The 113,494-nt window shown below is 71.0% G+C and carries 109 protein-coding genes and 3 tRNA genes (2 of these 112 cut by a window edge); 66 read left to right on the forward strand and 46 right to left on the reverse strand.

The genetic code is table 11. From position 1 onward, the window contains the following. The 3 genes in view from NOCA_RS04650 to NOCA_RS28405 are tightly spaced (each overlapping or abutting the next) and all read left to right on the forward strand, a layout consistent with a single transcriptional unit that may run on beyond the window. Positions 1–1,041, forward strand: the 3' end of a protein-coding gene (locus NOCA_RS04650; RefSeq protein ID WP_011754117.1) for a GcvT family protein. It extends 1,407 nt beyond the left edge of the window; the window shows 1,041 of its 2,448 coding nt (coding positions 1,408–2,448); the start codon falls outside the window, past its left edge; its stop codon occupies positions 1,039–1,041. Then, positions 1,038–1,892, forward strand: a complete 855-nt coding sequence (purU, locus tag NOCA_RS04655) for a formyltetrahydrofolate deformylase (RefSeq protein WP_011754118.1) — start codon at positions 1,038–1,040, stop codon at positions 1,890–1,892. Before NOCA_RS04650 ends, purU begins: the two co-directional genes overlap by 4 nt. Beyond that, positions 1,889–2,017 carry a hypothetical protein gene (locus NOCA_RS28405; RefSeq protein ID WP_274378274.1) on the forward strand — a complete coding sequence of 43 codons (129 nt, stop codon included), beginning with the start codon at positions 1,889–1,891 and terminating at the stop codon, positions 2,015–2,017. The genes purU and NOCA_RS28405 overlap by 4 nt, the downstream gene beginning before the upstream one ends. A gap of 274 nt (positions 2,018–2,291) precedes the next feature. Here the strand turns inward: NOCA_RS28405 and NOCA_RS04660 are convergent, their stop codons facing one another. Continuing rightward, complete coding sequence (locus NOCA_RS04660; protein WP_011754119.1) at positions 2,292–3,161, reverse strand: LysR family transcriptional regulator; 870 nt, start codon at positions 3,159–3,161, stop codon at positions 2,292–2,294. 83 nt (positions 3,162–3,244) lie between these two features. On the opposite strand from NOCA_RS04660, the gene gabT reads away from it, so the two are divergent. Both gabT and NOCA_RS04670 read left to right on the forward strand, forming a co-directional pair. Continuing rightward, positions 3,245–4,603, forward strand: a complete 1,359-nt coding sequence (gabT, locus tag NOCA_RS04665; protein WP_011754120.1) for a 4-aminobutyrate--2-oxoglutarate transaminase — start codon at positions 3,245–3,247, stop codon at positions 4,601–4,603. After that, on the forward strand, positions 4,492–5,979 hold the full coding sequence (locus tag NOCA_RS04670; RefSeq protein ID WP_083768063.1) for an NAD-dependent succinate-semialdehyde dehydrogenase: 1,488 nt from the start codon (positions 4,492–4,494) through the stop codon (positions 5,977–5,979). Before gabT ends, NOCA_RS04670 begins: the two co-directional genes overlap by 112 nt. A 454-nt stretch (positions 5,980–6,433) precedes the next feature. Here the strand turns inward: NOCA_RS04670 and NOCA_RS04675 are convergent, their stop codons facing one another. From NOCA_RS04675 to NOCA_RS04705, 8 genes are all read right to left on the reverse strand, one after another. Next, the gene (locus NOCA_RS04675) at positions 6,434–7,792 is read right to left on the reverse strand and encodes an NAD(P)/FAD-dependent oxidoreductase (RefSeq protein WP_011754122.1); all 1,359 of its coding nucleotides are present in this window, start codon (positions 7,790–7,792) and stop codon (positions 6,434–6,436) included. A gap of 5 nt (positions 7,793–7,797) precedes the next feature. Further along, positions 7,798–8,076, reverse strand: coding sequence for a TraR/DksA family transcriptional regulator (locus NOCA_RS04680; RefSeq protein WP_011754123.1), 279 nt, complete (start codon positions 8,074–8,076; stop codon positions 7,798–7,800). A 43-nt stretch (positions 8,077–8,119) separates the two neighbouring features. Beyond that, a complete protein-coding gene (locus tag NOCA_RS04685; protein WP_011754124.1) occupies positions 8,120–8,575 on the reverse strand; it encodes a hypothetical protein in 456 nt (151 codons plus the stop codon). A 103-nt stretch (positions 8,576–8,678) separates the two neighbouring features. Further along, positions 8,679–9,023, reverse strand: coding sequence for a TraR/DksA family transcriptional regulator (locus NOCA_RS04690; protein ID WP_041546190.1), 345 nt, complete (start codon positions 9,021–9,023; stop codon positions 8,679–8,681). A gap of 88 nt (positions 9,024–9,111) precedes the next feature. Further along, complete coding sequence (locus tag NOCA_RS27400; RefSeq protein ID WP_158305626.1) at positions 9,112–9,264, reverse strand: hypothetical protein; 153 nt, start codon at positions 9,262–9,264, stop codon at positions 9,112–9,114. Positions 9,265–9,338: 74 nt separating this feature from the next. Continuing rightward, a complete protein-coding gene (locus NOCA_RS04695; protein ID WP_011754126.1) occupies positions 9,339–10,280 on the reverse strand; it encodes a metallophosphoesterase in 942 nt (313 codons plus the stop codon). A gap of 9 nt (positions 10,281–10,289) precedes the next feature. Continuing rightward, positions 10,290–10,454 carry a nitroreductase/quinone reductase family protein gene (locus tag NOCA_RS26970; RefSeq protein ID WP_140403816.1) on the reverse strand — a complete coding sequence of 55 codons (165 nt, stop codon included), beginning with the start codon at positions 10,452–10,454 and terminating at the stop codon, positions 10,290–10,292. A 164-nt stretch (positions 10,455–10,618) separates the two neighbouring features. Beyond that, positions 10,619–12,073, reverse strand: a complete 1,455-nt coding sequence (locus tag NOCA_RS04705) for an FAD-dependent monooxygenase (RefSeq protein ID WP_011754128.1) — start codon at positions 12,071–12,073, stop codon at positions 10,619–10,621. A 110-nt stretch (positions 12,074–12,183) separates the two neighbouring features. On the opposite strand from NOCA_RS04705, the gene mptB reads away from it, so the two are divergent. Beyond that, positions 12,184–13,752, forward strand: a complete 1,569-nt coding sequence (mptB, locus tag NOCA_RS25470) for a polyprenol phosphomannose-dependent alpha 1,6 mannosyltransferase MptB (RefSeq protein WP_011754129.1) — start codon at positions 12,184–12,186, stop codon at positions 13,750–13,752. On the opposite strand, the gene fahA is transcribed toward mptB, so the two are convergent. Next, positions 13,674–14,849 (reverse strand): fumarylacetoacetase, encoded by a 1,176-nt coding sequence (gene fahA, locus NOCA_RS04715; RefSeq protein ID WP_011754130.1) that lies wholly within the window; start codon positions 14,847–14,849, stop codon positions 13,674–13,676. The two genes, mptB and fahA, sit on opposite strands and share 79 nt — an antisense overlap. After that, the gene (locus NOCA_RS04720; protein ID WP_041546192.1) at positions 14,846–15,718 is read right to left on the reverse strand and encodes a hypothetical protein; all 873 of its coding nucleotides are present in this window, start codon (positions 15,716–15,718) and stop codon (positions 14,846–14,848) included. Before NOCA_RS04720 ends, fahA begins: the two co-directional genes overlap by 4 nt. 79 nt (positions 15,719–15,797) lie before the next feature. Here NOCA_RS04720 and NOCA_RS04725 point away from each other — a divergent pair, with 79 nt between their 5' ends. Continuing rightward, the gene (locus NOCA_RS04725) at positions 15,798–17,012 is read left to right on the forward strand and encodes a homogentisate 1,2-dioxygenase (protein ID WP_011754132.1); all 1,215 of its coding nucleotides are present in this window, start codon (positions 15,798–15,800) and stop codon (positions 17,010–17,012) included. 16 nt (positions 17,013–17,028) lie between these two features. Beyond that, positions 17,029–17,895 carry an aldo/keto reductase gene (locus NOCA_RS04730; RefSeq protein ID WP_011754133.1) on the forward strand — a complete coding sequence of 289 codons (867 nt, stop codon included), beginning with the start codon at positions 17,029–17,031 and terminating at the stop codon, positions 17,893–17,895. 38 nt (positions 17,896–17,933) lie between these two features. Here the strand turns inward: NOCA_RS04730 and NOCA_RS04735 are convergent, their stop codons facing one another. Further along, positions 17,934–19,046 (reverse strand): glycosyltransferase, encoded by a 1,113-nt coding sequence (locus NOCA_RS04735; RefSeq protein WP_011754134.1) that lies wholly within the window; start codon positions 19,044–19,046, stop codon positions 17,934–17,936. 84 nt (positions 19,047–19,130) lie between these two features. Between NOCA_RS04735 and NOCA_RS04740 the strand changes: the two genes are divergently transcribed. Further along, a complete protein-coding gene (locus NOCA_RS04740; RefSeq protein WP_041546194.1) occupies positions 19,131–19,433 on the forward strand; it encodes a DUF1905 domain-containing protein in 303 nt (100 codons plus the stop codon). 10 nt (positions 19,434–19,443) lie between these two features. Here NOCA_RS04740 and NOCA_RS04745 read toward each other — a convergent pair whose 3' ends face one another. Further along, positions 19,444–20,292: a hypothetical protein gene (locus NOCA_RS04745; RefSeq protein ID WP_011754136.1), complete on the reverse strand. Its 849-nt coding sequence runs from the start codon at positions 20,290–20,292 to the stop codon at positions 19,444–19,446. Between the two features lie 168 nt (positions 20,293–20,460). Between NOCA_RS04745 and NOCA_RS04750 the strand changes: the two genes are divergently transcribed. From NOCA_RS04750 to NOCA_RS04770, 5 genes are all read left to right on the forward strand, one after another. Next, positions 20,461–22,842, forward strand: a complete 2,382-nt coding sequence (locus NOCA_RS04750) for an FdhF/YdeP family oxidoreductase (RefSeq protein ID WP_011754137.1) — start codon at positions 20,461–20,463, stop codon at positions 22,840–22,842. Between the two features lie 59 nt (positions 22,843–22,901). Continuing rightward, positions 22,902–23,957 carry a pirin family protein gene (locus NOCA_RS04755; RefSeq protein ID WP_011754138.1) on the forward strand — a complete coding sequence of 352 codons (1,056 nt, stop codon included), beginning with the start codon at positions 22,902–22,904 and terminating at the stop codon, positions 23,955–23,957. A 102-nt stretch (positions 23,958–24,059) separates the two neighbouring features. Further along, positions 24,060–24,653: a DNA-3-methyladenine glycosylase I gene (locus NOCA_RS04760; RefSeq protein ID WP_011754139.1), complete on the forward strand. Its 594-nt coding sequence runs from the start codon at positions 24,060–24,062 to the stop codon at positions 24,651–24,653. Between the two features lie 171 nt (positions 24,654–24,824). Beyond that, the gene (locus tag NOCA_RS04765) at positions 24,825–26,012 is read left to right on the forward strand and encodes an ROK family protein (RefSeq protein WP_238383417.1); all 1,188 of its coding nucleotides are present in this window, start codon (positions 24,825–24,827) and stop codon (positions 26,010–26,012) included. Positions 26,013–26,029: 17 nt separating this feature from the next. Continuing rightward, the gene (locus NOCA_RS04770; RefSeq protein WP_011754141.1) at positions 26,030–27,430 is read left to right on the forward strand and encodes an amidase; all 1,401 of its coding nucleotides are present in this window, start codon (positions 26,030–26,032) and stop codon (positions 27,428–27,430) included. Here NOCA_RS04770 and NOCA_RS04775 read toward each other — a convergent pair. Beyond that, a complete protein-coding gene (locus NOCA_RS04775; protein WP_011754142.1) occupies positions 27,420–28,250 on the reverse strand; it encodes a thioesterase family protein in 831 nt (276 codons plus the stop codon). The two genes, NOCA_RS04770 and NOCA_RS04775, sit on opposite strands and share 11 nt — an antisense overlap. A gap of 30 nt (positions 28,251–28,280) precedes the next feature. On the opposite strand from NOCA_RS04775, the gene NOCA_RS04780 reads away from it, so the two are divergent. From NOCA_RS04780 to rpmG, 3 genes are all read left to right on the forward strand, one after another. Then, positions 28,281–28,353: transfer RNA gene (locus tag NOCA_RS04780), tRNA-Thr, on the forward strand. Between the two features lie 55 nt (positions 28,354–28,408). After that, a tRNA-Met gene (locus NOCA_RS04785) sits at positions 28,409–28,482 on the forward strand. A 46-nt stretch (positions 28,483–28,528) separates the two neighbouring features. Continuing rightward, positions 28,529–28,699 (forward strand): 50S ribosomal protein L33, encoded by a 171-nt coding sequence (rpmG, locus tag NOCA_RS04790; protein ID WP_011754143.1) that lies wholly within the window; start codon positions 28,529–28,531, stop codon positions 28,697–28,699. A 67-nt stretch (positions 28,700–28,766) separates the two neighbouring features. Here the strand turns inward: rpmG and NOCA_RS04795 are convergent, their stop codons facing one another. Continuing rightward, complete coding sequence (locus NOCA_RS04795) at positions 28,767–29,735, reverse strand: hypothetical protein (RefSeq protein ID WP_011754144.1); 969 nt, start codon at positions 29,733–29,735, stop codon at positions 28,767–28,769. Positions 29,736–29,767: 32 nt separating this feature from the next. On the opposite strand from NOCA_RS04795, the gene NOCA_RS04800 reads away from it, so the two are divergent. The 3 genes from NOCA_RS04800 to NOCA_RS04810 are packed head-to-tail and all read left to right on the forward strand — an operon-like array spanning position 29,768 to position 31,564. Next, a complete protein-coding gene (locus NOCA_RS04800; protein ID WP_011754145.1) occupies positions 29,768–30,169 on the forward strand; it encodes an FAS1-like dehydratase domain-containing protein in 402 nt (133 codons plus the stop codon). After that, positions 30,166–30,549 carry a MaoC/PaaZ C-terminal domain-containing protein gene (locus NOCA_RS04805; RefSeq protein ID WP_011754146.1) on the forward strand — a complete coding sequence of 128 codons (384 nt, stop codon included), beginning with the start codon at positions 30,166–30,168 and terminating at the stop codon, positions 30,547–30,549. The genes NOCA_RS04800 and NOCA_RS04805 overlap by 4 nt, the downstream gene beginning before the upstream one ends. Continuing rightward, positions 30,542–31,564 carry a UDP-N-acetylmuramate dehydrogenase gene (locus NOCA_RS04810; protein WP_011754147.1) on the forward strand — a complete coding sequence of 341 codons (1,023 nt, stop codon included), beginning with the start codon at positions 30,542–30,544 and terminating at the stop codon, positions 31,562–31,564. The genes NOCA_RS04805 and NOCA_RS04810 overlap by 8 nt, the downstream gene beginning before the upstream one ends. A gap of 20 nt (positions 31,565–31,584) precedes the next feature. Here NOCA_RS04810 and NOCA_RS04815 read toward each other — a convergent pair whose 3' ends face one another. The 4 genes from NOCA_RS04815 to NOCA_RS27405 form a co-directional block, all read right to left on the reverse strand. Further along, positions 31,585–32,007 (reverse strand): DUF4190 domain-containing protein, encoded by a 423-nt coding sequence (locus tag NOCA_RS04815; protein ID WP_011754148.1) that lies wholly within the window; start codon positions 32,005–32,007, stop codon positions 31,585–31,587. Then, on the reverse strand, positions 32,004–33,035 hold the full coding sequence (locus tag NOCA_RS04820) for an adenosine deaminase (RefSeq protein ID WP_011754149.1): 1,032 nt from the start codon (positions 33,033–33,035) through the stop codon (positions 32,004–32,006). The genes NOCA_RS04815 and NOCA_RS04820 overlap by 4 nt, the downstream gene beginning before the upstream one ends. 15 nt (positions 33,036–33,050) lie before the next feature. Then, on the reverse strand, positions 33,051–34,325 hold the full coding sequence (locus tag NOCA_RS04825) for an aminotransferase class I/II-fold pyridoxal phosphate-dependent enzyme (protein ID WP_238383418.1): 1,275 nt from the start codon (positions 34,323–34,325) through the stop codon (positions 33,051–33,053). 120 nt (positions 34,326–34,445) lie between these two features. Continuing rightward, complete coding sequence (locus NOCA_RS27405; RefSeq protein ID WP_158305627.1) at positions 34,446–34,610, reverse strand: hypothetical protein; 165 nt, start codon at positions 34,608–34,610, stop codon at positions 34,446–34,448. 60 nt (positions 34,611–34,670) lie between these two features. Between NOCA_RS27405 and NOCA_RS04835 the strand changes: the two genes are divergently transcribed. Continuing rightward, a complete protein-coding gene (locus tag NOCA_RS04835; RefSeq protein ID WP_011754151.1) occupies positions 34,671–35,183 on the forward strand; it encodes a PucR family transcriptional regulator in 513 nt (170 codons plus the stop codon). A 26-nt stretch (positions 35,184–35,209) separates the two neighbouring features. Here the strand turns inward: NOCA_RS04835 and NOCA_RS04840 are convergent, their stop codons facing one another. The 5 genes from NOCA_RS04840 to NOCA_RS04860 all read right to left on the reverse strand — a co-directional run bounded on the left by NOCA_RS04840 (position 35,210) and on the right by NOCA_RS04860 (position 41,210). Continuing rightward, entirely contained in the window at positions 35,210–36,544 is a 1,335-nt protein-coding gene (locus NOCA_RS04840; RefSeq protein ID WP_011754152.1) for an amidohydrolase family protein, read from the reverse strand. Continuing rightward, positions 36,541–38,067 carry a sugar ABC transporter ATP-binding protein gene (locus NOCA_RS04845; RefSeq protein WP_011754153.1) on the reverse strand — a complete coding sequence of 509 codons (1,527 nt, stop codon included), beginning with the start codon at positions 38,065–38,067 and terminating at the stop codon, positions 36,541–36,543. The genes NOCA_RS04840 and NOCA_RS04845 overlap by 4 nt, the downstream gene beginning before the upstream one ends. 1 nt (position 38,068) lies before the next feature. Next, a complete protein-coding gene (locus NOCA_RS04850) occupies positions 38,069–39,232 on the reverse strand; it encodes a substrate-binding domain-containing protein (RefSeq protein WP_011754154.1) in 1,164 nt (387 codons plus the stop codon). 50 nt (positions 39,233–39,282) lie between these two features. Beyond that, positions 39,283–40,314, reverse strand: coding sequence for an ABC transporter permease (locus tag NOCA_RS04855; protein ID WP_011754155.1), 1,032 nt, complete (start codon positions 40,312–40,314; stop codon positions 39,283–39,285). A gap of 158 nt (positions 40,315–40,472) precedes the next feature. Further along, positions 40,473–41,210 carry an IclR family transcriptional regulator gene (locus NOCA_RS04860; RefSeq protein WP_041546203.1) on the reverse strand — a complete coding sequence of 246 codons (738 nt, stop codon included), beginning with the start codon at positions 41,208–41,210 and terminating at the stop codon, positions 40,473–40,475. A gap of 258 nt (positions 41,211–41,468) precedes the next feature. Between NOCA_RS04860 and NOCA_RS27905 the strand changes: the two genes are divergently transcribed. Genes NOCA_RS27905 through NOCA_RS04885 form a run of 5 tightly spaced genes read left to right on the forward strand, consistent with a single transcriptional unit; the run spans position 41,469 to position 45,070 of the window. Continuing rightward, positions 41,469–41,663: a ferredoxin gene (locus NOCA_RS27905; RefSeq protein ID WP_041546205.1), complete on the forward strand. Its 195-nt coding sequence runs from the start codon at positions 41,469–41,471 to the stop codon at positions 41,661–41,663. A 51-nt stretch (positions 41,664–41,714) separates the two neighbouring features. Beyond that, positions 41,715–42,989, forward strand: coding sequence for an aromatic ring-hydroxylating oxygenase subunit alpha (locus tag NOCA_RS04870; protein WP_011754157.1), 1,275 nt, complete (start codon positions 41,715–41,717; stop codon positions 42,987–42,989). After that, positions 42,986–43,492, forward strand: coding sequence for an aromatic-ring-hydroxylating dioxygenase subunit beta (locus NOCA_RS04875; protein WP_011754158.1), 507 nt, complete (start codon positions 42,986–42,988; stop codon positions 43,490–43,492). The genes NOCA_RS04870 and NOCA_RS04875 overlap by 4 nt, the downstream gene beginning before the upstream one ends. Further along, complete coding sequence (locus tag NOCA_RS27410) at positions 43,492–43,797, forward strand: hypothetical protein (protein ID WP_011754159.1); 306 nt, start codon at positions 43,492–43,494, stop codon at positions 43,795–43,797. The genes NOCA_RS04875 and NOCA_RS27410 overlap by 1 nt, the downstream gene beginning before the upstream one ends. A 34-nt stretch (positions 43,798–43,831) precedes the next feature. Beyond that, positions 43,832–45,070, forward strand: a complete 1,239-nt coding sequence (locus NOCA_RS04885; protein WP_049774225.1) for an NAD(P)/FAD-dependent oxidoreductase — start codon at positions 43,832–43,834, stop codon at positions 45,068–45,070. Positions 45,071–45,088: 18 nt separating this feature from the next. On the opposite strand, the gene NOCA_RS04890 is transcribed toward NOCA_RS04885, so the two are convergent. Next, positions 45,089–45,880 (reverse strand): IclR family transcriptional regulator, encoded by a 792-nt coding sequence (locus NOCA_RS04890; RefSeq protein ID WP_011754161.1) that lies wholly within the window; start codon positions 45,878–45,880, stop codon positions 45,089–45,091. Between the two features lie 95 nt (positions 45,881–45,975). Further along, positions 45,976–46,905 (reverse strand): VOC family protein, encoded by a 930-nt coding sequence (locus NOCA_RS04895; RefSeq protein WP_011754162.1) that lies wholly within the window; start codon positions 46,903–46,905, stop codon positions 45,976–45,978. 226 nt (positions 46,906–47,131) lie between these two features. On the opposite strand from NOCA_RS04895, the gene NOCA_RS04900 reads away from it, so the two are divergent. The 4 genes from NOCA_RS04900 (at position 47,132) to NOCA_RS04915 (ending at position 51,481) form a co-directional block, all read left to right on the forward strand. Then, positions 47,132–47,941: an SDR family oxidoreductase gene (locus NOCA_RS04900; RefSeq protein WP_011754163.1), complete on the forward strand. Its 810-nt coding sequence runs from the start codon at positions 47,132–47,134 to the stop codon at positions 47,939–47,941. A gap of 71 nt (positions 47,942–48,012) precedes the next feature. Beyond that, positions 48,013–49,035 (forward strand): dihydrodipicolinate synthase family protein, encoded by a 1,023-nt coding sequence (locus tag NOCA_RS04905; protein ID WP_011754164.1) that lies wholly within the window; start codon positions 48,013–48,015, stop codon positions 49,033–49,035. Then, positions 49,032–50,051 carry an ornithine cyclodeaminase gene (locus NOCA_RS04910; RefSeq protein WP_011754165.1) on the forward strand — a complete coding sequence of 340 codons (1,020 nt, stop codon included), beginning with the start codon at positions 49,032–49,034 and terminating at the stop codon, positions 50,049–50,051. The genes NOCA_RS04905 and NOCA_RS04910 overlap by 4 nt, the downstream gene beginning before the upstream one ends. Continuing rightward, complete coding sequence (locus tag NOCA_RS04915; protein WP_011754166.1) at positions 50,048–51,481, forward strand: NAD-dependent succinate-semialdehyde dehydrogenase; 1,434 nt, start codon at positions 50,048–50,050, stop codon at positions 51,479–51,481. The genes NOCA_RS04910 and NOCA_RS04915 overlap by 4 nt, the downstream gene beginning before the upstream one ends. Before the next feature lie 112 nt (positions 51,482–51,593). Here NOCA_RS04915 and NOCA_RS04920 read toward each other — a convergent pair whose 3' ends face one another. Next, on the reverse strand, positions 51,594–52,496 hold the full coding sequence (locus NOCA_RS04920; RefSeq protein ID WP_011754167.1) for a LysR family transcriptional regulator: 903 nt from the start codon (positions 52,494–52,496) through the stop codon (positions 51,594–51,596). A gap of 221 nt (positions 52,497–52,717) precedes the next feature. Between NOCA_RS04920 and NOCA_RS04925 the strand changes: the two genes are divergently transcribed. The 23 genes from NOCA_RS04925 (at position 52,718) to NOCA_RS05035 (ending at position 79,211) form a co-directional block, all read left to right on the forward strand. After that, positions 52,718–52,790: transfer RNA gene (locus tag NOCA_RS04925), tRNA-Trp, on the forward strand. Between the two features lie 48 nt (positions 52,791–52,838). After that, on the forward strand, positions 52,839–53,084 hold the full coding sequence (gene secE / locus NOCA_RS04930; RefSeq protein WP_011754168.1) for a preprotein translocase subunit SecE: 246 nt from the start codon (positions 52,839–52,841) through the stop codon (positions 53,082–53,084). A gap of 53 nt (positions 53,085–53,137) precedes the next feature. Continuing rightward, entirely contained in the window at positions 53,138–54,076 is a 939-nt protein-coding gene (nusG, locus tag NOCA_RS04935; protein WP_158305628.1) for a transcription termination/antitermination protein NusG, read from the forward strand. Between the two features lie 124 nt (positions 54,077–54,200). Next, positions 54,201–54,629 (forward strand): 50S ribosomal protein L11, encoded by a 429-nt coding sequence (rplK, locus tag NOCA_RS04940; RefSeq protein WP_011754170.1) that lies wholly within the window; start codon positions 54,201–54,203, stop codon positions 54,627–54,629. 81 nt (positions 54,630–54,710) lie between these two features. Then, positions 54,711–55,433: a 50S ribosomal protein L1 gene (gene rplA, locus NOCA_RS04945; protein ID WP_041546211.1), complete on the forward strand. Its 723-nt coding sequence runs from the start codon at positions 54,711–54,713 to the stop codon at positions 55,431–55,433. Positions 55,434–55,873: 440 nt separating this feature from the next. Continuing rightward, the gene (gene rplJ, locus NOCA_RS04950; protein WP_011754172.1) at positions 55,874–56,560 is read left to right on the forward strand and encodes a 50S ribosomal protein L10; all 687 of its coding nucleotides are present in this window, start codon (positions 55,874–55,876) and stop codon (positions 56,558–56,560) included. A gap of 77 nt (positions 56,561–56,637) precedes the next feature. Continuing rightward, a complete protein-coding gene (rplL, locus tag NOCA_RS04955) occupies positions 56,638–57,033 on the forward strand; it encodes a 50S ribosomal protein L7/L12 (protein WP_011754173.1) in 396 nt (131 codons plus the stop codon). Positions 57,034–57,285: 252 nt separating this feature from the next. Then, on the forward strand, positions 57,286–58,239 hold the full coding sequence (locus NOCA_RS04960; protein ID WP_041546213.1) for an ABC transporter ATP-binding protein: 954 nt from the start codon (positions 57,286–57,288) through the stop codon (positions 58,237–58,239). 7 nt (positions 58,240–58,246) lie between these two features. Beyond that, positions 58,247–59,032: an MlaE family ABC transporter permease gene (locus tag NOCA_RS04965; RefSeq protein WP_011754175.1), complete on the forward strand. Its 786-nt coding sequence runs from the start codon at positions 58,247–58,249 to the stop codon at positions 59,030–59,032. 6 nt (positions 59,033–59,038) lie between these two features. Beyond that, positions 59,039–59,866 carry an MlaE family ABC transporter permease gene (locus NOCA_RS04970; RefSeq protein ID WP_011754176.1) on the forward strand — a complete coding sequence of 276 codons (828 nt, stop codon included), beginning with the start codon at positions 59,039–59,041 and terminating at the stop codon, positions 59,864–59,866. A 4-nt stretch (positions 59,867–59,870) separates the two neighbouring features. Next, the gene (locus NOCA_RS04975) at positions 59,871–61,148 is read left to right on the forward strand and encodes an MCE family protein (RefSeq protein ID WP_011754177.1); all 1,278 of its coding nucleotides are present in this window, start codon (positions 59,871–59,873) and stop codon (positions 61,146–61,148) included. Further along, positions 61,145–62,191, forward strand: coding sequence for an MCE family protein (locus NOCA_RS04980; RefSeq protein ID WP_011754178.1), 1,047 nt, complete (start codon positions 61,145–61,147; stop codon positions 62,189–62,191). Before NOCA_RS04975 ends, NOCA_RS04980 begins: the two co-directional genes overlap by 4 nt. Positions 62,192–62,382: 191 nt before the next feature. After that, positions 62,383–63,348 carry an MCE family protein gene (locus NOCA_RS04985; RefSeq protein ID WP_011754179.1) on the forward strand — a complete coding sequence of 322 codons (966 nt, stop codon included), beginning with the start codon at positions 62,383–62,385 and terminating at the stop codon, positions 63,346–63,348. Between the two features lies 1 nt (position 63,349). Next, complete coding sequence (locus NOCA_RS04990) at positions 63,350–64,489, forward strand: MCE family protein (RefSeq protein WP_011754180.1); 1,140 nt, start codon at positions 63,350–63,352, stop codon at positions 64,487–64,489. Next, complete coding sequence (locus NOCA_RS04995; protein ID WP_011754181.1) at positions 64,486–65,904, forward strand: MCE family protein; 1,419 nt, start codon at positions 64,486–64,488, stop codon at positions 65,902–65,904. The genes NOCA_RS04990 and NOCA_RS04995 overlap by 4 nt, the downstream gene beginning before the upstream one ends. Then, positions 65,901–67,175, forward strand: a complete 1,275-nt coding sequence (locus NOCA_RS05000; protein ID WP_011754182.1) for an MCE family protein — start codon at positions 65,901–65,903, stop codon at positions 67,173–67,175. The genes NOCA_RS04995 and NOCA_RS05000 overlap by 4 nt, the downstream gene beginning before the upstream one ends. Next, positions 67,172–67,753 carry a hypothetical protein gene (locus NOCA_RS05005; RefSeq protein WP_011754183.1) on the forward strand — a complete coding sequence of 194 codons (582 nt, stop codon included), beginning with the start codon at positions 67,172–67,174 and terminating at the stop codon, positions 67,751–67,753. The genes NOCA_RS05000 and NOCA_RS05005 overlap by 4 nt, the downstream gene beginning before the upstream one ends. Continuing rightward, positions 67,750–68,562, forward strand: coding sequence for a J domain-containing protein (locus NOCA_RS05010; protein ID WP_011754184.1), 813 nt, complete (start codon positions 67,750–67,752; stop codon positions 68,560–68,562). The genes NOCA_RS05005 and NOCA_RS05010 overlap by 4 nt, the downstream gene beginning before the upstream one ends. Positions 68,563–68,784: 222 nt before the next feature. After that, the gene (rpoB, locus tag NOCA_RS05015; RefSeq protein WP_011754185.1) at positions 68,785–72,285 is read left to right on the forward strand and encodes a DNA-directed RNA polymerase subunit beta; all 3,501 of its coding nucleotides are present in this window, start codon (positions 68,785–68,787) and stop codon (positions 72,283–72,285) included. 119 nt (positions 72,286–72,404) lie between these two features. Continuing rightward, entirely contained in the window at positions 72,405–76,277 is a 3,873-nt protein-coding gene (locus tag NOCA_RS05020; protein WP_011754186.1) for a DNA-directed RNA polymerase subunit beta', read from the forward strand. Between the two features lie 220 nt (positions 76,278–76,497). After that, on the forward strand, positions 76,498–77,001 hold the full coding sequence (locus NOCA_RS25475; RefSeq protein ID WP_011754187.1) for a DUF4232 domain-containing protein: 504 nt from the start codon (positions 76,498–76,500) through the stop codon (positions 76,999–77,001). 55 nt (positions 77,002–77,056) lie between these two features. Next, the gene (locus NOCA_RS05030; protein WP_011754188.1) at positions 77,057–78,304 is read left to right on the forward strand and encodes a geranylgeranyl reductase family protein; all 1,248 of its coding nucleotides are present in this window, start codon (positions 77,057–77,059) and stop codon (positions 78,302–78,304) included. 7 nt (positions 78,305–78,311) lie between these two features. Beyond that, positions 78,312–79,211: an NUDIX hydrolase gene (locus NOCA_RS05035; protein WP_011754189.1), complete on the forward strand. Its 900-nt coding sequence runs from the start codon at positions 78,312–78,314 to the stop codon at positions 79,209–79,211. Here NOCA_RS05035 and NOCA_RS05040 read toward each other — a convergent pair. The 8 genes from NOCA_RS05040 to NOCA_RS05070 form a co-directional block, all read right to left on the reverse strand. Continuing rightward, the gene (locus NOCA_RS05040; RefSeq protein ID WP_011754190.1) at positions 79,174–80,214 is read right to left on the reverse strand and encodes a hypothetical protein; all 1,041 of its coding nucleotides are present in this window, start codon (positions 80,212–80,214) and stop codon (positions 79,174–79,176) included. The genes NOCA_RS05035 and NOCA_RS05040 overlap by 38 nt on opposite strands. After that, complete coding sequence (locus tag NOCA_RS05045) at positions 80,211–81,653, reverse strand: substrate-binding domain-containing protein (protein WP_011754191.1); 1,443 nt, start codon at positions 81,651–81,653, stop codon at positions 80,211–80,213. The genes NOCA_RS05040 and NOCA_RS05045 overlap by 4 nt, the downstream gene beginning before the upstream one ends. Next, positions 81,650–82,813, reverse strand: coding sequence for a hypothetical protein (locus NOCA_RS27415; protein ID WP_011754192.1), 1,164 nt, complete (start codon positions 82,811–82,813; stop codon positions 81,650–81,652). Before NOCA_RS27415 ends, NOCA_RS05045 begins: the two co-directional genes overlap by 4 nt. 1 nt (position 82,814) lies before the next feature. Beyond that, the gene (locus NOCA_RS05050) at positions 82,815–83,792 is read right to left on the reverse strand and encodes a hypothetical protein (protein WP_041546216.1); all 978 of its coding nucleotides are present in this window, start codon (positions 83,790–83,792) and stop codon (positions 82,815–82,817) included. Next, entirely contained in the window at positions 83,792–85,453 is a 1,662-nt protein-coding gene (locus NOCA_RS05055; protein ID WP_011754194.1) for a hypothetical protein, read from the reverse strand. Before NOCA_RS05055 ends, NOCA_RS05050 begins: the two co-directional genes overlap by 1 nt. Positions 85,454–85,457: 4 nt before the next feature. Beyond that, positions 85,458–87,596, reverse strand: coding sequence for a glycosyltransferase (locus NOCA_RS05060; RefSeq protein ID WP_049774228.1), 2,139 nt, complete (start codon positions 87,594–87,596; stop codon positions 85,458–85,460). Then, positions 87,593–87,886, reverse strand: coding sequence for a hypothetical protein (locus NOCA_RS05065; protein WP_011754196.1), 294 nt, complete (start codon positions 87,884–87,886; stop codon positions 87,593–87,595). Before NOCA_RS05065 ends, NOCA_RS05060 begins: the two co-directional genes overlap by 4 nt. A gap of 229 nt (positions 87,887–88,115) precedes the next feature. Further along, positions 88,116–89,321, reverse strand: coding sequence for a glycoside hydrolase family 5 protein (locus tag NOCA_RS05070; RefSeq protein ID WP_140403813.1), 1,206 nt, complete (start codon positions 89,319–89,321; stop codon positions 88,116–88,118). A 42-nt stretch (positions 89,322–89,363) separates the two neighbouring features. Here NOCA_RS05070 and NOCA_RS05075 point away from each other — a divergent pair, with 42 nt between their 5' ends. From NOCA_RS05075 to NOCA_RS05100, 6 genes are all read left to right on the forward strand, one after another. Continuing rightward, positions 89,364–90,620 carry a hydroxyacid-oxoacid transhydrogenase gene (locus tag NOCA_RS05075; protein ID WP_011754198.1) on the forward strand — a complete coding sequence of 419 codons (1,257 nt, stop codon included), beginning with the start codon at positions 89,364–89,366 and terminating at the stop codon, positions 90,618–90,620. Between the two features lies 1 nt (position 90,621). Then, positions 90,622–93,342 carry an FAD-binding and (Fe-S)-binding domain-containing protein gene (locus tag NOCA_RS05080; protein WP_011754199.1) on the forward strand — a complete coding sequence of 907 codons (2,721 nt, stop codon included), beginning with the start codon at positions 90,622–90,624 and terminating at the stop codon, positions 93,340–93,342. A 79-nt stretch (positions 93,343–93,421) separates the two neighbouring features. Next, the gene (locus NOCA_RS05085; RefSeq protein ID WP_011754200.1) at positions 93,422–94,645 is read left to right on the forward strand and encodes a class I SAM-dependent methyltransferase; all 1,224 of its coding nucleotides are present in this window, start codon (positions 93,422–93,424) and stop codon (positions 94,643–94,645) included. After that, a complete protein-coding gene (locus tag NOCA_RS05090) occupies positions 94,645–95,619 on the forward strand; it encodes a hypothetical protein (RefSeq protein ID WP_011754201.1) in 975 nt (324 codons plus the stop codon). The genes NOCA_RS05085 and NOCA_RS05090 overlap by 1 nt, the downstream gene beginning before the upstream one ends. Beyond that, positions 95,603–96,607, forward strand: a complete 1,005-nt coding sequence (locus NOCA_RS05095; RefSeq protein WP_011754202.1) for a DNA topoisomerase IB — start codon at positions 95,603–95,605, stop codon at positions 96,605–96,607. The genes NOCA_RS05090 and NOCA_RS05095 overlap by 17 nt, the downstream gene beginning before the upstream one ends. A 161-nt stretch (positions 96,608–96,768) precedes the next feature. After that, complete coding sequence (locus NOCA_RS05100) at positions 96,769–97,284, forward strand: O-acetyl-ADP-ribose deacetylase (protein WP_086000426.1); 516 nt, start codon at positions 96,769–96,771, stop codon at positions 97,282–97,284. A gap of 16 nt (positions 97,285–97,300) precedes the next feature. Here NOCA_RS05100 and serC read toward each other — a convergent pair whose 3' ends face one another. Next, entirely contained in the window at positions 97,301–98,425 is a 1,125-nt protein-coding gene (serC, locus tag NOCA_RS05105; protein WP_011754204.1) for a phosphoserine transaminase, read from the reverse strand. Between the two features lie 96 nt (positions 98,426–98,521). On the opposite strand from serC, the gene NOCA_RS28160 reads away from it, so the two are divergent. Genes NOCA_RS28160 through NOCA_RS05120 form a run of 3 tightly spaced genes read left to right on the forward strand, consistent with a single transcriptional unit; the run spans position 98,522 to position 99,841 of the window. Next, on the forward strand, positions 98,522–98,737 hold the full coding sequence (locus tag NOCA_RS28160; protein WP_041546222.1) for a hypothetical protein: 216 nt from the start codon (positions 98,522–98,524) through the stop codon (positions 98,735–98,737). Then, positions 98,730–99,224: a GNAT family N-acetyltransferase gene (locus NOCA_RS05115; RefSeq protein ID WP_011754205.1), complete on the forward strand. Its 495-nt coding sequence runs from the start codon at positions 98,730–98,732 to the stop codon at positions 99,222–99,224. The genes NOCA_RS28160 and NOCA_RS05115 overlap by 8 nt, the downstream gene beginning before the upstream one ends. A gap of 59 nt (positions 99,225–99,283) precedes the next feature. Next, entirely contained in the window at positions 99,284–99,841 is a 558-nt protein-coding gene (locus NOCA_RS05120) for a hypothetical protein (protein ID WP_011754206.1), read from the forward strand. Positions 99,842–99,915: 74 nt separating this feature from the next. On the opposite strand, the gene NOCA_RS05125 is transcribed toward NOCA_RS05120, so the two are convergent. Then, positions 99,916–101,022, reverse strand: a complete 1,107-nt coding sequence (locus NOCA_RS05125; protein WP_011754207.1) for a citrate synthase 2 — start codon at positions 101,020–101,022, stop codon at positions 99,916–99,918. Positions 101,023–101,095: 73 nt separating this feature from the next. Here NOCA_RS05125 and pdxH point away from each other — a divergent pair, with 73 nt between their 5' ends. The 4 genes from pdxH (at position 101,096) to NOCA_RS05145 (ending at position 106,128) form a co-directional block, all read left to right on the forward strand. Further along, the gene (pdxH, locus tag NOCA_RS05130; RefSeq protein WP_011754208.1) at positions 101,096–101,737 is read left to right on the forward strand and encodes a pyridoxamine 5'-phosphate oxidase; all 642 of its coding nucleotides are present in this window, start codon (positions 101,096–101,098) and stop codon (positions 101,735–101,737) included. A 112-nt stretch (positions 101,738–101,849) separates the two neighbouring features. Beyond that, positions 101,850–102,437, forward strand: a complete 588-nt coding sequence (locus tag NOCA_RS05135) for a TetR/AcrR family transcriptional regulator (RefSeq protein WP_041546225.1) — start codon at positions 101,850–101,852, stop codon at positions 102,435–102,437. Next, positions 102,437–104,173: an ABC transporter ATP-binding protein gene (locus NOCA_RS05140; protein ID WP_011754210.1), complete on the forward strand. Its 1,737-nt coding sequence runs from the start codon at positions 102,437–102,439 to the stop codon at positions 104,171–104,173. The genes NOCA_RS05135 and NOCA_RS05140 overlap by 1 nt, the downstream gene beginning before the upstream one ends. Continuing rightward, a complete protein-coding gene (locus NOCA_RS05145; RefSeq protein WP_011754211.1) occupies positions 104,170–106,128 on the forward strand; it encodes an ABC transporter ATP-binding protein in 1,959 nt (652 codons plus the stop codon). The genes NOCA_RS05140 and NOCA_RS05145 overlap by 4 nt, the downstream gene beginning before the upstream one ends. A gap of 396 nt (positions 106,129–106,524) precedes the next feature. Here the strand turns inward: NOCA_RS05145 and NOCA_RS05150 are convergent, their stop codons facing one another. From NOCA_RS05150 to NOCA_RS05190, 9 genes are all read right to left on the reverse strand, one after another. After that, a complete protein-coding gene (locus NOCA_RS05150) occupies positions 106,525–106,797 on the reverse strand; it encodes a hypothetical protein (RefSeq protein ID WP_140403811.1) in 273 nt (90 codons plus the stop codon). Positions 106,798–106,817: 20 nt separating this feature from the next. Continuing rightward, a complete protein-coding gene (gene flhA, locus NOCA_RS05155) occupies positions 106,818–108,863 on the reverse strand; it encodes a flagellar biosynthesis protein FlhA (RefSeq protein ID WP_011754213.1) in 2,046 nt (681 codons plus the stop codon). Positions 108,864–108,945: 82 nt separating this feature from the next. After that, positions 108,946–110,091 (reverse strand): EscU/YscU/HrcU family type III secretion system export apparatus switch protein, encoded by a 1,146-nt coding sequence (locus tag NOCA_RS05160; RefSeq protein WP_011754214.1) that lies wholly within the window; start codon positions 110,089–110,091, stop codon positions 108,946–108,948. 7 nt (positions 110,092–110,098) lie between these two features. Continuing rightward, the gene (locus NOCA_RS05165) at positions 110,099–110,860 is read right to left on the reverse strand and encodes a flagellar biosynthetic protein FliR (RefSeq protein WP_011754215.1); all 762 of its coding nucleotides are present in this window, start codon (positions 110,858–110,860) and stop codon (positions 110,099–110,101) included. Positions 110,861–110,868: 8 nt separating this feature from the next. Further along, the gene (gene fliQ / locus NOCA_RS05170; RefSeq protein ID WP_011754216.1) at positions 110,869–111,138 is read right to left on the reverse strand and encodes a flagellar biosynthesis protein FliQ; all 270 of its coding nucleotides are present in this window, start codon (positions 111,136–111,138) and stop codon (positions 110,869–110,871) included. Positions 111,139–111,147: 9 nt separating this feature from the next. Then, positions 111,148–111,948 carry a flagellar type III secretion system pore protein FliP gene (gene fliP / locus NOCA_RS05175; RefSeq protein WP_011754217.1) on the reverse strand — a complete coding sequence of 267 codons (801 nt, stop codon included), beginning with the start codon at positions 111,946–111,948 and terminating at the stop codon, positions 111,148–111,150. Further along, complete coding sequence (locus NOCA_RS05180; protein ID WP_011754218.1) at positions 111,945–112,358, reverse strand: flagellar biosynthetic protein FliO; 414 nt, start codon at positions 112,356–112,358, stop codon at positions 111,945–111,947. The genes fliP and NOCA_RS05180 overlap by 4 nt, the downstream gene beginning before the upstream one ends. A gap of 1 nt (position 112,359) precedes the next feature. Then, a complete protein-coding gene (gene fliN / locus NOCA_RS05185; RefSeq protein WP_011754219.1) occupies positions 112,360–113,100 on the reverse strand; it encodes a flagellar motor switch protein FliN in 741 nt (246 codons plus the stop codon). Beyond that, positions 113,097–113,494: the 3' end of a flagellar motor switch protein FliM gene (locus NOCA_RS05190; protein WP_238383420.1), read on the reverse strand. Its footprint extends 562 nt past the window's final position; only the last 398 of its 960 coding nucleotides appear in the window; its start codon lies off the right edge, out of view — the gene reads right to left on this strand; its stop codon occupies positions 113,097–113,099. Before NOCA_RS05190 ends, fliN begins: the two co-directional genes overlap by 4 nt.

A 113,494-nucleotide genomic window follows, 5' to 3' on the forward strand; every position in this document is an offset into this window, starting at 1 on the left:
GAGCACTCGGCGGCCGAGCACAACGCCATTCGCGAAGCCGTCGGAATGATCGACACCTCGTCCTTCGGCAAGCTCCTGGTTCAAGGACGCGACGCTGTGAGTGTGCTGAACCGACTCTCGGTGAACCAGGTCGACGTGCCGATCGGACGCATCGTCTACACCCAGTGGCTCAACGACAACGCGGGCATCGAAGCCGACGTGACCATCACCCGGGTCGGCGAAACTGAGTTTCTCGTCCTGTCCGGCCCAGCAACCATCAACCGAGACCTCGCTCATCTCCGACGGCACATCGGTGACCAGTTCTGCACCGTCGCCGATGTCACAGGGACCATGGCCATGCTTGCCGTCATGGGCCCGAATGCCCGTGACCTCCTCGGCCCGCTCACCGATGCAGACTTGTCGACCGAGGCGTTCCCCTTTGGGACGTCTCGGCAGATCGACCTCGGCTTGACCCACGTCAGGGCTACTCGCGTGACTTACGTGGGCGAACTGGGATGGGAACTCCTGATCCCGTCCGAGAGTGCAAGGCACATCTGGGACACGATCATGGACGCCGGCGAGCCGCACGGTCTCCGCAACGTCGGTTATCACGCGATGAACTCGTTGCGGCTAGAGAAGGCCTATCGAAGCTGGGGGCATGACATCTCCGCAGGCGACAACCCGATCCAGGCGGGCCTCTCATTCACTGTCAAGTGGGACAAGTCGTCGGGATTCGTCGGCCGCGAAGCGCTGGAGAAGGTGAAGAGTGAGGGCGTCGCACGGCGTCTCGTGCAGTTCGTCCTGGAGGATCCGGAACCGCTCCTCTTCCACGACGAACCCATCTATCGCTTCGGCGAGTTGGTCGGACGCGTCGCATCCACCCAGTACGGCCACACCCTCGGCGGGGCTGTTGCGCTTGGCTGGGTCGAAGCGTCTGAGGTTGTACCGCGCACCTGGTTCGAGTCCGAGCCGTACGAGATCGAGGTAGGCGGCCGGCGCGTCCCCGCTCGAGCTTCCTTGAGTCCCATGTATGACCCGAAGTCCGAAAGGCCCAAGCAGTGACGAACGACCTCATCCTTACCCTGTCCTGCAAGGACCGGCCCGGCATTGTCGCGGCCGTGGCCGGGTTCCTCGCGGATCGGGGCTTCTCCATCCGGGACAGCCAGCAATTCGGAGATGAAGACTCGGAGCTGTTCTTCATCCGTGTCCACGCTGCCAGCGAGATGCCGGTTGAGTTCGACACGCTGCGAGCCGAGTTCGACACGACGATCGGCAGCGTCCTAGAGGCGTCCTGGGCATTGCATGATCCGTCCGTCAAGCACCGATTACTTCTTATGGTGTCCCGCCAGGGTCACTGCCTCAACGATCTGCTGCATCGCGTGCGAACCGGATCGCTAGCGGCAGACGTCGTCGCTATTGTCTCTAATCACGAGGACTTCCGAGAACTCGTCGAGTGGCATGGCATCCCGTTCCACCATGTCCCCGTCACCGCGGAGTCCAAGGACTGGGCCGAGGACGAGTTGAGGAAACTCGTCGCGGCGTACGACGCCGACTCGGTCATCCTGGCTCGGTACATGCAGATCCTCTCGGACAGTCTTTGCCGAGACTTGGCAGGTCGCGCTATCAACATCCACCACAGCCTGCTCCCCAGCTTCAAGGGCGCTCGGCCGTATTACCAGGCGCACGCGCGCGGAGTGAAGGTCATCGGCGCCACGGCACACTACGTGACTGCAGATCTAGACGAGGGCCCGATCATCGAACAGGACTTCATTCGCGTCGACCACTCGAAGTCTGCGGCAGACCTCACGGCAATCGGTCGCGATCTCGAAGCCCTTGCCCTCGCCCGTGCTGTCACCGCTCACACGGAGCACCGCGTACTGATGAACGGGTCCCGAACGGTGGTGTTCCGATGACGATCACCGGGGCATCGATGAGCACCGCGAACTCGTCCGACGCTGGCGCGCACTCTGAAGCCGATGATGAAGTAAGCCGCGACGGCATCACTATCGGCAGCCATATCGTTCTTGGCGTCAACTGACTCGCTCTACGGCCGACGGGGTTCACCGTCAACTGGATTCGTCACTGGCGAAGCAGACAGACGATTGGAGCTGCGGTTGCTCGATCCGACACCGGACTGACCGTGCCGAAGCCCGATCGTCGCTTCCCGGGACCGTGCGAGCAGCTGAGCATCTCGTCGTCCCGTGCGGCGGGGGCTGAGCGTCTGCAGAAAGATCTCCGGGGAAGAGCGGACCGCCTGTCGGCGGTGGGGCGCTTCGTCGTACCACCGGACTAACACGTCGAGGGCTCTTTGCTCAGTAAGCGGTCTGCACCCAAAGGCCGAGGCGTCGAGCGAGGTCGGCAATCGTGGCGGCGGCTACTCCGCGCGGGTCCCACGCAGCCGTCAGCCGGATCTCCAATACGCCTGCGCTGAGCTCGATGGAGAGCGGGCTCAGGTCGAATCGAGAGTCGTCGGTCACGACCGCCACCCCGCGGCCGGACGCGGCCAGAGCCTGGGCGATCGTTCCGTTTGCCGCCTCGACAACCGCGCTATACGAGCCGCCAAGCGCGAAGACTGCGGAGTCCAGCGCTTCCCGAGCCGTAAACGTGGATGGCAGGACCACGAGCGGGCGTTGAAGCAGTTCGTCGAGCGCGACGCGAGTACGATTGGCCCACGGGTCGGTTGCCCGCACGTAGGCCCAGACAGGCAACACTGCTAGCTCGTGCATCGCATAGGGCGGATCTAGCCGTTGAGTTCCAATGGCTAGATCCGCCCCGTCGTGCAGCATCTCCGCCGGGGAGAGGCCGTCGGCACTGCGGACGTCGACGACCGGATCATCTTTAGACATGGTGGCGACGAAAGGCGACACCACGTCGGTGAGCGTCACCGTCGGCGCCGCGATGGTCACGCGCTCCAGGCTGCCCCGTGCATGGAACGTTGCTCGCGCCTCGAGGGCATGGGCTGAGGCGAGCAACTCGCGAGCGGCGGGTAGCAGGGCCTGACCGGTACGACTGAGCACCAGCCGTCCGGCGCTTCGGTCGAACAGCGCTACCCCCAGATCCTGCTCGAGCTGGCGGAGCTGACGGGACAGGGCTGGCTGCGTCACGTGCACCCGCACAGCGGCTGCGCTGACGCTTCCGGCGTCGGCAGTCGCGACGAAATATCGAAGGTGGCGCAACTGCACTTAGCCTCCTATGTCGACAGGGCATGGGAATGGACTGAAATAGGTATTGGACAGCATAACTTCCTAGTCGCGAAACTGACTGCATGACTGCTGTATCCGACGAGAAGCCCAGCAAGTTGTCCGCCGTTCACCAGCAGCGCCTGCTGCGCACCGAGCTTCCCGGGCCGGCGTCGCGCCGGCTGATGGCGCGCAAGTCCGCCGCTGTCGCGCAAGGCGTCGGCACGACGATGCCGGTCTTTGCGGCCAACGCCGACGGCGGCGTCGTGGTCGACGTCGACGGGAACCAGTTCATCGACCTCGGCTCGGGCATCGCTGTCACGTCGGTTGGCGCCAGTGCCTCACGCGTGGTCGCCGCCGTGCAGGAGCAGGTTGCCGCTTTTACCCACACCTGCTTCATGGTTACCCCCTACGCGGGCTACGTCAGCGTCGCCGAGGCGCTGAATCGGCTCACCCCCGGCGGCCACGAGAAGCGCACCGCGCTGTTCAACTCCGGCGCCGAGGCCGTCGAGAACGCCGTGAAGATCGCGCGCTCACACACCGGCCGCCAGGCGGTCGTCGTCTTTGACCACGCCTACCATGGTCGGACCAACCTGACGATGGCGATGACTGCGAAGAACATGCCATACAAGCACGGCTTCGGTCCGTTCGCCGGCGAGGTCTACCGCGCGCCCCTTTCCTACCCCTATCGCGACGGCGGCGTCGGTGGTGCAACGGCTGCGGCCCGGGCCATCGATGTGATCGAGAAGCAGGTCGGCACCGCCAATTTGGCCGCTGTAGTGATCGAGCCGATCCAAGGCGAGGGCGGGTTCATCGAGCCTGCTGCGGGCTTTCTGCCGGCCCTTGTGGCCTGGTGCCGCGCGAACGCGGCCGTCTTCGTGGCTGACGAGGTGCAGACCGGCTTCGCCCGTACCGGCGACTGGTTCGCGTGCGACCGTGAAGGCGTCGTTCCCGATCTCATCGTCACAGCCAAGGGCATCGCCGGCGGCCTGCCGCTCTCAGCGGTCACCGGCCGTGCGGAGATGATGGACGCCGCCCACGTTGGTGGTCTCGGCGGCACCTACGGCGGCAATCCGATCGCCTGCGCGGCCGCGCTCGCGTCGATCGAGACCATCGAGGCCGAGGGCTTGGTCGCCCGGGCCCGCGAGATCGAAGGGCTCCTCCTCGGCCGGCTCCGTGCCATCGAGGCCCGCGACTCCCGGATCGGGAACGTCCGCGGTCGTGGCGCCATGATTGCCGTCGAGTTGGTCCGGGCCGGCACCGATGAGCCGGACCCCGAGCTCGCCAAGGCCGTTGCCGCCGCGGCGCACCGGCAGGGCGTCATCGTCCTGACATGCGGCACGTACGGCAATGTGCTCCGCTTCTTGCCGCCGCTCTCGATCTCCGACGACCTTCTAAACGATGCCTTCGACGTGCTCGCCGCGACTTTCGAGGTGACGAAGTGACGACGTTCGGCGTCGAGGACCCTGCCTCCCTCGAGATCATCGCGCAGGTGCCGGACCAGGGTCCCGACGAGGCACGCGTCGCCGTCGACCGCGCGGCCGCGGCCTTCGCCGACTGGTCGCGCACCTCGCCCCGGCACCGCTCCGACGTGCTGCGCCGCGCCTTCGACCTGATGATGCGCGATAGCGAGGAGCTGACCGGGCTGATCACCTCTGAGAACGGCAAGTCGCTGGTCGACGCCGCCGCCGAGGTTGGGTACGCAGCCGAGTTCTTCCGGTGGTTCTCCGAGGAGGCGGTCCGGCCGAGCGGTGAGTACGGAGAGGCCCCGACCGGCGGCGTCCGCACCATCGTGACCCACCGTCCCGTGGGTGTCGCTGCCCTGGTAACCCCCTGGAACTTCCCGGCCGCGATGGTGACCCGCAAGATCGCACCGGCACTCGCCGCCGGGTGCACCGTCGTGCTCAAGCCCGCCGCCGAGACCCCACTGACCGCATTGGCGGTTGGGCGGATCCTGAGTGAGGCGGGCGTGCCCGACGGCGCCGTCGAGATCGTCACGACCACTGACGCACCGGGCGTGGTGACCGCCTGGCTGAGCGACGACAGGGTCCGCAAGGTCTCCTTCACCGGCTCCACCGGTGTCGGCCGCGCCCTGTTGCACCAGGCGGCCGACCGCGTCCTCAACGCGTCCATGGAGTTGGGCGGCAACGCGCCTGTCGTCGTCACCGATGACGCCGACCTCGGCGCTGCTGTCGCCGGCACCATGATCGCCAAGTTCCGCAACAGCGGGCAGGCGTGCACAGCGGCCAACCGCATCTTCGTCCACAACGACGTCGCGTTCGACTTCGTCGCCCGTCTCGGCGCCGCGGTCGAGAAGCTCAGTGTCGGCCCTGCCATCGACGGTGCCGCGATCGGCCCGCTTATCACGCAGGCTGCGCTGCAACGGGTCACCGAAGCGGTCGACTTCGCCGTCCGAGAGGGTGCCCGCATCTCGCACCAGGCGCAGTTGCCGGAGGCGCCTGGCTACTTCTTCCCGCCGACCGTCCTCGCCGGGCTTGCCCCCGACGCGACGATCCTGCGCGAGGAGATCTTCGGCCCCGTCGCCCCGGTCGTCGTGTGGCACGACGAGGACGAGCTCCTCGAACTCGTCAACGACACCGAATATGGATTGGCTGCGTACGTCTTCGCAGGCGACATCGGCCGCGCCGTCCGCCTAGGCGAACGCATCGACGCCGGCATGGTCGGCATCAATCGCGGCCTCGTATCGGACCCCTCCGCGCCCTTCGGCGGCGTCAAGCAGAGCGGCCTCGGCCGCGAGGGCGCCCGCGAGGGACTGCGGGAGTTCCAAGAGACCCAGTACCTCAGCGTTGACTGGTCCTGACCCGCAGTCACGGTCGTGCCTCGCTCGAATCCAGCACAGGAACATCCGTCGATCGAGTGACGATCGCGGAGTTAGTCCCAGGCTATGGGCGGCTCCATGACAACGCTCGCGCCTGACGAGATCACCATGCGCGGCTCTCGCGACGAAGCGGTCCAGCAGCCTCGCGACGCTTGTCGCATCCTTGGCTACGACGATGGCATTGTGCGAATGCTTGTCGGTCGACCCCGGTCGACCCCGGTCGATCGCGAGCGTCTATGTCGAATGCCTGCTGAAGTTCGTCGCGATGCCGTGTCTGCACTGGTCAGCGAATGGCAACCCCCGGACTGTAAATCCGTCGGCTTTGCCTACGAAGGTTCGAATCCTTCACCTGCCACTGGACGTGAGCTCCAGGCGACGAGACCCCCACCACGGTGGGGGTCTCGTGCATTGCGGCCGTCCGCGGCGGCGGCCCCCCTCAGCGCAGCGGGTCGAACGGTCGGAGCTCGTCGGGGACCGTGCCGGTGGCGATCTGCTCGGCGAGGAGCTTCCCGGTCACCGGCCCGAGCGCCACCCCCCACATGCCGTGCCCGCCGGCCACGAAGACCCGCGACGAGCCGGTCGCTCCGATGAGCGGCAGCCCGTCGGCGGTGCACGGGCGGGAGCCGACCCACTCGTCGCCGCGGTGGTCGAGGTCGACCCCGCCGAGCAGCGGACGGACCGCCTCGACGATGGCGCGGACCCGGCGCCGGTCGAGCGCCTCGTCGGGTCGGCGGAACTCCATCATCCCGGCGACCCGGAGCAGCGGGACGTCCTCCTCGCCGTACGGCGGGTCGCCGATCGGGTTGACGGGCTCGTGCAGGGGGGTGCACGCGACCCGCTGCTGCGGGAAGTAGACCGGGCCGTCGGGGACCCGGTCCCCGGTGACCGTGAAGGAGTAGCCGCGTCCGGCCTGCACCCACCGGGTGACGCCGAACGGCCGGGCCAGTCGGCTCAGCGTGGCGCCGGTGGCCAGCACGACGGCGTCGTGCCGGTGCCGGCCGCCGCTGCTGTCGACGACCCACGCCGCGTTCCGCTCGGTCGTGACCTCCTCGACCCGCACCCACTCCCGGAGCTTGCCGCCCCGATCGATCACGGAGCGGGCCAAGGAGCGCACGAAGTTCGGCGGGTGGATGTAGCGCTGCCCGTGGAGGAGCACGGCGGCCCCGACCTCGGCGCTGAGGCTCGGCTGCGCCTCCTGGACCTGCGGGCCGGTGAGGTAGTCGTAGTGGACCGGCTGGCCGGCCTCCTCGATGCGCCGGAGCTCGTGGAGAAGTGCGGACGCCTCGCTCGTGGTGCGGTAGCCCGCCACGAACGGTTTGGCCCGGTGCGGGCGCGGTGTGGCCTCGGCCTCGGCGAGGTCCTCATAGGCCCGGATCGCCAGCCGGTTCATGGGCGCGTACGCCGCCATTCCGCTCTGCCAGTGCTGGGTGGTGCAGTGCCGGGCGAACCCGGCGAGGAACCGCCACAGGGCCGGGTCGAGCCGCGGCGGGACGAAGACGGGCGAGGACGGCTTGAGGACCGAGGCCAGGCCGTACCTGAGCACGTCGGGCTCGGGCAGGGGCGCGGTGAGCGCCGGCGTCAGCCAGCCGGCGTTCCCCCAGGAGGCACCGCTCGCGGCATGGTCCGCGTCGTACACCGTGACGTTCGCGCCGCGCTCCTGGAGGAACCAGGCGACGCTGAGCCCGACGATGCCGGCGCCGACGACGGCCACCTCGTGCGGCGACGCCGTGGGCGCCGGACGGACCGCCTGGATCGCCCGCGCCGCCAGGCGTCGCCGTGCTGCTCTCGAGGTCATCGCCGTCACCTCCCCACACAGCTCACGCAGGTGCCGGCCCACGGCCGGAACTCCAGCCGGTCCGCCGGGATGGCCCCGCCGCAGCCGGTGCAGGTCCCGAAGGTCCCATCGGACAGTCGGCCGCGGGCGGCGTCGATCTCGGCGATGGTCTGCTTCAGTGCGCCCCGCTGCACGGCGACCACGGGGTCGTCCTGGGTCTCGGGCAGGTTGCGCAGCTGGAGGTGTCGGGTCTCGGCGGCCTCGATCAACAGCGACTCGAAGTCGACGGTCGGCTGGGTGGTCATGGGGGTCCCCTCTCGGTGTCTCGGGTGGAGCAGGCTGGCGCGGTCAGATGTCGAGCGCGCAGTAGACGCAGCGCGGTACCCACGGTCGCTGGGTGAGCAGGGCGAGCGAGATCGGCTCGGCGCAGTCGAGGCAGGCGCCGTACGTGCCGGCGGCCAGCCGGGCCGTCGCCGCGGCGGCGTCGCGCAGCACGTGCTGGAGCCGGTCCCGGTAGCGGATCGTGCGCTCGCCCAGCTCGTGCGGCTCCGGCAACGCCCGCAGGCGCATGCTGGCAGCGGCTGCGACGGCCTCCAGCCGGCCGGGGGCGTCGATCGGGAGCGCGACGGTGTCGTCGAAGCGTGATCCGCGCTTCCTCGGAGGCGCGAAGAGGTCCACCTCGAACCATGCCGGGGGCTCGGTGGCCGCCGGCACCCGCTTGCGGTCCCGGCGGTCTCGCCGGTCGCGGTGGGCTCGGTGGGCTCGGTCCGTTGCGGCAGTGGGGTCGACGAGGTCGGACTTCATGTCATTCCCTCCCAGGGGTGGGGCCGTGCTCGGGTCGGCCTCGGATGGTGGGCGTGGTGCGTGTGTGGCCGGGTGGCCGGGGCCGCGACGGCGGTCGAGGTCGTCAGCGGGCGGAGCAGGAGCCGCACAGCGGCGCCCACGGCCGGGACAGCGCGCGTGCGAGGTCGGTGCGGGCTCCGCACCGCCGACAGCTGCCGTAGCTGCCGTCCGCGAGCTCGGCCTGCGCGGCCCGGATGTCCTGCAGGATCCGCTGGACGCTCTCCCGGTGCGCCACGGCGACCGGCGTCGTGGGCGGCGGCAGCGCCCTCAGCTGTGCCTCACGGGCCGTCGCGGCGAGCTCGAGGTCGGCGGCGATCCGCTCGAGGAGCTGGCCGTCGTCCGGTGGGGGGATGGTGCCTGAGCCGGACTGTGTGAGACCTGCCGGTGAGAGCCCTGGATGAACCCGCATCGGATCCTCCTGTCTCCGGAGAAGCAACGATGGCGATCCCGTCGAGGACGGGACCGCTGGCCTGAGGAACTGAGGTGACTGAGTGCCGTCAGGCGGGCGGGGCGCGGTCGACGCTGCGACGCAGGACGTCGAGCCCGCGGATGCCGCGGGCGATCTCGCTCAGCTCGAGCGCGAGGAGGGCAGCACCGGAGGGCACGTGGGACGGCTCAGCCGTCACCTGTACCTCGAGAATCGGTGCCATGGCCGGACCATAGCACCGACCTGGTGGCTTTCGGCCTTCCTCGGGACCGGCTCGCAGCGGCCCGGACCGGGCGCTCAGGTGTGCCCGGGGACGCCCAGCTCGCCGGTGTAGAACGGGGAGTCCTTGCGGGAGAGCAGGTCGCGCCGCTGCTCGTGCGTCAGTGCCTCGACCTGGGCGCGCACGTCGGCAGGGTAGCCGCTCACCTCGGGTGCCTCGTCGACCGGCACGACCGTGTGGACGACCCGGTCGTCGTACAGGTGCACCATCGTCATCGCCTGGTGCCCGTTCACGCCCGAGACGAACCGCTCGAGCGGCGCGGGGTCGGACGTGTAGCAGGTCGCGGAGGCGACCGAGACCGGGATGCCGGCGAACGTGGAGTACGTCGAGTAGTGGAAGTGCCCGCCGAGGATGCAGCGCACGTCGGTGCCGCCGAGCACGTCGGCGAGCCGGTGCTGGTCGAGCAGCTCGATGATCTCGGCGGCCGGCATCATCGGGATCGGGATCGGTGGGTGGTGCAGGGCCAGCAGCGTGCCGTGCGGCGCCGGGGTGGCGAGCACCTCCGCCAACCAGGCCAGCTGGTCGTCGGCGAGCTCGCCGTGGTGGTAGCCGGGGACGCTGGTGTCCAGCGCTACGATCCGCAGCCCAGCGACCTCGTGCACGCGGTCCTGCGGCGCATCCGCGTCGGCGCCCTCGACGCCGAACAGCCCGCGCGCGTACGGCGCCCGCTCGTCGTGGTTGCCCATCACCCAGACGACCGCCGCCCCCATCTCGGCGGCCGCGGGCTCGACGAGCTCGCGCAGGCGGGAGTACGCCGCCGGCTCGGCCTTGTCGGCGAGGTCGCCGGTGAACACCAGCGCGTGCGGCGGGGTCTCCAGCCGCGAGAGCCGGGTCAGCGCGAGGCGAAGGCCCGCCTCGGTGTCGATGACGCCGTACTGCCGGGCGCCGCCGGCGAGCAGGTGTGGGTCGCTGAGATGGGCGACCACGTGGCGAGGTGCGGGGTACTGGCCGAGCTGCACGCGGCCACGCTACCGGCGGCGGGTGAGCTGGAAGACGGGGATGACCCGGTCGGTCCGCTCCTCGTACCTCCCGAAGTTCGGCCAGGTCCGCAGCATCACCTGCCACAGCTCGGCCCGCTCGGCACCGGTCGCCTCGCGCACGTCGACGCCCACCCGCTCGCCGCCGTACCCGATCTCGGCCGCGCCCGCCGCTGACCCGCTGGATGGTGCGGTCGACGGTGACGGTCTGCGGCAGCAGCCTCGGCAGTCACGAGATCGCGCCGATCCGGACGGCGAGCCGGGTGAACGGGCCCATGGCGGGGACCCTCACCCGCGGTCAGCCCCGGTCAGCCCCCCGATCAGCCCCCGATCAGGAGCGTTCGCAGCGCGTCGTCGACGGTCGATGCGGTGACCGCGGCGGCCACGTGCGCGTCCGGCCGCACCACCCACACCTCGTCGGGCAGCAGGCCCAGCTCGTCGGCCGTTGCGGCGGGCACGCCGAGGCCGGTGCAGGGGACCGGCAGGTCCGGCGCGGGGACCGGGTCGCGGGCGAGCAGCAGCAGCCCGCACCGGGCGAGCTCGCGCAGCCGGACGCCGTCGACCGCCAGGTCGGGCAGGATCGCGCCGACGGCCGGGTGCGGGCTCGCGCCGTACCGGAACGGTGCGTAGAGCCGGCCCGAGTCGATCTGGGCGCGGGCCTCCACCTCGGTGACCGCGCGCTCGAGCACCGCGCGCCGGTGCGCCCAGCCCGCGTCCGACTGGGGGACCAGGAAGTCCATGGTGCGGGTGGTGATCGCGAGGTTGTCCAGCGCGGCCGCGCGGCGCTCGACGTCGTACGCCGGCGTCAGGTCGCGGCCCCAGCCGTGCAGCTCGAACGCGATCCGCCAGGCGGCGTTCTCGGCGTCCGCGACGCCGGAGTTCAGCCCGCGCGCGCCGAACGGCGCCACGAGGTGGGCGCAGTCGCCGGCGAGCAGCACCCGGCCGGCGCCCATCCTCGTCGCGCACCGGGAGTGGAACCGGTAGACGGTGCACCACGCGACGTCGTACTCCCGGTCGCCGACGATCCGCCGGATCCGGCGGTCGAGGTCGCCGCTCGACTGCTCCCGCTCGAGGTCGAACCCCGGTGCCACCTGCCAGTCGATGCGGTACGTCGAGTCCGGGCACGGGTGCATCAGCACCTGGCGGCCCGGGTTCCAGGCCGGGTCGAAGTAGAAGCGCCGCTCGAGCTCGCGGTCGGGCAGCTCGCAGCGGATGTCGCAGATCAGGAACTCGTCCTCGAAGCTGCGGCCCGCGAAGTCGGCGCCGACGGCCCGTCGCGCCAGCTCGCCGTGTGCGCCGGCGCAGGCCACGACGTACGGCGTCTCGACCGGGCCCCGCGCGGTCTCGACCCGCGCGCGGTCGCGGTCCTGGACGATCCCGGTGACGGCCGTGCCCCACCGGACCTCGACCAGCGGCTGGTCCGCGATCCGCTCGTCGAGCAGCTGCTCCACCCGCGCCTGCCCGACGTTCACCCACGGCGGGAACGGGCTGCTGCCGCTGTCCGCGAACGCGACGTGGAACAGCTCGTGCTCGCGGTAGTAGGTGCGCGCCACCCGCCAGGTGACGCCCTCGTCCGCGATCGCGCGCCCGGCGCCGACCGAGTCCCAGATGTCCAGGGTCTCGCGCTGCTGGCAGATCGAGCGGGAGCCGGCCGGCGTGCGCCCGTGCTGGGCGTCGAGCACGATCGTCGGGATGCCCCAGCGAGCCAGGAGCAGCGCGGTCGTCTGGCCGACCGGCCCGTTCCCGACGACGACCACCGGTGGTCCGCCGTACATGGGGGCACGCTAGACCGGCGACGCCGCGCCCGTCCCGGGTACGCCGCAACGTCCCTCGCCGTTCAACCCGACGTCGGGTCGCGGTCGGATCGGCTGCCTACCGTTCGCTCGTGCTGACTCGTGGGTTCGTGGGCAGTGTGCTGGTCCTGCTGGGCGGGCTGGTCGTGTCCACGCTGCCGCGGTCGACCTGGCTGATGGGCCACGACCTGCTGGTCGACCTGCGCGGTGCCGAGGCCGGTCGGATGGCCGGGCTGGCGGTCGTGCTGCTCGGTCTCGGGCTGCTCGCCGCCGCCTGGCTGTCGCTGTGCCGGCACGTCGCGGTCGCGCAGGGCGAGGAGCGCGAGGACGCGGTCTACCTGGTGCGGCACGCCGCCGTCGTGTGGAGTGCGCCGTTGGTGCTGGCGCCGCCGCTGTTCTCCCGCGACGGCTGGTCCTACGCCGCCCAGGGGATGCTCGCCCACGTCGGCATCTCGCCGTACGAGTACGGGCCAGGCGTGCTCGCCGGACTGCCGGTCGCCGAGGCCGTGGACCCGCGCTGGATGACGACGGTGACGCCGTACGGCCCGGTGCCCGTGGCCGTCGGCGAGCTCGCCGCCGGCGTCACCGGCAACCCCTGGGTGCTCGTGGTCGCGCACCGCCTGGTGGCGCTCGTCGGCCTGGCGCTGCTGGCCTGGGCGGTGCCGCGGCTCGCGCAGTGGAGCGGCCTCGACCCGGCGCTGGCGTCGGCGGTCGTGCTCGCCTCACCACTGATGATCGCCAACGGCGTCGGCGGTCTGCACAACGACCTGTTGATGGTCGGGCTGATGGCGGCCGCGCTGGTCGCCGCCGTCGAGCGGGGGTGGGTGGCCGGCGCGCTGCTCGGCGGGCTCGCGGCGGCCGTGAAGCTGCCGGGCGGCCTGGTCTGCGTGGGCGTGGCCCTCGTGGGCCTGCCGCTCACCGCGTCGTTCGCGGCACGGGTACGCCGGCTCGCCGTGGTCGGCCTGGCCGCCGTCGGGACGCTCCTCGGGCTCGGCGTCGCGAGCGGCCTGGGCAGCGGGTGGGTGCACGGCCTCGCCGTCCCCGCCACCGTCAACACCCCGCTGTCGGTCACGACGCTGGTCGGCGGCCTGCTCGACCGGTTGGCGTGGCTGCTCGGGCTCGGCCTCGCGCCGGCGACGTTCCTCGGCCTCGTCCGCCAGCTCGGCACGGCGGCCATGCTGGTCACGGTGCTCGTGGTCGCCCTGCGCTGGCGCACGGGGGACCGGGCCGGGGCCGTCCAGGCGGTCGCACTCGTCGTCGCGACCACCGTGCTGCTCAGCCCGGTCGTGCACCTGTGGTACCTGCTGTGGGTGGTGCCGTTCGTCGCCACCCTGCGCCTGTCCCGGGTCGCGACGGCCGGACTGCTCGCGGCCTCGACCGGCTTCGGCCTGGTGGCGCCGATGGACTCCTCCCTGCACGGCGCCTACTACGCGATCGTGCTGGGCAGCATGCTGGTCGCGATGCTGGTGCCGCTGCTCCTGCTGACCCGCCGCTCACGAGCCCGGATCGAGCGGATCGTGTCGGCGGAGTGGATCCCCGCTGCGGGGTCGGTCGCGGGGGTGGCGGTGGAGCCGGAGCCCGCTCAGGTGCGTGCGGGCGCGATGACCCCGGCCACCTCACCGAGCGTGATCCGGCCGCCGGACGTGCCGGGTGCGGCGTAGCGGAGCACGACCTCGTCGCCGTCGTCGAGGAACGCGTCGTCGGCGCCCCAGCCCAGCTCCAGCAGTGAGCCGCGCTGGTCCGGCTCCGGGCCGCTGATGGTGCCCGACGCGTAGAGGTCGCCGGTGCGCAGGCTCGCTCCGTTCACCGTGAGATGGGCGAGCAGCTGCGCCGGCGACCAGTACATCGTGCGGTAGGGCGGCCGGCTGACGACCTCGCCGTTGACGACCACCTCGACGTCGATGTCGAGCCCCCGGGTGGCGCCGGGGCCCAGGTAGGGCAACGGCTCCGGGTCCTGGCCGGGCAGGTCGACCCACGCCGCGTCGAGCGCCTCGAGCGGCGTCACCCACTGGGACACCGAGGTCGCGAAGGACTTGCCGAGGAACGGCCCCAGGGGTACGTACTCCCAGGCCTGGATGTCGCGCGCCGACCAGTCGTTGAGGCCGACCACGCCGAACACGTGGTCGGCGAACGCGTCGTACCGCACCGGAGTCCCGAGCTCGGACGGCGTGCCGACCACGAAGCCGAGCTCGGCCTCGATGTCGAGCCGTGTCGAGGGGCCGTACGTCGGGCCTGCGTCGCCGCGCCGCTGCCCGCACGGGCGGACGACGGGGGTGCCGGACGCGACCACCGTGCCGGCGCGACCGTGGTAGCCGACCGGCAGGTGCTTCCAGTTCGGCAGCAAGGGCTCGGCGTCGGGGCGGAAGATCCGGCCGACGTTGGAGGCGTGGTGCTCGCTCGCGTAGAAGTCGACGTAGTCGGCCACCTCGACCGGCAGGTGCAGGGCGACCTCTGCGAGCGGGACCAGGTGCGGCTCGACCAGGTCGCGCTCGGCCTCGTCGCTGAGCAGCCCGGTGACCCAGGCGCGCACCGACTCGCGGACCCGGCGCCCTTCCGCCATCAGCGCGTTCAGCGAGCGCTCCTCGAGGACGCGGTGGACGTCGAGCATCTCGGCGGCGGCGACCGGTGCCAGGTCGAGCACCTGGTCGCCGATGCGGACGCCGACCCGCGGCTCCTCCCCGGCGCGGGAGAACACGCCGTACGGCAGGTGGTCGACGTCGAACCCGGAGCCGGCCGCGCCGGGGACCCAGGTCCTCACGAGAGCTCCAGCAGGCCGAGCGCGACCAGGTCCTCGAACGGCTCGTCGATCGAGCACGACCCGAAGGAGGTGAACCAGCGCCGGGCACCCGCGAGGTCGAGGTCGCGAGCCTCGGCCGCCAGCCCGTCGCCGTCACGGCGCTCGAGGACCTCGACGACCTCCTCGGCCGAGGCGCCGTCGAACGCGAGCCGGGTCGCGACCAGGACGTTGAGGAAGCCGTGGTGCTCGAAGCCGCCCGACTCCGCCGGGCCGGTGTGCCGCACCGCGTGGTGGAGACCGGCGGTGCACTTGAACGGCGTCTCCCGGTCGAGCGCGGCGTCGATCCAGCGGGCCAGTGCATGCGCGTGCGGGAACGCGGTCGCATCGAGCCCTCCGGTGCGGAACTTGAGCCGGAACTCCTGCGCCGCGACCTCGTCCGCCGCGGCCAGCCAGCTCGCGGTCGAGCCGACGTGGGGGATCTCGACGAAGACCGGGACGTGGTCGTCGAGCTGGCCTTCGGCCCGGGCCGCATCGACGGCGGCGCCGACCCGGCGCGCCGCACCGAGGAGGTCGTCCGGGTCGCGCAGCGCGAGCTCGACCCCTTCGACGGCGACGTGCAGCTTGCGGGCGAGTGCGACGGTGCCGGCGACCTGCCCGGCGCCGCCGGTCACCACGACCGAGAGCGCGAGCGGCGTCGCCTTGAGCGCCGGCAGGTCGGTGTCGCGGACCACGAAGGTGCCGACCAGGTCGGCCCCGGGCTGCGCGCGGCGGGCCAGGTGCCGGGCGGTGGCCTCGGCCAGCGGCGCGTCTCCGGGCGGGAAGATCGCGGCGTCGTCGACGAGGCCGCGCCACGCGCCCCCGAGAGCAGGTGCAGGCGGTTGCGTTGACACGGTGGCTACTCTAACCATGAGGCACATAGCGGACGAACCTGTCCGACTATCGGAGGCGACGTCGACGAACGGAGGCGGGATGGCCCACTACCGACGGATCGGTGCGGTCCCGCCGAAGCGGCACACGCAGGCCCGCGACCCCGACGGCCGGCTCTACTACGAGGAGCTGATGGGCGAGGAGGGATTCTCCTCGGACTCGTCGCTGCTCTACCACCGCGGCGTGCCCTCCGCCATCGTCGCCGCGGAGCCGTGGGAGCTCCCGGACCAGAGCCGCACGCCCAACCACCCGCTCAAGCCGCGGCACCTGCGGCTCCACGACCTCGAGACCGGCGGCGACGCCGTGACCAGCCGTCGGCTCGTGCTCGCCAACGCCGACGTGCGGATCTCCTACGTGGTCGCCGGGTCCGAGCCCTCCGCCTACTACCGCAACGCGATCGGCGACGAGTGCGTGTACGTCGAGTCCGGGGCCGGCGTGGTCGAGACCGTGTTCGGCGTGGTGGGCTACCGCGCCGGCGACTACGTCGTGATCCCGCGCGCGACCACGCACCGGTGGGTGCCGGCCCCTGGGTCCGAGGACCCGAGCCGGCTCTACGCGATCGAGGCGAACAGCCACATCGCCCCGCCCAAGCGCTACCTGTCCCGCTACGGCCAGCTGCTCGAGCACGCGCCGTACTGCGAGCGGGACCTGTACGGCCCGACCCAGCCGTTCACGGCCGACGGCGGCGACGTCGACGTCCTCGTCAAGCACCGGACCGGCGGCGGGATCGTCGGGACCCGGATGACCTACGCGACGCACCCCTTCGACGTGGTCGGTTGGGACGGCTGCCTGTACCCCTACACGCTCAACATCGAGGACTACATGCCGATCACCGGCAAGGTGCACCAGCCGCCACCGGTGCACCAGGTCTTCGAGGGGCACAACTTCGTGGTCTGCAACTTCCTGCCGCGCAAGGTCGACTACCACCCGCTCGCGATCCCGGTGCCGTACTACCACTCCAACGTCGACAGCGACGAGGTGATGTTCTACGTCGGCGGCGACTACGAGGCGCGCAAGGGCTCCGGCATCCGCATCGGGTCGATCTCGCTGCACCCCGGCGGACACGCCCACGGGCCGCAGCCCTCGGCGATCGAGGCCTCGCTCGGGGTGGAGTACTTCGAGGAGTCGGCGGTCATGGTCGACACCTTCGCCCCCCTCGACCTCGGCGAGGCGGGCCTCGCGGTCGAGGACCCGGCGTACGCGTGGAGCTGGGCCGGGCGGGGGCCCGAGGACCCGCCGGTCTTCTCCAACTCGTGAGGTGCATAGTGGAGTCGTGGAGACCCGCAGGCTCGGTCGTCTCGAGCACCGCAGCACAGTCCTGATCTACGGGGCGGCGGCCCTCTCCGAGGTCACCCAGGACGTGGCGGACCGGTCGATCCAGGAGGCCCTCGACGGGGGCATCAACCACTTCGACGTCGCGGCCGACTACGGCGACGCCGAGCTCCGGCTCGGCCCGTGGTTGCCGCGGATCCGCGACCGGATCTTCCTGGCCACCAAGACCGGACGCCGGGACCGCGAGTCCGCCTGGCAGGAGATCAACCGATCGCTGGAGCGGCTCCAGACCGACCACGTGGACCTGCTCCAGCTGCATGCCGTGGGCGACCTCGCCGACCTCGACCTCGCCACCGGGCCCGGCGGCGCCCTCGAGGCCGCGCTCCGGGCGCAGGAGGAGGGCCTGGTCGGGGCGGTCGGCATCACCGGGCACGGGGCCCAGGCGCCGGCGACCCATCTCGAGGCACTGCGCCGGCACCCGTTCGCGACCGTGCTGACCCCGCTCAACCCGGTGCTGTGGCGCGACGAGTCCTACCGCGCCGACTACCAGGCCCTGGTCGCGGAGGTACGCCGCCAGGACGCCGGCCTGATGACGATCAAGACCGCGTCGCGCCGCAACTGGCCCGAGGGCGACGAGCACCGGTACTCGACCTGGTACGAGCCCTACGACGACCAGGCACGCATCACCGCCGCCGTGTCGTGGGTGCTCGCCCACGACGAGGTCACCGGGCTCGCGACGGCTGGCGACGTGCGCCTGCTCGGGATGTTCCTCGAGGCCGAGCGCACCCGGGTGGCCGCCGCCCAGGCGGAGCACCTCCTGGCCGGTGACCCCCGCTACTCCTCGCCGTTCGTGGCCATGCCGTTCTGAGCCGACCGGGCGGGCGGCGGTGTTGCGACCGGTGCTCGTCAGGCGGGCACCCGTGCTCCGTCGGTGACGGCCGCGTGCACGGCGAGCATCCGGTCGACGGTCGCCTGCCAGGGGAACAGCTCGGCGCGGCGGCGCGCGGCCTGGCGCCGTACGGCGACCGGGCGGGCCGCGACCTCGAGCACGGCGTCGGCGAGGGCGGCCGGGTCGGACTCGGCCCAGCCCCCGGACTGCTCGTCGACCAGCTCGCGCGCGCCGCCCCGCGACGCCGTGACGACCGGGGTGCCGCTCGCGAGCGCCTCGAGCACGGCCAGCCCGAAGGTCTCGCCCGGGCAGACGGAGAGCGCCACGTCGGCCGCCGCGATCCGGTGGCTCAGGTCCGCGCGCCCCGCGATGAACCCGTGGAACGTGACCGGCGCCCCGGCCGCCAGCTCGACGAGCTCGTCGAGGTGCGGGCCGTCGCCGTACACGTCCATCCGCACCGGTACCCCGCGGCGGTGCAGCTCGACCGCGGTCGCCACGGCCAGGTGCGGCGACTTCTCCCGCGACAGCCGGCCGACGTGGGCCAGGCGCAGCACGTCCGACGCGGCGGCCGGATGGGGACGGAACGTCTCCAGGTCGACACCCAGCGGCACGCGCACCGTCGGGCAGCCGGCCGCGTCGGCGAGTGCCTGGAACTCCCGCTGCGCGTAGTCCGAGGTCACCACGAGCGTGTCGAAGCTGCGGACGAGCAGCCGGTTGAGCAGCCCGATCGAGACCTTCGAGGTGGTCTCCAGCCCGCTGCGCATCGCGAACATGTCGTCGAGCCGCTCGTGGGAGAACAGCACCGACCCGACGCCGCGGCGTCGGGCCCAGCGGGTCACCGGCAGCAGGGTGAGCTTGTCGCTGAGCTCCACCGACGTCGGCGCGAACCGCTCCAGCACGTCGACCACCCGCCACGGCTCCACGATCAGCCGGTAGCCACCGCCCACCCGTGGCGCTCGCACCTGCACGACGTCGCCGTGCTCGGTCGTGGTCGCCGCGTCCACCGGGCCCGGTACGACGAGCAGCCGGTCCACGCCGGCAGTGACGTACCCCGCCCCGAGGGCGGCGACGGCGGTCTTCATGCCGCCGGAGGCGGGTCCGATGAAGTTGGCGAGCTGGGCGATGCGCACGCAGCGACGGTCCCGTGCCCGCGTGAACGCGCGGCGAGGGTGGGGTGGCGGTCCGGTGTCGGTGCGATGGTGCACCCTGGGCCCATGGCCGGGTGGACGTGCGAGTTCGACGCCGAGCTGTGGGAGTGGGAGTCCTCGCCGCAGGGCACGGCCTGGGTGTTCCTCACCGTGCCGGCCGAGGAGACCGAGGAGATCCGGCTGCGCTCGGGCCCGCCGCGGGGATTCGGGTCGGTGCGGGTGGAGGTGACGCTGGGCGGCTCGACCTGGCGCACGTCGGTGTTCCCCGACCAGGAGCGCGGCTACGTCCTACCGGTCAAGAAGGCGGTGCGCCGCGCCGAGTCCCTCGAGGTGGGGGACCCGGCGCGGCTGCGCCTCGAGCTGGTCTGACGGGCCCGCGCTACGGCGCGACCGGCTCGCGGTTGAGCGTCTTGTAGGTGTACGCCGTGCCGAGTAGCACGACCGGCACGCTGACCAGCGCACCGACCACGCAGATCACGAACCCGACCGCGGCGACCAGGCCGCCGACGATGTACCAGACGATCGTGGCTGCGAGGTTGTCCTTCACGAACAGCACGCTCGCCTTGATCGCGTCGACCGGCGCCATGTTCTTGTCGATGATGAAGAACAGCGTGTACGACGTCGCGAACCCGACCACCAGGCCGGGCAGGTAGCACAGGATCGTGCCGACGAACGTGGCGACCGCGATGATCACGCTGGCAACCACCACCGACCCGAGGTTGTCGGTCTTGATGACGTCCGCGAACAGGAACGGCCGGCCCGCGGTGACGTTGAGCGAGGCCCGGACCAGGCCGGCGCCGATGATCCAGGCGACGACCAGCAGCACGGCCGACAGCAGCGACTGCAGGATCAGCCGGCCGAAGAAGCCGGTGCCGTCGTCACAGGTGAGCGAGCCGTTCTGCACCGAGCACGACGCATCCGTGGTCAGCGCGTTCATCACGAAGGTGCCGAGGACGGCGACCACGACCAGGGCGACGACCAGGACCACGGCGGACAGGATGATCTGGGCGGTGTTCGCCTGGAACTTCGCCCAGCCGTAGGACAAGGCGTTGCCGAGGCTGTAGCCGCTGCCGTCGCCACCGCCGTACGACGGGGCGGGCGGGGGCGGCGGCGGGTTCTCGCCGTACCCGCCGGTCGGCGGTGGCGGCCCGCCGTAGCCGTCGCCCGATGGCGGTGGCAGTGGCGGAGGAGGGGCCTGGTCGGGGGGTGGGGGTTCGTTCGTCGACATCCGGTGCTCCTGGATCTCATCCGCAGGGCTGGCAGTTCGCAACCTAGCGGTCCCGCGCCCCGCAGGGACAGGCTCAACCGGACTATTGGCAACGGCCCGAACAGGCATCCGAGCCACGGGTCCGGGTACCGCTTCCCCGGCGGCGACCGCGGCGACAGGATGGGGCACATGGGCAGGAGACCTCCGCACCGAGACATCGACGAGCGCGAGCTGGACGTAGACCCGCCCAAGCGCACGGCCGCAGGGGTGCCGGCGGTCGCGGTCGCGATGAAGCGGGCGGTCGAGCAGATGGGGGTCCGGCGTACGGCGCAGACGCTGCTCAAGCTCAACCAGGCGGACGGCTTCGACTGCCAGGGCTGCGCGTGGCCCGACCCGGACCCGAGTCATCGGGCGACGGCGGAGTTCTGCGAGAACGGCGCCAAGGCCGTGACCGAGGAGGCGACCAGGCGACACCTGCACCGCGGCTTCTTCGCCGCCCACCCGCTCACCGAGCTGCGGGAGCGGTCCGACTACTGGCTGGGCCAGCAGGGCCGGATCACCGAGCCGATGGTGCTGCGCGAGGGCGGCACCCACTACGAGCCGATCGGCTGGGACGAGGCGTTCGCGACCATCGCCCGGCACCTGCAGGCGCTGGAATCCCCGGACCAGGCGATCTTCTACACCTCCGGCAAGACCTCCAACGAGGCGGCGTTCGCCTACCAGCTCTTCGTCCGCGCCTTCGGCACCAACAACCTGCCCGACTGCTCGAACATGTGCCACGAGTCGACCTCGGTCGCGCTCGCGGAGGTGATCGGCATCGGCAAGGCGTCGGTCACCATCCGCGACGTGCTCGAGGCCGACCTGATCGTGATCGCCGGGCAGAACCCGGGCACCAACCACCCGCGGATGCTCACCGCCCTCGAGGGCGCGAAGCGCAACGGCGCCCGGATCATCGCGGTCAACCCGCTCAAGGAGGCGGGCCTGGTCCGGTTCAAGAACCCGCAGCGACCGCGCGGCATCGTCGGCCACGGCACCGAGCTCGCCGACCTGCACCTGCCGCTGCGGATCAACGGCGACCTCGCGCTGTTCCAGGCGATCGGCGCGCTGCTGCTGGAGTGGGGCTGCGTCGACCACGAGTTCGTCGACCGCCACACCTGGGGCTTCGAGGCCTGGGCCGAGCACCTGCGCACGCTGGACTGGGACGTTGTCCGCCGGTCCACCGGGCTGACGCGCGAGCAGATCGAAGAAGCCGCGCGGATGTTCCGCGACTCGCGCGCGACGGTGATCTGCTGGGCGATGGGGATCACGCAGCACCGCAACGCGGTCGCGACCGTCAAGGAGTTCGCGAACGTCGCGTTCCTCCAGGGCAACATCGGCAGGCCCGGCGCCGGGCTGTTCCCGGTGCGCGGCCACTCCAACGTCCAGGGCGACCGCACCATGGGGATCTGGGAGCGCCCGCCCGGCCACTTCCTCGACAAGCTGCGCGACGAGTTCGGGTTCGAGCCGCCGCGCGAGCACGGGTTCGACAGCGTGGCCGCGATCAAGGCCCTGCGCGACGGCGACGCCAAGGTGTTCTTCGGCCTCGGCGGCAACTTCGTCTCGGCCGCGCCGGACACCGAGGTCACCGAGGAGGCGTTCCGCCGCGCCGCGCTGACCGTGCACGTGTCGACCAAGCTGAACCGGTCGCACGTCGTGCACGGCCGGGAGGCGCTGATCCTGCCGGCGCTCGGGCGCAGCGAGAAGGACCTCACCGGCGGCCGGGTGCAGCGGGTCACCGTCGAGGACAGCACCTGTTCGGTGCACGCCTCGCAGGGTCCGCTCGAGCCGGCCTCGCCGTACCTGCGCTCGGAGGTCGACATCGTCTGCTCCCTGGCGCAGGCCGTGCTGGGCGACCGCTACGGCCTGCCCTGGCAGGAGTTCCGCGCCGACTACACCGAGATCCGGCGCCGGATCGCGCGGGTGGTGCCGGGCTGCGCGGCGTACGACGAGAAGGTGGACCGCCCCGGTGGCTTCGTGCTGCCGCACCCGCCGCGGGACAGCCGGACCTTCCCCACCGAGAAGGACCGCGCGATCTTCACGGTCAGCCCCACGACGGTCCTCGAGGTGCCGGAAGGCCGGCTGCTGCTGCAGACCCTGCGCTCCCACGACCAGTTCAACACCACGATCTACGGCCTCGACGACCGCTACCGCGGCATCTCCGGCGGCCGGCGGGTGGTGTTCGTGCACGCCGACGACATCGCCGCCCTCGGGCTCGAGGAGGGCGAGCACGTCGACCTGGTCAGCGAGTGGGAGGACGGCTCGCAGCGCCGGGCGCCGTCGTTCCGCGTGGTCGCCTACGACACCCCGCGCGGCTGCGCGGCGGCGTACTACCCCGAGACGAACCCGCTGGTCCCGCTCGACTCGACGGCCGAGGGCAGCAACTGCCCGACCTCGAAGTCCGTGGTCGTGCGGCTGGACCGGGCCGACGGCGGGCCGCAGGGCGTCACCGCCGGCAGCGACGTCGGCACGATCACCCCGGCCGGACGGGGCGACGAGGGCAAGCGGCACGTGGAGCCGGAGCACCTGAGCTGAGACGCTTTCTATGGGGTTGACACCCCCTAGAAGCGTCTCAGGCGCGGCACAATGGGGCGATGAGCAACCTCGAGGACCGGCCCGACGAGGTCGACGGCGCGTGTGCGGTGACCTCGGGCATCGAGATCATGACGCCGCGCGACGTGCCGCTCGGCGGGCCCCGCGCGATGCGGGTGCGGCGTACCCTCCCGCAGCGCCAGCGCTCGCTGATCGGCGCCTGGTGCTTCGTCGACCACTACGGACCCGACCGGGTCGCCGACACCGGCGGCATGTCGGTCGCGCCGCACCCGCACACCGGGCTGCAGACGGTGAGCTGGCTGTTCACCGGCGAGGTCGAGCACCGCGACAGCGCGGGCAACCACGCGATGGTCCGGCCCGGAGAGGTCAACCTGATGACCGCCGGCCGCGGGATCAGCCACTCGGAGGTCTCGCCGGCCGCGACGGAGACGTTGCACGGCGCCCAGCTGTGGGTGGCCCTGCCCGACGCGGACCGCTTCACCGACCCCGGGTTCGCCCACCACGCGCCCCCCGCGGTGACCGGGGACGGCTGGACCGCGCGGGTGTTCCTCGGGTCGCTGCTCGGCGACAGCTCGCCGGTCCCGACGTACACCCCGCTGCTGGGCGCCGAGCTGCTGCTCGGGCCGGGCACGACCCTGACGCTCGACGTGGACGAGACCTTCGAGCACGGCGTCCTCGCGGACACCGGCGTGCTCTCCGTCGCGGGCGTCGAGACCAAGCAGAACGACCTCGCCTACGTCCCGCCGGGCCGTTCGACGTTGACCCTGACGGCGTACGACGAGCCGGTCCGGCTGCTGCTCCTCGGCGGGCCGCCGTTCCCCGAGAGCATCGTGATGTGGTGGAACTTCGTGGGCCGCAGCCACGACGAGATCGTGGCGTTCCGCGAGGAGTGGCAGGCCCAGGTCCTCGACCCGGACGGCGCCGAGCGGGCGCCGGCCGAGGCGGGTGGCCGGCGCGAGGACGGCGGCGCGTACGCCCGCGTGGTCCGAGACTCCCAGCTGGTCCGGGAGGGCCGGTTCGGCGTCGTCGTCGGTGACCACCTGCCGCCGATCCCCGCGCCGCCGCTGCCCAACGTCCGGCTCCGCCCGCGCACCTGACCGCAGCTGTCGTCGACCCGCCGCCCCGGCGATAGATCCGTCGGGTGCCGGGCGGCGGACCGCGCACACGCCGGTGTCGGCACGGTCCGCCAGGATGTCCGCATGGGACCGGTGACCGCAGAGGACGGCGTCGCGCGCTGCCCGTGGGCCGGCGGGCCCGGCGTGATGCGCGACTACCACGACACCGAGTGGGGCGAGCGGGTGCACGGGGAGGCGGCGTACCTCGAGCGGCTGACCCTCGAGGCGTTCCAGTCGGGCCTGTCCTGGTCGACGATCCTCAACAAGCGCCCGGCGTTCCGCGAGGTGTTCCGGGGCTTCGACGCCGACGCGATCGCGGCGTTCGACGCCGCCGACGTCGAGCGACTCATGCAGGAGCCGCGGATCGTCCGCAACCGGCTGAAGATCGAGGCGGCCCTCACCAACGCTCGCGCGACCGTCGCGCTGCGCGAGGCCGAGGGCCTCGAGGCGTTGGTGCTCTCGTTCGCGCCCGACGACCCGCCCGCCTGGCGCGACACCGCCGAGATGGCGACGACGTCCGCCGAGTCGGTCGCGCTGTCCAAGGCGCTGAAGAAGCGCGGCTTCGCGTTCGTGGGCCCGACCACCATGTACGCCCTCATGGAGGCCATCGGCGTCTTCGACCCCCACCTGGTCGGCTGCTTCCGGCGGGGCTGCCCGCGGGGTCGGCTTCCCCGGTGAACCGGGGAAACCGGAACTCCGGGGCCGAAACTTCGGGCCAACAGTTCCAACATCCCCGGTGAACCGGGGAAACCGTCACGGGCTCGCAGATCAACCCCCGGCCGGTTCGGGTCGATACACCCAAGGAATCGGTCTTTCTCGGGTCCAAGTACGGCGGTTTATGCTCAGCTCGTGACCCAGTTGGTCGAGAACCGCGAGACGGCCGCGCCGGCCACCGCCGGGGAGCTGCTCGAGCTCGTGCGCACCGGACGGGCCAGCACCCGCTCCCAGCTGCGTGCCCTCACCGGGCTGTCGCGGACCGCCGTCACGGCGCGGGTCGGCTCGCTGACCTCCGCCGGGCTCCTGCTGCTCGGCGAGGAGCTCGCCTCGACCGGCGGCCGGCCTCCGGGCGCCCTGGTCTTCAACAAGGACGCGGGCACCGTCCTCGCGGCCGCGATCGGTCGGTCCCGGAGCCAGCTGGCGGTGCTCGACCTCGACGGCCAGGAGCTCTCGGCAGACTCGCGCGACCACGAGGTCGGGGTCGGCCCGGACGAGCTGATGGCCGATGTCGTCGACCGGTTCCGAGGCCTGCTCGCGGGTGTCGAGCCACCGGTCCTCGGCATCGGGCTCAGCCTGCCCGGCACCCTCGACCAGGCCCGAGGCGTGAGCATCGGCTCCCCGGTCATGTCCGGGTGGGACGGGGTGCCGCTGGCGCCGTACTTCGCCGATCTCGCGCAGGCACCGCTCTTCGTGGGCAACGACGCCGACGTCTTGGCCCGCTCCGAGCTGCTGGGCGGTGCGGGTGACCTCGGCGACGTACTGGTCGTGAAGGCCTCCACCGGACTCGGCCTCGGCATCATCGCCGGAGGCCGGGTGCTCAGCGGGCATCTCGGGGCCGCGGGCGAGATCGGGCACACCAAGGTCGACGCCGCCGGCGAACTGCCCTGCCGCTGCGGCGCGGCCGGCTGCCTGGAGACGATCGCTGGCGGCTGGTCGCTGGTGGCCAAGATGGCCGAAGGCGGGCATCCGGTCGGCCACGTGCGCGAGCTGGTCGCCCTCGCCCTCCAGGGCGACTCCGCCGCCCGGGGCCTGCTGCGCGACAGCGGCCGCGAGCTCGGTGACCTGCTCGCCGTGGCGATCAACCTGCTCAACCCGGCCGCGGTCGTCATCGGCGGCGACATGGGCGCGGCCTTCGACTTCTACCTCGCGGGGGTGCGCGAGAGCGTCTACCGCCGGGCCGCGCCGCTGGCGACCCGCGACCTGCAGTTCCTGCCGGCCACCCACGGCGCCCGGGCCGGAGTCGTCGGCTGCGCGGCACTGGCTCTCGACCACGTGCTGAGCCCGGTCGCCATCGACAGTCGGCTGGCCACCCAGGCCTGACCGCTACCGTCTGCTCCGTGACCCGAGTACACGCCTTCGGCGACGACGCCCTCGGCACCCTCGACGCGGTCGGGCTCGTCGAGGCCATCCAGGAGGGCCGGGTGTCGATCCGCGAGGTGGTCGACGCCGCGATCGCCCGCACCGAGCGGCTCCAGCCCGAGCTCGGCGCGCTCGCCTACGTCGCCTACGACCGGGCCCGGGCCGAGGCCCGGGACCCGCGCGGCGGCTACTTCGCCGGGGTGCCGACCTTCGTCAAGGACAACGTCGACGTCGCGCGGATGCCTACCCAGCAGGGCTGTGACGCCTACCGCGCCCGACCGGTCAAGCACGACGGTGACTTCGCCCGGATGTTCCTGGCCACCGGGCTGGTGCCGCTCGGCAAGACCCAGCTCTCCGAGTTCGGCTTCAGCCCCTCCGCCGAGCACCCCCGCCTCGGGCCGGTGCGCTCGCCGTGGGACACCGCCCGCACCGCCGGCGCCTCGTCGGCGGGTACGGCGGCGCTGGTGGCCGCCGGCGCCGTACCGATCGCCCACGGCAACGACGGCGGCGGCTCGATCCGGATCCCTGCGGCCGTCAACGGGCTGGTCGGGCTCAAGCCGACGCGCGACCGGCTGGCCCAGGACCGGCTGACCCGGCGGATGCCGGTGCGGATCGTGGCCGACGGCGTGCTCACCCGCTCGGTGCGCGACACCGCGGCCTTCCTGCGCGAGGCCGAGCACGTGTACCGCGCCCTGTCGCTGCCCCCGATCGGCGATGTCACCAGGCCGGGCCGGGCCCGGCTGCGGATCGCGGTGCACACCGGCGGGATCGGCCGCACCGCCTCCCCCGAGGTCGTCGACCTGACCCTCAAGACCGCCCGGCTCCTGGAGGAGCTGGGCCACGAGGTCGAGCAGGTCGTGCACCCCGCGCCGGCGACGGTGCCCGAGGACTTCCTGCTCTACTGGTCGATGCTGGCGATGACGATCGTGGGTGCCGGCCGCCGGCACCTCGGCACGTCGTGGGACCGCACCCGGCTCGACAACCTCACCCTCGGGCTGGACCGCCACTGCCGGCGGCGCCTCCACCGGCTGCCCGGGGCGATCGCCCGGCTGCGCCGGCTGTCCCGGGTCTCCGCCGACTTCCACCGCCGCTACGACGTCGCGCTCACCCCGACGCTCGCGCAGGCGACCCCGCTGATCGGGCACCTCGACCCGACCAACGACTTCGACACCGTGATGGAGCGGATCCTCGAGTGGGTGGCGTTCACGCCATGGCAGAACGCGACCGGCGACCCCGCGGTGTCGCTGCCGCTCGCGACCACCTCGACCGGGATGCCGCAGGGGATGATGCTCTCCGCCGGAGCCGGCCGCGAGTCGACGCTCCTCGAGCTCGCCTACGAGCTCGAGGAGGCGGCGCCCTGGCCGCGGATCACGGACTGACCGAGCGCGGTACGACGAGCAGCGCCTGCGCCGACCGGGCGACCAGGCCGCGCTCGTCGTACGTCGCGGAGGTGGCGACCCCGACCGACCCGTCGGACAGGGTGGTCTCCGCGTCCAGGCACACCCACTCGCCCGCCGGCTCGCGCAGCACGTGCACGGTCAGCTCGGTGTTCAAGAACCCCCACTCGCGCACGTCGAGGGCGGCGCTCGCGCCGGAGGCCGAGTCGACGCACGCCAGCAGTCGCTGCACCGGGCTGATCGGCTCGCCCTCGACCAGTGCCGGCGGCCGCATCCACACCACCCCGCGGCCGGGGACCTCGAGCCCGCCGCTCACCCATCGCCACTCGATCGCGTCGAGGTAGCCGCCGTGCCAGGCCTCCGGCCGGGGGTGTGCGACGCCGTCGGCCGGCGTGTGCGGCAGCGGGGCCGGGCCGGCACCCGGTCCTGCGGTCCGGGGGAACAACCAGGCCGCCGCGGTGGCGGCGACCCGGCCCCGGGCCACGTCGTGGAGCTCGGCGGCCGCGAGCTGCACCGACCGCCCCGGCCGCACCACGCGCGCCGAGACCGCCACCGGCCCGACCGGCACCGGCCCGAGCAGCTCCATCGTGAACCGGCCGACCCGACCGCCCCCGGCGGCCGGGAGCCGCTCGATCGCGCGCGCCAGCAGCGCCGCGGGCGGGCCGCCGTGCTGGGCGTCGGGGGACCACGGCCCGGCGGTCGTCGGCAGCGACTCGAAGGCCTCGACCGGCCCGTCGGACGGACCCGCGAAACGGTCGCTGTGCCGGTAGAAAGCGACCGGCTCAGCCGATTTTTCGATCACCCGTCCCCCTGTGTATTGTTCTGCGTCGTTGCCCCTTTAGCTCAGTCGGCAGAGCGTCTCCATGGTAAGGAGAAGGTCTACGGTTCGATTCCGTAAAGGGGCTCTGGGCAAGACGTTGGGTGGTCGGGTTACTCTGGACCGCGCAGCCGTGCCCTCGTGGCGGGGTAGCTCAGGTGGTTAGAGCACACGGCTCATAATCGTGGTGTCGCGGGTTCGAGTCCCGCCCCCGCTACTGCGACCTGGACAGTGACACCAGCACCGACCTCGAAGGACAACCCGTGGCCAGCAAGACCTCCGACGTTCGCCCCAAGATCACCCTCGCCTGCGTGGAGTGCAAGGAGCGCAACTACATCACGAAGAAGAACCGGCGCAACGACCCGGACCGGATGGAGCTCTCGAAGTTCTGCCCGCGCTGCCGCAAGCACACCGCGCACCGCGAGACCCGCTGAGCGATCTTCCACGTCGACCCGCCCGAGACTCTCGGGCGGGTCGACGTCATTTCCGAGCCGCCCCCGGTCAGACCCGGCAGCCGGGCCGGGTCCAGGAGGCGAAGTCGGTGAGGTCGAGGCGCACCAGCATCGGTACGACGGGCCGCCCGCCGAGTCGCTGGTAGTGCCTGGTGCCCGACTCGCTGACGACCCAGAGCGACCTGCGCCCCGCCAGTGACATCCCCTCCGCACCCGGCACGAAGGCGCGCCGCCGGGTGCCGTCGGGCCCGACCAGCACGCCGCAGCGGGTCACCGACTGCACGAACCACGCCCCCGGGCGCCCGCCGCCGAGGGCTCCCCACACCGCGCCCTGGGTCGCGCGCGGCGCCGGCGTGGAGCGCTGTGCCGTCGCCGGGGTGATGTCGAGCGCGGTCGAGGCGACCAGCGCGTCGGTGTCGAACCAGTCGACCCGGCCCGGACGGTGCGGGTACCACCGCCCGATGCCGAGCCGGCCGTCGCCGTCGAGGAGCGCGAAGGACCCCCGCAGCGGATCCGCCAGCGCCCAGACCCGCCGGACGTCGAGGGTCCCGGGGTCGATCAGCCACAACCGGCTCGTCTCGACCAGCCACAGGCCGTGGGCGTCGCGGACCAGGCCGCCGCCGTGCCGGCAGGTCACCGGGTCGCGGTCGCCGACCTGCCCGGCGACCGGGTCGAGGCGGGCCATCGTACGGCCGGTGCGGAGGTCGACCTGCGTGATCGCGCAGTAGCGGTGGTGCAGAGGAGCGTCGCCGTCGAAGCCGCTGACCCAGGCCGCCCAGCCGGCGGTGGCCACGCCCTGGGGCACGAAGCCCCGCCCGGTCCGCAGCCAGACCCCGGCACAGACCGCGTGGTCGTTGGCGAACCGGTCGAGGGCGGGCTTGCCGAGGTACGCCGGCGGTCGCCCGCGGACCTCGTCGTACGTCAGCGGGCCGCAGCCGGAGCGCCGGTCGTCGTGGTCCGGGAACGGGAGCCTCGACCCGGTGCATCCGGCGCCGGCCGCCAGGGCGAGCGCCAGCACGACGCCGACGAGCCACCGGCTAGGTTGACGCCATGCCTGTCGACCAGTCGCTCGTCGGCCGGGTGTTCCCACCCACCCGACCCTATGCGGTCACCGAGGAGCACGTCCGGAGCTTCGTGGCCGCCACCGGCGGCGCGTACGACGGCGGCCCGGCGCCCACGACGTACCCGATCGTCCTCGCGTTCGAGGCGATGAACGCCTTCCTCGAGGCGGAGGCGATCGAGCTGCACCGGATCGTGCACGGCGAGCAGCGGTTCGCCTACGAGCGCCCGGTCGTCCCCGGGGACGTGCTCACCGCGACACTGACCGTGAGCAGCCTGCGCCAGATCGCCGGCAACGACATCATCGGCACCACCAGCGAGGTCACCGACGAGGCGGGCGCGCTGGTCTGCTCGACCAGCGCCACCCTGGTGCATCGGGGGGCCGGGGCATGAGTGCCGGGAGCCTGCCGGCCCGGACCTTCACCGTCACCCGCGCCGACCTGGTCGCGTACGCCGAGGCGAGCGGCGACCACAACCCGATCCACCAGGACGAGGCGGTGGCCCGCAGCGTCGGGCTGCCGGGGGTGATCGCCCACGGCATGTACACGATGGCGCTCGCCGCCCGGGCCGTGTCCGAATGGTTCCCGGGTGCGCAGGTGGTCAGCCTGGGCTGCAAGTTCACCAACCCGGTCGTGGTGCCGGCTTCGGGCGGCGTCGACGTCGAGGTCGCCGGGGAAGCCGAGGAGGCCGACGGCGTGACGACCGTGAAGCTGACGGTCACCTGCGCGGGCCAGAAGGTCCTGGGCATGCCGAAGGCCGTCCTCCGTGCCTGATCTCGCCGACCACACGACGCTGCGGCTCGGCGGTCCGGCCGGCCGCTGGGTGCGCGCCACCTCCGAGGACGAGCTCGTCGCGGCGGTGAGCGAGGCCGACGGCGCCGGCGAGCCCGTGCTGGTGCTCGGCGGCGGGAGCAACCTCGTCGTGTCCGACGACGGCTTCCCGGGCACCGTCGTCGAGGTCGCCACGCGCGGCGTCGTACCCGACGTCGAGGACGGCGCCTCCTGCGGCGGGGTCCTGGTCACGGTCGCAGCCGGCGAGACGTGGGACGACCTGGTCGCACTCGCCGTCGAGCGGGAGTGGTCCGGGATCGAGGCGCTGTCCGGCATTCCCGGATCCGTGGGCGCCACGCCGATCCAGAACGTCGGCGCCTACGGCCAGGAGGTCGCCCAGACGATCGCCAGCGTCCGGGTCTGGGACCGGACGCTGCGCGGGGTCCGCACGTTCGCCGGCGCCGACTGCGGCTTCGGCTACCGCACCTCCCGGTTCAAGCAGGACCCCGGGCGGCACGTCGTGCTGTCGGTGACGTTCCAGTTCCGCCAGGGCTCGCTCGGAGCGCCGGTGAGCTACGCCGAGCTGGCCCGCGCCGTGGGTGTGGAGGTCGGTCAGCGGGCCCCGTCGGCGCAGGTGCGCCGGGCGGTCCTCTCCCTGCGGTCCGGCAAGGGCATGGTCCTCGACCCGGCCGACCACGACACCTGGAGTGCCGGGTCGTTCTTCACCAACCCGGTCGTCCCCGCGGACGCCGTACCGGACGGAGCGCCGGCGTGGCCCCAGCCCGACGGCCGGGTGAAGACCAGCGCCGCCTGGCTGATCGAGCAGGCCGGCTTCGGCAAGGGGTACGGCGCGGGCCCGGCGAGGCTGTCCGGGAAGCACACACTGGCGCTGACGAACCGCGGCAGCGCGACGACCGCGGACCTGCTGCAACTCGCGCGCGAGGTGCGCGACGGGGTCGAGGCGCGGTTCGGGATCCGGCTGGTCAACGAGCCGGTGCTGGTCGGTTGTGAGCTCTGACCCGCGGGGAGGATCCCCGGCTACGGGCTCGTGGTCGCGACCCCGACGAAGAGGGCGATGAAGGCGAGCACGATCACGACCGCGAGGGCCAGCAGGCCGGTGCCGACGATGCCCATCACCCGGCCGGCGGAGGCCATCTCCCGGCCGCTGTAGCGGCCGGGCTCGGCGTCGATCTCCCGCAGCGCGCGGCTGCCGATCGCCCAGGCGAACGGCGACACCACGAGCGTGACGCCTCCGCAGAGGAGGATGCCGACCAGGCCGATGATGCCGAGCACCATCGCGGTCGTGGCCGACGGGTGCTCCGGCGGCTTGGGCGCCCAGTGGTACGGCGGCTGTCCCGGCCCGGGCTGGTAGGGCTGCTGGTACTGCCCCGCGCCGTAGGGCTGCTGGTAGGGCTGCTGGTAGGGCTGCTGCGGCTCGCCGGGCTGGTTCGGGTCGCTCATGGCCCCATCGTCGCAGGACTGGCTCCGAGCCAGGCGTCGATGTCGGCAAGGACACGGGACCGGACGTCCCCGGGGGCCCGGGAGGCGCGCACCGACATCCGGGCCAGCTCGGCCAGCTGGGTGTCGGTGAGGTCGTGGGCCGCGCGCATCGTGGCGTACTGGCCGGCCAGCCGCGAGCCGAACAGGAGCGGGTCGTCGGCTCCCAGCGCGACGGTCGCCCCGGTCGCCAGCAGGGTGGGCAGTGGCACCGAGGTCAGGTCGGAGTACACGCCGAGCGCGACGTTGGAGACCGGGCACACCTCGAGCGCGACGCCCGCCGAGACGATGCGGTCCAGCAGGGCCGGGTCCTCCGCCGACCGGATCCCGTGGCCGAGGCGCTCGGCGTGCAGGGCGTCCAGGCACAGCCGCACGTGCTCGGGCCCGCGCAGCTCGCCGCCGTGGGGGGCGAGCAGCAGCCCGGCCCGCTCGGCGATCCTGAACGCCGGGGCGAAGTCGGCGGTGCTGCCGCGGCGCTCGTCGTTGGAGAGCCCGAAGCCGACCACCCCGCGGCCGGCGTACTGCGCGGCCAGGCGGGCCAACGTCCGGGCGTCGAGCGGGTGGCGGGTGCGGTTGGCCGCGATCACCACCGCCATGCCGAGGCCGGTGGCCCGCTCGGCGTCCCGGACCGCGTCCAGGACCAGGTCGGTGAAGGCGGTGATGCCGCCGAAGCGGGCGGCGTAGCCGCTGGGGTCGACCTGGATCTCCAGCCAGCGGCCGCCGTCGCGGACGTCGTCCTCCGCGGCCTCGAGCACCAGCCGGCGCACGTCGCCCTCCGTGCGCAGCACCGACCGGGCGACGTCGTAGAGCCGCTGGAAGCGGAACCAGCCCTTCTCGTCGGCCGCCGAGAGCTGCGGCGGCCAGTCCTCCACGAGCTGGTCGGGCAGCACGATGCCGTCCCTCTCCGCGAGCTCGAGCAGCGTCGAGTGCCGCATCGACCCGGTGAAGTGCAGGTGCAGGTGCGCCTTCGGGAGCTCGTGGAGATCGCGCATCGGGTGGTGCGCGGCTCAGGCGAGGAGCTTCTCGGAGGCGGCGAGCAGCACGCAGACCGTGACGGCTTCCATCGCCTCCGTGACCTCGCTGAGGGTGGGGAACGACGGGGCCAGCCGGATGTTCGTGTCGGCCGGGTCGTCGCGGTAGGGGTACGCGGAGCCGGCCGGCGTCAGTGCGACACCGGCGGCCTTGGCGAGCTCGATGACCCGGGTCGCGGTGCCTGGCAGCACGTCCAGGCTCACGAAGTAGCCGCCGCGCGGGTGCGTCCACTGCGCGATCCCGAGGCCGCCGAGCCGCTCGCCGAGGATCCGGTCCACCTCCGCGAACTTCGGCGCCAGCAGGCCCCGGTGCTTGGCCATGTGGTCGCGCACGCCCTGGGCACTGCCGAAGAACTCCAGGTGCCGCAGCTGGTTGACCTTGTCCGGGCCGATCGAGCCGAGCCCGAGGTTCTCGTGGAACCAGGCGACGGTCTCCCGCGAGCCGCCGACGAAGGCGACCCCGGCGCCGGCGTGGGTGATCTTGGAGGTCGAGGCGAACACGACCGGCCGGTGCGGGTGCCCCGCGACGGCGGCGAGCGTGACGATGTCGGCGCTCTTGGTCTCCTCGCTCGACAGGTGGTGCAGCGCGTAGGCGTTGTCCCAGAAGAGCTTGAAGTCCGGGGCGGCGGTCGGCATGGAGGCGAGACGCTCGGCCACCTCCTGGGTCGTCACGTGTCCGGTGGGGTTGGAGTACGTCGGGACGAGCCACATGCCCTTGACCGTGGGGTCGGCGGCCACGAGGGCGGCGACGGCGTCGGTGTCGGGGCCGTGCTCGACCATCGGCACCGGAAGCATCTCGATGCCGAACCACTCCAGGAGCGCGAAGTGGCGGTCGTAGCCCGGCACCGGGCAGACGAAGCGGACTCTCTCCTCCTGGCCCCACGGGCGCTCGGAGTCGACACCGCCGCGCAGCCACAGATAGGTCAGCACGTCCTTCATCAGCGTCAGGCTGGAGTTGCCCTGGGCCGACACCTGCTCCAGCTCGAGCCCGAGGAGCTCGGCGAAGATGGCGCGCAGCCCGGTGATGCCGGCCAGGCCGCCGTAGTTGCGGGCGTCCACGCCGTCCGGCGTGGTCGTCCTCGTCGGAAGGGTGAGCAGCGCGTCGGCGAGGTCGAGCTGCTCCGCCGACGGCTTGCCGCGGGTCAGGTCCAGACTGAGCCCGGAGGCGACGAGCGCGTCATAGGCCTCCTGCTGCTCGGCTTTGAAGGTCTCCAGGCCGGTCCGGGACAGGTCAATCAGGGGCTCGGTCACTCCCATATCGTAGGGTGGCCGGCCCGGCGGGCTGCCGGCGTACCGGCCCTGCGCTCCTCGACCCGGGCGTCCGCCTCGGGCCACCCGGCGCGTCTCGGGTACCGTGCCCGGCCGGCACGGTCATGCGTCGCCGCAGGCTTGCCGCGCGGCCTCCCAGAAGGCGTCGATCTGCGCGGTCCGACCGGCCCTCCGCCGCGCCAGCCGCAGTCGGTGCCGCAGCCCTTCCTCACCTGAGGTGGGGACCACCGCCAGCCCGGCCAGCTCCGCCGGGTTGATGAAGTCCATCTCCCACGCGACGGCCGGGAAGAGGCCGAGGCCGGCCCGGACCCGCTCGATGATGCCCGGGTGGGACGTCTCTCCCGGCGCGGCCGCGAGCTGCCGTGCTTCGGGACGACCGGGCACTTCCACGCCGCCCAGGTCCGTCTGGACCGGAGCGAACGGCTCGACGGCCCGCCGGACCTGACGACCGAGCGGATCGCCGCCGGCGTCGGACACGGGCAACGCGTGGTCGTCGCCGACGGGACGGTGCTGTCATTGTCATTCGACCCGCTGGGTGTCTACCGCCTGCTTGCCCTGATCGACGACCCGACGGAGCCCTCGGCGTTCGCCGCCGAGGCGCTCGGGCCGTCGGCCACCGCTCCATCGCCCGAGCACGACAATCTCCACCGGACACTCAGGGTGCTCCTGGACACCGGGATGAGCGTGGCCGAGAGCGCGCGCCTGCTGCACTTCCGCTACAACACCTTGCGCTACCGGATCACCCGCATCGAGTCGCTCGTGGGTCCGTTCACCGCCGACGCTCAGCTCCGGCTGCGGATCCTCCTGGCCCTCCAGGTGCTGGACATGCGCGGGGTATGAGGCAGGTGCCTCTGGGCCGGTCGAGCTCAGCCGGTCTGCAGCGAACGGGCCACCTCGCGAGCCCGAGCCGCCAGCTCTGCCGGGTCGGCGTTCACCAGCGCGTGGTCCCGCACCACCAGCTCGCCCTCGACCAGCACGTGTCGGGCGGTAGCCGGGGGCGAGAGCAGCAGGCCGGCCACCGGGTCCGCCTCCGTGCCGACGGCGTTGAGCCCGGAGACGTCGAAGACCGCGAGGTCCGCACGGGCGCCGACCTCGATCCTGCCGAGCTCCGGCAGGCCCAGTGCCCTGGCGCCTCCGGTGGTCGCCACGACCAGTGCCTCGGAGGCGGTGAGTCCGTGCTCGACGCCGTGCACCCGGGAGACCAGCAGCAGCTGGCGCGCCTCGGCCAGGGCACTGCCGCCGTCGTTGGACGCTGACCCGTCGACGCCGAGCGAGACGGTGATGCCCGCGTCGACCAGGTCACGGATCCGGCTGATGCCTGAGCCCAGTCGCAGGTTCGACGTGGGGCAGAGCGAGATCGCGGTGCCGGTGTCGGCCAGCACCTCGATGTCGCCGTCGGAGAGATGGACGCAGTGCGCCAGCCACGTACGCGGGCCGAGGACGCCCCACTCCGCCAGCAGCTCGACCGGGCGGAGGCCGGTGGCGCTGACGGTCGCCGCTTCCTCGTCGCGAGCCTCGGCCAGGTGGGTGTGGAAGCCGAGCTCGCGGTCGCGCGCGAAGCCGTGCGCCGCCCGCGCCAGCGTCGAGGTCACCGCCAGTGGGTGGCAGGGGGCGGCCGCGATCCGGGTCCGCCATGCCGGCCCCTGATCGTGATGGCGGTCGGTCAGGTCGGCCAACCGACGGAGGTAGCGGTCGGTCGACTCGCACAGGGCAGCGGGGGCGAGCCCGCCGTGGGCGTCGTCGACATCCATGCTGCCGACGGCGCTGACCAGCCGGATCCCGAGCCGGCGCCCGGCCGTGACCTGGGCGTCCACCGGGTCGGGTGATCCGGATGCCGGAGGCAGGTAGTGATGGTCCACGGTGGTGGTGCAGCCGGACAGCAGCAGTTCGCCCGCGGCGACGGCGGTGGCCGCCTCCTGCCAGGCACTGTCGTGGCGGCCGAACAGCGGCCAAAGCTCGCCGAGCCAGCCGAACAGACCGTGTTCCTGGCCACGCACCCGGGTCAGGCACTGGAACATGTGGTGGTGGGTGTTGACGAGCCCGGGGACGACGACGGCGCCGCGCGCATCGACGATCCCGGTGCCCGCGTCGACGACCAGGCCGGTCCCGATCGCGGTGATCACGCCGTCCTCGACCAGGACGCTGTCGGCAGCCGGGTGGCTCGTGAGCACCGCGTCCGCACCGCGGATCAGGAGCCTCACGGCACGCCTGCTCCCGTGAGGTAGCTCGCGGCGTAGATCTCGTCAGCGTGGTCCAGCCCGCCCGGAGACTCGTGGACGCAGCGGCCATCTCGCAGCACCAGCACCCGGTCGGCCGCACCGGCGACCTCGTCGACGTCGCAGGAGATGTAGAGGACAGCCGTCCCTGCCCGTGCGGCCTCGCGGACGATCTCGATCAGCGTCCGGCGGGTCGGCTCGTCGACGCCCTGGGTGGGTTCGTGCAGGATCAGCACCTTCGGCTCGTCCTCCAGGACCCTGGCCAGCAGCACCTTCTGCTGGTTGCCTCCGCTGAGCGACCCGATCGGCGCGTCCGGGCCACTCGTCCGGACCTGGAACGCCCCAGTGGCGCGACGCGCCCAGGATCGCTCCCGGGGGTCGGCGATCAGGCCGAGGATCCGGTTGGCGCGGCGTACGACCGGGGAGAGGTTCTCACGGACCGATGCCGCGACGTACACGCCGTTGAGGAGCCGGTCTGCCGGAACGACTCCGAGCCCGTTCCTCCGGCTCTGGGCGTAGGTCCGGCCGCGCAGCCTGTGCCCGTCGAGGTGGATCGCTCCGGCGTGGCAGCGGTCCGGCCGGGTGATCAGGTACGGCAGCTCTTCGAACCCGGCGCCCGTGGCGCCGGTGACGCCGAGCACCTCGCCCGGGCGGATCTCCAGGGACAGGTCGCGGACCTGCTCACCGGTGACCCGGTCCAGGACCAGCCGTGGCGGCCGGTCGGCGGCCACGGTGGTCGCCGACGTTCGCCGCAACGCGGTCACCTGGCGACCACTGACCATGCGGAGCAGCTCGTCCTCGTGCGTGGTGGAGACGTCGACGGTGTCGACCACGGCACCGCTGGCCAGCACCGTGGCCCGGTCGGCCGCCGAGAGGACCTCGGACATGTGGTGGGTGACCAGCAGCACCCCACCGCCCTGGGCCGCGACCCGGCGCGCGGTGGCGAGCACCATGTCGGCGTCCGTCCCCCGCAGCCGGGCCGTGGCCTCGTCCAGGATCAGCAGGTCCAGCGGGGCTCTCGTTGCGCCACGCTTGAGCGCGCGGGCGATCGCCACCACCGCCTGGTTGGCCGGAGAGAGATCTCGAACCATCGTGTTCGGGCGGAAGTCCGCGGCCAGCGAGTCGAGGATCGGCTGCAGGATCCGCCGCTCCTTCTCCCAGTCGACGAACGGGCCTCGCCGCGCGACGACGTCGCCCATGCAGCAGTTCTCCAGCACCGTCGCGTCAGCGCAGAGCGCCAGGTCCTGGTGGACGACGCCGATCCTGAGGATCCCGTCGTCCCCCGATCCGATGGTGAAGCCACCGGAGTCCGGACGGACCAGACCGCTGATCATCTTGACCAGGGTCGACTTCCCGGATCCGTTGTGACCGAGGAGAGCGTGCACCTCCCCACTACGGACGTCGAAGGTGACCTTCCGAACCGCCTGCGTCGAGCCGAAGCTCTTCGTGAGGCCGCGGACGCTGAGGGCCGGAGCCGGTCCGCTGATGATGATCCCGGGTGACAGCATGTCAGGAGAGGCCCCACAGCTCCTTGTAGCCGTCCTGGTAGGCCGGTCCGAAGAGCGCCTCGTCGACCGACTTCGAGGTCGAGGTGTCGACGTCCTTCAGGGCGGCCGAGTCGACGAACCGGACGGGGAGGACGGGGTTCGCGGGCTCCATCTTCAGCATCCCGCGCATGGCCTGGTCGACCGCGGCCCACGCGGCCCATGCGGAGCTCTTGGCCACGTTGGCGACGAACACGTCCCCCTGCTTGACCAGGGCCAGCGCCGCGGGGCTGCCGTCCTGGGAGGCGACCCGCGTCTTGCCGGTCGCGGCGGCCTGCTGCACACCGGTGGTCGCGAAGATGCCCATGGCGTCGTAGATGGGGAGGATGAAGTTGATGTCCGGGTTGCTGCGGATCTGCGTCGCGGTGAGCCCCGGGATCTGGGTCGACCAGTCGTTGAGAGCAGTGTCGGTCGTGGAGATGACCTCACAGGTGTCGCAGCTCTCGATGGTCTCGGCGATCGCCTTGACGATCGCCGGGGCGGCGGTGAGCTCGGAGGTGTTCATGATCTGCACCTTGGCCTCGCCGTCGGTGCTCGCGATGGCGGCGGCGGCGATCAGCTGTCCGCCCAGCTCGGCGTCGGGCGAGACGTTGCCGAAGATGTTCGGGTCCGAGCCCTGACCCGGCACGTCCGCGACCGGCGGGCTGTTGACCACGTCGATGGTCGGGATCCCCTTGTCCTTGGCGGCCTTGATCTGGTCGGCCACCACCTGCATGACCAGCCCGTCGCTGATGATCGCGTCCGCGCGGTTGTCGATGGCCTGCTGCATGCCCTGCCGCATCAGGGTCGCCTGGCTCTTCGCATCGAAGACCGTGACCTTGAGCCCGAGCAACCCGGCTGCGACCTTGGCGTTGGCCACGACGTCGGCGAGGGTCGGCACTCGGAGGTCGATGGCGACGATGGCGATCGTCTTGCCCTTCAACGCCGACGTGTCGACGGCCGGCCCGGGCGGCGTGAACTCGGGGGCGCTCGAGTGCTGCTCGATGAGCTCCGTCATCGCGACTGCGATCTCGGACGTGGCGTCCTGCTCACTCACGGAGGCGGTGCTCTCGGGTGCCGAGCACGCGGTGAGGGCGAGCGAGGCGGAGACGACGGCGGCTGCGAGCAGCCGCAGGGGCTTCTGGGACATGTTCTCTTCCTTCGGTTGGCGCGGTTCCGAGACGGGCGGAGGGGAGGTGCTCAGGTGCGGGCCTTGCGGGCGAAGAAGCGACTGAGGCCGACGGCGAGGACCAGAACGCCGCCGTTGAAGACATTGATCACCCAGTTGTCGAGTCCGAGGAACTGGAAGCCGGTGGTACCGACGGCGAGCAGGTAGACCGCCCACACCGACCCCCAGACGTTGAACCGACCGGGGGTGAACGCAGTAGCGCCGAGGAACCCAGCGGCGTAGGCGGGCAGCAGGAACGGGTCGGCGATCGACGGGCTGGCGGCGCCGGTCTGCCCCACGAACATGACGCCCGCGGCACCGGCGAGCAGTCCCGCGGTCATCATCACCCCGACGCGTACCCGGGCGGTGCGGACCCCGGCGAGCTCGGCGGCGGCCCGAGCATTGCCGGTGAAGAACATGCTCCGCCCGATCGGCATCCGGCCCACCACGAGGTAGAGGACGAAGGCCACGGCGAGCATGAAGAAGAACGCCGCCTGGACGTCGAGGAACCGGCTCTGGAAGGGGTAGGTCAACGACGTCGGGAGGCCGCCGATGGTCACGGAGCCGGCGACACCGATGGCCAGCCCCTGGACCAGGGTCCCGACCGCGAGGGTGACGATGAACGAGTTGAGTCCCGCGCCGACGACCAGCGCCGCGTTGACGAGGCCGACGATCGCGGCCAGCGCCAGTGCGACCAGGCAGGCCAGGGGCACCGAGACGCCGTGCTCGGTGGTCAGGTAGGCGATCAGGCTTGCCGACAACCCCATGACCGCGGCGACGGAGAGGTCGAACTCTCCGATGATGAGCACCAGCGTGACGCCCATCGCGAGCATGGCGGCGGTCGCCTGGATGCTCAGGATCGTGGTGAGGTTGGCGACGGTGAAGAAGGTCTCGGTCCGAAGGACGGAGAACACGGCGATCAGCGCGACCAGGGCGAGGAGCAGCGCGTACCGCTGCAAGTGGGTGGCGAGATCGCCACCACCCGAGCCGCTGCTCGCGCGGTCGTCACCGGTGGCGGTCGGATCGACCGCGAGGTCGGTGCGGATCTTCGACGATGTGGTCACGCGCGGCTCGCCTCCGTGCTGGTGAGGGGCCGGCCTCCGCGTGCGGGGCGCCGGGGCAGCCGGCCCTGGCTCTGGGTGTGCCGCGCACAGTAATCAGGCGGTCGAGCAAGGTGGAACGATCTCTCGAAACATTCCCCTGTGAGGAAAAGGAGCGGCAGTCAGTCCGAGCCGAAGTAGTCCAGGGTGATCGCGCCGCTGGCCGCGCGCAGGTGAGTGATCAGGCCGCTGACGCGCACGTGCGGCAGGCGGACCGAGGGCGCCGCGACGGCGAGGGCGGCGATCGACTTGCCGGTGGGGTCGTTGATCGGAACGGCCACCGCGTGGACGCCGGGCTCGCGCTCGCCCATGTTCGTGGCGTAGCCGAACTCACGGATGGTTGCGAGCTCTGCGTGCAGCGTCGCGCTCCAGTCGGCATCCGGGTGCCGCGGATCCTGGCCGAGTGCCTCCTCCAGCTCGGCGGGCTTGAGGGCCGCGAGCAGGACCTTGCCGGCCGCCGACACCGACGCCGACACGCGTTGGCCCCGGATGCTTCGAACCTGGAGGCCGTGCCGATCCTCGACCACCGCGTCGAGGCAGAGCACCTCGTGGCCCACGAGCACCTGCAGGTTGACCGCCTCGTTCACCTGCTTGCACAGCCGCTCGAGGTGGGTGTGAGCGATCCGCTCCAGCGAGTTCTGGTCGCTGAAGTGCCGGGCGAGCTTGAGGATGTTGGGTCCCGCCACGTACGCCCTGGATCCCGCGGGCTGGCGAAGGAATCCCTCGTCCTTGAGACAGGTCAGCAGCCGATGGGCGGTCGACCCGGCGACGTTGAGCGCCCTGGAGGCGTCCACGACCCTCAGGGAGGGCTGGTGCTCGAGCAGCATGAGCAGGCGCAGCGCGTTGGCGGCGGAACTCACGGCTGGAACGCGCTGACCATCATCGTTCGACATGGCGGAATCATAGGGCGTGCCGTCAGCGTGAGGTATCCGGTCGGCGCCGGCGCAACCGGAGTAGCGTGCGGCCGCGAAGCGAGCCGTGGAGCGGGATGGGCCGCGCGGCGGGGGTGGAGTCTTCCTCTCTCGCGAATTTTCTGCGAAGTATCTTCTGTTCTGGGGGGTGGATGCCTAGAGTCCGACCCCAATCGGTTCGTCGACGTTCGAGGAGCAGTGACAACAGTGCAGGTCCACATCGATCGCCCCAGCTGCCAGGCGTACGGCAACTGCGCCGACGAGGCCCCCGAGGTCTTCGAGCTGGACGACCAGGGCTACGTGCAGTTGGTCGGGGGCGAGGATGTCCCGGACGCGTTGGAGCAGGCGGCACGCGCTGCCATCCTCAGCTGCCCGGCGCGTGCGCTCAGCGCCTCGGAATGATCACTCTGGCATCGCCGCCACACCCGAGTCCCCAGGGGAGAGGAGTTCGTCTTGACCACTGAGCGGTCGGTCAGCATCCCGCGTTCCTACTACCGCGACCAGGAGGTGCTGGAGCGCGAGCTCGCCACGATCTACGGCGAGAACTGGATCTTCATCGGGCACGAGTCCGAGGTCCCCGCCCCCGGCGACTACGTCACCCGCAGCATGGGTGCGAACCCGGTGATCATGTCGCGGACCGAGGGTGGCGACATCCACGTGATGCTCAACTCGTGCACCCACCGCGGGACCGAGGTGTGCAAGCTCGCCTACGGCAACACCACGACGTTCCGGTGCGGCTACCACGGCTGGGTCTTCGGCGGCGACGGCGACCTCAAGGGCGTGCCCGGGCGCCGCTCGCTCTACGGCCCGGACTTCGACCCGTCCCGGCTCGGGCTGCGCAAGGCCCGGGTGGAGATCTGCTGTGGCCTGGTCTTCGCGACCTGGTCCCCGGACGGCCCGGGCCTCCAGGAGAGCCTCGGCGACATGCTGTGGTACCTCCAAGGGTTCTTCGAGCTGTTCCCAGGAGGGCTCGAGGTCCACGGCGGCGCCCACACGGTCGACGTCCGCGGGAACTGGAAGATCCACGTCGAGAACTTCGCGGGCGACGGCTACCACCTCAAGACCGCGCACAAGACGATGTTCGACCTCGGGGTGATGGGGACCCAGGCGGGCGCCGTCGAGGGGTTCGTCGTGAACGACCCGCACGGACACTCGCTGCGAGCGCAGTACCTCGTCGACGAGGGGGTGCCCGGCGTCGTGCTGGGCTACGAGGACGACCTCCTCGCCACGATCGACGCCGATGAGCAGCACCGGAGGTTCCGGGAGCGGACCACCGTGATCCACGGGATGGTCTATCCGAACCTGCTCTTCATCACGACGGCCCCGCTCTACTTCGGCACCGACGCCGACGGTGCGGTGGCTTTCACCCAGCTGCGCCAGATCACACCGCTCGACCCACACCGGCACCGCGTCACCTACTGGACGCTCGTGCCCAAGGATGCCAGCGCGGACTGGAAGCGCAGGTCCTACCTCTACTCGACCCGTCAGCACGGTGCCGCCTCGTTCTTCGAGGCGGACGACCTCGAGAACTTCCGTCGGATCGACGCGGGGCTCGGCGACTCGGTCGCCGGCGTCGTGCCGTTCAACTACGAGCTCGGCGTCGATGTCGGCGAGCGCGCGACGCCGCCGTGGACCGGACCCGGTCGCATCGTCCGCCAGGACCTAACGGAGGCTAATCAGCGCAACCTGGTCAGGCGCTACCTCGAGCAGATGGAGGCTCGCCGATGAGCGGCATCTCCGTCGAGCTGCACCGCGAGATCGAGCAGTTCCTGGTCGACGAGGCCGACCTCCTCGACACTCACCGTCAGGCCGAGTGGCTGGACCTGCTCCATGACGACTTCACCTACCGGATGCCGGTGCCGGTGGCCCGCGAGGAGCCGACGCAGGGCCAGTACGACGCCGTCCTGGAGTTCGCCAACGAGTCGAAGAGCTTCCTCTCGATGCGCTTCCAGCGCGTCGACTCGGACTTCGCCTGGGCCGAGCGACCGGCGGCGTTCGTGCGCCACTTCGTTTCCAACGTGCGGATCGAGGAGCTGGCTGTCGATCGGGCCTGGCGGGTGCGTACCAACGTCATGGTGATGCGGTCCCGGCTCCCCGAGCCTCCCAGCCTGGCCACGGCCGAGCGGGTCGACCGGATCGAGCGTCACGACGGTCGCCTCCTGCTCCGGGAGCGGGTCGTGCACCTGGACACCGAGCATCCGACCGACTCCCAGCTCGGCTCGATCTTCTGATGACCTCACCAGACGACGCGACGTCCGGCCCGCAGGAGAAGTGGCGGGTCCACAACGAGTTCGCCTCCGTGACATTGGCGCTCGTGCCCCATGGCCGGGGTACCCGCCTCCAGATCAGTGCCGGTCGGGTGGAGTCGACCGGCGTCATCGACGCGACCGTCCTCGAGGCGCTCACGATGCTCTCAGAGTCGGAACTGGCCCAGGTCGTCGCGTTCGCCGCAGACCCCGGCAACGTCTTGCACCGGGAGCCGACGACGCCCGTGGGCGGCGACGACCCTGCGGCCGGAACCCGTGGCCAGGCATGAAGCGGCAGAGCGGCAAGGAATGAGTGGGCAGCGAATGAGCAAGCAGATCCCCGATCGGGTGGTGGTCGTCGGCTCCTCGGTCGGTGGGACCCGGGCTGCGCAGGGCCTGCGGGCAGCGGGATTCACCGGGCAGGTCGTCATCGTCGGTGCCGAGAAGGTGGCGCCGTACGACAAGCCGCCGCTCTCCAAGCAGCTGCTCTCCGGCGAGTGGAGCGTGGAGGACATCGCGCTGGCCTCGGTCGAGGAGCTGGGTGGCGCAGGCATCGAGCTGCGCCTCGGTGTGGCCGCGGGCGGGGTCGACGTGGCCAACCGCACGTTGACGCTCGTCGACGGCACGACGCTCGGCTACGACGCGCTGGTCATCGCGACCGGGGTCCGGCCACGCACCCTCTCGGCCCCGCGGACCGTGGCCCTGCACACCGTGCGCGAGTTGGCCGACGTCAGCGCCCTCCGCGGGGCGCTGGACTCCGGCCATGGTCTGGTCGTGGTCGGCGGCGGCTTCATCGGGGCCGAGATCGCTTCCACCGCCGCGGGTCTGGGCGTCCCTGTGTCGATCGTCGAAGCCTTGCCGGCGCCGTTCTCGCGCGTGCTCGGAGATGAGGTCGGCGGCCTCCTGGCCCAGCTCCACGCCGAGAACGGGGTCGAGGTCGTGTCGGGCACGGGCGTCGTTGCACTGCGCTGTGGCCCGACCGGGCTCACCGAGGTCGAGCTGGGTGACGGGAGGGTGTTGTCGGCGGGTGCGGTGGCCGTGGGGATCGGCTGCGTGCCGAACACCGATTGGCTGGCTGGCTCCGGGATCCCGCTCGCGGACGGCGTCGCGACCGACCAGTTCTCGCGGGTCCGCGAGGTTCCGGGTGTCTACGCGATCGGGGATGTGGCGAACTGGCATGACGTGCGTACGGGAACGTCCCGGCGCGTGGAGCACTGGACGCACGCCTTCCAGCAGGCCCAGCTGGTGGCCCACAACATCGTGCACCCCGATGACCTCCAAGCCCAGACACGGGCGCCGTACTTCTGGTCCGACCAGCACGGCGTCAAGATCCAGATGGTCGGGCGCCGCGGGCGCGAGGACGCAGTCGACGTCATGTGGCGTGACACCTCGGACGGGCAGCGCCCGGTGGCGCTCTACTCCGACCGGGGGCGGTTCACCGGCGGGGTCACCTTCGGCGCACCGCAGCTGAGTGCGCGGCTGCGACGCGCCTGGGAGGACGGCCTCGCGCTGACGGACGCATGCGCCCTCGTCGCAGGACTGCCCGCCCCCGCTCGCGCCTGACCCGAGTGCCGGCCCGGCTCAGCCGTAGGCCCCCCGCCAGCCCAGCGCTTCCGAGATCCGCCCGGCGGTCTCCGACAGCGTCTTCAGCTGGACTGCCTGCCCGTCCGCGTCGTCGAGCACCGGGAGAGGCAGCACGCTGGTGAGCGCTGCGGCGACGCTGCCGTCCTTGCGCCGGATCGGCACCGACAGCGAGCCGTTGTCGTCCTGGAGCTCGGCCCGGGACGCGGCGTAGCCCTGTTCGCGGACCTCGGCGAGACGCTTACGCAGCGCCGTGGGGTCGGTGATGGTGCGCGGGCTGACCGCCACCAGCGGACGTGCGAGGTAGCCCTCGACGAAGTCGGCGGGTGCGTGTGCCAGCAGCACGATCCCGAACGAGGCGCAGTGCAGCGGCAGGCGGTACTGCTCTCGGATCCGGGTGACCGCTGCGGCCTGAGGGTTCTGCTCGGCGAAGAGCGTGACGGCGTTGAAGCCGCTGCGCTCGGTGACCTTGAGCAGGCCGGGTACGTGGGGCAGCGCCTGCTCGAGGTGGCCGAGCCCGATGCCCAGAACCGGGTGGTCGCGGATGTAGGAGGTTGCCATCGCCCACATCATCGGACCGACGGAGTACTCGCCCGTGTCGGGATCGCGCTGGAGCATGCCTTCGTCGGTCAGCACACGTACCGCGCGGTAGATCGTCGCCCAGGGCTTGTCCAGCTCGCGCGAGAGGTCGGCGGGCCGCATGGGCTTGTCCGCGAGGACGCGCATGACCAGCGTGCTCCGCGACAGCGACTTCACGTGCTGGCCGCGTGGGGCTGGGCTGGTCTCACTCATGGCATGCCATCCTGTCGAGCCGGCGGACCTGGATATCCGCACTGTGGCTAATCTAGCCACAGTGCGGATATCCAGTCGACGGCCTGCCCCCATTCTCACACTGGCGAGGACGTCCAGAGCCCGTCATCGGGATCGTTGAACTGTGCCGGGATCATCACCTCGGTGATCGGGTTGGCGGTGCCCCACTGGTCGGAGTTCTCCTCGTTGATCTCGAAGACCCGGGGCACCCACGTGTCCTCGTCGGGGATCTTCTCGAGCTCGGTGGTGTACTCCATGATGTTGCCGAACGGGTCGAAGAAGTAGGAGAACGTGTTGTCGCCGGGTCCGTGGCGGCCGGGCCCCCACACGATGTCGTGGCCGTGGCGCATCAGCCGGCCCGTGCCGCGCATGTACTCGTCCAGGCCCCGCATCTCGAAGGAGATGTGGTTGAGCGAGACGTGCGGGCCCCGGGCGATGGCGAGGATGTGGTGGTCGGCGCCGCTGCGCAGGAAGCACATCTGGTCAGCCAGCCAGTCCGAGAGGCGCAGCCCGAGCAGCTCTTCGTAGAACGCCTTCGTCGCCGGTACGTCGGTGCTGTTGAAGACGACATGGCTCAGCTTCTGCGGGATCGACTCGCCAGGCTCGAGCGACCGGGCGGGCCGCGTCTCCACGTCGCTGGACACCTCGATGAGGCGGCCGTCCGGGTCGAAGAAGCGGAAGCCGTACCCACCGCCCGGGGTGTCGAGTGCGCCGGGCTGCCGGTCGAGCCGGATCCCGCGACCCCCGAGGGACTCCGCGAGGGCGTCCACGTCGCCCGTCGACCGGGCGCCGAACGCGACGACGTCGAGCCGCTTGGCGGCGTCCTTGCGGACCCGGAGGATGTAGTTCTCCGGGGAGGCCGGCGAGCCGAGGAAGACGATGCCGCTGTCCTCGGCCACCGGGACCAGGCCCCACTTGGCCCGGTAGAACTCCGCGGCGTCCTCGAAGTCCGGGGCCGCGATCCCCACGTGCCGTAGGTGCGTGATCGCACCGCCTGAGAGTTCCACGTCATGCCTCCTGAGTCTGCGTCGGGGACGACCTTAGGAACCCTGGGGGGCTCAGGCCATCCACGCGTGCTGATGCACCCCATCGCCGGCATCGATGCCGCCGTGCGCCTCGATGGCCGGCCCGGGGGGCCGGTCCGAGCCGGACGACGCTTGACAGCGTGTCAGTCTCGATGCGAGCATAATGCTCGCATTATGAACAACGCATCCAAATTTACGAGGAGGGTCCGTGTCCCAGGCCGGTGACCACGAGCTCGCCGGACGGGCAATGCTCCTGACCGGGGCAGCGACCGGCATCGGAGCTGCGCTGTCGGCGGGTCTGCGCTCGGTGGGCTGTCACGTCGTCGAGCTCGACCGAGTTCCGCTCGCCGCCGCCGACGACCTGATCGCCCTTCCCGGCCGTCGGCACCGCGTCGTCGGCGACGTGACCGATCCGGAGGCCAATCTCGAGGCCGTGCGGCTGGCCCTTCGCGAGTTCGGGGCCCTCGACGGCTTCATCGGGAACGCCGGTGTGCACGACGGCGGCGTGCACGTCCGCGATGCCGACCCGGCCACCCTGCGTGACCTCACCCGCACGGTCCTCGACGTCAACGTGGTCGGTTACGTCGTGGGTGCCTGCGCGGCCGCCGAGGCGGTGACGCAAGCGGGTGGCGTCATGCTCTTCACGCTGTCCGACGCGTCGTACGTCGTGTCCGGCAACGGCGCCGGCATCGCCTATGCCGCCTCCAAGCACGCCGCGCTCGGTGTGGTGCGGTCGCTCGCGGCCAAGCTGGCGCCCGCGGTACGCGTGAACGCGGTCGCTCCGGGCGGGGTGGTGACGCCGCTGAGCCGGGTGGCGGCGGACGGCGAGGCCACGGGGCGGCAGCAGGTCTACGAGAACGTCGAGGACTCGGTGGCCGGCATCCGTGCGCTCAATCCACTGCGCACCATCCTCACGCCCGAGGAACTCGTTCCTCACTACCTCTACCTGTTGACCAGTCAGAGCACGGGTCTGACCGGTCACGTCGTCCGCCCGGACGGCGGCCTCTCGATCGCCTGACCGGCGGTCGACCGATCCACCCCGCACCCGACTACTCCGGCGCGCTCGCGCCCCCACCGAAGGAGACCCTCGTGGCCAGCTACGAGAACGCCACCGACGCCCGCGCCTGGGCCCGGCAGAACCTGAGTGGCGTGACCGGGTGCGTGATGCCCTCGTTCACGTCGGACATGTCCGGGCTCAACGAGGCAGCCATCGTCCACGACATCCACCACGAGCTCGAGCTCGGGTTCAGCGGCTTCCTCATCGTGGCCGAGTGCGGGACCACGCCCGAGGAGCTCGAACGCTTCATCGACATCTGCGTCGCGGAGAGTGGCGAGGCGATCACGATCCTCCAGGCCGCCGAGCCCACGGTGGAGGCGAACGTCGAGCTGATCCGCCGGTCCGCCCGGGCCGGCGTGGACCTGGTGATGCCGTCCTACCCGATCGGGTTCTACCCGCAGAGCGGCGAGGAGGTCGTCGCCTACACGCGAGCCCTCGCCGAGGCCAGTCACCTCGGTCTGATCGTGTTCGCGATGAACCTCTGGAACTTCGAGCGCCTGCACCCCTCCGGCTTTGCGGTCGACTGGCTGCGGCGACTCGTCGACGACGTGCCCAACGTCGTGGCGATCAAGAACGAGGTGGCCGAACCAGGCGTGGCCGGCATCGCGGACGTGTTCCGCCGGTTCGCGGACGATGTGGTCGTCGCGGACCCTCTGGAGATGAACTCCCCGGCGTGGATCACGACCTACGGCATGCGGTGGATGGGGACGTCCAACTACGAGTACTTCGGCGGCGATGTGCCCCGCTACTTCGAGCTGCTCCAGGACCCGGAGCGCTACGACGAGGCCATGGAGATCTACTGGCGGTTGCACCCGGCCCGGCAGGCGACCGGCTCGCTGATGAAGGAGGCCAACGGCGGCACCGTCTTCGTGCACCGAATGCTATGGAAGTACCAGGGCTGGCTGCAGGGCTTCAACGGCGGCCCGGTGCGGCCGCCGCACATGCGGCTCCTGGACCGGCAGATGCGCACGCTGCGTGCGGCTGCGATCGCCAGCGGCCTCGACGTCACCGACGAGCCGGACACCGAGTTCTTCCGCGGACGGATCCAGGCATGATCGAGCCGGACGCCACGAAGGTCAGGGTGGTCAGCGCCGAGGAGGTGCTGCGGCACGGCACGCCGGCGCTCGCCCTGGCCTCGGCCCGGACCGCGGCCGACATGCGGCGCGATCCCAGCTCGGCCGTCAAGCGGCTCAACCTCGGGCTGCCCGGCGGCTGGATGCGGGTTCTCGCCGCCTCGCTGCCATCGCTCGGCGTGTTCGGCTACAAGGAGTTCCACTACTCGCCGGGCGGCGTGCTGCGCTACGCCATCCACCTGTTCTCCACCGAGGACGGGCGACCGCTCGGCATCGTCGACGCCTCCATGATCACGACGCTGCGCACGGCCGGCAGCGCGGTTGCCGCCGCGACGGCGTACTTCGGCCAGCCGGAGCGTCCGCTCACCGTCGGGGTCATCGGCTCGGGCGCCGAGGCGCAGGCCGGGCTCCGTGCCCTGGCCGCCGCGCTGCCCGTCAAGGCAGCGCACGTCACCAGCCGGAACGAGGCCAACCGTGCCGGGTTCGCCGAGCGGCTGAGCGGCGAGCTGGGCATCCCGGTCGTCCCGGTGCCCGATGCGGCCTCGGCGGCACGGGACGCCGACGTCGTCTACGTCGGCACCGGTTCGTCGTCGGTGGTGGTCCGCGCGGAGGAGCTGGCTGCCGTCCCGCTGGTGCTGTCCATCGGGTCGACCATGCCTGACCAGCGCGAGCTGCCCGGCGAGGTCCTGGCCGGCGCGGCCGTCCTGGTCATCGACACCCCGGACGTGCTCGAGGAGTCCGGTGACGCGCTGGACGCCGCCTCGATCGGCCTCGACCGGTCGAGGGTCCGGATCCTCGGCGACTTCGTCGCCGACCCCGGCCCCCGCGCCGCCGGGACGACGCTCTACAAGTCGATCGGGTCACCCGAGCAGGACCTCGTCCTGGCCAAGGCCATCGTCGACGACATGGCGGGGCTCGACGGCCGGTTCGTCGACAGCCTCACGGACCTCAAGCGCAACCTCAAGCCACTCGCACCCACCTCGAAGGAGCAACCATGAGCAGCGGCCTGTGGATCGACGGCGGTTGGCAGGAGTCGCGAGGCGATCGCGGTGAGTTCGCCGTGGTCGACCCGGCGACCACCGGCGTCCTCGCCCGCGTCGTCGACGGCTCGGTCGAGGACATGGCCGCCGCCGTGGATGCGGCGTCTCGAACCCACGAGACCTGGGCCGAGACCCCGGCCCGGGAGCGGTCCGTCGTGCTGCGGCGGGCCTGGGAGCTGATGACGGAGCGGTCCGAGGAGCTGGCCCGCCTGATCGTGCTGGAGAACGGCAAGGCGCTCCCGGACGCACGCAGCGAGGTGGTGTACGCGGCGGAGTTCTTCCGGTGGTTCTCGGAGGAGGCCGTCCGGGCCCACGGTGACATGCGTCGCTCGCCCAGTGGGCAGAACTGGATCATGGTCACCGAGGAGCCGATCGGCGTGGCGCTGCTGGTCACGCCGTGGAACTACCCGGCGGCGATGGCCACGCGCAAGATCGCACCGGCGCTGGCCGCGGGCTGCACGGCCGTGCTCAAGCCGGCTGCCGAGACCCCGCTCACCGCGCTCGCCCTCGCCGAGCTGCTGGCCGACGCTGGGCTGCCCGACGGCGTGCTGAACGTGGTCTGCACGACCCGTGCCGGCCAGCTGGTCGAGCACGCTCTCGGCGACCCCCGGGTGCGGGCGCTGTCCTTCACCGGGTCGACCGAGGTGGGCCGCAAGCTGCTGGCGCTGGCTGCCAGGAACGTCGTCCGAGCCTCGATGGAGCTCGGCGGCAACGCGCCGTTCGTCGTCCTGGACGACGCGGACCTGGAAGAGGCCGTCGAGGGCCTCATGGTGGCGAAGCTGCGCAACGGTGGCTCGGCGTGCACGGCGGCCAACCGGATCTACGTGGCCGACCGGGTGGCCGACGAGTTCGTGGAGCGGTTCACGGCCCGCATGGCCGGCGTGCGCCACGGCAACGGCCTGGACGAGGGGGTCGAGCTCGGGCCGCTCGTCAACGAGGACACCCAGCGCAAGGTCGGGGAGCTGGTCGACGGCGCGCTGCGCGAGGGCGCTTCGCTCGCGACCGGTGGCGGCCACGATGGCCTGCCGGGTTACTCCTACCGCGCCACCGTCCTCACAGACGTCAAGCCCGACGCGGAGATCCTCAAGCACGAGATCTTCGGTCCGGTCGCGCCCATCGTGAGGTTCGGCGAGGACGCCGAGGCGGTAGCCCTCGCCAACGACAGCGAGTTCGGACTCATCTCCTATCTCTACACCCGCGACCTCGACCGAGGTCTGGCGGTCTCTCGTCGGCTCCGCTCGGGAATGGTCGGCGTCAACCGCGGGGTGGTGTCCGACCCGGCCGCGCCATTCGGCGGGGTCAAGCAGTCGGGCATCGGCCGTGAGGGTGCTGCCGAGGGTCTCCGTGAGTTCACGGAGATGAAGTACACGGCCATCCCCTACCGGTAGGCGGGTGGCTAGACGGGGAGCCTGCGAGGAGACGTCGCCCGCCCCAGGCCCTCCGCCCGCCGCTGTGACCGAGGCGCTGCGCCGGCGTCCGCCCGCCGGCGCAGCGCCTCGGTCACAGCTGTTGGGCGGTCGTCAGGATCTCCTGGCGCAGCCACCGGTGGCCGACGTCGGAGTCGCGGCGGATGCTCCAGAACAGGCACTCGTCGATGGTTCGCAGGGGGAGCGGCGGTTCGACGGCCCTGATCCCGGCCCATCCGAGCTCGTCCACGAGTCTCTGGAGCGTCAGGATGATGAGCCCGGTGCCGGCTACGAAGAACGGGGCGAGGAGGGACGTCTGGGTGCTCAGCTCGGCCGCGGGGTCGAGGGTGAGGCCGTCCAGCTGGCGGTCGCCCAATGCCGGTAGCTCGCGGTCACCGGTGGCCAGGCGACGGTGCGACGCCAGCTGCTCGATGGTCAGCCGGTCGCCGATGCTGGCGTCGTCCGCGTCGACCGCGAACACGTAACGGTCCTGGAACAGCGACTCTCGCCGCAGCTCGGGCGCGGGATCGAGCATCTCGCCGGGCAGGATCGCTAGGTCCACCCGCCCCTGACGAATCATCGCCTCGTAGTCAGCCGCCACCGGCTGCACGATCAGGCGCACCTCGGGCGCCTCCACACTCAGCCTGCGCACCAGGGGACGGATCAGGACGAGTCCCACGTAGTCGCTGGCCATCACGGTGAAGGTCCGTCGATCCGTCGTCGGATCGAAGGCGTCCACCACGTCCAGCACCGCCTGGACGGCCCGGATCGCCTCCGTGACCGGTCCGACCAGGGCCTGCCCCATGGCGGTCGGGACCATGTCGCCACCCGTGCGCACGAACAGCTGGTCGCCGAACAGCTTGCGGAGTCGGCCGAGGGTTGCGCTCATCGCCGGCTGCCCGACTGACAGTCGCTCAGCCGCCCGGGTCACGCTGCGCTCGGTCAACAGGGCGTCCAGGGCGACCAGCAGGTTGAGATCGACGTTCGTCACGTTCATGCGCAGACCGGACGCACCGAACCCACAGGCGCTCCTCTCCCGGGCACGTCGCGCCCACCCGTCCAGCCTACGGGTGCTCGGCACGACCTGTGGCGATGGCGACCGCCGCAGGTTAGGCGGTGCCGTGGTCGACCCCCTATGCTTAGGACACCGGTGGATCATCACGCTGCTTCGCCATGCCCTGCGCAGGGTGGTGATGCGGAGCGCGAGGATTCGCTCGGAGGGCACTAGCTCAACTGGCAGAGCATCGGTCTCCAAAACCGAAGGTTGGGGGTTCAAGTCCCTCGTGCCCTGCAAGGATGGATCGGTCGGATCAAGCTCGAACGAGGAGAGGTGGAGGACGTGCCGGACAGCAAGGCAGTCCGTGGATCGCGCGGCGGGGGCTCCCAACGCACGAGCATCCCCACGTTCTACCGCCAGGTGGTCGCCGAGCTGCGCAAGGTCGTCTACCCGACCCAGGAGCAGCTGGTCACGTACTTCATCGTGGTGATGGTGTTCGTGGTCTTCTTCATGACCCTGGTCTCGGTCCTCGACCTCGGCTTCGGCAAGCTCGTCTTCTCGATCTTCGCCGGCAAGTCCGACACCTGACTCCGGCCCTCGCCGGACGACCAGAGCAGCACCCGAACGTGATGGAGCAGTACGTGTCTGAGCAGGAGTACGACTCGGCGAACACCGACGAGACGACCCCGGAGTCCACTCCGGAGGCCACCCCGGAGCCGGCCGGCGGGGTCGACCCGACTCTGGAGGACCAGTACGGCGAGCCGAACGACGGCCCCGAGGTCGAGGAGGACCCGCGGCTGGACGCCGAGGTCACCGACGAGGACTCCGACGCGGCCCTGGGCCTCGACGACACCGAGGACGACGGCGCGAGCAGCCTGGAGATGTCCGCGGCCGAGGGCGACGACGGCCCGGACGCGGCCGCTGCCGACCCCGAGGCCGACGAGGCCGACCCCGGCGACCCGCTCGAGGCGTTCCGGCGCGAGCTGTGGGCGAAGCCCGGTGACTGGTTCGTCGTGCACACCTACTCCGGCATGGAGAACCGGGTGAAGTCGAACCTCGAGAACCGGATCATCTCCTTGAACATGGAGGACTACATCCACGAGATCGTGGTCCCCACCGAGGAGGTCGCCGAGATCAAGAACGGCCAGCGCAAGATGGTGCGCCGCACCGTCCTCCCGGGCTACGTCCTGGTGCGCATGGACCTGACCGACGAGTCCTGGGCCGCGGTGCGGCACACGCCGTCGGTCACCGGGTTCGTCGGCCACAGCCACCAGCCGGTGCCGCTGTCGATGTCCGAGGTCGAGAACATGCTCGCGCCGGCGGTCGTCGCCCGCGCCGAGGCCGAGGCGGTCGCCGCGGGGGCTCCGGCCTCGTCCGGCGGTGCCGCGGCGAAGAAGCCGGTCGAGGTCGCGGACTTCGACGTCTCCGACTCGGTGATGGTCGTCGACGGCCCGTTCGCCACGCTGCACGCGACGATCACCGAGATCAACGCCGAGGCGCAGCGGGTCAAGGCCCTGGTCGAGATCTTCGGCCGCGAGACCCCGGTCGAGCTCAGCTTCAGCCAGATCCAGCGCGTCTGAGATTTCGCCCCACGGCGAACCGCGCCGCACAATAGACAGGTTGCCCGGGTGAGATCGGGCGACAGCAGGTGGCAGAGGCGTACGACGTACTCCTCGTCATGACCACGAGACAGAAAGAGAAGCAATGCCTCCGAAGAAGAAGATCGCCGCACTCGTCAAGGTGCAGCTGCAGGCCGGAGCCGCGACCCCCGCTCCGCCGGTCGGTACCGCTCTCGGTCCGCACGGCGTGAACATCATGGAGTTCTGCAAGGCCTACAACGCCCAGACGGAGTCCATGCGCGGCAACGTCATCCCGGTCGAGATCACGATCTACGAGGACCGGTCCTTCACCTTCATCACGAAGACGCCGCCGGCCGCCGAGCTGATCAAGAAGGCCGCGGGCCTGCAGAAGGGCTCCGGCGTCCCGCACAAGGAGAAGGTCGGCAAGCTGACCAAGGACCAGGTGCGCGAGATCGCCCAGACCAAGCTGCCCGACCTCAACGCGAACGACATCGAGGCGGCCATGAAGATCGTCGAGGGCACCGCCCGCTCGATGGGCGTCACGACCGACTGACGCTGGTCTTCCAGCAGCACATCCGTGGCAGGGCCGCGCTGGCCCGCTCACCACATCTTTCGAAGAGAGAAGAGAAAGCTCATGCAGCGCAGCAAGACCTACCGCGCAGCGGCGGAGTCGTTCGACAAGGACGAGCTCTACGCGCCGCTCGCCGCGATCAAGATCGCGAAGACCTCCAGCAAGAAGAAGTTCGACGAGACCGTCGACGTGGTCATGCGCCTCGGTGTCGACCCCCGCAAGGCCGACCAGATGGTCCGCGGCACCGTCAACCTCCCGCACGGCACCGGCAAGACCGCCCGGGTGCTGGTCTTCGCGAACGCCGACAAGGCCGAGGCCGCCCGCGAGGCCGGCGCGGACGTCGTCGGCGGCGACGAGCTGATCGACAAGGTCGCCGGCGGCTGGCTCGACTTCGACGCCGTGGTCGCGACTCCCGACATGATGGGCAAGGTCGGCCGCCTCGGCCGCGTGCTCGGCCCCCGCGGCCTGATGCCGAACCCGAAGACCGGCACCGTGACGCCGGACGTGGCCAAGGCCGTGTCCGACATCAAGGGCGGCAAGATCGAGTTCCGCGTCGACCGGCACGCGAACCTGCACTTCATCATCGGCAAGGCCTCGTTCGGCGAGGTCCAGCTCGCGGAGAACTACGCCGCGGCGCTGGAGGAGGTGCTCCGTCTGAAGCCGGCCAGCTCGAAGGGCCGCTACATCAAGAAGATCACCGTCTCCACGACGATGGGCCCCGGCATCCAGGTCGACCCGAACCGGACGCGCAACGTCGCGCTCGAGGACGAGAACGCCCAGCCCTGATCTGACCGCAGTCCCGTACGTCGACCCGCCCGGTGCTCCGGGCGGGTCGACGTCGTTGTGACGGACCGGAGGGACGCACCTGTCGGGATGCCGCCGGGGTCTGGTCGCAGGACGTCATACCGATGGTGCTACCTGTTGCTCTGTGGCACCTGTTGCTCGAGGCGTATGACGTCTTGGAGTGACCCTCAGTGCCACGGTCACGATTGCTCCGATTTGGCTCCGCCACCAGAACCGCCGTACTGTTCTCCACGAAACCAAAGACCGCCGGTTGTCTCGCCACGCACGTGGTGCGACCGAAGGTTCCGCGGAGACGCGGACGGCCTGCGCAGGTGTCGGAGCACGTTCCTCCTCGCGGAGGGTCCACGCCCTGAGCCTGTGCTCGGGGCGTTCGTCTTTCCCGGGCCCCTCGCTCCCGGTGGTCGACCACCGGAAGGAGACCCATGGCGCGGGCAGACAAGCAGGCGGCCGTCGCGGAGATCGTTGAGTCCTTCAACGAGTCCGCCGGTGCCGTGCTGACCGAGTACCGCGGTCTCACCGTGAAGCAGCTGCAGGAACTGCGGCGCTCCCTCGGTGCGAACGCCAACTACGCCGTGGTCAAGAACACGCTGGCCAAGCTGGCCGCCTCCGAGGCGGGCATCACGGCCTTCGACGACCTGCTGACCGGCCCGACCGCTATCGCCTTCATCAACGGCGACGTGGTCGAGGCGGCCAAGGGTCTGCGTGACTTTGCCAAGGCGAACCCGACCCTTGTCATCAAGGGCGGCGTCCTGGACGGCAAGCCCCTCGACGCGACCGAGATCGCCAAGCTGGCCGACCTCGAGTCCCGCGAGGTGCTCCTGGGCAAGCTGGCCGGCGCGATGCTCGCGTCGCTCAGCCAGGCCGTCTACCTGCTCAACGCCCCGCTCGCCCAGGCCGCCCGTCTCGCGGGCGCGCTCCAGGCGAAGGCCGAGCAGGACCCCTCGATCCTCGCAGGTGGTGCTGGCACGGCTTCGGCCGAGCCGGTCGCCGCCGAGGAGGCCCCGGCTGTCGACGAGCAGCCCGAGGCCCCCGCTGACGAGGCTCCCGCCGTGGAGGCTGAGGCCCCCGCCGCGGAGACCTCCGACGAGGGCGACACCGCCGAGGCCTAGGCCCCGGCGCAACCACCACCTGAAACCCGGCCCGGTGGCAGCAGCTGCCGGACCAACGAATGGAAGGAAACGCCACCATGGCGAAGCTCAGCACTGACGAGCTCCTCGACGCGTTCAAGGAGATGACGCTGATCGAGCTCAGCGAGTTCGTGAAGCAGTTCGAGGAGACCTTCGGCGTCACCGCCGCGGCCCCGGTCGCCGTTGCCGCCGCCCCCGCGGCCGGTGGCGCTGCCGCCGCCGGCGGCGACGCTGGCGCCGAGCAGGACGAGTTCGACGTCATCCTCGAGTCGGCCGGCGACAAGAAGATCAACGTCATCAAGGAGGTCCGCGCGCTGACCTCCCTCGGCCTCAAGGAGGCCAAGGAGCTCGTGGAGGCGGCCCCCAAGCCGATCCTCGAGAAGGTCGCCAAGGACGCGGCCGAGAAGGCCAAGGAGGCCCTCGAGGGCGCCGGCGCCACCGTCACCCTCAAGTGACGTCGCGGCGACTCGCCGCCTAGCTCGACCCTCACGAGGGGCGGTCCACCCGACAGGTGGGCCGCCCCTCGTGCCATTTGCGGTCCAGACGGGGCGCGCGTCCGAGGTGTAGATCGGGGGTCGCGGGGAAGGAAACCGACGCGTAACCTCGCCGCTACTCCGGCGTTGTTACCGGTCAGTGGGAGCGGGGAGTGTCAGGCGTGCATGGACCGGGGGAGCGCGCGCGGTGCCGATGGAGGGACGAAGGCGGTCATGGGCGTTGAGATTCAGGTCGAGCACCTGAGCAAGTCGTTCGGCAAGCAGCTCATCTGGGGCGACGTCACGCTGACCGTCCCCGCCGGCGAGATCTGCGTGATGCTGGGCCCCTCCGGGACCGGCAAGTCGGTCTTCCTCAAGACCCTCATCGGGCTGCTGAAGCCCGACCAGGGCTCGATCGTGATCGAGGGCACCGACATCGCCACCTGCTCCGAGAAGGAGCTCTACGAGATCCGCAAGCTGTTCGGCGTGCTGTTCCAGGACGGCGCCATGTTCGGCTCGATGAACCTCTACGACAACGTCGCGTTCCCGCTGCGTGAGCACACCAAGAAGTCCGAGTCCGAGATCCGCGACATCGTCATGGAGAAGATGGACCTGGTCGGCCTGGTCGGTGCCGAGGACAAGCTCCCCGGCGAGATCTCCGGCGGCATGCGCAAGCGCGCCGGCCTGGCCCGGGCGCTGGTGCTCGACCCCGAGATCGTGCTCTTCGACGAGCCCGACTCCGGCCTCGACCCGGTCCGTACGTCGTTCCTCAACCAGCTGATCGTCGACCTCAACGCGCAGATCGACGCCACCTTCCTGATCGTCACCCACGACATCAACACCGCCCGGAAGGTGCCCGACAACATCGGGCTGCTCTACCACCGGCACCTGGCGATGTTCGGCCCCCGCGAGATGCTGCTGTCCTCGGAGGAGCCGGTCGTGCGTCAGTTCCTCAACGCCCAGCGGGTCGGCCCGATCGGCATGTCCGAGGAGAAGGACGCCGACGAGCTGGAGGCCGAGAAGGACCAGGAGCTGCCGCCGCTGCCGCCGATCCCGCTGCAGCTCGAGCCCTCCAACGGCATCCCCCGGCGCAGCCAGCGGCCCCCGGGTGAGTGGTGCCGGGAGCACGGCGTGACCCCGCCGCCGGGCTCGTTCGAGGAGAACATGTCGATGGCGACGGGCGGCTGATCGGCCGATGTCGTCGTTGACAGCGAGCCGGGCGCTTGCTCCCGTCGGGACCGCCGGGAAGTTCTTCGCCTTCGGCCTCGACGTGATGCGGGCGCTGTTCAAGCGACCGTTCCAGCTGCGGGAGTTCATCCAGCAGGCCTGGTTCATCGCCTCGGTGACCATCATCCCGACCGCCCTGGTGGCGATCCCGTTCGGTGCGGTGATCGCGCTGCAGGTCGGCGGCCTGATCAAGCAGTTCGGCGCCCAGTCGTTCACCGGCTCCGCCTCGGTGCTCGCGGTCGTCCAGCAGGCCGCGCCGATCGGTACGGCGCTCCTCATCGCCGGCGCCGGCGGGTCGGCGATCGCGGCCGACCTCGGTGCGCGCAAGATCCGCGAGGAGCTCGACGCGATGATGGTGCTGGGCATCGACCCGATCCAGCGCCTCGTGGTGCCGCGGGTCCTGGCCGCCATGCTGGTCGCCGTCTTCCTCAACGGCCTGGTCAGCGTCGTCGGCGTCGCCGGCGGTTACGTCTTCAACGTGATCCTGCAGGACGGTACCCCGGGGGCGTACCTCGCCAGCTTCACCGCACTGTCCCAGCTGCCGGACCTGTGGCAGGGCATGGCGAAGGCGCTCGTGTTCGGCCTGATCGCGGCGGTCGTCGCCTGCTACAAGGGCATGAACGCCGCCGGCGGTCCGAAGGGCGTCGGCGACGCCGTCAACGAGTCGGTCGTGGTCACCTTCATCCTTCTGTTCATCGTCAACTTCGTGATGAGTGCGATCTACATCCAGCTCGTCCCGCCGAAGACCGGGTAGGGCGCCATGGCCAGCATCCGTGCGGTCTACGTGAAGCCGCTGAAGACCCTCGACAGCCTCGGTGAAGAGCTCGCGTTCTTCATCAAGGCCCTCGCGTGGACGCCGCGCGCGATCCGGCGCTACAAGAAGGAGATCCTCCGCATCCTCGCGGAGGTGACCCTCGGCAGCGGCGCGCTGGCCGTGATCGGCGGCACCGTCGGCGTGATCCTCGCGATGACCTTCTTCACCGGCGCCCAGGTCGGGCTGTCCGGCTACGCCGCGCTCGACCAGCTCGGCACCGCGGCGTTCGCAGGCTTCATCTCGGCGTACTTCAACACCCGTGAGATCGCACCCCTGGTCTCGGGCATCGCCCTGGCCGCCACCGTCGGGTGCGGATTCACGGCCCAGCTGGGCTCGATGCGCATCTCGGAGGAGGTGGACGCCCTCGAGGTGATGGCGATCCCCTCGCTGCCGTTCCTGGTCACGACGCGCATCGTCGGCGGCCTGATCGCGATCATCCCGCTGTACGTCGTGGGCCTGCTCGCGTCGTACTTCGCCACCCGGCTCACCGTCACCCAGTTCTTCGGGCAGTCGGCCGGCACCTACGACCACTACTTCAACTCGTTCCTACCACCCGGCGACGTGCTGTGGTCCTTCGGCAAGGTCCTGGTCTTCGCGGTCACGGTGATCCTGATCCACTGCTACCACGGCTACACCGCCTCGGGCGGTCCGGCCGGGGTGGGTGTCGCCGTGGGCCGTGCCGTGCGCACGAGCATCGTCGCGATCAACGTGATCGACCTGTTCTTGTCGATGGCCATCTGGGGCGCGTCGACCACCGTCAGGCTGGCGGGGTGATCGCGTGCGGCTGATCGCTGGGCACAAGGTGCTGGGTGTGGTGTTCCTCTGCCTGCTGCTGGCGGGCGGCTACCTGACCTACGCCGTCTTCAGCAAGAAGTTCGCCGACTACGACGAGGTGACGCTGCAGACGTCGAAGATCGGCATGCAGCTGCCCGTCCGCGCCGACGTGAAGATCCGCGGCGTCATCGTCGGCGAGGTCCTCGACTTCGAGCCGACCCCGGACGGCGCCGACGTGACCCTGGGCATCTATCCGAGCCAGCTGGACACCATCCCCGCGAACGTGACCGGCTCGATCGTCCCGAAGACGCTCTTCGGCGAGAAGTACGTCGCGCTCGAGGTGCCCGCTGAGCCGGCCTCCGAGCACATCGCCGCCGGCGCCACGATCAGCCGGACCGCGGTCTCGATCGAGGTCGAGGAGGTTCTCTCGGACCTCTACCCGCTGCTGCGCACGGTCCAGCCGGCCGACATCAACATGACCCTGAACGCGATCTCGACCGCCCTGGAGGGCCGCGGCGACCAGCTCGGCCAGAACATCGAGACGGTCGACAGCTACCTCAAGCGGATGAACCCCCAGCTCCCGCAGCTGATCGAGGACCTCCGGCTCACCGGCCAGGTCTCTCAGACCTATGCCGACGTGCTGCCGCAGATCGGCGAGATCCTCGACAACACGGTCAAGACAACCGGCACCCTGGAGGACCGGGAGGTCAAGCTGCACGCCCTGTTCGACGACGTGGCGTCCTTCTCCGACACCGCGCGGGGCTTCCTCGACGACAACGGCGAGAACCTGATCCGGTTCAGCAAGATCGGCCAGGAGCAGCTCCGGGTGTTCGCGAAGTACGCCCCCGAGTACAACTGCCTGACCCGCGGCATCGTGAACGCCGGCAAGCTCCAGGCCGAGGCCTTCCGCGGCTTCGTGCTGCACATCGTCCTGGAGACGCTGCCCCACCAGCCACGGCCCTACAACGTCAACGACCGGCCGCACTTCGGCGAGGACCGGGGCCCCTCCTGCCTGCACCTGCCGAACCCGCCCTGGTCGCAGTCGAACCCGGTTCGACACCAGCCCGACTTCAACGACGGCGTGGACGAGCCGACCGGGAAGGGCACCTCCCGCGTGGCCCCGAACCAGTACTTCCGGACCCGCGTCGGCACGGCGGCCGAGAGCGACTTCCTGCGCTCGCTGCTCGGTCCCGCGCTCGGCGTGCCGGCAGCTGAGGTCCCCGACCTGGGCCTGCTCCTCGTCGGCCCGATGGCACGCGGAGCGGAGGTGTCGCTGCGATGAAGATGCTCGACCAGCGCACCAGCGCCGACCTCACCAAGCTGCTGATCTTCATCGTGGTGACGACGCTGGCCACCTCGGTGCTCGTCGCGACGATCGGCAACCTGACCTTCTCCAGCAAGCACGACTACCGCGCCGAGTTCGTCGACGCGACCGGCGTGGTGAAGGGCGACGACGTGCGCATCGCCGGGGTGAAGGTCGGGACCGTGAAGAGCGTCGAGGTCGTCGACCGCACCCGTGCCCTGGTCACCTTCGACGTCGACGACTCCGCCTCGATCAGCCAGGCCACGCACGCGGCGATCCGCTACCGCAACCTCGTCGGCCAGCGCTACATCGCACTCACCGACGAGATCGGCGACGTCGCCCCGCTGCCCGCGGGCGGGACGATCCCGGTCTCGCAGACCTCGCCGGCCCTCGACCTGACCGTCCTGTTCAACGGCTTCAAGCCGCTGTTCCAGGCGCTTTCGCCGGCCGACCTCAACCAGCTCTCGTACGAGATCGTCCAGGTCTTCCAGGGGGAGGGCGGGACCCTCGAGGGACTGCTCGCGCACACCGCCTCGGTGACCTCGACCCTGGCCAGCCGCGACCAGCTGATCGGTGACCTGATCGACAACCTCAACGAGGTGCTCGACCACATCGGCGACCGCGACGTCCAGCTGAGCCGGCTGATCACCACGTTCCGCACCTTCGTGGGCGGACTCAAGGACGACCGCCAGGCCATCCTCGGCTCCCTGGACCAGATCTCCGAGCTCTCGGTGCAGACCGCCGGACTGGTCGACGGCATCCGTGAGCCGTTCGTCAGCGACATCCACCAGCTCCGCGAGGTCGCCCGCAACCTCGACAACGGCAAGGCCGAGCTGGACCGGGCCCTGCAGGTGCTGCCCATCAAGCTCAACAAGGTCGGCCGGACCGCGACCTACGGGTCCTGGTTCAACTTCTACCTGTGCCACTTCCAGGGTCGGATCCGCCTCCCGGGCGGACAGTCGGTGCCCGTCGACTACCCACCCAACGGCGTCAAGGTCGCAGACAGGTGTGATCTCGGATGAACCACCCCACGAGGTTCTTCTCCTCCACTTCATTCCCCCGAACAACCTCGAGGGGACCCCGATGAACCACCCCACGAAGTTCTTCTCCTCCACCTCGTTCCCCCGAACAACTTCGAGGGGACCCCGATGAACCACCCCACGAAGTTCTTCTCCTCCACTTCGTTCCCCCGAACAACTTCGAGGGGACCCCGATGACTCCCTTCCGTGAGCGCAACCCCGTGATCGTCGGGGCGGTGAGCCTGGTCGTCCTCGCGCTGGTGATGCTGGCCGCCTTCCGGGCCCAGGACCTGCCGCTGATCGGTGGCGGCGACACCTACTACGCCGCGTTCTCCGAGGCCGGCGGGCTCGAGCCGAACGACGAGGTCCGGATCGCCGGAGTCCGGGTCGGCAAGGTCGAGAGCGTCGAGCTCGAGGGCGACCACGTGCGCGTCACGTTCCGGGTCGACACCGCGTCGGAGTTCGGCGACGACACGCACGCCGCGATCAAGGTCAAGACGCTGCTCGGCGCGATGTATCTCGCCCTGCAGCCCGCTGGCGCGGGACAGCTCGACGAGGGAGCCGAGATCCCGGTCGAGCGGACCAGCTCGCCGTACGACGTCGTCGACGCGTTCGCGGGGCTTGCGAAGACCTCCGAGCGGATCGACACCGATCGGCTCGCGGAGTCGCTGACCACGCTGGCCGACCTCAGCCGGAACACCCCCGAGGAGTTCCGCCAGGCGCTCGACGGGGTCTCCCGGCTCTCCTCGAACATCGCGGCGCGGGACCAGCAGATCAACAGTCTGCTCACGAACCTCAAGCGCGTGACCGGCGTCCTCAACGAGCGTGACGACGACATCATCGGCCTGATGAAGGACTCCGACGTCTTGTTCCGGGCGCTGGTGGCGCGGCGCGACGCGGTGCACAACCTGCTGGTCTCCACCACCCGCTTGTCGAAGGAGCTGACCGCGCTGATCGAGCAGAGCCGCGCCGACCTCAAGCCGGCGCTGACCCACCTCGAGAACGTCCTGGCCGTGCTCAACAAGAACGAGGACAACCTCGACAACAGCCTGCGCCTGATGGAGCCGTTCTACCGCGTCTTCGCCAGCACGCTCGGCAACGGGCCCTGGTTCGACACCTACATCCAGAACATGCCGCCGGTGCCGCAGGTGGGTGGCTGACATGTCGAGCATCCTGAAGCGCGCCGTCGTCCCGGCGGTCCTGGTGATCCTGCTGGTGGCTGCCGCGCTCACCATGTTCCGCGGAGAGGACCACAAGACCCTGACGGCGCACTTCCCGCGCGCGATCTCGATCTACGAGGGCAGCGACGTCCGCGTCCTCGGCGTGCCCGTCGGCAAGGTCGACACGGTCACGCCGTCCGGCACCGACGTCGTCGTCACCATGACGTACGACGCGGACCTCAAGCTGCCGGCCGACGCGAAGGCCGTGATCATCGCGCCGTCGATCGTGGGCGACCGGTTCGTGCAGCTGACCCCGGTCTACACCGGTGGCGACGTGCTCGCCGACGGTGCGACGCTGGCGGGGGACCGGACCGCGGTGCCACTCGAGCTGGACCAGATCTACAGCAGCCTCGACGACCTGACCGTGGCGCTCGGCCCGACCGGAGCGAACCGCAACGGGGCGTTCTCCGACCTCCTCGAGACCACCGCCGAGAACTTCGGCGGCCAGGGCGCGAAGTTCCACCAGACGATCCAGGACTTCGGCAAGCTCAGCCAGACGCTCGACGACAACAAGGAGGAGCTGTTCGGCTCCGCCCAGGAGCTCGAGGGCTTCATCGGCACCCTCGCGCGCAACGACAAGACGGTGCGCAAGTTCAACGACTCGCTCTCGCAGGTGTCGACGATGCTCTCCGGCGAGCGCCAGGAGCTCTCGGCGTCGCTGCAGCACCTCGCCACGGCGCTCGGCCAGGTCTCGGACTTCGTGAAGGAGAACCGCGAGGTGCTCGGCAGCAACATCTCCGGCCTCAACCGGGTCTCCAAGGTGCTGGTCAAGCGGCGCTCGGAGCTCGACGGCATCCTCGACTCCGGCCCGCTGGCGCTGAACAACCTGGCGCTGACCTACAACCCGCAGGCCGGCACCCTCGACACGAACGCGAACCTCGGCGAGGTGTTCAACCAGGTGGAGTCCGACCCCTCGACGTTCCTCTGCGGCTTCCTGAGCCAGGCCGACACGTCCGGAGCGCTGTGCGACCTGGTCCAGCAGGCCCTGCCGCGGCCCGGGACCGGCGCCCCAGGAGCGCCGAGGTCGTCGGTCGACCTGTTCGACCCGACCCTGGCGGGCCTCGTGGGGGTGGCCCGATGATGAGGCCGCGGATGCTGCGCGCCGTCGTCGCCGCTGCGGCCGGAGCGGTGCTGCTGACCGGGTGCCAGTTCGACGTCTACGCATTGCCGCTGCCCGGTGGCACCGACGTCGGCGACAACCCGATCACCGTCACCGCCGACTTCCGCGATGTGCTCGACCTGGTCCCGAAGTCCACGGTCAAGGTCGACGACGTGAACGTGGGCGAGGTGACCGACGTCGACCTCGTCGAGGGCCATGCCCAGGTGACGATGAAGCTCCGCAACGACGTCGACCTGCCCGACAACGCGATCGCCGAGATCCGGCAGACCAGCCTGCTCGGCGAGAAGTTCGTCTCGCTCAGCCCGCCGACCGACACCCCGGCCACAGGTGAGCTGGGCGACGGCGACACCATCGGTCTGGAGGACACCGGCCGCAACCCGGAGGTCGAGGAGGTCCTCGGTGCGCTCAGCCTGGTCCTCAACGGCGGTGGTGTCGCCCAGCTGAAGACCATCGCCACCGAGCTCAACAAGGCGCTCGGCGGACGCGAGGACGCCGCCCGGTCGGTCCTGACCCAGATCAGCGACTTCATGGCCCAGCTCGACGAGAACAAGCAGGACATCGTCAATGCCATCGACTCGCTGAACAACCTGGCGGTCTCGGCCCGCGGGCAGCAGGACTCGATCGACGCCGCGCTCGACGAGCTGCCGAGTGCGTTGACCTCCCTGGACCAGCAGCGCGCCGACCTCGTCAAGATGCTGGGCGCCCTGAACCGGCTCGGTGGCGTGGGCGTCCGGGTCATCAACGCCTCGAAGGACGCCACGATCGAGTCGTTGCGCCAGCTGAACCCGGTGCTCACCGAGCTGGCGAACTCCGGCGACGCGTTCGTGAAGTCGTTCAACGTCTTCTTGACCTACCCGTTCGTCGACGACGTCGTCGGCCGCGACCCGCAGGTCGCGCGCAACCTGCACATGGGCGACTACACCAACCTGTCGGTCGAGCTCGACATGGACCTCTCCGGCGGAGCCAGCGGCACCGCCCTGCCGACCCTGCTGCCCAGCGACCTCGATCCGACGGTCGTCCTCGGCCGGGTCGCCCGGTGCATCCAGAGCGGGGACATCAACAGCTTGCCGTGCCAGAGGCTGCTGAGCACCGTCGAGGGTCTGGCGAAGCTGCGCGACGCGTGCCTGAAGAAGAAGAACGAGAAGACCGTCGTCTGCCGGATCGTCAACCAGATCCCGGGGCTGCCCGAGGGCGGCCTCCCGACCGCCTTGCCGACCAGCCTCCCGAGCCTCCCCGACCTGACCGGGATCCTCGGCCTGGGCCGGACCGGCGTCGGCCCGACGACCTCGGCGCCCGGCCCGACCCTGGGCCAGCTCAGCCGCCTGTTCGACCCGGCCCTCGTCCGCCTCCTCGTCCCGGGGATGGTGACCCGATGATCACTCGCCGCACCCGTCTGCAGCTGCTCGCCTTCGTCGCGATCACGCTCCTCGGTGTCAGCTTCGTCGGCGCCCGCTACGCGCGGCTCGACCGGATCTTCTTCGACGACCACTACACCGTCGTCGCGCACTTCCAGGACTCCGGTGGCATCTTCACCGGCGGCGAGGTGTCCTACCGCGGCGTCCAGATCGGTCGGGTGGGTCAGCTCGAGCTGACCGACTCCGGCGTCGACGTCTACCTCGACATCGACAACGGCTGGGACGAGATCCCCGCGGACTCGCTCGCCGTCGTGGGCAACCGCTCCGCCGTGGGCGAGCAGTACGTCGAGCTCCAGCCGCAGGAGGACTCCGGGCCCTACCTCGGCGAGGACTCCCAGATCGCGATGGCCGACACCCGGATCCCGATCGCGACCCAGAAGCTGCTCACCGACATCTCCGACACGGTCGAGTCGGTCGACAAGCAGGCGCTGGCCACGACCGTCCACGAGCTGGGCCAGGCCTTCGGCGGTACCGGCACGGACCTCCAGCGCATCATCGACACGGGCAACGCCTTCATCAACGAAGCCAACGACAACTTCGACGTGACGACGGCGCTGATCCGTGACAGCAACACCGTGCTCACCAGCCAGCTCGACAAGGCGAGCGCGCTGCGCACCTTCGCCCGCGAGCTGAGCCTGTTCAGCGGCTCGCTGGCCGGCTCCGACGCGGACCTGCGCAAGGTCATCGACAACGGCTCGGCCGCGGCGACGCAGCTGCGCACGTTCCTCGAGGACAACGAGGTCGACCTGGGGGAGCTGTTCAACAACCTGGTCACCACCGGCGACGTCGTCGTCAAGCACCTGCCCGGCATCGAGCAGATCCTGGCGATCTACCCCTACGTCGTCGAGGGCGGCTTCACGGTCGTGTCGAAGTCGCCGGACACCGGCCTGTACGACGCCCACTTCGGCATGATCATCACCGACAACCCCGTGTGCCACCACGGCTACGAGGGCACCGACACCCGACCTCCGCAGGACGGCAGCAACCGGCCGATGAACACCAAGGCGGGCTGCCGGGAGCCGGCGACGATGAGCAACCCGCGCGGTCCGCAGAACCTCCCCCGGGCGGGCGCGGCCTACCGCGCGCCGGTCGCGTCGTACGACCCCGACACCGGCAAGGTGCACTGGGGCGCGAAGATCGACCCCGTGCTGGCCCCGACCGGTACGTTGGCCCCCCAAGCGTTCGGAGAGGAGTCGTGGAAGTGGCTGTTCCTCCAGCCCCTGGTGCCGTGACCACCGGGACTGATGAGACGCCGCGTTCCGCCACCTTCCGGCTCGTGCTGCTCGTCGTCCTCGTGATCGTGCTGCTCGCCTCGGCCGGCGCACTCGCCTGGCTGCTCACCGAGCGCCGTGGCGAGGCCGACGGGGTCCAGTCCGAGCGCGACGCGGTGATGTCGCAGACCCGTCAGTTCGTGCTCCGGCTCAACACCTACGGACCCGACCAGCTCGACGACCAGGGTCACCTCACTCAGTACCGCGACCAGGTCCTCGAGGTGATCACCCCGAAGTTCGCCGCCGACTTCGAGAAGTCGGGGCTGCCGATCGCCGAGCAGACCGTCGCCCAGGCCGGCTACGGCCGCTCCGTGCAGGTCTTCGGGGTGGGGGTGGAATCGGTCGACGCCGACTCCGCGACCACGATCGTCGCCGCCGGGCTGACCGGCTCCTACCCCGACCCGAAGCACCCGGGGGACGAGGCCAAGCGGGTCGACGCCGACCAGGACGTGCTGCGCTGGGAGGTCGACCTGGTCAAGACCGACGGCAAGTGGCTGGTCGACGACTACGCACCGGTGACCGGGGAGGGTGCGAAGTGAGCACGCCCACCCCGAGCTGGTACGACCTCCTCGGGGTCGCGCCGGACGCGCCCGCCGACGAGGTGCGGGCAGCGTGGCGTGCCCAGATCGCGGACCTGGATCCCACCGACCGGCGCTTCGCCGTGCTGAACCAGGCCGCCGAGGTGCTCCTCGACCCCGACCGACGGGCGGCGTACGACGCCGAGCTGGCCGACCACGCCGACCTCGACAGCGCGCCGGTGGCCGAGCCGGTGGCCGAGCCCGACGATGGGCGCCGTACCGATCCGGAGCCCGCAGACGTCGAGGCGACGCCGAGCACGCCGGTGGACCGGGTCGGAGCGCCCCGGCTGGCGCTCGTGCCCGGGTGGCTGCTCGCCGGGATCGCCGCGGTCACGCTCGCCCTGGTGGTGGCCGTCGCCGTGCTGTGGGTGCGCGAGCCGTCGGCGGCCGACGTCGAGGGCGAGGCCCGGGCGGCCCAGGCCGCCGCCGAGCGCGCCGTGGTGCCGATCCTGTCCTACGACGCCACCCGCCTCGACGAGTCGAAGGCGGCCGCTCAGCAGTACCTCACCGGCAGCCTGCGCACGGACTACGACAACATCTTCGCGGGCCTGATCGAGAAGAACGCACCCGCGACCAAGACCGTCGTGCAGGCGAGCCTGGTGCGCTCGAGCATCGTCCGCGCCGACGGTGATCGCGCGCAGGTCTTCCTCCTGGTCAACCAGACCCGGACCAACAAGAAGTACACCGAGCCGCAGGTCTACAAGAACTGGGTCACGCTGACCATGGACAAGGTCGACGGCGAGTGGCTGGTCGCCGACATGACGACCTGACCGACCCACCTCGCCCAGCACCCGCCCAGCACTCGCCCGGCACCGGTGCCGATCGGCGGACCCGCCGTCGGCGTGCTTGACCTGGGCGGCCCGGGCGTTCATGATCGACGGCAGCGAATCCCGCGCGCGTTGTCGCGCGCCCGTACGTGCGGTATCGTGGGTTCTTGCGTCTGCCCTCAAATGCGCTTCAGCCTGCCCGGTGGCTGATTCAGTGGTGGGATGATGCAGATCGAAGAGCGAATCGTCGAAGGACACCTCTTGGCCGCGCGCACCACCCCCGGTAACACCCGCCGCATCTCTTTCGCAAAGATCACCGAACCTCTCGAGGTCCCGCAGCTCCTCTCCCTCCAGACCGACAGCTTCGACTGGCTGGTCGGCAACGACAAGTGGAACGCCGCCGTCGAGCGCCGCCGTTCCGAGGGTGAGGACGTCTCCAGCAAGTCCGGTCTCCAGGAGATCTTCGAGGAGATCTCCCCGATCGAGGACTTCTCCGAGACGATGTCGCTGTCGTTCGAGAACCCGGTCTTCTACGACCCCAAGTACACCGTCGACGAGTGCAAGGAGAAGGACTTCACCTACTCCGCGCCGCTCTACGTCTCGGCGGAGTTCACCAACAACGACACCGGTGAGATCAAGGGCCAGACGGTCTTCATGGGCGACTTCCCCCTGATGACCGACAAGGGCACCTTCATCATCAACGGCACCGAGCGGGTCGTCGTCTCGCAGCTCGTCCGCTCGCCGGGCGTCTACTTCGAGCGCACCGCCGACAAGACGTCCGACAAGGACATCTACACCGCCAAGCTGATCCCGTCGCGGGGCGCCTGGCTCGAGTTCGAGATCGACAAGCGCGACATGGTCGGCGTCCGCCTCGACCGCAAGCGCAAGCAGAACGTCACGGTGCTGCTCAAGGCCCTCGGCTGGACGAACGAGCAGATCCGCGAGGAGTTCGGCGAGTACGAGTCGATGATGCTGACCCTGGAGAAGGACCACACCCAGGGCCAGGACGACGCGCTGCTCGACATCTACCGCAAGCTGCGCCCGGGCGAGCCGCCGACGCGGGAGGCCGCGCAGACGCTGCTGAACAACTACTACTTCAACCCGAAGCGCTACGACCTCGCCAAGGTCGGCCGCTACAAGATCAACAAGAAGCTCGGCCTCCTCGAGGCGTTCGACCAGCAGACGCTGACGATCGACGACGTGGTCGCCGCGATCAAGTACATCGTCGCGCTGCACGACGGCCGCGAGCAGATCGAGGCGCCGCAGGGCACCCTCGACATCTCGGCCGACGACATCGACCACTTCGGCAACCGCCGGATGCGCACGGTCGGCGAGCTGATCCAGAACCAGCTCCGCACCGGCCTGGCCCGCATGGAGCGCGTGGTCCGCGAGCGGATGACGACCCAGGACGTCGAGGCGATCACGCCGCAGTCCCTGATCAACATCCGTCCGGTGGTGGCGGCGCTGAAGGAGTTCTTCGGCACCTCCCAGCTCTCGCAGTTCATGGACCAGACCAACCCGATCGCCGGCCTGACGCACAAGCGCCGGCTCTCGGCGCTCGGTCCCGGTGGTCTGTCCCGCGACCGCGCCGGCATGGAGGTCCGTGACGTCCACCCGTCGCACTACGGCCGGATGTGCCCGATCGAGACGCCGGAAGGCCCGAACATCGGCCTGATCGGCTCGCTCGCCTCGTACGGCCGGATCAACCCGTTCGGGTTCGTCGAGACGCCGTACCGCAAGGTCACGAAGGGCAAGGTCACCGACCAGATCGACTACCTCACCGCCGACGACGAGGACCGCTACGTCATCGCGCAGGCGAACGCCGCGCTCGACGACAAGAGCCGCTTCGTCGAGGAGCGTGTGCTGGTCCGCCAGCGCGACGGCGAGGTCTCCGAGGTGCTCGCCGACGAGGTCGACTACATGGACGTCTCGCCGCGCCAGATGGTGTCGGTCGCGACCGCGCTGATCCCGTTCCTCGAGCACGACGACGCCAACCGCGCGCTCATGGGCGCCAACATGCAGCGCCAGGCGGTGCCGCTCATCAAGAGCGACTCGCCGCTGGTCGGCACCGGCATCGAGTACCGCGCCGCGGTCGACGCCGGCGACGTGGTCGTGGCGACCGCGGCGGGCGTGGTCAAGGAGGTGTCCGCGGACGTCATCGAGACGATGAACGACGACGGCACCTACTCGACGTACCGCCTGGCCAAGTTCAAGCGCTCCAACCAGGGCACCTGCATCAACCAGCGTCCGCTGGTCAGTGAGGGCGACCGGCTCGAGATCGGCACCCCGATCGCGGACGGTCCCTGCACCGACGAGGCCGAGATGGCGCTCGGCACCAACCTCCTCGTGGCGTTCATGCCGTGGCAGGGCCACAACTACGAGGACGCCATCATCTTGAGCCAGCGCCTGGTCCAGGAGGACATCCTCACCTCGATCCACATCGAGGAGCACGAGGTCGACGCGCGGGACACCAAGCTCGGCCCCGAGGAGATCACCCGGGACATCCCGAACGTCTCCGAGGAGATGCTCGCCGACCTCGACGAGCGCGGCATCATCCGGATCGGCGCGGAGGTCACCACCGGTGACGTCCTCGTCGGCAAGGTGACCCCCAAGGGCGAGACCGAGCTGACCCCCGAGGAGCGCCTGCTGCGTGCGATCTTCGGTGAGAAGGCGCGCGAGGTGCGCGACACCTCGATGAAGGTCCCGCACGGCGAGTCCGGGACCGTCATCGGCGTCCGGGTCTTCGACCGTGAGGACGGCGACGAGCTGCCCCCGGGCGTCAACCAGCTGGTCCGGGTCTACGTCGCCCAGAAGCGCAAGATCTCGGTCGGTGACAAGCTCGCGGGCCGGCACGGCAACAAGGGCGTCATCGCGAAGATCCTGCCGATCGAGGACATGCCGTTCATGGAGGACGGCACGCCGGTCGACGTCGTGCTCAACCCGCTGGGTGTGCCGCGACGGATGAACATCGGGCAGATCCTCGAGCTGCACCTGGGCTGGCTGGCCAAGCAGGGTTGGGACCTCAACCTGAACGACGACAAGTCCGGTGCCGACTGGAAGCAGCGCCTGATCAAGATCCACGCCGACAAGGCGGAGCCCGGCACGAAGGTCGCCACCCCGGTCTTCGACGGTGCCCGCGAGGACGAGATCACCGGGCTGCTCGGCTCGACGATCCCCAACCGCGACGGCGTGCGGATGATCGACAACACCGGCAAGGCGAGCCTGTTCGACGGCCGCTCGGGCGAGCCGTTCCCGGAGCCCGTCGCGGTCGGCTACATGTACATCCTCAAGCTGCACCACCTCGTGGACGACAAGATCCACGCGCGCAGCACCGGCCCCTACTCGATGATCACGCAGCAGCCGCTGGGCGGTAAGGCCCAGTTCGGTGGCCAGCGGTTCGGCGAGATGGAGGTCTGGGCCATGGAGGCGTACGGCGCCGCCTACGCCCTGCAGGAGCTGCTCACGATCAAGTCGGACGACGTGCCCGGTCGCGTCAAGGTCTACGAGGCCATCGTGAAGGGCGAGAACATCCCCGACTCCGGCATCCCGGAGTCGTTCAAGGTGCTCGTCAAGGAGATGCAGTCGCTCTGCCTCAACGTGGAGGTGCTGTCCCAGGACGGCACGGCTATCGAGATGCGCGACGCGGAGGAGGACGTCTTCCGCGCCGCCGAGGAGCTCGGCATCGACCTGTCCCGTCGCGAGCCCAGCTCGGTCGAAGAGGTGTGACCGAGGAACGCGCGGAGCGCCTGTTCGCCGGAACAGACAGCGCAGTACGGCGCTCCGCCGTTCCTCGTTCTTCCTCCCTACTTCACTTTTCTTAGAACTACCGAAGGGTTGCAGCCACCGTGCTCGACGTGAACTTCTTCGACCAGCTTCAGATCGGCCTGGCCACCGCGGACGACATCCGCACTTGGAGCCACGGTGAGGTCAAGAAGCCGGAGACCATCAACTACCGCACGCTCAAGCCCGAGCGTGACGGCCTCTTCTGCGAGAAGATCTTCGGTCCCACCCGGGACTGGGAGTGCTACTGCGGCAAGTACAAGCGGGTCCGGTTCAAGGGCATCATCTGTGAGCGCTGCGGCGTCGAGGTGACCCGGTCCAAGGTCCGCCGCGAGCGGATGGGCCACATCGAGCTCGCCGCCCCGGTCACCCACATCTGGTACTTCAAGGGTGTCCCGAGCCGCCTGGGCTACCTGCTCGACCTCGCCCCGAAGGACCTGGAGAAGGTCATCTACTTCGCGGCGTACATGATCACGGCCGTCGACGAGGACGCCCGCCACCGCGACCTGTCCTCGCTCGAGGGCAAGGTCGGACTCGAGCGCGAGCGCCTCGAGAAGCGCCGCGACCAGTCCATCGACGACCGTGCGAAGAAGCTGGAGGAGGACCTGGCTGCCCTCGAGGCCGAGGGTGCCAAGGCCGACCAGCGGCGCAAGGTCAAGGACGGCGCCGAGCGCGAGATGAAGCAGCTGCGCGACCGTGCCCAGCGGGAGATCGACCGCCTCGACGAGGTGTGGAACACCTTCAAGTCGCTGAAGGTCCAAGACCTCATGGGCGACGAGATGCTCTACCGCGAGATGAAGAACTGGTTCGGCAAGTACTTCGAGGGCCACATGGGCGCCACGGCGATCCAGAAGCGCCTGGAGAGCTTCGACATCGAGGCCGAGGTCGAGCTGCTGCGCGACACCATCGCCAACGGCAAGGGCCAGCGCAAGGTGCGGGCCCTCAAGCGGCTCAAGGTCGTCGACGCGTTCCGCAAGACCGGCAACAAGCCGCAGGGCATGGTGCTCGACGCGGTCCCGGTCATCCCGCCGGACCTGCGGCCGATGGTCCAGCTCGACGGCGGCCGCTTCGCGACCTCGGACCTGAACGACCTGTACCGCCGTGTCATCAACCGGAACAACCGGCTCAAGCGACTGCTCGACCTGGGTGCTCCCGAGATCATCGTCAACAACGAGAAGCGGATGCTCCAGGAGGCCGTCGACTCGCTGTTCGACAACGGTCGCCGCGGTCGTCCCGTCACCGGCCCGGGCAACCGGCCGCTGAAGTCGTTGTCCGACATGCTCAAGGGCAAGCAGGGCCGGTTCCGCCAGAACCTGCTCGGCAAGCGCGTCGACTACTCCGGCCGTTCCGTGATCGTGTCCGGCCCGCAGCTGAAGCTGCACCAGTGCGGCCTGCCCAAGCAGATGGCGCTCGAGCTGTTCAAGCCGTTCGTGATGAAGCGCCTGGTCGACCTGTCGCACGCGCAGAACATCAAGTCCGCGAAGCGGATGGTGGAGCGCGCCCGCCCGGTCGTGTGGGACGTCCTCGAAGAGGTCATCACCGAGCACCCGGTGCTGCTCAACCGGGCACCCACCCTGCACCGTCTCGGCATCCAGGCCTTCGAGCCGCAGCTGATCGAGGGCAAGGCCATCCAGATCCACCCGCTGGTCTGCTCGGCGTTCAACGCGGACTTCGACGGTGACCAGATGGCGGTGCACCTGCCGCTGTCCGCGGAGGCCCAGGCCGAGGCCCGGATCCTGATGCTGTCGACGAACAACATCCTCAAGCCGTCGGACGGCCGCCCCGTGACCATGCCCACCCAGGACATGATCATCGGCCTGTTCTTCCTCACCACCGACCGTGACGGTCAGCCGGGTGACGGCCGGGCGTTCGCGTCGCCGGCCGAGGCGATCATGGCGTTCGACCGGGGTGAGATCTCGCTGCAGAGCAAGGTCAGGATCCGGTTCACCGACATCGTGCCGCCGCTCGAGCTGGGCGCCGACTGGGAGCAGGGTCAGGCCGTCTCGCTGGAGACCACTCTCGGCCGCGCGCTGTTCAACGAGACCCTGCCCGCCGACTACCCGTACGTGAACTACGAGGTCGGCAAGAAGGCGCTCGGCGCGATCGTCAACGACCTGGCCGAGCGCTACACCAAGGTCGAGGTCGCGGCCTCCCTCGACGCGCTGAAGGACACCGGCTTCCACTGGGCGACCCGCTCCGGCGTCACGGTCTCGATCGACGACGTGACGACCCCGGGTGACAAGGCCGACATCCTGTCGGGGTACGAGGCCCAGGCCGCCAAGGTCCAGAAGCAGTTCGAGCGCGGCCTGGTCACCGACGAGGAGCGCCGCCAGGAGCTCATCGAGATCTGGACCCAGGCCTCCAACGAGGTCGGCAAGGCGATGGAGGCGAACTTCGACCGCGCCAACCCGATCTACATGATGGTCGACTCGGGTGCCTCCGGGAACATGAACCAGATCCGGCAGGTCGCCGCGATGCGTGGTCTCGTGGCGAACCCGAAGGGCGAGATCATCCCGCGGCCGATCAAGTCGAACTTCCGCGAGGGCCTGACCGTCCTGGAGTACTTCATCGCGACCCACGGTGCCCGCAAGGGTCTGGCCGACACCGCGCTGCGGACGGCCGACTCGGGCTACCTGACCCGTCGTCTGGTGGACGTCTCCCAGGACGTGATCATCCGCGAGGACGACTGCGGCACCGAGCGCGGCCTGCCCAAGCGGATCGGCGAGCGCCGTGAGGACGGGACCGTGGTCAAGGCGGAGAACGCCGAGACCGCGGCGTACGCCCGCACGTCGGCCGTCGACGTCGCGCACCCGGAGACCGGCGAGGTGCTCGTCCGGGCCGGCGAGGACCTCGGCGACGTGAAGATCGGCGAGCTGATCTCCGCGGGCGTCGAGGAGGTCAAGGTCCGCTCCGTGCTGACCTGTGACGCCAAGACCGGCACCTGCGCGAAGTGCTACGGCCGGTCGCTGGCGACCGGCAAGCTCGTCGACATCGGTGAGGCCGTCGGCATCATCGCGGCCCAGTCGATCGGCGAGCCCGGCACCCAGCTGACGATGCGTACCTTCCACACCGGTGGTGTGGCCTCGGCCGACGACATCACGCAGGGTCTGCCCCGTGTGGTCGAGCTCTTCGAGGCCCGCTCGCCCAAGGGACGCTCGCCGATCTCCGAGGCCGCCGGCCGGGTGACGATCGAGGAGAGCGACAAGGCGCGCAAGGTGCTGATCACCCCCGACGACGGCTCCGAGGTCCAGGAGTACCCGGTCTCGAAGCGGTCCCGCCTCCTGGTGGGGGACGGTGACCACATCGAGGTCGGCCAGATGCTCACCGTCGGCACGCCCGACCCGCAGGACGTCCTGCGGATCCTGGGGGTGCGGCGGGCGCAGGAGCACCTGGTGGACGAGGTCCAGGCCGTGTACCGCTCGCAGGGTGTGTCGATCCACGACAAGCACATCGAGATCATCGTGCGGCAGATGCTGCGCCGGATCACGGTGATCGAGTCCGGCGACACCAACCTGCTCCCGTCCGACCTGGTCGACCGGGTGCGGTTCGAGGAGGAGAACCGGCGCGTGGTCTCCGAGGGCGGCAAGCCGGCCTCGGGCCGTCCGGTCCTGATGGGCATCACCAAGGCCTCGCTGGCGACGGAGTCGTGGCTCTCGGCGGCCTCCTTCCAGGAGACCACCCGGGTGCTCACCGACGCCGCCATCCACGGGCGCAGCGACTCGCTGCGCGGCCTGAAGGAGAACGTGATCATCGGCAAGCTGATCCCGGCGGGCACCGGCCTCGAGCGGTACCGCAACATCCGGGTGGAGCCCACCGAGGAGGCCCGCGCCGCGGCGTACTCCGTCACCGGCTACGACTCCTACGACTACGAGTTCGGCAACGGGACCGGCCAGGCCGTCGCCCTGGACGACTTCGACTTTGGGTCCTATCAGAATTAGCGTCCTTGCCCGGAGCTTCGCTCCGGGCAAGACCCAGACGCAAAGGTTGAGGAGCGTCGACGTGGACCGCGCGCCAGCGCGGGATGCGTGACGCGTCTCGAAACCGAGTGGTCGAGCGGAACCCCCGTCCTGGTGGGCGGGGGTTCCGTCGTCTCCGACGGCAACTTCCGGGAGCGCGCAGGCGTCCCAGTCCCGAGACGGACCGGAACAGGAGACCACCATGAGGATCATCAGGATGCTGGGCGCCGCGGGACTGGTCGTGGCCGGGCTGGTCGTGCCGTCGGGCGTGGCCCAGGCGACCACGGTGCCGGCGTGCACGAACGCCGAGCTGCACGCGTCGTACCACCGCACCGACGCGGGGATGAGCCACCGCTACGGCCGGCTGGTGCTGAGGAACGTGTCCGACCACGCGTGCCGGACCGGTGGGTACGGCGGCCTGTCGTACGTCGGTGGCGGCGACGGCACCCAGATCGGCGCGCCCGCGGACCGCGAGCCCAGCAAGGTCCGCACCCTCGTCGTGAAGCCCGGGCGGAAGGTCGTGAGCGTGGTGTCGGAGACCGACGCGACCGTCTACCCCCTGCGCGAGTGCCGCCCGGCGAAGGTCGACGGCTTCCGCGTCTACGTCCCCAACGAGACTCGATCTCAGTTCGTGGTGCACCGCACGATCGGGTGCCGAAACGACCGGGTTCACCTGATCACCCACAAGGCCTACCGCCGGCCCTGACTCCGGGCGGGCCGCCGCTTGGGAGGATCGGGTCCGGGCCTGAGACAATCGCTGGGTGACCATCCCGACCTCCACCGACGTCCTCGTCGTGGGCGCCGGCCCCGCGGGGTCGGCCGCGGCGGCGTGGGCGGCCCGCGCCGGGCTGGACGTCGTGCTCGCCGACGCGGCGGTCTTCCCCCGCGACAAGACGTGCGGTGACGGGCTCACGCCGCGGGCGATCGGCGAGCTGCAGCGACTCGGCCTCGAGGACTGGCTCCGCGCCCACACGGTCAACCAGGGCCTGCGCGCCCACGGCTTCGGCCAGACCCTCCTGTTGCCCTGGCCGGGTGGCTCCCTGCCCGACTGGGGCTCGGCCGTGGCCCGCACCGAGCTCGACGACCACCTGCGGACCGCCGCCATCAAGGCCGGTGCCGTCGCGGTCGACGGGGTCCGCGCGGTGGACGTCCGCCGCGACGGTGGACAGGTCACCGGTGTCGTCTTCCGGACCGCGACCGGCAACGTCGAGATCGGGTGCCGGCGGCTGGTGGTCGCCGACGGGGTCCGTTCCCCACTCGGCAAGGTGCTCGGCCGCGAGTGGCACCGCGAGACCGTGTACGGCGTCGCCGGACGCTCCTACGTCGCCTCGGAGCTGTCCGACGACCCGTGGATCAGCTCCCACCTGGAGCTGCGTGGGCAGGACGGCACGGTGCTGTCCGGCTACGGCTGGATCTTCCCGCTCGGCACCGGCGAGGTGAACCTCGGGGTCGGCACGCTCGCCACCGCGAAGCGGCCGGCGGACGTGGCGATCAAGCCGCTGATGGCGCACTACGCCGAAGAGCGACGCACCGACTTCAAGCTGTCCGGCGAGCTGCGGATGCCGACCTCCGCGCTGCTGCCGATGGGCGGGGCGGTGTCGAACGTCGCCGGTCCGAACTGGGCGCTGATCGGCGACGCAGCGGCCTGCGTGAACCCGCTCAACGGTGAGGGCATCGACTACGGCCTCGAGACCGGTCGCCTGGTCGCCGAGCTGCTCGCCGAGCGTCCCGTCGACGCACCGGGCCTTGACGTCGTGTGGCCGGCGCTGCTGCGCGAGCACTACGGCGAGTCGTTCTCGATCGCGCGCCGGCTGGCCGGGCTGGTGACGCTCCCGCGGCTGCTACCGACCCTGGGCCCGGCGGGCATGCGCTCGGACTGGCTGATGACGCTGGCCCTGCGCTGGATGGGCAACCTGGTGACCGACGAGGACCGCGACCGGGCCGCGCGCGTGTGGCGGTGGGCGGGGCGCCGCTCGATCGCGCTGGACCATCGCCCGCCGTTCGGCTGAGACGCTGATGGTCGGGCTTCCGAAGCGGCAGCGGGTGGCGGCGTACGCCGTGATCATCCGCGAGGGCCGGATCCTGCTGAGCCGGCTGTCGCCGAGCATCGCCTCCGAGGAGCTGTGGACCCTGCCCGGCGGTGGCCTCGACCACGGAGAGGACCCCCGCGACGCGGTCATCCGGGAGGTCTACGAGGAGACCGGCCTGCACGCGGTCGTCGGTGAGACCGCACGGGTGTACTCCGCGCACCTGCCCGGCGTGTGGCGCGACGGCCGGCGGGTGGACGCCCATGCGCTGCGGATCGTCTACGACGGGTGGGTGCCGGTCGACGCCCCCGAGCCGCGGGTCGTCGAGGTCGACGGCTCGACCGTGGAGGCGGCCTGGAAGCCGCTCGGGGACGTGCTCGACGAGACCGTCCCGGTGGTGCCGATGGTGCTCGAGGCGGTGGCCGACCACCGCCCCTTCCGCCATCAGCGGCTCGGCGCATACGCGCTGATCCGGCGCGCCGATGCCGTGCTGCTCGTCCGGATCTCCGGGCTCGGCTTCCACACCGGCTCGTGGACGCTGCCCGGCGGCGGCGTCGACCACGGGGAGGCGCCCCGCTCCGCTGTCATCCGCGAGGTCCGCGAGGAGGCCGGCGTCGAGTGCCAGGTCGGGGAGCTGGTCGCCGTCCACGACGACCACTTCAGCGGCACGGCGCCGTCGGGCCGCTACGAGGACTTCCACTCGGTGGCGCTGGTCTTCGCGGCCGACCTCGAGGCCGCCGCCGAGCCGCGCCTGGCGGAGCAGGGCGGCACCTCGGCGGAGGTCGCCTGGGTGCCTCTCGCCGAGATCGAGTCGGGGCAGCGGCCGGTGCTCCCGCTGGTCCGCGAGGCCCTCAGCGCAGCGGAGTGGCCGCGACCTCGCACAGGTTGAGGTAGGGCCTGGCGACATTGTTGGTGACCATGTAGGACGAGAGCACCCACGTCCTCTTCACCCCGCCGACGGACCACCAGATGCGCATCATCCCGTTGCGCGGGAGGTCGACCGGCCCGAGCAGCCCGGTCTCGGGGTCGTACTCGAGATCGCTGTAGTGGGTGATGTGGTCCGGGTCGTCGACCCGTCCCTCGCCCTGGATGTACTCGTAGTCCATGAACGAGTCCGGGTCGTCGGGGCGCAGCGCCACCGTCTGCTCGCCGGTGCGGCCGGTCTCGCAGCGCAGCTCGGCCCGGCCGAATCCGGGGATGCTGGCGGTCGCGGTCTGCTGGGTCGCCGCCTCGTCGTCGCCGTGCCAGCTCAGCCCCAGCTGCTGGTCGGTGTCGGTCCGCAGCGCGAGCGTCATCTTGCAGTACTGGCTGCCCGGGTAGGCGAACCGCTCCCAGTACCAGGTGAGCTGGAACGAGGTCGCCGGTATCGTCATCGGACCGCCCCCCGGCTGGTCGCGGCCGGGGCGCTGACTGATCACGCCGTACGCCGAGCCCTTCGCGAAGTCCTCGATCGGGGTCTTCTGGTTCAGGCCTTCGTGCGCCTGGGGCCCGGTGCCGCCCTTCCCGTCGTCGGCCGCCGTCGCGTAGGTGTAGATCCGGACGTTCTTGACCGCGACCCGGTCGGTGCCGTCCTTGTTCTCGAGCTTGGCCATCCACAGCTGGGTCTCGGCCCGCCGGTCGTTGGCCCGGATCCGCAGCATCGTGTTGTCGGGCCGGCAGATCAGCTCGACCTGACCGATCCCCGGCACGTCGGCGACCTTCTGGTACTTCGGCCGCTTCTGGAAGCCCTGCCACTTGACGACGATCCGCTTGGACTGCTGGACCTGCCGCTGCTTCGCCCGGGCCGAGCTCGCCGCGGTACCGCCGGCGTAGGTCGGGGCCACGGCGAGGGCGGGCAGCGCGAGGAGCAGTGGCACCGCGAGCGCCACGAGTCGGGTGGCCCGGGTGGTCATCGCGCAGGCTTCTCGCTCTGCACCGGCTGGATCGGCGTGCTCGCGTTGTCGTCGGGCACGTAGAGCTGCGGCGCCTGGTCCCCGGTGAGCCAGGACTGCTGGAGCCGCACCGTCTCGTCGGGCAGCGCGACCAGACGGGCGGTGTCCGCCCCGGCCTGGGCGTGCGCCACGTAGTGGCTGAGGAAGTCCCGGACCTCGGCGCGGGCCAGGGAGCGGGTCGTGGTGGTGATCAGCAGCTGCCGGGCGAGCGGGTACTCACCGCTGGTGATCGTCCGCTGGCTCGGGAAGATGCAGTTGCGCCGGCCGTCGGGCAGGGTGATCTCGAAGGGCCGCAGCTGGTCCTCGAACAGTTCGTAGTAGCTGAACCGGAAGTAGGCCACGTGGCCGTGGTAGGCCTGGTAGAGACGCCGGGCCTCGTCGGTGTTGCGGTAGACCTCGTTGACGGCGGCGTAGCGCTGCTGGGCAGCGTCCAGGCGCGTCCGGGCCGCGGTCCGGCGCTCGAACGCCTTGTCGACCCGCCGTTGGTCCCTGGCCTTGTCCGCCTCCGGTCGGCCGTCCCGAATGCCCTTGGCTCGCTCGGCGAGCGCGACCGCGAGCTCCTCCCGGGCGGCGATCATCTCGCTGCGTGCGTCCTGGAGCGCCTGGTTGGCCTGGGCGCGGCGACGGCTGACGTCGTCGAAGCGCGCCGCCCGCAGCTCGATGTTCCGCTTGCCGACCACGAACTTGCGAGCCGCCTCGTCGTTCTCGGCCAGGAAGTAGTCGGAGCGCAGGTCGACCTGGGAGGGCTCGGGCGCGCCGAGCACGTAGCGGCCGAAGAAGCCGAAGCCGTTGTTGTCGGGGCTCGGTCCGCCCACCTTCAGCGGCACGTCGTCGAAGCCGAGCGGCGGCTGGCTCCAGTTCGTCAGCGGCGACCCGGCCCGGTAGATGTCCCGGACCTGGTCGACGGTGAGGCAGTCGGCGCCGACGTCGGTCTCCGACTTGATCGCGATCACGATCGCCTCCGCAGCGACCTGGAACTGCACCACGTCGAGGCCGACGGCCTGACAGGCCTCCCACTCGGCACGGCTGATCGGACGGGCCGAGTCCACGAGGTCGATCTGGCCCGCACACAGCTCCTGGAAGGCCTGGTCCTCGCCGTTGTCCGCGACGTTGACCTGGGCCGCGTTCGCGGTGGCCTCGTAGCTCCTGACCTCGGTCGGGGTCAGCGACCCCGTCGTCGAGCCGTCGATGCCGACGACGCCGGAGGGCCGGGTCGGCAGCGCGGCGTACGCCTTGTCGATGTCCTTCTGCCGCAGCTGGTTCTCGCGGAACTCGTTGGCCTGGTCCTGGCTGACCGAGTCGGTGGCCTCCTGCGACGGGTCCGAGCAGGCCGTGAGCAGGCCCAGCGAGACCGCGGCCACCGCCAGGGAGCCGAGCAGCTTCGAGCGGGTGCGTGTCACTGGACCGCACCTCCCTCGGTCGGCGAGCTGGAGGGGGGGACGGTCGGGCTCTCGCTCGGCACGACGACGGTCTCGTCCTCCTCCGGCGGGTAGTGGTACCGCGTCCCGAGGGGCAGCACCTCGAAGTCGTCGAGGGTCAGGCCCTGGAGCTCGTTGCCGCGGATCAGTCCGTCGGTCACGTCGCGCTGCGCGTAGAGCGTCGGCACGGCCGCCCGGTCGACCACGATCGCGCCGTAGGTGCGCAGGCAGGCGACGATCGCGTCGGCGAGCCGCTGCTGCTGCTTGGTGAGCTTGATCAGCTTGCCGGTGCGCGGGTCGCGAGGCGCGGGGAGCACGACGTCGCGCTTGAGCCGGATCCGGGCGCCCTCGGGGAGCGACCGGGTGCGTCCGTTGCCGTCGGTCGAGGACGCCGGCTGGACGAAGATGCCCGCCGCTGGGCCGGGCACGCTGATCGCCAGCGCATGCTGGATCTCGCCGGACTCCAGCTCGCCGGGCCGGATCAGGCCGGCGAACAGCGGGAGTCCGGAGCCGCGGGCGCCCTCGGTCCACGGCTCGCTGTAGCCGGGACCGTTGAGGTCCCACTTGCGCATGTAGTTGTAGGAGATCGTGTCGTCGGACTCGCGGCGCGCCCGCCACAGGTCGTAGGCGACCGAGGCGGAGGTGTCGAACACGGTGTACCACCCGTCGTAGCGCGGGTCCGGGTCGACGTCATCGGGGATGTTGAGCACGGTGGTGTCGGCGCCGTCGCCGCACACGAGCTGGCGGCACACCAGCGACGTCGGGCGGCCGCCCGCGACCACGGGCACGGTCCAGCGCACCGTGTTGATGTAGAGGCCGTCCTCGACGAAGTTGCGGCGGATGAACGACGTGCCACCGGGGCGCTCGATCACCCCGACCCGCTCGTGTGCGAACTGGATCATCTGGTCCGACCTCGCGTCGACGCGCGAGGTGTCGATCCGCCGGTTCCACGGGGAGCTGTCGTTGAAGAAGCGGCGCTCGGGCACCACGACGCCGGCGGTGGCTGTCGGGTCGACCGTCACGACGACCTCGTCGGACGGGTCCGCGCCGGAGTCGGTGCCCGCGCAGCCGGCGAGCAGCACCGAGCCGACCGCGACCAGGGCGGCGACGCGGTGTGTCCGGCGGATCCGGTGGGTGCTCATGTCAGGACCCGGTCTCTCTGCTTCGGGACCGGTTGAGCGTGGACTCGGCCGTGTCCGCCACGCGGGAGATCGCGTCGCTGAGCACCGCCAGGCGGTGGCCCTCGTCGCCGGACTCGTCGATGTCGTCGAGCTCACCGGAGCGCATCCGGGCCGCGGTGATGATCGCGTGCGCCTCGCGCCGCGACTGGAGCCGGATCAGCTCGGCGTCCAGCTCGGCCTGGGCCGTGACCAGCTCGTAGCGGCGGGTCGCCTCGAGCTCCATCGCCTCGAGGTGTCGCCGCGTGGCCTCCTCGGCCGCCTCGATCCGGCTGATCACGGCCTGCGCGATCTCCTCGACGGTCCGGGCGACGTCGACCGGCTCGGGCTGCGGCTCCGGCACGGGCACCGGCCGCTGGGCCATGGGCTGCTCGGGCTCCGGCTCCGGGGTCTCCGCGTGCTGGGGTTCCGGCTGCTGGGGCTCCGGCTGCTCGACCATGGTGAGCGGCTTCTTGGGTGCCCGGGACTTCTTGACCTTCGGCTCGCGCGGGCGGGCCTGCGGCTCCGGCTCGGGAGCTGCGCCCTCGGTGGCCTGCTCGTCGGTGGCCTGCTCGTCGAGGCCCGGCACCGCCTCGGTGGTCTCGGCATCCGGCTCCGGCTCCGGTTCGGCGGCGGCCGCGACCTCGACCGCCTCGGCGGACTCGTCGGTGGGCTCGGCGTCGGCGGGCTCCGTCTCCGCGACCTCGGCGACCTCGGCCTCGGCCTCGGGCTCCTCCCCGCGCGGTTCGGGCTCGGTGATCGGCGCGGGCACCGGCTCCGGGACGCGCCGCAGCGGCGGCTTGGCGTCCGGCTGCCGTGCGCTGCGTCCGGGCCGCCGCGCGGGCGGCTCCGGGGCGAGCGCGGCGGTGAAGTCGACCTGCCCGATCCGGGAGGGGTCGGTCAGCGCCGAGAGCACGTCGTCGACCGATGGCGGCGGCGCGATGCGGGGCTTCTCGTCGGCCATCACGATGCCCCCAGCTGCCCGGTCGTGGCCCCGCCGGGCTGGTAGCCGGCCGGCACACTGACCAGGACGTAGCGCGGCGTGCGGTAGACGACCTGGAGCTGTGCGTCCGAGCCGGCGGCGGCGTCCGGGTAGAGCTTGGTGAGCAGGTCGCCGTTGTCGCTGGCGGACATCAGGAGGTAGCGGACGCCGTACTTGTCCGGATCCCGGGCCGCGACCTTCCACGGCCCGTCGCTGTGGTCGATCCGGTCGAAGAAGTACTCCGGGTGCCCGGTCAGCATCATCACTGCGTAGGTCTGGGCGTTGTCGGTGAGGATCGAGTTGTCCCGCGACACGTTGTTGGAGATGTACTTGGCCATCGCCTGCTCGGAGACGATGCCGACCCTCTCGCGGTTGAGGGTCTGCGCGCCCTCCTGGGACTCGCCGGTGGTGATGGCGGCAGCGAACGGCGCCTCGAGGTTCTGGTACCGGTAGGTCTTCATCGCCTGCAGGGTCCACGGAATGCTGATCACCAGCGCCACGACCACGAGCGCGGCGACCAGGGTGCTGCCCTCCTCGGCCGACCGGGCCAGCCAGATCGCGCCGATGACGCTGATCAACAGGATCGGCAGGGCGTTGCGCATCAGCATCGGAGAGTCGGTCAGCCGCAGCACCACCGCTGCCGAGGGCAGCAGGATCGAGGCACCGAGCATCAGGCCGAGCCAGAGCGCGAACGGGTTGCCGCGGGCGAACCCGGCGAAGATGAGTGCGGGCAGGACGATGATCGCGATCGGAGCGCCGTACAGCACCAGCTCGCCGGAGGCCCGGAGCAGCTCGACGGCCGAGAACGTCTCCAAGCCCCCGGAGGCGGCCGCGTCGCTCGACCGGGTGATCCAGGCGAACGGGTTGAGCAGCAGGATCAGGTTGAAGACCGTCCACAGGGCGATCACGTAGACCGTCGGCGAGGCGAAGCCGACCACCGTGCCCTCGACCTCGGTGCCGTCCGCTCCCAGCCGCGCGAGGATCGCGCCGATCATGATGGCGCTCAGCAGGAAGAACACCAGGCTGGTGTAGCCGGCGATGGAGGCGATCGAGAACGAGATCCCGGCGAGCATCACGAACCGGACGTCCGCGGTGATGTACCAGGCGAAGAGGGCGCCCAGAGCCGTGACCACCAGCGCCACCCAGACGAAGTGCCGGGTGCCGGTGGTCGCGTACAGGAGCACCATCGGGTTCGCGCCCAGGGCCAGCAGGACGGCGTACCGCAGGGGTCCCGCCACGAGCGCGCGCCGCATCATGGTGTTGAGGGCGACCATCGTGACGGCCGCGAAGACGGCCGAGGCGAGCGGTACGACGGCCAGTGAGGTCACCAGGCCCCGGAAGATCGCCAGCGGCGCGATCAGCAGCGTCGCGAGCGGCGGGTAGTCGAAGCCGATCGCGGACAGCTTGGCCGGGTCGTTGTGCCACACCATCAGGGCCCGGTTCAGCCGGTCGAGGGTCTCGAAGCCGACGACGTGCAGGTCGACGACCACCCAGTAGCCGAACCACGTGTAGGCGATGGTGAAGAACGCGAAGACGAGCGCGCTCTCCCACCACCGGCGCGGGACGTCGTTGGGCCGGCGGCCCACCGACTGGACGATCCCGCTGAGCCGGTCCCTGGTGTGGACGACGTTGACGGTGGTCATCGGGTCACCCGTGGCCCTCGTCCAGGCCGTGCACCGTCTTCTCCCAGTAGAACGGGTTCGTGAAGAGCTGGATGAAGCCCTTCCACGCGGCCCAGCTCATCAGGCCCCAGTAGAGGGGGGAGAGCAGCGCCGTCCGGGTCAGCCCGAACTCGCCGCGGTGCAGGCTGCCCGCGACGTTGAGGTAGACGAACACGAAGTTGCCGACGAACAGCAGCGCGCTCGCGGCGTAGAAGATGATGCCGGGGAACAGCTGCTCGATGAAGCCCGCCTGGGTGAAGACGTACAGCGTCGTGAGCGCCCAGAAGATCGGGTTGAGGAGCAGCACGAACGCGCTGCCCATCGTGAGGTTGAAGCTCAAGAACCCCTTGAGGCCCGTCTGGGACAGCAGCGCGAAGGGGGCGCGCATGTGGACCAGCCAGGTCTGGATGTAGCCCTTGTTCCAGCGGCTGCGCTGGCGGATCCAGTTCGGGACCTGGGAGTTGGCCTCCTCCAGGGTGGTGGAGTCGATCATCGCCGTGCGGTAGCCCTCGCGGTGCAGTCGGATGCCGAGGTCGGCGTCCTCGGTCACGTTGAACGGGTCCCAGGCGCCCAGCTCGCGCAGCTTGGCGGTGACGAAGTGGTTCGAGGTCCCCCCGAGCGGGATCGGGGACTCGGCCGCGCCCATCGCCGGGAGCACCAGCTCGAAGTGCATCGAGTACTCGTTGGCGAACCAGGCCGTGAGCATGTTCTGGTCCTGGTTGAAGTGGTTGAGCTTCGCCTGGACGCACACGACGTTCTCGGGCACCCGGCTGAAGGCGATGATGGCCTTCTTCAGCTGGTCGGGGTCCGGCCGGTCCTCGGCGTCGAAGATGACGCAGTAGTCACCCGTAGCCAGCTGGAGCCCGTAGTTGCACGCCTTGGGCTTGGTCTTGGGCTGGCTGTCCGGGACCACCACGAGGTGGAAGTGCGGCGGCAGCTGCAGGTCCCGGATCCTCTGGACCGTCTCCTCGTCGTCCTCCTCGCACAGCAGCTTCACGTCGAGCCGGGTGCGGGGGTAGTCGAGCGCGTTGATGTCGCGGACCAGACGCGGGACGATGCCCGCCTCCTTGTAGAGCGGGACCAGGATCGTGTACGTCGGCAGGTGCCGCTCGTCGATCGCCGCGATCTCCTCGTCGGTGACGTCGGTCTCCAGGTGGGTCCCGAGCGCCCGCAGGGTGAGCCGGAACTTGTAGAACGACACCACGAGGTAGAGCAGGCTGCACGCCGCGACCACGGCGATCGCCGTCTCCATCGGCCAGATCACCGCGCACATCACGACCACGATCGCGGTGGTCACCAGCGCGGCCTTCTGGCCGCCCGAGATGACGATGTGGGCAGACTCCTCCGGCCGGGTCTCCATCAGCAGCCGGGTGGACACCTCGGCGTAGTGCCGGGCGTGGACCCGCTGGACCAGCTGGTCGAGCTCGGTGCGGTTGGCCAGCAGCTGGCGGAACGGCGAGCCGAGCGCCTCCTCGACCTCGGCCGCCTGCTCGGTGTCGAGGGGGCGGGCGACGGCCAGGAGGACCAGGTCGTCGGTCGCCGCGACCGGCACCGCCTGGAAGGTGTGGGCGAGCCGCTCCGGGAGCCGCCGGGCCACCTCGAAGTCGGGGGTGAAGCCGGCCAGCCCGACCCGCTGCATCTGGTACATCTCCGACAGCGCGGCCACGAGGACGTCCTCCGTGATCGCCTCGTGGGACACCAGGATGTCGCCGAGCGGGTCGCCGGTCCGGGAGTACTCCAGCATCGCGCGCTGCAGCTGGTCGTCGGTGATCAGCCCGCTGCGGGTGAGCATCTGGGCCATCTGCATCCGCGCGCGGCGGGCGTCCGGGGTCTCGACCTCGGTCTCCTGCGGCGGGTAGACCGCGTCGATCGCCGCCACGATCTCGTTGACGGTGTGCCGCACCAGCTGCACCGGGCGGTCGATCCGCTCGGCGACGACCTGGGTGGTGATCGCGTCGTCGGCGTCGGCGGCGGCAACCAGCACGGTGCCGTTCACCGACGCGTACGGCATCACCCGGAAGGTGCGGCAGATGCCCTCGGGGATCAGGTGGCGCAGGTCCTGGTCGACGCCGTCGGTGAGTCGTGGGTTGCGGCGGGTCTCGGTGCCGGTCTGGATGGTGGTCACGGCGAGGTCCCCGCTCCGAATCCGAAGGCACCCGGCGTGCCCCGGCCGCCGGTGCCGGACTGGGTCGGGCCGGCCGGCGTGCCGGTCGGTGCGGTCGGGGCGGTCGTGGACCGCTTCGCCCGCGGCCGCAGCACGGCGTAGGCGAGATAGGCGAGCCCCAGCGCCACGAGCGGCGCGATGAGGAAGGCGAGGAAGACGACGACCAGGATGAGTAGGGTCAAGACGAGGTCGACGAACGCGGCGCCGACCGACTTGGTTGCCGGACGCGACGGGCTCGCCTGCACCGACATGACGCTTCCCCCCTGCTCAGGTACCACACGCTCGGCCCCGAGTCCCTTCTTGGGGACTCATGGTGGCACGCCCCCTCGCGCACCGTTCACCGATTGGTGGACTCCTAGATGCTCACCGTAGCCCGCATTCGCCGGCCCCAGGAGCGGTCTGGTCCACCGTTGACGGACTGTTGATCGATCGTTGACGACGTGTGGACCGCCTGTGGATCTCCGGGCCGCCGGGAGCCGGTCACCGTGCCGGCAGGTGCCCGGTCAGCCAGGTGCGCGCAGCCCGGCCGTACGCCGTCGGCCGACCGCGCTCGTCGGTGACCAGTGCCATCGGGTCGCCGGGATGGTCCGCCCAGACCCAGAACAGCACACCCAGGTTGTGCTCGTCGGCCCAGTCGAGGTAGCGCCCGACGTACCCGTTCTCGGGATGGCGGGCCCCGAGCTCGGAGGTCAGCACGGGCACGGTCTCGGCGACCGGGGCGATGACGTCGTTCCAGCAGTCCGGGTCGCCGCACGCCTTGAAGTCGTAGGAGTGGAACGCCGCCACCAGCTGGTCGTCGTCCGGCGCGAACTCCAGCCAGTGGCTGATGTCGTTGGCGTAGTCCAGGCCGCCGAGCAGGATCGGCTGCTCGGCACCGGCGTCCCGGATGGCGTTGACCACGGCGGCCATGCCCTGGACGGGATAGGTGACCTGTCCGAGGGTCGCGGTCTGGTCATCCTCGACCGGCGCCTGGCAACCGCCGTCCCGCCAGCACCGCCAGGTGAGCCCGAACAACAGCCGGGCACCGCTGGAGCTGTACCGGGAGTAGGGCTCGTTGAAGGCGTCGAACAGCACCGACGGGTTGTCGGCGTACTCGGTGGCGACCGAGGTCCAGAACGCGATCGACTCGGAGTCCGGCATCGCCAGGTTGCCGAACTCCGGCTGCCCGATCCGCTTGCGGCTGTGCAGGTCCAGCACGACCACGATGCCGGCCCGGTTGAGCGCGGTCACGAACGCGTGCACGTCGCTGCGGTAGCCGGCCACCGAGCGTTCCTCGTACTGGTCGCTGACCGGTGCTCCGCGGGTGCCGAGCCAACAGTCCTGGTTGAGGGGGAGCCGGACCGTGTTCGCACCCCAGCCGGCGATCTCCTTCGCCTCCGTCGTGGCCGGGTCCCGGGCGACCAGGTTGTCGAGCGCCGACATGCCCCAGCCCTGGGCGCAGGCGTACTCGAAGCTGCTCCAGTTGACCCCACGCGGCACGAAGTCGCGACCGCTGCGGGCGTCGATGATCCGGTTGCCGTCGACCACGGGATGTGCGGCCCCGGTGTTCGCGGGGACGCCGGCCGCCATCGGGGTGCGCAGCTGGAGGTAGAGGCCGGTGCCGGCGACCAGTGCCACGACCACGGCGAGCACGATCCAGCGTGCCTGGTGCCGCGCGTGCAGCCGCATGGAAGCCCCCCTCTCCACGGGACCAATCGTACGGTCCGGAGCGGCCGTTATGTTGGCCGAATGAGCGAGACCGTCTTCACCTACGCCGCACCCGCGCTGAAGTTCGGGACGGGCGCCTCCGCCGAGGTCGGGCACGACCTCGCGTCGTACGGCGCCCGCCGCGTGCTGCTGGTCACCGATCCGGGGGTCGCGGCCACCGGGCACCCCGAGCGGATCGCCGCGCAGGTCACGGCTCGTGGCATCGAGGTGACGACGTACGACCGGGTCCACGTCGAGCCGACCGATGAGTCCCTGGCCGAGGCGATCGACTTCGCCCGGGACGCGGGGCCGTTCGACGCGATCCTGGCCGTCGGGGGCGGCTCGTCGATCGACACCGCCAAGGCGGTCAACCTGCTCACCACCAACCCGGGTGAGCTGATGGACTACGTCAACGCCCCGGTCGGCCGGGCGCAGGCGCCCCAGCACCCGCTGCTGCCGCTGGTGGCGATCCCCACCACGACCGGAACCGGCGCCGAGAGCACCACGATCTGCGTGCTCGACGTGCTGGCGCTGAAGGTCAAGACCGGGATCAGCCACCCCCGGCTGCGGCCGACCCTGGCGGTCGTCGACCCGGCGCTGACGATCAGCCAGCCCGCCGTGGTCACCGCGGCCGCGGGCCTGGACATCGTCTGCCACGCCCTCGAGAGCTACACCGCCCGGTGGTACGCCGAGTTCGACGCCAAGCAGCCCGAGCAGCGGGTGCCCTACTGCGGGGCGAACCCGATCTCCGACCTGTGGTCGGAGCGGGCGCTGTCGCTGCTGGCCGGCTCGTTCCGGGCGGCGGTCCGGGACGGGTCCGACCGCGCCGCGCGGGAGCAGATGGCGATGGCGGCGACCTTCGCCGGCCTGGGCTTCGGCAACGCCGGCGTGCACATCCCGCACGCGAACGCCTACCCGATCGCCGGCCGGGTCCGCGACTACCGGCCCGACGGCTACCCCGACGAGCCGATCGTCCCGCACGGCATGGCGGTCTCGCTGACGGCGCCCGCCGCGTTCCGGTTCACCTTCGACGCCGCCCCCGACCGGCACGTCCGCGCGGCCCAGCTGCTCGACCCCGGCGTCGCGCCTGGCCCGGACGCCCTGCCCGCGGCGCTGCGCAGCCTGATGCGCGACGTGGGCATCCCGAACGGCCTCGCGGCGGTGGGGTACGCCGATGCCGATGTCGACGACCTGGTCGCGGGGGCGCTCCAGCAGCAGCGGCTGCTCGCGACCGCGCCGAGGCGTCCCACGGAGGAGGACCTGGCGTCGGTGTTCCGGGCCTCGATGGAACACTGGTGACGTGTCGCAACCGCCCTCTGCACTCGTCGCGGAACTGCGCCGGCGGGACGTCTCGGACGTCGACGACTCCACGCTGACCCGGGCGCTGTACTCCTCGGACGCCTCGCTCTACCGGGTCGTCCCGCAGGTCGTCGTCCGCCCCCGCCACCGCGACGAGCTGCTGGCGATCCTCGACACCGCTCGCGAGACCGGGGCGCCGGTCACGATGCGCGGCGCCGGCACCTCGATCGCCGGCAACGCGGTCGGCACCGGCATTGTCGTCGACACCCTGCGCCACCTCAACCGGGTCCTGTCCGTCGACCCGGAGGCTCGGACCGCCGTCGTCCAGCCCGGGGTCGTGCACGCCGACCTGCAGCGCGCGGCCGCGCCGTACGGCCTGCGGTTCGGGCCGGACCCGTCGACGCACACCCGGTGCACGATCGGCGGGATGATCGGCAACAACGCCTGCGGGTCGCGGGCGCTGGGCTACGGCCGCACCGTCGACAACGTGGTCGCGATGGACGTCGCGCACGGGCCGGGCGCCGCGGACGTCGAGGCCCGGCTGGCGGCTCTGGTCGACCAGCACCTGGGCCACGTGCGCACCTCGTTCGGGCGGTTCTCGCGCCAGGTCAGCGGCTACTCCCTGGAGCACCTGCTGCCGGAGAACGGCCGCAGCCTGGACCGGTTCCTGGTGGGCTCCGAGGGCACCCTGGCGATCGTCCAGGAGGCGACCGTGCGGCTGGTCGAGGACGAGAGCGTCCGCTGGCTGGTGCTGCTCGGCTACCCCTCGATGGTCGAGGCGGCGGACGCCGTCCCCGTCCTGGCCGCCGCCGCGGACGGGCGGATGATCGCCTGCGAGGGGCTGGACGCGCGGATCGTCGACCTCGTGCGGGCCCGCGGCAACGCCGTCCCGCAGCTGCCGCCCGGTGCCGGCTGGCTGTTCGTCGAGCTGGCCGGAGCGGACGCCGAGTCGCTGGCGGCCCGGATCGTCGCGGCGTCCGGGGCGCTCGGGCACCGGATCGTCCTGGACGCCGCCGAGTCGGCAGCGCTGTGGCGGATCCGCGAGGACGGCGCCGGCCTGGCCGCCCGCAGCCTGTCCCGCCCGGCGTACTCCGGCTGGGAGGACGCGGCCGTGCCGCCGGAGCGGCTCGGCGCCTGGCTGCGAGACTTCGACGAGCTGCTGCGCGAGCACGAGCTCGACGGCGTGCCTTACGGGCACTTCGGGGACGGCTGCGTGCATGTGCGCATCGACTTCCCCTTCCAGGTCGACGGCGAGGACCAGGCGCGCCGGCGGTTCCGCGACTTCCTCACCGCGTGCGCGCTCCGGCTGCGCGAGCACGGCGGCTCGCTCTCCGGCGAGCACGGCGACGGGCGGGCGCGCTCCGAGCTGCTGCCGCTGATGTACGACGCGGAGTCGCTGCGCCTGTTCGCGGCCGTCAAGGAGATCTGCGACCCGGTCAACCTGCTCAACCCCGGCAACATCGTCGACCCCGCACCGCTCGACGCCGACCTGCGCCCGGCCCGGCCCCGGCCGGCGATCTCGCTGGCGGCCGAGGTGCACCGCTGCACTGGTGTCGGCAAGTGCGTCTCGCCGCGGACCACCGGCGTGATGTGCCCCTCCTACCTCGCGACCCGTGAGGAGAAGGACTCGACCCGCGGCCGGTCGCGGGTGCTCCAGGAGGCGCTCGACGGGGAGCTCGTGCACGGGCTCGCCGACCCGGCCGTGCACGAGGCCCTGGACCTGTGCCTGGCCTGCAAGGGCTGCAAGTCCGACTGCCCGACCGGCGTGGACATGGCGAGCTACAAGGCCGAGGCGCTCTACGCGACGTACGACGGGCCCGGCGCCACCAAGCGGCGGCCACGCAGCCACTACCTGCTCGGCCGGCTGCCGAAGTGGGCCCGGCTGACCGCCCCGATGGCGCCGGTCGCGAACCGGATGCTGCGGCTCGGCCCGGTCGCGCGGCTGGCGAAGGCGACCGCCGGCATCGACCAGCGGCGCTCGATCCCCGCGTTCGCGCCGCGCACCCTGCGCCGCCGGACCGGCGGATCCGCACCCGGCACCCCGGACGTCTGGATCTGGGCCGACTCGTTCACCGACCACTTCTTCCCGGACAACGGGTTGGCCGCGATCCGGTTCCTGGAGTCGGTCGGGGTCACCGCGCGGGTGATCCGCGAGGACGCGTGCTGCGGCCTGACCTGGGTGACCACCGGCCAGCTCGACCAGGCACGGTCGATCATGGACCGCACGGTGCGGACGCTCTCGCCGTACGTCGCGTCCGGGGTGCCGGTCGTCGGCCTCGAGCCGTCCTGTCTCGCGACGCTGCGCAGCGACCTCCCCGAGCTCACCGGGGCGCACCTGGACGTGCTGACCTTCGCCGAGCTGCTCGAGCGGCTCGACGTGCCGTTGCCCTCGCTCGCCGGCGTCGAGGTCGTCGCCCAGCCGCACTGCCACCACGCGTCCGTGCTCGGCTGGGCCGCCGACAAGCGGCTGCTGGAGCGGGCCGGCGCGACCCTCACCCAGGTGGCTGGCTGCTGCGGCCTGGCCGGCAACTTCGGGATGGAGAAGGGCCACTACGAGGTGTCGGTCGCGGTCGCGGAGACCCACCTGCTGCCCACCGTGCGCTCGCACCCGGACGCCGTCGTGCTCGCCGACGGGATGTCCTGCCGGGTCCAGCTCGACGACCTCGCCGACGTCCCCACGATGCACCTCGCCGAGCTGCTGGCTTCTAGGCTGGAGGGGTGAACCCCCGGCACCGTCGTCTCGTCATCCCGATCGCGCTGGCGGCGCTGCTCGTCATCGTCGTGATCGCGGCCGTGCTCTGATGGCCGAGCCCCTGCTGCGCGCGCTGAACCGGATGCGCGACCACCTCCTCGACCCCGACGCACTCGTCAAGGCGGTGGCGTCCGGGCGGCAGAAGGGCACCCAGCCCACGTGGCGGCGCGCCGAGCTGCGCTACGTCGACCTGAAGGCCGGCCGGCACCTCCAGGTCACGACGTACGACGACACCCAGGCGCACACCGCGAACCACGCGCTGGCCCCCTCCGACGGGGCGAGCGCGGCTCGGGAGGCGGTCGACACCCTGCTCGACGAGCCGTTCGGCAACTGGCACGTCGACACCACCACGCAGAGCCACCAGCTGCGGGTGACCAAGAAGCTCGAGGCGGTCGTCCACACGACCGACCGGGCCCAGCCGGTCGAGATCGAGCGCGGCCACGACCGCGACAAGCCTCGGCTGCTGCCCGAGGACGACCCGGTGTTCGTGGCGCTGGGCATCTCCGACGAGTCCGGTCGGCTCAAGCCGAGCCGCCAGGCGAAGTATCGGCAGGTCGAGGAGTTCCTGCGGCTGCTGGACTCCTCGATCACCGACGCCCTGGACAAGGGCCATCTGCGCCGGCCGACCGCCGAGGAGCCGCTGCGCATCGCCGACCTCGGGTGCGGCAACGCCTACCTGACGTTTGCGGCACAGCGGTTCCTCACGGGCGTCCGCGGGCTCCCGGTCCGGCTGACCGGCGTCGACGTCAAGGAGCAGTCCCGCGAGCACAACGCGGCCGTGGCCGAGCGCCTGGGGGTCGGCGCGAGCTTCGTCGTCGGCACGATCGGTGGCGTCACGCTCGACCCGCCACCGGAGGTGGTGCTGGCCCTGCATGCTTGCGACACCGCGACCGACGAGGCGCTCGCCCAGGCGGTGTCCTGGGAGGCCCAGCTGGTACTGGCCGCGCCGTGCTGCCACCACGACATCGCCGCGCAGCTGCGCCGCTCGCCGACGCCCTCGCCGTACGCGATGATCACCCGCCACGGGATCCTCCGCGAGCGGCTGGCCGACACGCTCACCGACGCGCTGCGCGCCTCACTGATGCGCCAGCAGGGGTACCGCGTCGATGTCGTGCAGTTCGTGGAGAGCCAGCACACCCCGCGCAACACCATGCTGCGCGCGGTCCGCACCGGAGCTCCGGTCACGGGTGGCTCGGTGCGCAAGGAGTACGACGAGCTCGTCGACACCTGGGGCATCAGCCCCGCCTTGGCCCGGCTGCTCGACGCCCGCTGATGCTCGACCGGGTCCTCGGTCTCGCCTCGGCCGCCTCGTTCCTGGTCGGGTCGCTCGCCGGGCCCGCCGAGCCGCACGCGACCGTCGACCTGACCTTCGCGGACCCGGCCATCGTGGAGTCCAGCGGGCTGGTGGTCCGCGACGGGCTGTTCGTGACCACCAACGACTCCGGTGACCGCGGCCGGATCTTCGTCGTCGATCGCTCGGGGCAGACCGTCGGGACCACCTCCTGGGCGGTCGAGCCGGAGGACGTGGAGGCGCTCGCACCGGCGGGGCCCGGCTCGGTCTGGGTCGCCGACATCGGCGACAACGGGGCGTCCCGGGACTCGATAGAGATGCTCAGGGTGCCGTACGGCCGCGGCGACCGCACCGTCGAGCCGCCGACCTACACGATGGTCTACCCCGACGGCGCGCACGACGCCGAGGCGCTGCTCGCGCACCCGCGCACCGGGCAGCTCTTCGTCGTCACCAAGAACCTCTTCGGCGGCACGCTGTACGCCGCGCCGCGCCGGCTGTCCACCGAGCGGCCCAACCGGCTGCGCGCGGTCGCGGACTCGCTGGCCTTCGTCACCGACGGCGCCTTCCTGCCGGACGGTCGGCACTACCTGCTGCGCGACTACGGCGCCGCGGCCGTCTACACCTTCCCCGGCCACGACCGGGTCGCGTCTTTCCGGCTGCCCTCGCAGCAGCAGGGGGAGGGGATCGCGGTCGCCCCGGACGGGTCGGTGCACATCAGCACCGAGGGCCAGTTCAGCAAGGTGCTGCGGGTCGACCTGCCCGCCGACGTCGAGCGGGTGCTGCGGCCACCGCCGCAGGAGCCGTCGGCGACGCCGTCGCCCCCCGCGGCCGGATCGCAGCCCGGGGGCGATGGTGGCGGCGACCCGTGGTGGCCCTGGCTGCTGGGTGGCGCGATCGTCGCCGGGTTTGTCGGCCTGATCGCGCGGCTACTGACGCGCCATGGTGCGGCTGCGTAGGACGTCGCCCGGCCAGCCGGGCTGGACCCGGCGCCGGGCGGGGAGGGGGTTCGTCTACCTCGACGAGCAGGGCTCCCGCCTGCCCGACGAGGACGCGCAGCGGGTCCGCGACCTCGTCATCCCACCGGCCTGGACCGACGTGTGGGTCACGCCGTACGACAACGGGCACCTGCAGGCGGTCGGCACCGACGACGCCGGTCGGCGCCAGTACCTCTACCACCCGGACTGGCGGGCCCGGCGGGACGCCGAGAAGTTCGACCGGATGCTCGAGTTCGGCAAGGCACTGACCAGGGCCCGCGAGCTCGTCGTGCGCGACCTCGGCCTGGAGGGGATGCCGCTCGAGCGGGCCTGCGCGGCCGCGGTCCGGCTGCTCGACCTGGGCTACTTCCGGATCGGCAACGACGTGTACTCCGACGCCCACGGGTCGTTCGGGCTGACGACGCTCGAGCGCCGGCACGTGCGCCGCCACCAGGACCGGCTGGTGTTCGCGTTCGTCGGCAAGTCCGGGGTCGAGCACCGGATCGAGATCGACGACGCGGTCGTGATCGAGGCGATCGACGTGATGCGCCGCCGCCGCAGTGCGGACCTGCGGCTGTTGGCCTACAAGAACGGCCGCGGCTGGCGCTCGGTGCTGCCCGAGCTGGTCAACGACTACGTGCGTTCGTCGACCGGCCTCGAGGCGACGGCGAAGGACTTCCGGACCTGGCACGCCACCGTGCTCGCCGCGGCGGCGCTCGCCGAGACGCCGGAGCCGGGCCGGTCGGCGGCCTCGCGCAAGCGGGCGGTCGCCGGGGCGATGAAGGAGGTGGCGTCCTTCCTCGGCAACACCCCGACGCTGGCGCGCTCGTCGTACGTCGACCCGCGCGTCGTCGACGCCTACGAGGAGGGCCGGACGATCGCGCGGGCCACCGGGCGCGCCTACGACAGCCCCGACGAGCGGCAGGCGGCGCTGGAACGTGCGACGCTGAGGCTGCTCAAGGAGGTATAGGGCGTGTCTCCCAAGTCCATGGCCTGCTGCGCGTCGCCCATCACGCGCTCTCGCTGCGTTGCCGTCGCTCGACAGACAAGCCCGGTATGCCTTCGCCCCGCCGCCTTGCGAGAGCACGCGCTGGACGACGCTCGCGACGGCCGAGACTTGAGAGGCACGCCCTGATGGACATCACCGTCGTGCAGGGCGACATCACCCGGCAGGAGGTCGACGCCGTGGTCAACGCCGCGAGCTCGCGGATGCGCGGCGGTGGCGGGGTGGACGGTGCCATCCACCGGGCCGGCGGGCCGGCGGTGCTCGAGGACTGCGTCCGCCGGTTCCCCGACGGGCTGCCGACCGGCGAGGCCGGCTGGACCACCGCGGGCGACCTGCCCGCCCGCTGGGTCATCCACGTCGTCGGCCCGAACCACGCCGCCGGCCAGCGGGACCGCTCGCTGCTGCTGTCCTGCTACACCCGCGCGCTGGCCGTCGCCGACGAGCTCGGCGCGGCCACCCTCGCCTTCCCCCTGGTCTCCGCGGGGATCTACGGCTGGCCCAAGGACGACGCGGTCGCCGCCGCCCTCGAGGCCCTCCGCTCCGCCGACGCGGCCGGCACCGCCGTCACCGAGGCCCGGATCGTGGCGTTCGATGCGGCGACGTACGAGCTGGTCCGCGCCGCCCTCCACGTCGAGTCGTGAGTCCCGACTCAACGCGTCAGAGGTGGTCGACCACCCAGTCGATGGAGCGGGTGAGGGCCTCGACGTCGGCGGGGTCGACGGCGGGGTACATCGCGATCCGCAGCTGGTTGCGCCCGAGCTTGCGGTACGGCTCGGTGTCGACGACCCCGTTGGCGCGCAGCACGGCGGCCACCCGGGCGGCGTCGATGCCGTCCTCGAAGTCGATGGTGCCGATCACCAGCGAGCGGTGGTCCGGGTCGGTGACGTACGGGAAGGCGTACGGCGACTTCTCCGCCCACGTGTAGAGCGTGTCCGAGGACTCCGTCGTACGCGCGACCATGCCGTCGAGCCCGCCGGAGGCGTTCATCCAGTCGAGCTGCTCGGCCATGAGGAACAGCGTCGCGACGGCCGGGGTGTTGTAGGTCTGGTTCTTCGCCGAGTTGTCGATCGCGGTCGGCAGGTCGAAGAACGCCGGGATGTGCCGGCCGGAGGCGGCCACCGTGGCCGCCCGCTCGAGGGCGGCGGGGGAGAACAGCGCGATCCACAGCCCGCCGTCGGAGGCGAAGCACTTCTGGGGAGCGAAGTAGTAGACGTCGACCTCGCGCAGGTCGACCGGAAGTCCACCCGCGCCCGAGGTCGCGTCGACGAGCACCAGCGAGCTGTCCGACGACGTGCCGGCGGGGCGTACGACGGGCGCCATCACCGCGGTCGACGTCTCGTTGTGCGCCCAGGCGTAGGCGTCGACGCCGTCCTCGGCGACGGGGGCGGGCCGCGAGCCCGGCTCGGACGCGATCACCGACGGGTCCGCGAGCCACGGGGCGGCCTTCGCGGCCTTGGCGAACTTCGAGGAGAACTCGCCGAACGTCAGGTGCTGGCTCCGCTCCTGGATCAGCCCGTACGTCGCGATGTCCCAGAACGCGGTCGCGCCGCCGTTGCCGAGCACCACCTGGTAGCCGTCGGGCAGGGAGAACAGCTCGGCCAGGCCGCTGCGGACCCGGCCGACCAGGTCGCGCACGGGCGCCTGGCGATGCGACGTACCCATCAGCGTCGATCCGGTCGCGGCGAGCGCGTCGAGGTGGGCGGTCTGGATCTTCGACGGTCCGGCTCCGAACCGGCCGTCGGCGGGGAGCAGGTCGCGGGGGATCTGCAGGGCGTCGGTCATGGACAACCTTCCAGGGTGGATCGGTGGAGTTCCTGACCACGCTGTCAGCGGCCCTATTGTGTCACTGCCGTCGCAGACGTTGCTCGAGGAGTCCAGATGACCGTCGCCTTCATGGGTGGGTTCCTGGGTACGGCCGCCCGCTATGGCGCGGGCGAGACCATGCCGGTCGTCAAGGACTCCGCGACCTACCTCAGCGACGGCGAGGGCATCCTGGGCGCCGGCCGCACCACCGGCTCGTACTGCTCGAGGTGTGGCGTGCGCACCGGCGCGGACGCCAGGACCTGCGACCCCTGCGGCTCCGCCCTTGGCTGAGCCGCTGGAGGTCCGCCGCGTCGGCTACGGCCACCCCGACGCGCTGCGCCTGATCGCCGAGGTGCAGGCCGAGTACGTCGTGCGCTACGGCGGGCCGGACGAGACGCCGCTGGACCCGCTGATGTTCGAGCCGCCCGCGGGCAGCTTCTACGTCGGGTACCTCGACGGCGTCCCGGTCGCGACCGGCGCCTGGCGGCGCTCCACGGTCGAGGCGTTCGGCACCACCGCCACGGTCGAGGTCAAGCGGATGTACGTCGCCCCCACGGCACGCGGGCGCGGCCTGGGCCGGCTGATGCTCGCCCGGCTCGAGCAGAGCGCGGCAGCGCACGGCGCCGAGGCGGTGGTGCTCGAGACCGGGCTGCGCCAGCCCGAGGCGATCGCACTCTACGAGTCGGCCGGCTACCTCCCGGTGCCCGCGTTCGGCTACTACAAGGACGCCCCGCTGTCGCGTTGCTACGGCCGGCGCCTGGTGCCGGTCGCCGGATAGGACCGCGAGTTCTCCCGAACCACCACGCGGGTGCTGGTCTAGACCTATCCTTGTCGATCGTGCGTCTCGGAATCCCGCTGCTCCTCGCTCTCCTGCTCGGCCTCGCCGGCGCCGCTCCGGCGGCCGCCGAGATCGAGGGCTACGCGTCGTACGACGCCTCCTCGACCTGCCACCCGAAACCGCGGGCCGGCACGGAGTACCTCGGCCGGTGGGTCGCGCGGCACTACGGCGGTGGTTACGTCGGCTTCGGCCGGTCCTGCTCGAAGAAGGACGGTCCCACCTCCGAACACCAGACCGGTCGCGCCTTCGACTGGAGCCTGGACGCCTCGAGCAAGCGGGACCGGAGCACCGCCCGGGAGTTCATGCGGCGGGTCTTCGCGGCGGACGGCCGCGGGAACGAGGACGCGCTGGCCCGCCGGATGGGGATCATGTACCTGATCTGGGACGACCAGATGTATCCCGCGTGGACCGGGTTCCGTCCCGAGCCCTACCTCTCCTCGAGCTGCAAGACGCGGAAGAAGTGCTCACGGACGCTGCGCCACCGCGACCACGTGCACGTCTCGCTCAGCCGTCCTGGCGCCCGGGGCGTCACCAGCTGGTACGACGGGCGCCTCTAGCCGGGCTTGCGGATCTGCCGACGGCGGTCGAGTCCGAGGTGCTCAGCACCTCCCGGCCAAGGCCGTCACTTCGCTCACCGCGCCCACTCCGCGCGCCAGCCGGCCACCTCCGAGGCGGGCCGTGACGACGGCCCGGTGTAGACGGCCGAGGGCCGGATCAGCCGGCCGGTGCGCTTCTGCTCGAGGATGTGCGCCGACCAGCCGCCCGTGCGGGCGCAGGTGAACATCGAGGTGAACATGTTCGCGGGCACCTCGGCGAAGTCGAGCACGATCGCGGCCCAGAACTCCACGTTGGTCTCCAGGACCCGGTCCGGCCGGCGCTCGCGCAGCTCGGCGAGCGCCGCTCGCTCCAGTTCCTCGGCGACCTCGTAGCGCGGGGCGGCCAGCTCCTTCGCCGTACGCCGCAGCACCCGGGCCCGGGGGTCCTCCGCGCGGTAGACGCGGTGGCCGAAGCCCATCAGCCGCTCGCCGTCGTCGAGCAGCTCCTTGACGTAGGACCGGGCGTCGCCGTCGCGCTTCTCGACCTCCTCGATCATGCCCAGCACGCGGGAGGGGGCGCCGCCGTGCAGTGGTCCGCTCATCGCGCCGATCGCTCCGGAGAACGCTGCGGCGACATCGGCACCGGTCGAGGTGATCACGCGCGCAGTGAACGTGGAGGCATTCATCCCGTGCTCGGCCGCGGAGGACCAGTACGCGTCGATCGCATGGGCGTGCTTGGGGTCGGCCTCGCCCTTCCACCGGATCAGGAACTTCTCGGCCAGGGTGCTGCCCTTGTCGACCTCGGTCTGCGGCACGACCGGCTGGTGCAGGCCGCGAGCCGACTGTGCGGCGTACGACAGCACCATCACCGCGACCCGCGAGAGGTCCGCGCGGGCCTGCTCGTCGCTGATGTCATAGGTGGCGCGGAAGCCGAACGCCGGGGCCAGCATCGCGATCGCAGCCTGCACGTCGACGCGGACGTCGCCGGTGTGCACCGCGATGTTGTAGGCCTCGGCGGGTGGCAGGCCGGGGTCGTAGCCGCCGTCGATGAGCAGCCCCCAGACCTTCTCGAACGGCACCCGGCCGACGAGCTCCTCGATGTCCACGCCGCGGTAGCGCAGCGCCGAGCCCTCCTTGTCCGGCTCTGCGATCTCGGTCTCGAAGGCCACGACGCCCTCCAGCCCGTGCTGCACCTCGGTCATGTGACTCCTTCGCTGGACTACGCGAGCAAGCGCCCGAGGCATTGTGCCCCGGGCCGCGACTAGGGTCGAGGGCATGGGACACCTCGATCTCGCTGCTCTTCGTGAGGAGTATGCCCGGGCTGGTCTCGACGAGGCCGACCTCGCCCCCGACCCGATCGCCATGTTCGACCGTTGGATGGGCGAGGCGCACGACGCGATCCGCCACGACGCGAACGCGATGGTGCTGAGCACCGTCGGACCCGACCTGGCCCCCTCCTCGCGGATGCTGCTGCTCAAGGGCGTCGCCGAGGACGGGTTCGTCTTCTTCACCAACACCGCCTCCCTCAAGGGCCACGAGCTCGCCGCGAACCCGCGCTGCTCGCTGCTCTTCCCGTGGCACCCCCTCGAGCGGCAGGTGCGCGTCGACGGGGTCGCCGCCCCGCTCCCGCGCGCCGACGTCGAGGCGTACTTCGCCTCCCGGCCGCGGGCCTCCCAGCTCGGTGCCTGGGCCTCGCACCAGTCGGAGGTGGTGTCGGGCCGCGCCGAGCTCGAGGCCGCCTACGCGGCTGCGGAGGTCCGCTACCCCGACCAGGTCCCGACGCCGGAGGAGTGGGGCGGGTACGTCGTACGCCCCGAGGTCGTCGAGTTCTGGCAGGGCCGCACCGGCCGCCTGCACGACCGCCTGCGCTACCGCCGTACCCCCGGCGGGTGGGTCACCGAGCGCCTCGCTCCCTGAGCGGTAGTCCCTGACGGTTGTGCGGCGGATCCGCGGGCGAGACCGCGCAATCGTCAGGGACTATCGGAAATGAAGTTGTGAGTGAGTGCTCACTCACTTACTCTCGATCCTCATGGAGGCGAAGAGGGAGCGCGCCCGGCCGCTGTCGCCGGAGGAGCGGCGGGAGGCGATCATCGCGGCCACCCGGCCGCTGCTCTACGAGCACGGTCGGGCCACGACCACCCGGCTGATCGCGGAGGCAGCCGGGATCGCGGAGGGCACGATCTTCCGGGCGTTCGCGTCCAAGGACGAGCTCTTCGACGCCGTGCTGGAGGCAGAGTTCGACCCGACGGCCTTCCTCGACGACGTCGCGAGGATCGACCCGGCGCTGGACCTGCGCGACCGGCTGGTCACCTACACCACCCTGCTCCAGCGCCGGTTCGTCGGCATCTTCACGCTGATGGCCGCGATGGGGATGCGCAAGCCGCCGGACAGCCTGGGCGCCCCCGAGCTGCGCAAGCGGCTCGCCAACGAGGGACTCGCGCGACTCCTGGAGCCGGACGCAGACCGGTTCACGATCCCCGTCGACCGCGTGGTCCACCTCTTCCGGCTGCTCACCTTCTCGGGCAGCCACCCCCACATCTCCGACCAGCGTCCGCTCTCCCCCGAGGAGATCGTCGACGTGGTCCTCCACGGCGTGCTGAGAGACGAGGAAGCCTGATGATGCTCCGACTGCTGCGCGAGCGGCTCGCGCCGTACCGCACCTGGCTCGCCCTGGTCGTGGTGCTCCAGTTCGTCGGCGTGGTCGCGATGCTCTACCTGCCCAGCCTGAACGCCGACATCATCGACGAGGGCGTAGCCAAGGGCGACACCGGCTTCATCGTGCGGGCCGGGGCGATCATGCTCGCGGTCTCGCTGGTGCAGATCGTGTGCTCGGTCAGCGCCGTCTGGTTCGGCGCGCGTACGGCGATGGGCTTCGGGCGCGACGTCCGCGCCGCGCTGTTCCACCGCGTCGGGACGTTCTCGACGCGCGAGGTCCAGCACTTCGGGGCGCCGTCCCTGATCACCCGGGGCACCAACGACGTCCAGCAGGTGCAGATGCTCGTACTGATGGCCTGCACGATCGCCGTCGCCTCGCCGATCATGATGGTCGGCGGCGTGCTTATGGCGCTGCGCGAGGACCTCGGCCTCGGCTGGATCCTGGCGGTCGTCGTGCCGGCACTGTTCCTGAGCGTCGGGTTCGTCGTGAGCCGGATGGTGCCGAGCTTCCGGGCGATGCAGTCGCGCATCGACGAGGTCAACCGGGTGCTGCGCGAACAGATCACCGGCATCCGCGTGGTCCGGGCCTTCGTGCGCGAGCCGCACGAGGCGGCGCGGTTCGGCACCGCGAACGACGAGCTCACCGACGTCGCGATCCGGGCCGGCCGCTGGCTGGCCACGATGTTCCCCCTGGTGATGCTGGTGGTGAACGTGTCCAGCGTCGGGGTGATCTGGTTCGGTGGCCATCGGGTCGACAACGGCCAGATGGAGGTCGGCGCCCTGACCGCCTTCCTCACCTATCTCATGCAGATCCTGATGTCGGTCATGATGGCGACGTTCATGCTCATGATGATCCCGCGGGCCTCGGTCTGCGCCGACCGCATCGTCGAGGTGCTCGACACCGACACCTCGGTGCCCGTGCCCGACGAACCGGTCGCGCCGGATCCCGCACTGCGCGGCCACCTCGATCTCGAACGGGTGACGTTCGCCTACCCCGGCGCCGAGTCGCCGGTGCTCCAGGACGTGACGTTGTCGGCCCGGCCGGGCCAGACCATCGCGCTCATCGGGTCGACCGGAGCCGGCAAGTCGACGCTGGTCAACCTGGTGCCGCGGCTGTTCGACGTGAGCGCGGGCGAGGTCCGCGTCGGCGGCGTCGACGTACGCCGCCTCGACCCGGAGGCGCTCTGGGCCGGGATCGGGCTGGTCCCCCAGCGGGCCTACCTCTTCTCCGGCACGATCCGCAGCAACCTGCTGCACGGCAAGCCGGACGCCACCGAGGACGAGCTGTGGCGGGCGCTGGAGATCGCCCAGGGGCGGGACTTCGTCGAGGCGCTGCCGGACGGGCTGGACGCGACCGTCGCCCAGGGCGGGACGAACTTCTCCGGCGGGCAACGCCAACGGCTTGCGATCGCGCGGGCGCTGATCCGGCGGCCCGGCATCTACCTGTTCGACGACGCGTTCTCGGCACTGGACCTGGCGACCGATGCCCGGCTGCGCGCGGCACTCGACCCCGTGACCACTGACGCGACGGTCCTGATCGTGGCCCAGCGGGTCGCCACGATCATGGACGCCGACCTCATCCTCGTGCTGGAGGAGGGCCGGGTCGTCGGCCGCGGCACCCACCACGAGCTCCTGGCCGGCAACGAGACCTACCAGGAGATCGTCACCTCCCAGCTCACGGCGGAGGAGGCGGCATGAGCGAGACGGGCTCGACCGGCTCGCCCGGCAAGGGCAAGGTCTTCGAGGCGACCGAGCGGATCCAGGCGCCCCAGGGTGGGCCGGGTCGCGGTCCGATGGGCGGCGGCATGGTCGGCCAGAAGGCGATGAGCTTCGGGCCCTCCGCGCGGCGCCTGATCGGGCGGATGCGGCCCGACCGCGCGCAGGCCGTCGTCGTGGTGCTGCTCGGGGTCGCCAGCGTTGCGCTGATGTCGAGCGGACCGCGGATCCTCGGGCACGCCACCGACCTGGTCTTCGACGGGTTCATCGGCCGGCAGTTCCCGGCCGGCACCCCCGACTCCACACTGCCCGACGCGGTGCAGGGTCGAGACGTCGTCCCCGGTCAGGGCATCGACTTCACCGCGGTCGGCCACGTGCTGCTCCTGGTGCTCGCGATCTACGCCGGCGCCTCGCTGCTCGGCTGGCTGCAGGGCTACGTGCTGAACACCGTGGTGCAGAACACCGTGCGCCGGATGCGCCAGGACGTCGAGGACAAGATCAACCGGCTGCCGCTGGGGTACTTCGACCGCTCGCCCCGGGGGGAGCTGCTGAGCCGGGTCACCAACGACATCGACAACGTCAGCCAGACCCTGCAGCAGACGATGAGCCAGCTCCTCACCTCGCTGATGACGGTGGTCGCCGTGCTCGGCATGATGTTCTGGATCTCGCCGCTGCTCGCGTTGATCGCCCTCGTGTCGGTCCCGCTCTCGCTGGTGGCGACGGCGCAGATCATGAGGCGATCACAGGGGCAGTTCGTGGCCCAGTGGCGACGTACCGGAGCACTCAACGCGCAGATCGAGGAGGCGTTCTCCGGGCACGCGCTGGTCAAGGTCTTCGGTCGCCGTGAGGAGATCGAGCGGACCTTCGCCGAGGAGAACGAGAAGCTCTACCAGGTCAGCTTCGGCGCCCAGTTCGTCAGCGGCCTGATCATGCCGTCGATGATGTTCATCGGGAACCTCAACTACGTCGCGATCGCGGTGATCGGGGGACTGCGGGTCGCCAGCGGCTCGTTGTCGCTGGGCGACGTGCAGGCGTTCATCCAGTACACCCGGCAGTTCACGCAGCCGCTCACGACGGTGGCGTCGATGGCGAACCTGCTCCAGTCCGGCGTCGCGTCGGCGGAGCGCGTCTTCGAGCTGCTCGACGCCGACGAGGAGCCGCTGGACCCGGCCGCGCTGCGCACGCCGGCCGTCCGTCGTGGCGAGGTCGCCGTCGAGCGCGTCTCGTTCCGGTACGACGAGGACCGCCCGCTGATCTCGGACCTCTCCCTGGTCGCCCGGCCGGGGCAGACCGTGGCGATCGTCGGCCCGACCGGCGCCGGAAAGACGACGCTCGTGAACCTGGTGATGCGGTTCTACGACGTGGACGCCGGCCGGATCACCCTGGACGGCGTGGACATCGCGGGGATGCCCCGGTCGGTCCTCCGCGGGCAGATCGGGATGGTGCTCCAGGACACCTGGCTGTTCGAGGGCACGATCCGCGACAACATCGCCTACGGACGTCCGGACGCGACCGACGAGCAGGTGCTCGAGGCGGCGCGCGCGACGTACGTAGACCGCTTCGTGCATGCGCTCCCCGACGGCTACGACACGGTCATCGACGAGGAGGGGTCGAACCTCTCGGCCGGCGAGCGTCAGCTCGTCACCATCGCCCGGGCGTTCCTCACGGACCCGGCCCTGCTGATCCTCGACGAGGCGACCTCGTCGGTGGACACCCGCACCGAGCTCCTGCTCCAGCACGCGATGGCGGCGCTGCGCACCGACCGCACGTCGTTCGTGATCGCGCACCGGCTCAGCACGATCCGCGACGCGGACCTGATCCTGGTGATGGAGGACGGGGCGATCGTCGAGCAGGGCACCCACGACCAGCTGCTGACCGCCGCAGGAGCCTATGCCCGGCTCTACAACGCCCAGTTCCAAGCGGCCGAGGTCGGCTGACCGGGGCTGGCTGCCGGGTCTCCGCCGGACGTCATACGGACGGAGCAAGCGGTAACACCCTCCGTATGACCTCCCGGGACCCCAGCGGTGGCCGCGGTTCGGTTGCGGGGGCACCGCCGGCCCGACCCATCGGCCCGGTTAATCCCTTGAACGCCCCGGCGCCGCGACCTACCGTGAGCGGACACGGGAAAGGAGGTGGTCCGAAGAATGAGTTCTTCCAGGACGCGTGAGGTGGCTGCCCGCTAGCAGCCCACCAGCAACACCCGGGGTGGAAGTGCCCCGGGACGGCTGCTGGCGAATCCCAGGCAGTCACCCGACCCGCAGGCGATCCGGTCATCACGTCCACCGGAGCGGTCTCCTCGGAGGCCGGCGCCTGCGGGTCGCTGCATGTCCGGGTCAGGCGGCGCCCTCCGAGGCCGCGTCGGCAGCCGCCACCTCCGGCGCCAGCTCCGGTGCGATCCCCATCGCGACCGGCGCGGGCTCGACAGCCACCTGCTGGGCACGGTTGGACTCGACCGCCTGCTCGGAGAGCGACGCGACGAGCGAGCACACCGCCCAGACGCCGACGGCGCAGAGCATCAGCCGGACCAGGGCCGTGTCGACCGAGAGGGTGCCGGCCACACGGGCCGCGTAGATGGCCGGCGACCCGACCAGGAGGGTTCCGGTCACGACGGGCCACGAGATCGGGTTCATGCGTTCACCGCCAGCGGCACGTCGACGCCGACGGTGCCCTCGGAGCGGATCTGCTCGGCGCCGAGCAGCTCTTGGTAGGAGAGGACGGCCAGCCGCGGGACGATCGGGTGCACCAGCCGGTGCACCGCTGCCCGGAGCTGGGGTGCGCACACGAGGACCGGCCGCAGGTTGCGGTTCTCGACCGTCGTCACCAGCTGCGCGAGGTTCGTGAGCAGCGCCTGGCTGGACTCGGGGTCGAGCGCGATCGCGTAGCCGAACTCCGAGGGCCGCAGCGACTCGAGCACCCGCTGCTCGAGCTGCGGCTCGAGGGTGATCACGTGCAGCGCCTTGTCGACGATGTACGGCGCCGCGATCGCCGGGCCGAGAGCCCGACGAGCGGCCTCGACCAGCGGGTCGAGGTCCTTGGTCCGGCCGGCCTGCAGGGACAGCGCCTCGAAGATGCGCACCAGGTCGCGGATCGAGACGCCCTCCTCGAGCAGCTGCTGGAGCACCCGCTGGATCTCGCCGAGGCTGAGCGGGGTCGGGGTGAGCTCCTCGACCACGACCGGGTGCGAGCGCTTCACCACGTCGGTCAGCATCCGGACGTCCTCGCGGCCGAGCAGCTGGGCGGCGTTCTGGGTGACGACCTCGGCGAGGTGGGTGGTGATCACCGATGCGCGGTCGACGACCGTCGCGCCGGAGAGCTCCGCCTGGCTGCGCATCGACGCGGGGATCCACCGGGCCTCGAGGCCGAAGACCGGCTCCTTGGTCGCCTCACCAGGGAGCGATCCGAGGAAGTCGCCGATCGCCAGCACGGTGCCCGGAGGCGCCTCGCCGCGGGCGACCTCGATGCCGAACAGCATGATCGCGTAGGTGCGCGAGGGCAGCTGGGGGTTGTCGCGCGTGCGGACCGGCGGCGCCACGATGCCGAGGTCGGTCGCGATCTTCCGACGCAGCGACTTGACCCGTTCGAGCAGGTCGCCGCCGCTGGAGGGGTCCACGAGGTCGATCAGGTCGGCCGACAGCTCGAGACCGAGCGGGTCGACCTGGATCTCGGCGGCGAGCAGCTCCGGGGTGTCCACGGTCGCGATCGCCGTGGTGGCCGCGGCCGGCTCCGGGTCCTCGACGGCCTCCTTGATCCGGGAGGATGCGATCAGCATCAGTCCGCCGGCCAGCACGAACGGGATCTTCGGCAGGCCGGGGATCAGGCACAGCGTGAGCGCCGCGAAGCCCGCGATCCGGAGCGGGGTCCGGTTCGCGGTGACCTGGCGCATGATGTCGGTGCCCATGTCGTTCTCGCCGGTGGCCCGGGTGACGATCAGGCCGGTCGCGACCGAGAGCAGCAGCGCGGGGATCTGCGAGACCAGGCCGTCGCCGACGGACAGCAGGCTGTACGTCGTGACCGCCTCGCCGAACGGCATGCCGAGCTGGCCGACGCCGACGGCGAAGCCACCGATCAGGTTGACCAGCGTGATGATGATCGCGGCGATCGCGTCGCCCTTGACGAACTTGGACGCACCGTCCATCGCGCCGTAGAAGTCGGCCTCGGCGTGCACCTCGGCCCGGCGCCGACGGGCCTCGTCCTCGTCGATGAGACCCGAGTTCAGGTCCGCGTCGATGGCCATCTGCTTGCCGGGCATCGCATCGAGGGTGAACCGGGCGCCGACCTCGGCGACCCGACCGGCACCGTTGGTGATGACGACGAACTGGATGACCAGCAGGATCGCGAACACGATCAGACCGACGATCAAGGACCCGCCGACGACGAAGTGGCCGAACGTGTCGATCACCTTGCCGGCGAAGCCGTCGAGCAGCACGAGGCGGGTGGCGCTCACGTTCAGCGCGAGGCGGAACAGCGTCATCACCAGGATGACCGCCGGGAACGCGGCGAAGTCGAGGGGGCGGCGGACGAACATCGCCGTCATCAGCACCAGGAGCGCCACCGTGATGTTGAGCGCGATCAGCAGGTCGAGGAGCATCGCGGGCAGGGGCACCACGAGCATCACGACGATCATCACGATGCCGATCGGCACCGCCAGCTGGCTCAGCCGCTTCAGTGGCACGAGCTCCTCCAGGCGAGACGGGTTGATGAGGCGGGCGCCGTCCTTGGCACCGCTGTCCGACTCCGTCCTGGCGTCGGGTGATCTATCGGCCGGCAGGCGGCGGGCCTGAGGGGTTCCGGCGGCGCCGACCCGCGGCGAGCACCTCGGGGAGCTCGTCGACGCTGCGCGGGGTGCGGTGCTCGCCGCCGTGCTGGCCCTGCGCGCGGCGGCTGAGCACGAACGCCAGCACCTGCGCGACGGCGGCGAACAGCTCGGTCGGGATCTCCTGCCCGACCGTGGTGGAGGTGTAGAGCGCCCGTGCGAGCGGTACGTCGCGGACCAGTGGCACCCGCGCCTCGGTGGCCTTCTCGCGGATGGCGGCGGCGATCACCCCGGCACCTCGGGCGACGACCCGCGGGGCCCCGCGCTCGGGCTCGTAGCGCAGGGCGACCGCGACGTGGGTCGGGTTGACCAGCACGACGTCGGCGGTTGGCACGTCGGCCATCATCCGGTTGCGCGAGGCCGCGAGCTGGCGGGAGCGGATCGCGCCCTTCAGGAGCGGGTCGCCCTCGGACTGCTTGTGCTCCTGCTTCACCTCGTCCTTGGACATCCGGGTCTTCTTGCCCATCAGCTTGCGCTGGACCAGGTAGTCGGCGGCACCGAGCAGCACGCCTGCGACGGCGATGTTCCGGATCATCGAGAGCGCGTGCGACGCGAACTGGTCGAGGACCAGCGACATCGGCATGAGCCCGCCGATCAACGGCAGCATCGACTTCACGGCCAGCCACACCAGCAGCGCCACGATCCCGCTTCGGATCAGCATCTTGGTGCCCTCCCAGAGGGCGCGGGGACCGAAGATCCGCTTGAAGCCGGGGAGCGGGTTGAGCTTGGACAGCTTCGGCTTGACCGACTTGGTGGCGAGGAAGAAGCCGCCCTGACCCAGCGCCCCGGCGATCCCGACCACGGCGATCCCGGCACCCAGCACCACCAGGACCAGCAGCACGTGCCACAGGCCCTGGCCGAGCAGCTGTACGGCGATCTCCGCATCGGCATCGGCCGCCGAGGAGAACATGGTCGTCGTCAGCTCCCGGAGCTTGTCGATCTCGTGACCGAACAGGCGGGGGAGGAACATCGCGATCAGCAGCAGCGCGGACCAGGCCCCGATCTCCGGGCTCCGTGGGACCTGACCCTCCTTGCGGTTCTCCTTGTTGCGCTTGGCGGTCGGCTTCTCCGACTTCTCACCGGTCATCGGCCGATCACCCCGCTCCTGCGAGCGAGGACATCGCCTGGGTGCTGAGGTCGACGAGCCGGTCCACGGCCTGCGGGAGGACGGGGAACCATAGGCCGACCAGCAGCAGGGTCATGCCGACCTTGACGGGGAACATCACGTTGAAGGCGTTCAGCTGGGGGGCGACCTTCGTCAGCAGTGCCAGCCCGAGGTCGGAGAGGAACAGCACCGCGATCATCGGCAGCGCGATCTGGACCGCGGTCGTGAAGAACATCCCGAAGGCGGTGAGCAGGACGTCCGGCGCGGTCTGCCACTCCGGGGAGGTGCCGAGCGGGAGGAAGTGGAAGGTGCGCAGCAGCCCGCCGATCACCAGGAGGTGGCCACCGCTGGCGAACAGCAGCACCGTGGCCAGCATCTGGTGGAACTTGCCGAAGACCGTGTTGGCGTTCATCGACAGCGGGTCGAAGCCGGACGCGAGCGAGAAGCCGCCGAAGACGTCGATCAGGCTGCCGGCCGCGGCGATCGCGCCGAACAGCAGCTGGGTGACGAAGCCCATGGCGAGCCCGATGAGCACCTGGGTGCCGACGTTGAGGAGCAGGCCCACCGTCGAGAGCGGGATCGAGCCGCCGTCGGGGACCGCGGCGAAGGCGAGCCCGAGACCCAGCACGACCTTCGCCATCATCGGCACCGCCCGTCCCGAGAACGGCGGGACCACGGCGAGCCAGGAGACGATGCGGACCGAGGCGAGCAGGTAGGCCACGAGCGGCTCACCCGCCACGGTCAGGGTCATGGGTCGGCTCAGCCGAGCAGCGCGGGGATCCCCGCGAACAGGTCGTTGGTGAACGACACGAGGGTGTGCATCATCCAGTTGCCGGAGAGCAGCAGGGCGATCCCGACGCCGATCAGCTTCGGCACGAACGCGAGCGTGGCCTCCTGGATCTGGGTCAACGACTGGAACAGCGAGATCGCGAAGCCGATGACCAGCGAGGTCACCAGGATCGGGGCGGACAGCTTGAGCGCGACGACCAGGGTGCGCAGCGCGATCTCGATGATGGCGGTGTCGGACATGACGCGCTCCTAGCCGGTATAGCTCGCGACGAGCGACTTGATGACCAGGGCCCAGCCGTCGACGAGCACGAACAGCAAGAGCTTGAACGGCAGCGACACCATCACGGGCGGCATCATCATCATGCCGAGGGCCATCAGGGCGCCGCTGACCACGAGGTCGATGACGAGGAACGGGATGAAGATGATGAACCCGATGATGAAGGCCTGCTTGAGCTCGGTCAGCACGAACGCCGGGATCAGCGTCGCCGTGGACACGTCGGCCCGGTCCTCGGGCAGGTCGCGGCCGGCGACGTTGGTGAGCAGCATCAGCTCGTCGTCGTCGGTGTTGTCGAGCATGAAGTCGCGCAGCGGCTCGATGCCGTCCTGGATGGCGACCGAGGTCGTCTTGTCCCCGTTGAGGTAGGGCTGGAGCCCGACCTCGTTGATGTCGGACAGCACCGGGCCCATCACGAAGAGGCTGAGGAACAGTGCGAGACCCGCCAGCACCTGGTTCGGCGGCGTCTGCTGGAGCCCGAGCGCGTTGCGGGTCAGGCCGAGCACCACGAAGATCTTGGTGAACGCCGTGCAGCTGAGCAGGATCGCAGGCAGCAGCGAGATGAGCGTGAGGCCGATCAGCACCGTCACCGACGTGCTCGGGCTGTCGGTGAGACCGCCGAGGTCGACGGTCACACCGTTGCCGCCGGCAGGTCCGTCGGGGCCGTTGGGGCCGTTGGGGGCGGCGTACGCCCCGGGTGCCGCGGCCACGGCTCCCAGGGTGGCGCCGAGCGTGAGGACGACGAGCAGGAGGGCGCGCCGCAGGCGGGCGCTCACGAGCTCCGCCGGGTCGCCGCGGCCAGGGCCTGGCGCCACGTCGCGGCGCTGAGGACCGAGCCGGCGAGCGCACCGCCCGGCCGGGTGGCCGCGACCGGCTCGGACGCGGCAGGCCGGTCGGCGGGGCCGTCGGCGAGCGAGAGCACCTCGGCATCGCCGGTGTCGAGGTCCTCGGGGTCGAGCTCGGTCAACACCCGGACCTGGTGCTCGGTCGCGCCGAGCACGAGCAGCCGGCTGCCGACGGCGACCACGGAGACCGTCGAGCCCCGGGAGAGGTGGTGGCGGTGCAGGACCCGCACCATCGGGTCGCGGCCCCCGCGGAAGCGTCGCCCGCCGAACCGGGCGAGCAGCAGGAGCAGCCCGATCACCAGGGAGAGCGAGACCAGGAGGCGGACGGTGAGCTCGAGCATGTCAGCCGGCCGTGGAGTCGGTGACGATCTCGGTGATCCGGAGCCCGAAGTCCTCGTCGATGACGACGACCTCGCCCCGCGCGATCAGCCGGCCGTTGACCAGCAGGTCGGCCGGGCTGCCCGCCGCGCGGTCGAGCTCGAGGACGGCCCCGGGCGCCAGGTCGAGCAGCTCGCGCACCGTCATCCGGGCGCGGCCGATCTCGACCGTGACCTCCATGTCGACGCCGTGCAGCATCTCGATGCCGCGCCGGTCACCGGTCGGCGCCGCGGCCGAGGTGGTGGGCAGCGCAGGTGTGTCGTCGGCGGGGTGGGCGAGCAGCGCCTCGGGCACCAGGAGGGCGGCGACGACGTCGCTCCCCTCCAACGGGACGATGACGAACGGCTCGGCGATCTCGTCGACCACCGTGTCGGGATCGACCTGACGCGCGGCACCGGACCGGGCACCGAGAGCCGTGGCAGCGGCGTCCAGGCTGGGCTGCAGCGCGGCCGCGAGGTCCAGGTCTCCGATCGGGCTCGCCGCCAGTGCGGAGACCAGCTCCGGGCCCACCAGCACCGTGAGCCGGGCCGAGGTCCGCCCGTCGAGATCCGCGACCACAGCGCCCGCGAATCCCGCGTCGGCAGCCGCGTCCCCCGGTCGCGGCGCACCGGCGGTGAGGGGCTCTGCGGCCGGCAGCACTGCGATGGCGGCGGTCGCGGCGCTGACCGCCAGCTCGAGGTCGACGGTGGTCTGCACGGTGGTCATGCGTTCTCCTTCGGGGTGCCCACGATCAGGGCGGCGAGCCGGAATCCGCTGGTCCCGGGGGTGGCGTGCGCGAAACAGGTGCCGTCGACGACGACCTCGAGGGGGGCCGCGGCGGGGTGCCGGAGCCGGAGCGCGTCGCCGGGGCGCAGCGCGGCGAGCTCCATCGGGCTGAGCGTGGTCGGGCGCAGACTCACGGCGACCTCGACGGGCACCCGCTGGAACTGGTCGGCGAGCTCGGCGGCCGCCTGGGCGCGCTGGGCGCGCTCGCGCTCGGAGACGGGTGCGGGTGCCGCGGCGCGGAGCAGGTGGGGGAGCAGGCTCGAGAACGGCATGCACATCGTCATCCGGAACGTACGGTCGTTGATCCGCAGCTCCAGGCTGGCGGCCACCATCA

Source organism: Nocardioides sp. JS614 (genome assembly GCF_000015265.1).
GTDB lineage: Bacteria > Actinomycetota > Actinomycetes > Propionibacteriales > Nocardioidaceae > Nocardioides.

Excerpts from the sequence above, each read along its gene's own strand:
- NOCA_RS28405 (WP_274378274.1), top strand. The coding sequence starts at position 1,889 with ATGACGATCACCGGGGCATCGATGAGCACCGCGAACTCGTCCGACGCT.
- gabT (WP_011754120.1), top strand. The coding sequence starts at position 3,245 with ATGACTGCTGTATCCGACGAGAAGCCCAGCAAGTTGTCCGCCGTTCAC.
- NOCA_RS04670 (WP_083768063.1), top strand. The coding sequence starts at position 4,492 with ATGCGGCACGTACGGCAATGTGCTCCGCTTCTTGCCGCCGCTCTCGAT.
- NOCA_RS04675 (WP_011754122.1), bottom strand. The coding sequence starts at position 7,792 with ATGACCTCGAGAGCAGCACGGCGACGCCTGGCGGCGCGGGCGATCCAG.
- NOCA_RS04680 (WP_011754123.1), bottom strand. The coding sequence starts at position 8,076 with ATGACCACCCAGCCGACCGTCGACTTCGAGTCGCTGTTGATCGAGGCC.
- NOCA_RS04685 (WP_011754124.1), bottom strand. The coding sequence starts at position 8,575 with ATGAAGTCCGACCTCGTCGACCCCACTGCCGCAACGGACCGAGCCCAC.
- NOCA_RS04690 (WP_041546190.1), bottom strand. The coding sequence starts at position 9,023 with ATGCGGGTTCATCCAGGGCTCTCACCGGCAGGTCTCACACAGTCCGGC.
- NOCA_RS27400 (WP_158305626.1), bottom strand. The coding sequence starts at position 9,264 with ATGGCACCGATTCTCGAGGTACAGGTGACGGCTGAGCCGTCCCACGTG.
- NOCA_RS04705 (WP_011754128.1), bottom strand. The coding sequence starts at position 12,073 with ATGTACGGCGGACCACCGGTGGTCGTCGTCGGGAACGGGCCGGTCGGC.
- NOCA_RS04725 (WP_011754132.1), top strand. The coding sequence starts at position 15,798 with ATGGCCCACTACCGACGGATCGGTGCGGTCCCGCCGAAGCGGCACACG.
- NOCA_RS04740 (WP_041546194.1), top strand. The coding sequence starts at position 19,131 with ATGGCCGGGTGGACGTGCGAGTTCGACGCCGAGCTGTGGGAGTGGGAG.
- NOCA_RS04745 (WP_011754136.1), bottom strand. The coding sequence starts at position 20,292 with ATGTCGACGAACGAACCCCCACCCCCCGACCAGGCCCCTCCTCCGCCA.
- NOCA_RS04750 (WP_011754137.1), top strand. The coding sequence starts at position 20,461 with ATGGGCAGGAGACCTCCGCACCGAGACATCGACGAGCGCGAGCTGGAC.
- NOCA_RS04755 (WP_011754138.1), top strand. The coding sequence starts at position 22,902 with ATGAGCAACCTCGAGGACCGGCCCGACGAGGTCGACGGCGCGTGTGCG.
- NOCA_RS04760 (WP_011754139.1), top strand. The coding sequence starts at position 24,060 with ATGGGACCGGTGACCGCAGAGGACGGCGTCGCGCGCTGCCCGTGGGCC.
- NOCA_RS04800 (WP_011754145.1), top strand. The coding sequence starts at position 29,768 with ATGCCTGTCGACCAGTCGCTCGTCGGCCGGGTGTTCCCACCCACCCGA.
- NOCA_RS04805 (WP_011754146.1), top strand. The coding sequence starts at position 30,166 with ATGAGTGCCGGGAGCCTGCCGGCCCGGACCTTCACCGTCACCCGCGCC.
- NOCA_RS04815 (WP_011754148.1), bottom strand. The coding sequence starts at position 32,007 with ATGAGCGACCCGAACCAGCCCGGCGAGCCGCAGCAGCCCTACCAGCAG.
- NOCA_RS04820 (WP_011754149.1), bottom strand. The coding sequence starts at position 33,035 with ATGCGCGATCTCCACGAGCTCCCGAAGGCGCACCTGCACCTGCACTTC.
- NOCA_RS27405 (WP_158305627.1), bottom strand. The coding sequence starts at position 34,610 with ATGGACTTCATCAACCCGGCGGAGCTGGCCGGGCTGGCGGTGGTCCCC.
- NOCA_RS04845 (WP_011754153.1), bottom strand. The coding sequence starts at position 38,067 with ATGCTGTCACCCGGGATCATCATCAGCGGACCGGCTCCGGCCCTCAGC.
- NOCA_RS04850 (WP_011754154.1), bottom strand. The coding sequence starts at position 39,232 with ATGTCCCAGAAGCCCCTGCGGCTGCTCGCAGCCGCCGTCGTCTCCGCC.
- NOCA_RS04875 (WP_011754158.1), top strand. The coding sequence starts at position 42,986 with ATGAGCGGCATCTCCGTCGAGCTGCACCGCGAGATCGAGCAGTTCCTG.
- NOCA_RS27410 (WP_011754159.1), top strand. The coding sequence starts at position 43,492 with ATGACCTCACCAGACGACGCGACGTCCGGCCCGCAGGAGAAGTGGCGG.
- NOCA_RS04885 (WP_049774225.1), top strand. The coding sequence starts at position 43,832 with ATGAGCAAGCAGATCCCCGATCGGGTGGTGGTCGTCGGCTCCTCGGTC.
- NOCA_RS04890 (WP_011754161.1), bottom strand. The coding sequence starts at position 45,880 with ATGAGTGAGACCAGCCCAGCCCCACGCGGCCAGCACGTGAAGTCGCTG.
- NOCA_RS04910 (WP_011754165.1), top strand. The coding sequence starts at position 49,032 with ATGATCGAGCCGGACGCCACGAAGGTCAGGGTGGTCAGCGCCGAGGAG.
- NOCA_RS04915 (WP_011754166.1), top strand. The coding sequence starts at position 50,048 with ATGAGCAGCGGCCTGTGGATCGACGGCGGTTGGCAGGAGTCGCGAGGC.
- NOCA_RS04920 (WP_011754167.1), bottom strand. The coding sequence starts at position 52,496 with ATGAACGTGACGAACGTCGATCTCAACCTGCTGGTCGCCCTGGACGCC.
- rplK (WP_011754170.1), top strand. The coding sequence starts at position 54,201 with ATGCCTCCGAAGAAGAAGATCGCCGCACTCGTCAAGGTGCAGCTGCAG.
- rplA (WP_041546211.1), top strand. The coding sequence starts at position 54,711 with ATGCAGCGCAGCAAGACCTACCGCGCAGCGGCGGAGTCGTTCGACAAG.
- rplJ (WP_011754172.1), top strand. The coding sequence starts at position 55,874 with ATGGCGCGGGCAGACAAGCAGGCGGCCGTCGCGGAGATCGTTGAGTCC.
- rplL (WP_011754173.1), top strand. The coding sequence starts at position 56,638 with ATGGCGAAGCTCAGCACTGACGAGCTCCTCGACGCGTTCAAGGAGATG.
- NOCA_RS04960 (WP_041546213.1), top strand. The coding sequence starts at position 57,286 with ATGGGCGTTGAGATTCAGGTCGAGCACCTGAGCAAGTCGTTCGGCAAG.
- NOCA_RS04965 (WP_011754175.1), top strand. The coding sequence starts at position 58,247 with ATGTCGTCGTTGACAGCGAGCCGGGCGCTTGCTCCCGTCGGGACCGCC.
- NOCA_RS04970 (WP_011754176.1), top strand. The coding sequence starts at position 59,039 with ATGGCCAGCATCCGTGCGGTCTACGTGAAGCCGCTGAAGACCCTCGAC.
- NOCA_RS04980 (WP_011754178.1), top strand. The coding sequence starts at position 61,145 with ATGAAGATGCTCGACCAGCGCACCAGCGCCGACCTCACCAAGCTGCTG.
- NOCA_RS04985 (WP_011754179.1), top strand. The coding sequence starts at position 62,383 with ATGACTCCCTTCCGTGAGCGCAACCCCGTGATCGTCGGGGCGGTGAGC.
- NOCA_RS04990 (WP_011754180.1), top strand. The coding sequence starts at position 63,350 with ATGTCGAGCATCCTGAAGCGCGCCGTCGTCCCGGCGGTCCTGGTGATC.
- NOCA_RS04995 (WP_011754181.1), top strand. The coding sequence starts at position 64,486 with ATGATGAGGCCGCGGATGCTGCGCGCCGTCGTCGCCGCTGCGGCCGGA.
- NOCA_RS05000 (WP_011754182.1), top strand. The coding sequence starts at position 65,901 with ATGATCACTCGCCGCACCCGTCTGCAGCTGCTCGCCTTCGTCGCGATC.
- rpoB (WP_011754185.1), top strand. The coding sequence starts at position 68,785 with ATGCAGATCGAAGAGCGAATCGTCGAAGGACACCTCTTGGCCGCGCGC.
- NOCA_RS25475 (WP_011754187.1), top strand. The coding sequence starts at position 76,498 with ATGAGGATCATCAGGATGCTGGGCGCCGCGGGACTGGTCGTGGCCGGG.
- NOCA_RS05035 (WP_011754189.1), top strand. The coding sequence starts at position 78,312 with ATGGTCGGGCTTCCGAAGCGGCAGCGGGTGGCGGCGTACGCCGTGATC.
- NOCA_RS05040 (WP_011754190.1), bottom strand. The coding sequence starts at position 80,214 with ATGACCACCCGGGCCACCCGACTCGTGGCGCTCGCGGTGCCACTGCTC.
- NOCA_RS27415 (WP_011754192.1), bottom strand. The coding sequence starts at position 82,813 with ATGAGCACCCACCGGATCCGCCGGACACACCGCGTCGCCGCCCTGGTC.
- NOCA_RS05050 (WP_041546216.1), bottom strand. The coding sequence starts at position 83,792 with ATGGCCGACGAGAAGCCCCGCATCGCGCCGCCGCCATCGGTCGACGAC.
- NOCA_RS05055 (WP_011754194.1), bottom strand. The coding sequence starts at position 85,453 with ATGACCACCGTCAACGTCGTCCACACCAGGGACCGGCTCAGCGGGATC.
- NOCA_RS05065 (WP_011754196.1), bottom strand. The coding sequence starts at position 87,886 with ATGTCGGTGCAGGCGAGCCCGTCGCGTCCGGCAACCAAGTCGGTCGGC.
- NOCA_RS05075 (WP_011754198.1), top strand. The coding sequence starts at position 89,364 with ATGAGCGAGACCGTCTTCACCTACGCCGCACCCGCGCTGAAGTTCGGG.
- NOCA_RS05085 (WP_011754200.1), top strand. The coding sequence starts at position 93,422 with ATGGCCGAGCCCCTGCTGCGCGCGCTGAACCGGATGCGCGACCACCTC.
- NOCA_RS05090 (WP_011754201.1), top strand. The coding sequence starts at position 94,645 with ATGCTCGACCGGGTCCTCGGTCTCGCCTCGGCCGCCTCGTTCCTGGTC.
- NOCA_RS05095 (WP_011754202.1), top strand. The coding sequence starts at position 95,603 with ATGGTGCGGCTGCGTAGGACGTCGCCCGGCCAGCCGGGCTGGACCCGG.
- serC (WP_011754204.1), bottom strand. The coding sequence starts at position 98,425 with ATGACCGACGCCCTGCAGATCCCCCGCGACCTGCTCCCCGCCGACGGC.
- NOCA_RS28160 (WP_041546222.1), top strand. The coding sequence starts at position 98,522 with ATGACCGTCGCCTTCATGGGTGGGTTCCTGGGTACGGCCGCCCGCTAT.
- NOCA_RS05125 (WP_011754207.1), bottom strand. The coding sequence starts at position 101,022 with ATGACCGAGGTGCAGCACGGGCTGGAGGGCGTCGTGGCCTTCGAGACC.
- pdxH (WP_011754208.1), top strand. The coding sequence starts at position 101,096 with ATGGGACACCTCGATCTCGCTGCTCTTCGTGAGGAGTATGCCCGGGCT.
- NOCA_RS05135 (WP_041546225.1), top strand. The coding sequence starts at position 101,850 with ATGGAGGCGAAGAGGGAGCGCGCCCGGCCGCTGTCGCCGGAGGAGCGG.
- NOCA_RS05140 (WP_011754210.1), top strand. The coding sequence starts at position 102,437 with ATGATGCTCCGACTGCTGCGCGAGCGGCTCGCGCCGTACCGCACCTGG.
- NOCA_RS05145 (WP_011754211.1), top strand. The coding sequence starts at position 104,170 with ATGAGCGAGACGGGCTCGACCGGCTCGCCCGGCAAGGGCAAGGTCTTC.
- NOCA_RS05160 (WP_011754214.1), bottom strand. The coding sequence starts at position 110,091 with ATGACCGGTGAGAAGTCGGAGAAGCCGACCGCCAAGCGCAACAAGGAG.
- NOCA_RS05165 (WP_011754215.1), bottom strand. The coding sequence starts at position 110,860 with ATGACCCTGACCGTGGCGGGTGAGCCGCTCGTGGCCTACCTGCTCGCC.
- fliQ (WP_011754216.1), bottom strand. The coding sequence starts at position 111,138 with ATGTCCGACACCGCCATCATCGAGATCGCGCTGCGCACCCTGGTCGTC.
- NOCA_RS05180 (WP_011754218.1), bottom strand. The coding sequence starts at position 112,358 with ATGCTCGAGCTCACCGTCCGCCTCCTGGTCTCGCTCTCCCTGGTGATC.
- fliN (WP_011754219.1), bottom strand. The coding sequence starts at position 113,100 with ATGACCACCGTGCAGACCACCGTCGACCTCGAGCTGGCGGTCAGCGCC.